Here is a 115,343-nt window from a genome sequence, read left to right on the forward strand (position 1 = left end):
TCGCCGGACGATGTGCCGGTGGCCGGCCCGGTGCGGGTGCTGCTGGGCCGCTACGGCGCGCTGGAAAGCAGGATCCCGGCACCGGCCGACATGACCTACCTGAGCGTACAGCTGCAAGATGGCGAGCGCTGGCGCTATGTGCCGCCTGCCGGACACCGCGTGGCCTGGATCGCGGTGCATGGCGGCGAGCTGGAAGCGGCCGAGACCATCGGCAGCGGCCAGATGGCGGTGTTCAAGGATGCCGAGCAGGCCATCGAGGTGGTGTCGGTGGGTGCGAGCTCTTTCGTGCTGGGCTCGGCGGTCAAGCATCCGCATCAGTTGGTGATGGGCCACTACTCGGTACACACCAGCAAGGCCGCACTGGCGCAAGGCGAGGCGGAAATCCGCCGCATCGGCGAGCAGCTGCGCGCTCAGGGCCGTCTGGCCTGAGTCTGCGGCGGGCGCTGCACACGCCCGCCCAGTGTTTTCGCTTTCGCTTTCGCCTGCGCCTTGTCTGCCTGTCTGCGCGATGCAGTACCGACAAGCGCTACAGCACCGACCAGCGCAACGCACACGCGCAGACCGGTAGCAGGGCAACCGGCAGCGCACACCCATCAGCCTGTATTTCACCCGCCGACACGCACACGTGTGCGTGCTCGGTCGCATCTCCAACATCGTGGCAGTACCACGCAACCCCACACAATCAGAGGCTTCATCATGAAACTGCTCCATATTGACTCCAGCATCCTCGGTAGTTATTCGGCCAGCCGTCTGCTGTCGGCGGCCACGGTCGCCAAGTTGCAGTCCGGCAACAGCGATGTCGCAGTGACTTACCGCGATCTGGCCGCCGAGCCGCTGGCGCATCTGTCCGGCGCGCACCTGGCGGCCCAGCAGAATCCCAGCGGCGACCAGAGCCCGGAACTGGCGGCCGAACTGGCCACCAGTGCAACGGTGCTGCAGGAATTTCTGGACGCCGACACCGTGGTGATCGGTGTGGCGCTGTACAACTTCACCATCCCGACCCAGCTCAAGGCGTGGATCGATCGCGTGCTGGTGGCCGGCAAGACCTTCCGCTACAACGCGCAAGGTGTGCCCGAGGGGCTGGCCGGCAACAAGCGGGTGATTCTGCTGGTGGCGCGTGGCGGCTTCTATGGCGCCGGCTCGCCGATGGCGTCGCTGGAGCATGCCGAAACCTACATGCGCACCGCGCTGGGCTTTGTTGGCGTGCACACGCCGGAAGTGATCGTGGCCGAAGGCCTGGCCACCGGCGCAGACGCCCGCCAGGCGGGTATCGCCAGCGCCCAGCAGCAGATCGATGCGCTTGCTGCCTGAGTGGCGTCGCGGCTGAGGTGTGTCTAGCGGCATGACCTGCGCTGGCGAGCATGCCACCGGTTCGCCCGGTGCCGATCACTCAAACGTGCCGACACTGCATCGAGCGGACAGCGTGCCGCTCGATGCAATGCGTTGCCCGCGTGGCAGGGTGCCAACAGCGCTTCAAGGGATGTCGGCGCCATGCTGCGTGCGCGTGCGCGTGCGCGTGCGCGTGCTCAGCGCTGATGCTGCTTCGATGCGGGCGTTGCAACCGCCTTCCTCCGCATCACGACAATCACCGCACACCGGGTATCGCGGCGCTATTTGCCAAGCCAGCCACCTCTTTGCATTCAGGCCCATTCAATCGCGTCGTCACGGCCCGGATAAACGCCGAGACCGCACGTGGCTGATGGTGTCGGCTTGGGTAGAGCGCGTATAGGCTCTGGCCCTTGCGTTGAAAATCCGGCAGCACCACGGTCAGGCGGCCTTCGTCGATATCCGGCCAGGTGAGTGCCTGCGGCAACAAGGCGATTCCGAGCCCGGCCACCGCCGCAAGCCGCAGTGCGCGGGCGGTGGTGGCAGCCATGCGCGCCTGCACGTGGACGTCTTCGGCAAGCCCGGACGGGCCGACCAGCGTCCAGGTGGCATAGCCGCTTGGATGCGGAAAACTGATGCAGTCGTGCTGCGGCAAGTCGTCCAGCCGCAACGGCCTGCCGCGCGCCTGCAGGTAGCCGGGGCTGGCCACCAGTACATCGTTGGTGTCGGCCAGGATCTGGCGGCCGACATAGCCCAGATCCGTCATCACACCGCCACGGAAGGCCACATCGATGCGCTCGGCGATCAGGTCGGCCTTGCCATCGCTGAGCACGAATTCCAGGCGCACGCGTGGATGCGCGGCGAGAAATTCGCCGACCCATTCGACGCGAAAAAAATCCAGAAAATCCGCTGGCGCCGCCACCCGCACCAAACCGGCTGCTTCATCGCCACCGGCCACCAGGCTCTGCCCGGCCGAGGTCAGCCCGTCTACCGCATCGGCGCACCGTTCAAAGAACGCTTGCCCGGCGTCGGTGAGGGTGAGCTTGCGGGTGGAGCGCTGCATCAGACGCGTGTCCAGTTGCGCTTCCAACTGCTGCACGCGCCGGCTCACGCTGTTGGGTGCAGTGCCCAGCCTGCGCGCGGCTTCGGCAAAGCTGCCGCTACGCACGACCTGCACATACAACGCGATGTCATTGAGATCGATCACCAGCGGCCTTGGCGCGTGTAAACGCGGAGTCTAAGCGTGGCGACTGCGCGTCGTCGATCATGGCGGCGTCGAGTGCTGTCTGCGGTAATCAGGTGCACCGGCAGTAAAGCGCGTCATGCCTGCGGATTTGCTGCAGGGCCCTTGCCCGCCCACCGTCGCGGGACACGCCGCAAGTACGTCCGTGTAGGCTCTTACGCGGCATCCATGCCGCGTAAGGTCCCACGACGGTGGGCGGGCAAGGACCAGTGGAGATGGTCGGTGTGCATGTTTTCAAGCAGCCGACCAACTTTCTGGTGCGGTGTCCTCGACGATTGCGGGACCATGTGGCGGCATGGATGCCGCCACTGAGCCTCCAGGGACGGATTCACGGCGTGTCCCGCGAGCGGTGAGGGCACCGCGCCCTCGACTAGCTCAGCTTTTGACTGTATCCAGACGCCTCTACGACTCAAATCGGTGTCCGCGCGCTTATTGCGTGCGCGTCAGCCCGTGGCGGTGCAGCAGCTGCCGCAGGCGACGCTGCACGCGCTGCAGATCGGCTTCGGCCGCTTCATCGAGAATGTCTTTGGCCAAGGCATCGAATTGCGGCCAGAACTGGCTGGGGTCGCGTACCCGCTGCGGCCACACTGACAACATCTTGCCCAGGTCGGAAAGCTGGTGATTGGTGTGGGTGCGTGTGCGCATGCTCATGTCGCGTCTCCCGGCCAGTCCAGGGCGACAGCGTGGACCGCACCGTCGTCAATCAGAGTGAAAGCAAGCTCGGCTTGCATCACCCCATCGATCTCCAGCCGGGCTTCGACACCGGGGCGCTGGGTGACGTCGATGACGTAGGTACTGCTGCCGAAGCGATAGCGCAGCTGGTACTCCGGCCAGCTGGCCGGGATGCACGGCACGATGTGCATGCGCTCGCCATGGCGTTGCAGGCCGAGCAGCGATTCTGTCAGCAGCCGGTACATCCAGCCGGCCGCGCCGGTGTACCAGCTCCAGCCGCCGCGGCCGGCGTGTGGCGCCACCGCATAGACATCGGCCGCCAGCACATAGGGTTCGGCCTTGTAGCGCTGCACGCCCGCCGCGTCGCGGGCGTGGTGGATCGGGTTGATCATGCCGGCCAGTTGCCAGGCCCGCGCGCTGTCGCCCAGATGCGCGAAGGCCATCGTCGCCCACACTGCGGCATGCGTGTACTGGCCGCCGTTTTCGCGCACGCCGGGGACGTAGCCGCGGATGTAGCCGGGGTCGTGTTCGGTGCGGTCGAACGGCGGCACCAGCAGCTTGACGATGCCGGTCTCGGCATCCACCAGTTGCTGACGCATCGCCTCCATCGCCTGTGCGCTGCGCGCCGGGTCCATCGCGCCGGACAACACTGCCCAACTCTGCGATAGCGAATCGATGCGGCATTCGTCCGAATCGCTCGAGCCCAGCGGTGTGCCGTCGTCGAACCAGGCACGCCGGTACCAGCGCCCATCCCAGGCATGCTGTTCCAGCGCGATGCGCAAGGCGTGTGCATGCGCACGGCAGGTCGCTGCGAATGCGCCATCGTCGCGTTGCACCGCCACGTCTGCGAACCGCAGCAGTGTGTCGTAAAGAAAAAAGCCCAGCCAGACGCTCTCGCCCTTGCCGTCCTTACCGACCCGGTTCATGCCGTCGTTCCAGTCGCCGCTGCCGATCAGTGGCAGGCCGCGTTCGCCCAGGCGTGCCATGCCGCGTTGCAGGGCGAGCACGCCGTGCGCGTATAGCGACTGCACGTTGCCGGTGATGTGCGGCAGGTCGTAATACGATTCTTCCTCGGGCTTGAGTGCGCGCCCGTCGATAAAGCTGACGCGCTCGTCGAGCACGCTGGCGTCGTTGGTGACGTCCAGATAGCGGCACAGCGCCTGCGGCAACCACAGAAAATCGTCCGAGCACTGCGTGCGCACACCGCGGTCTTGCGGCGGGTGCCACCAATGCTGCACATCGCCCTGCACGAACTGATGCGCGGCGCAGCGCAGCAGGTGGGCGCGGGTAAGCGCCGGCTGCGCGTGCACCATCGCCATGCTGTCCTGCAACTGGTCGCGGAAGCCGTACGCGCCACCGGACTGGTAATAGCCGCTGCGTGCCAGGAAGCGGCAGGCGATGGTCTGATAGAGCAGCCAGCCGTTGGCCAACAGGTCCACCGCCGGGTCGGGTGTGGTCACCTGCACGGTGCCCAGAATCTGCTGCCAGTGCGCGCGCACCGCCAGCAATGCGGTGTGCGCTGCGGCTACGCCACGGCTCTGGCGTGCCAGCGTCAGTGCGCTCTCGCGATCGACCGCGGCGCCCAGGCGGAAGACCGTTTCGAAGCTTTGTTCGGCTGCCAGCGTCACCGGGATCTGGATCGCCGCGCACGGGTCCAGGCCGGCACCCACGCGCCCGGACAAACGCTGCCGCGTGAGCGCGGCAGGTGCGGCCAGGCTGCCATTGCGCCCGAGGAATTCATTGCGGTCGGCGGTGATGCTGCGGTTGGGTGCATCGGCATCGAAGAACGCCACGCGCCCGTCGAATTCGGTGTTGTATGGATTGCGCGCGGTGAGCACGCTGCTGCCCAGGTCGACCTCGCTGACCACATGCAGTTGCGAGCGCGTGCGGATGTCGCCCAGCACCCATTCCACGTAGCCGGTGACGCTGAGCCGGCGTGGACGGCCCGAGAGATTCTTCAACCGCAGATGGCTGAACTTGATCGGCTGCTCCACATCCACGAACACCCACAGCTCGGTGCCGATGCCGTGTTCGATATGGCTGTAGACGCTGTAGCCGAAGCCGTGGCGCACCGTGTAGCGGCCACTGCCGCGGCATGGCAGCGCCATCGGCGACCACACCTGCCCGGTGTCTTCGTCGCGCAGGTAGAACGCCTCGCTGGAGGCATCGCCGACCGGGTCGTTATGCCATGGCGTGAGCCGGAATTCGTGCGCGTTTTCGGCCCAGCTATAGCCGGGGCTGCTGTCGCTGACCACGCTGCCGAACTGCGCATTGGCCATCACGTTGCACCACGGCGCCGGTGTGGCGACGCCTTCGTCCAGGGTGATGCGGTATTCGCGGCCGTCGGCGGCGAAGGCGCCCAGGCCGTTGTCGAACAGCACCGGCTCTTCGGCGGCGGCCTGCAGGGTCTTGTCCAGGTAGGCGGCATGCGTGCTGGCCAATTCATCGGCGCTGTCCGGTTGCCGGATCGGCTCCAGCAACGGCGGGTGCGCACGCGCGCTGGGGTGGCGCTGCAGTTGCGCATCCAGCGTGCCGTTGGCATCGCTCAGAATCGCCCGTGCCACGGTCTGCAGCAGCACGCGGTCTTCCTGCGAGATGTGTTCGATGGCGCGCACGAAGATACCGCCGGGGCGGTCTAGCACATTGGCCTCGGGGTCGGCGGCGATCAGGCCCAGGATGGCGTCCTGCAATTGCTGGCGATAGCCGGCCTGGCTTTCGTTCCAGATCACCAGATCCGCACGCAGGCCTTTCAGGCGCCAGTACGCGTGCGCCTGCACCAGCTGGCGCACCAGGTCCAGATTGTCCGGGTCGGTGATGCGCAACAGCACGATCGGCAGGTCGCCGGAGATGGCATGACTCCACAGTGCCGACTGGCCACGATGGTTGTGCAGCAACACCTCGTTGTCGGCGCGCAGTTGCGGGTCGACGAACAGCACGCGTGCGGCCAGCCGCTCGTAGAGCATGGCGTCTTCCAGCGAGGCGTTGATTTGCCGGCGGGTGACCTGGCTCTGGGTCAGCGCCAGATCGAACACGCGGTCGGCCAGACGGCGGTCGCGGTATTTGTCGATCAACGCGGTGCAGGCCTCGCGTTGGGTACCGACGCCGTAGACCATGTCGACCTGTGCCTGTTGATCCGGCGCCAGCGAGATGCGGCAGCGGATCGCCACGATCGGGTCCAGCACCGAGCCGGCGGCGCCGGACAGGGCGGCGTGATCGCGCAAGGCCAGCGGATTGCGGGTGCTGCGTCCGCGCCCGACAAACGCGGCGCGATCGGTCTCGTAGGAGATGGTCGCCACATCGGCATCGTGCACCGCCACCAGATGCAGCATCCACGGCTGCGCTTCGTCGTGCCCGCGCGGGCGCCGCGTGCATAACAGCGCCTGCTTGTCGGCCAGGATTTCGGTCTGCACGAACAGATTGCTGAAAGCCGGATGCGCCTCGTCGGCCTGCGCCGGTGCCAGCACCACTTCGGCATAAGTGGTGATTTCGATCACCCGCGTCTGCCGCGAACGGTTGCGGATGCGCAGCCGGCGCAGCTCCACATCGTCCTCGGCGGAAATGGCGATTTCCAGATGGCTGTCGTAGCGCTGGTGGCTGCCCTTGAACTCGGCCTTGGCGTCGGAAAAGATCGCTTCGTAACGTTCCACCGGCACGCAGGTCGGCTGATGCGCGGCCGACCACACCGCGCCGCTGTCCACATCACGCAGATAGCAGAACGTGCCCCAGTGGTCGCGGGTGCCGTCTTCGCGCCAACGCGTCACCGCCATGTCGCGCGCGCGGCTGTAGCCGCCACCGGCCGAGGTCAGCATGCCGTGGTAACGCCCGTTGGAGAGCAGTTGCAACGCCGGCTGCGGCAGGTTGGGGTCGCGATGGATGCGCAACGCCATACCCGCCTCGGTGGCCACCGGGCGCTCGGCTGCTTCGACCAGGCCTTTGACGTACACGCCGGCACGCGGTGCGCGCTCCTGCAACAGCAACAACGTGGCCTGGAATTGCGGGTCGGCGACAAAGCGTTTTTGCATCGGCGCATCGCGCAACACGTGATCCAGCGCCAGCAGTGCCATGCCCTGGTGATGCGACATGAACGAGCGCACCAGCGCGTGTTGTTCGCCACGCGGCACGCGCGAGGGCGTGTAGTCGATCGCTTCGTACAAGCCGAAACGCCCGTCGAATCCCAGCGCCTGCAGCTGCTGCAGATTGCGGCAGGCCGCATCGGGTTCGACCATCAGCGCCATCGCGCTGGCATACGGGGCGATCACCAGATCCTGGCCCAGCCCGCGCTTGAGCCCGAGCCCGGGCACACCGAAGGCGCGGTACTGATAATTGCGCCGCGTATCGACCGTGTTGTAGCCCGATTCGGAGACGCCCCACGGCACCGCGCGCGCAGCGCCATAGCGGATCTGCGCCTGCACCGCGCCGCGCATCGAGCGGCTCAGCAGCGTCTGCGGGTAGCTGGGCATCACCAGATCCGGCATCAGGTATTCGAACATCGAGCCGCTCCACGACAGCAGCGTTGGCTCGGCGCCGGTATCGGTGAGCGTGCGCCCGAGCGCGAACCAGCTCTCCTGCGGCAGCTTGCCCTGAGCGATCGCCACGAAGATGCCTAAGCGTGCCTCGGAAGCGAGCAGATCGTAACGGCCGCTATCCAGACGATGGTCGTCGACGTTGTAGCCGATCGAGAGCAACTGCTGGGCGGGGCTATAGAGGAAGTCGTAGTCCATCTGCGCCAGTTGCCCGGCGATATGCGCAAGCCGTTGCAGCTCCAGTACGCGCTTGGCGGCCCAGGTCTGCACGCTCGGTGCGTGGCTGCCGTCGGCGAGCTGCCGCAGCGTGGCGACTGCAGCGCCAGGGGTTTGCGCCGCGTGCGGATCGGTGCTGGCAAGCGCCGGCGCGCAATGGCTCACCTCGGCCAACGCCGCCTCGCAACTGCTCACCAGGCGTTGCGGCCACGGTTCCTCGTCCTCGCCACCGCTCGGCATCGAGGCCAGGATTGTTTGGCTCTGCGCCAGCAGCAGGCGCAGCGCTTCATCGGCCTGGTGCAGGGTTGGCGTGGGTTGGTTGCGGATCGCCTGCACGCTGTGCGTCATCGCGCTCAGCGCGGCGGTGGCGGCGTCGCTGCGCGGCTGCGCCTGCAGGGTGAGCACGCTCAGGGTATCGGCCAGCCCATCGAACACCGCCATCGACACGGCCGGCGCATCCACCAGCGCCAGCAGCCCTTGCCGCAGCGTCAACAGATGCCCGACTAGGTTGCCGCTGTCGACGGTGGAGACGTAACGCGGCACCAGCGGCACCAGCGTCTCGGTGTCGTACCAGTTGTAGAAATGGCCGCGATAACGCGGCAGCGCTTCCAGCGTGGTCAGCGTATTGGCCACGCGGCTCATCACCCCGGTCACCGTCAGGTAGCCCAGATCGTAGGCGGCCAGATTGGCCAGCAGGCCTAGCCCGATATTGGTCGGCGAGGTGCGGTTGGCCACCACCGTGACCGGGTATTCCTGCACGTTGTCCGGCGGCAGCCAGTGGTGTTGCGCAGTGCAATGGCTTTCGAAAAACGCCCAGGTGCGCCGCGACAATCCGCCAAGGAAATCGCGTTGTTCCTGCGACAGCTGCGCCACCGGCGCGGCGGGCTGCTCGCCCAGCCAGGCCATCAGCCACGGCGCGCCCATCCATGCCAGCCCCAGCGGCAGCGCCGTCCACAACGCCAACGGCGACCACCATGCCACTGCGGCGATTACCAGCGCCGCACTGCAGGCGGCGCCGGCCATCAGCTGTTGTTCGGCATTGCCGCTGCGCGCGCTGCGCTCCACTTCGCTGGACGGCGCCCACTGCAGCAGATGGCGCTGGGTGATCGACATCCGCACCAGCGTGCGCGCGATGGCCGCCAGCTGCAGCCCCGCCTCGAACGGCAGGCAGGCCAGCACCACGCCGGTGCGCAGCAGGTGCTGACGCAGCCCCATCCCAACCTGGCGCGCGTGATGACGCAACCCCAAACCCTCGGGTGGGTGCGCCAGCGCATACACCGCCGAACACAGACCCGGGAGTAGCCACAACACCAGCATCCATAGCGTCCAGCGTAAGGGAGTGGGCGAGCACAGCCAGCCGATCAGCAACAATGCAAACGCCGCCGGTGCCACCAGGCTGCGGCGCAGGTTGTCCAGCAGCTTGCCGCGCGACAACCACGACAACGGATTGCGCGCGCGCCGGCCACCGCGGTCGGGCACCCACGGCAGCAGCCATGGCAGCAACTGCCAGTCGCCACGCACCCAGCGCGCGCGGCGCTTGGCATCGGTGGCGTAGCGCTGCGGGTGGCGCTCGTACAGGCGCACGTCGCTGAGCAAACCGGCGCGCACATAGCAGCCTTCCAGCAAGTCATGGCTGAGCACGCGGTTGTCGGGGAAGCGGCCGGCCAGTACCTGCTCGAAGGTGGCCACCGCATAGATGCCCTTGCCGATGAAGGAGCCTTCGCCAAACAGATCCTGATACACGTCCGAGACCACGCGGGTGTACGGGTCGATGCCGGGCTCGATGCCGAACATGCGCGCAAAGCGCGATTCGCCGCCTTCGCTCATGCCGGTGCCCAGGCCGGGCTGCAGGATGCCGTAACCGGCCTCGACGATCTGCCCGGCCGTATCCATGCGCGGCACATTCAACGGATGCGACATCGCCCCGACCAGCGCGCGTGCCGCATCGCGCGGCAGGTGGGTGTCGCTATCGAGCGTGATCACATAGCGCACCTGCACCAGCGCGGCCACATCGCCTTGCACCTGCAGGAACTCGTGGGCCGCCTGCAGCGGCGCATCGCCCGCGCACAACAGCCGGTTGAGCGCTTCCAGCTTGCCGCGCTTGCGCTCTGCGCCCATCCAGCAGCCTTCGCCCGCGTTCCACTGGCATGCGCGATGCAGCAGGAAGAAGCGATCGCCGCGCGCATCGGCATAGGCCGCGTTGAGCCGGTCGATGTGTTGCGCCGCATGCGCCACCAATGCCATGTCGCCAGGCAACAGCGCTTGCGCGGCATCGAGAAAATCGGTGAGCAGTGCGAAGTACAGCTGTTCGTCGCGGTTGGCCAGGTAGTGCACCTCCAATGCGTCGACCAGCTCGTCGATGGCCTCGTGGCTGGCCAGCATGCTCGGCATCACCACCAGCGTGCGGCAATCGGGTGGAATGCCCAGGCTCAGGTCCATGCGTGGCAACGGATGCGGACGCACCCACAGCGTTGCCACCCAGTTGACCAGGGCGATGCCCAACTCGCTGGCGGCCAGCAGCGCGATGCCGGCGGTGATCCACCACAGCGCCGGCGGCAATGCGCTCACGCCCTGCAGCAATACACCGCTCCACAGCACGGCGATCACGGCGATCGGCAGCAGGTACACCGGCAGCGCAACGCGTCGTGCGCGTGGGCGCGGTGGTTTCGGTGGTTTCGGTGTGCCGGGTGCGGCTGGGTCGCGCAGCGCGCTACGCAGCAGCGGCAATCCCGTATCTACCAGGTAATAGCCCACGTGGCTGGCCACCGGTGCATCGGAGCCCGGCTGCGCGGCCAGGCGCAGGACGCACTCGGCCACCGCCGGCTCGTCGCGGTCCAGGCGCTGCGCCAGATGCTCCACCACATGCCGGTAGCTATCGCGGGTGTGGAAATCCATGCGTGCGTAGACATCGGCCGGATCCTTGCGCAGGATCTGCTCGACCACGCTCATGGCCTCGACGAAGTCGCGCCAATCCATCTGGTCCAGAAACCGCAGGCTGCCGATGCTGTTGCTGATCGCCACCTGTTCGGCCGCCTGGCGTTGGCTCTCGGCATGCACCAGGCCTTCCACACTGTGGCCTTCGCTTGCCAGCCACTGCTCCACCCAGGCGCTGGCCATCGACAACACCGGCCCGCGGCCCTGGATGCCGCGCGTCAACTCGGCCACGAACGCGCCGGTGGCCGGCGGCTGCGAGCGCGCCATATCGGCCACCACCACCACCACGTCCTTGGGTTGCGCCGCCGCCGTGGCGTTGAGCAACGCGGCCCAATGCGCGGCCAGGCGGGTGTCGCGGCCATCGTGCATGATGTCTTCGGCAATGCGGCGCAGGTTGTCGATCAGCGCCAGCCGCAACATGATCGGAATCGCCCACAGCTCGCCGAGTTTGAGTGGCGCCACCTGTTGATAGGCTGCAATGAAACGGCTCAGCGTGATCGTATCCACGCGCCCGTCGCCATGCGCCACTACTTCCAGGCCCAGCTCGTAGACGCGCGGCAGGCCAACCGAGGTGGGCGTGCGCAGACGCGGCAATTGCCGGCTGTAACCGGGTGGAAGATGCTGACGCGCCAGGCGCATCTGTTCTTCGACCAGATAATAGTTGTCCAGCAACCACTCGCCGGCCGGATGCAGGCGCAAGCCATCGGCCGACATTTCGGTCAATCGCGCTGCGGCCGTGCCGAGTGCGCGTTCGTTGAACTTGAGTTGCGACAACAGCAGTTCGCGGGTTGGCCCGGTGTAGAGCACATGCGCCTGTGCCAGGCTGTGCCCCAGCGCCTCCATCTGCTCGTCGCCAAACAAGGCGGCGCCTTCAGGCACTGCATCCCGCACCGACGGATGCTGCAGGGTTGCTGCTGGTTGGGTAATCGACTGCCACCAGAGAGAAAACGCAGAAGCCTTCCGCTGTGGCGGCATGGAGACATAACCTGTGCAGCATAAGAGCCGCTAGAGGCGACGATCATGCGCGCTTGCCCTGTGTGGCATGTGAAGGCAGCAATGCGGACGCGTTGCAGTCGTTCGCTGATCGACGCACGCCTCACGCGCGCTGCGCGCCGAGATGGGTGATGGAAGACCGCACGCCTGCGTTCACCCAGGCGGCGCAAAAAGCTGTGTACTGGCGACGATGATCGCCGGTTGAAGATGCGGCCAGTGCTGAGGCTGCGATTCGTTTTTCGCGCCGGTGGTTCTGCGGCAACCGCACGCAACACGCCACAATGCCGCAGCCTGCGCGGCTGCCGATGGGATAACGAACATGTCGCTGAACACCGCCCTTTTCACCCGCAAGGTGTGCCACGCATGATGTCGACACGCAGGATCTCGATAAGCACGATCTCGATAAGCACAACAGTGCTGTGCTGCCTGTTGGTGTGCCAGCTGATGCTCGACAGCGCAGCGGCGGCCCAACCGACGCACGCCACGCTGTCAGTTGCGGGGTTGGAACAGCCCGCGCAGATCCGCGTGGATCGCTGGGGTGTGGCGCACATCTATGCCAAAACGGACAACGATGCGTTTTTCGTGCAGGGCTTCAACGTCGCACGCGACCGCCTGTTTCAGCTGGATCTGCTGCGTCGCAAAGGGCTTGGTCACTTGTCGGCGGCGTTCGGGCCTGCCTATGTGCAGCAGGATCGCGCCGCGCGGCTGTTTCTGTATCGCGGCAGCATGGCCGAGGAGTGGAACAGTTACGGGCCCGACGCGCAGCGCGATGTGACGCGCTTCGTTGCCGGCATCAATGCCTACATCGATTGGTTGGGCGCCCATCCGCACGCGCTGCCGTATGAATTCCGCACGTTCGCGTATCGCCCGGAAAAATGGGCGCCGGACGATGTGCTGCGCATCCGCACCACCGGCTTGAGCCGTAACGTCAAAAGCGAAGTGGCGCGTGCAAAGGTTGCGTGCAAGGCCTCGCTTGCCGTCGATGCAGTGCGCCAGAAGTTGCAACCGGCCTGGACCACCCGCGTGCCCGAGGGGCTGGATCCTTGCCTTCCGGATGACGTCTTGAAGGTCTACGAACTGGCCACGCAAAGCCCCAGGCTCAGCGCCGACACGCACGTGGCCGACGCGCAGACAACGCCGCAGCGTCCAGGCGAGGACGCCTTTGCCGAAGGCAGCAACAACTGGGTCATCGCACCGCAAAAATCGGCCACCGGCCACGCGGTGCTGGCCGACGACCCGCATCGTGCGTACAGCGTTCCCAGCCTGCGCTATTTCGTGCATCTCAACAGCCCGGGGCTGGACGTCATCGGTGCCGGCGAGCCGACTGCACCCGGTATCGCGATCGGCCACAACCAGCGCAGTGCGTTCGGGCTGACCATCTTCAACATCGATCAGGAGGACCTGTACGTCTACCGTCTGAATCCGGCCGACAACGCGTCGTATTGGTACAACGGCAAGTGGGAGCCGCTGCACACCGAACACGCCTCCATCGCGGTGCGCGATACCGCGGCGGTCACCGAGCAGCTGCAATTCACCCGCCACGGGCCGGTGATCTACATCGATGCAGACAAGCACATCGCCTATGCGATCCGTTCGGTGTGGAGCCAACCGGGCACGGCGCCCTACCTGGGGTCCTTGCGTTATCTCAGGGCGGACTCGTTCGAACAATTCAAGGACGCACTCGCACATTGGGGCGCGCCGTCGGTGAATCAGGTCTACGCAGACGTCAAGGGCAACATCGGTTGGGCCACTGCCGGCACGACGCCGCGCCGCGTGCAGTCCGACGGCTTGCTGCCGGTGCCTGGCGACGGCCGCGACGAGTGGAACGGTTTCTGGAACGCCGATGTCCTGCCGTCATCGAAGAATCCCGCAGCAGGTTTCATCACCACCTCCAACGAAATGAACCTGCCTGCCGGCTACCCGTATGCGCAGCGCAAGATCGGTTTCGAATGGGCCAACGACGCGCGGCATGCGCGCATCACCCAGGTGCTGTCGCAGCTGCCAACGGTGAGCGTGCAGGATTCGGAAAAACTGCAGAACGATCAGGTGTCGTTGTTGGCGCAGCGGCTGGTCGCGCTGATCAAGCCGCTGCACGCGCAAGATGCCGCCACCACGGCGGCGCTCGCGTTGCTCAAACCCTGGGATGGCACGGTGAGCGCCACCTCCGCTGCCGCCGCGTTGGAAGAAGTGTGGTTCAGCCGCTATCTCGGTGATGCCTACAAGGCGCTGGTGCTGCGCCCCTCCGAGGCGGCCACCTTCGGCATGCCGGATGCGGCGGTGTTGATGGAGGCACTGGAACACCCCGGCCCCGCGTTCGGCCCCGCACCGGCCGCACGCCGCGATCAACTGCTGCTGGAGTCGCTACGCAGCGCCTATCAATCGCTGGTCGACCTGCATGGGCCAGATCCTGGGCAATGGCAGTGGGGCAAGCTGCATACCAACAAGGTCACGCACGCGATGAGCGCAGCGCTCGGCACCGATCATGCGCTGCTGGACGTGGGCCCATCCGCCAAGGGCGGCAGCCCGTACACGCCCAATCAATCCAGCTACGACCCCACCACTTTCCGCCAGACCATCGGCCCGTCTGCACGGCTGATCATCGACCTGGGCAACTGGAACAACTCGCGCGCCATGAACTACCCCGGCCAATCCGGCGACCCGGCCAGCCCGCACTACCGCGACCTCGCACCGATGTGGTTGCAGGGCCGCTATTTTCCGCTGCTGTACACGCGTGCGGCGGTTGATGCGGCGACGGAGCAGACTTTCGATCTGGTTCCGGCGCTAGTGCAATAGAGCATTGCTGGAAGGCACGTGTGTAGGCATCAAGGGGCGACGCAGATGTGCTGTCGCCTTGCCATCGAATGTGCTGCGTGGATTCGATACAGCGAAGCACACGCTCGCTTCATGGAATCAGCACGCGCAAATAGTGCGAGATAGAGCAGCGTTTTATGCGGCAACCACACATGCATCAATGCATCTGCTTTCGGCCACAAGCGGTCATCGCGATGGTTTCTCCCCAGAGCGTGTTATGAACTTTGCCCTCGTGAAGAATGGACCTTTGCCGCGCCATATCTGACACTGATGAATACGCAAGCACCGCAGCGCAAGTACGCGCTACGCGCGATGTTCAACGCACTGCGCTAGATCGAACGCGCCGGCGTACCATGGCGATTGCTTCCCAGCGATTTCCCGCCTTGGGAGGCGGTGTATCAGCAAACGTAACGTTGGCTGTAGGCTGGCTGCTTTGAGGCCATAGCCAGTGATCTGCGTTCGATCTTGCGTAGCACAAGGTAAGAAAGCGCAACCGAGCGCGGTTACTTTCGATGGCCGGATGCTGCACTCCACCTGTGAAAGCGGGCCGCGTGCTGGATATGATGGCTCTAAACGCAAGAAAGGCAGCAAGGTGCATATGGTTGTCGATACGCTGGGGCATCTGCTCGCCGTCCAGTTGACGCCAGCCAATGAGCAGGAGCGCGCGCAGGCGGCGGCAGCGCCACGCTGACCACCGTGCAGGGTGAGCCGCTCACCGCAAAGCTCAATGGCAAGAAGGTCACCATCACCGACGTCAAGGGCAACACCGTCCTTTCGTTTGCTCAAGAGGTGCAACACATGACCGGTGAAACGGTCAAGATTGCGTTTGTTGATCAGGGCTATACCGGTCAAGAACCGGCGCGGGCGGCAAAGGAAGAAGGCATTAAGGTGCATGTGATCAAGCTGCAAGAAGCGAAAAAGGCTTTGTCTTGCTGCCGCGCCGTTGGGTTGTCGAGCGCAGCTTCGGATGGGCCAATCGTTCAGACGGCTGGCACGCGACTATGAGGGATTGCCGGAAACCTTGGCCGGTTTGCACTTTGTCGTCTTCACGATTCTGATGCTTGGAAATGAAGCCACGCTCTTCCAAAGTTCATAACACGCTCTAGTCGAGGCACTCTAAATCAAGATGCACGGCGATTCCCTTACAGCGCTCTTCAGACTTTCACGTTAGTCAAAAAAATGGTATCAGGTGTCTGCAAGAGATTTCTTGACAAAATCCCCCAAAAAAACGAGAGAAAAAGTGTTATATCTGAAGCTCGGTGGGAAGTTTGCCGTCTTAGCAAAGCAGAAGGGCGTCGGTCTCAAACATTCTCTCCGGTTTCCAGCGAAAACCTTGTTCGACAACATTCAACAAGAAGCGAAATGCGGCTCATGCCTTGGGCAGCGCGAGATTCCGTAAGGATGACGTTACTCAGGCTCTGTGGCTGTACCTTACGGTCGAAGCCATCCTCGCTGGCACTGCTGCATCGGCTAAGGAGCTCAATAAGCTGTATAAGGCGAAGCCGAAGGTGTCGGCTCGACGCAAAGGCCGCAATTGATGGCTAACGTTCCGAAGGAGAGCTCGATGACGGCCACGAAACCTGTAATGAAGATGGCCGAGTTGCTGATCTTCGTGCGGTCGCTTGCCACCGGATTCTTGGTCGCGGAGATCGGACGAATCGCCTTCTACCTCGGCATAAGCTTCGTCCCAGCCTCGTCCGGGGTACCCATCTGGGCAAGGGCCGGCGTGATGATCGCAGGTGCGGCTCTGTGTTCGATCTATGCAGCAAAGCGTGGTGCATTTGCTACCGCAGGACGAATGGCCCGTAGCATGCGTGTCGACCTATTGGCTGCCACTGGTATAGGCATCTGGGCAAATGGACTGGCGTCACCTTGGCTCGCGAATGCTCACATCGCGTTAAAGACCGCAGATCCGCAGTGGATGCCAATGATTTTTTTTCTGCTCTGCGCCATCTTGTTGTCGCCATTGGTCCAGCTATATCTTCCGAGATCAAAGAAGGCTGTTCCACAGCTTTACTTCATAGCGGACGAGGAAATAGAAAACGAGCGAGACGATTTGCTCGCAAGTAAAACGCAAGCCAAGGCGTTTGCGGAAACTGTCCTAGAAAGCAGTGCGTATCCGGGGCTTGTCTTTGGTGTTGATGGCCCCTGGGGTGTAGGCAAAACAAGTTTTATCAACATGGCTGAACGCTACTGGGCCCTTGCCAAAGACAGGGTCATAGTTTGCCGATTCGAACCTCTTCGGTATGCATCGGAGTCCGACCTAGCGGACCGCATGATTCGGGACCTGTCCAACGCGATCCAACGACAGGTCTTCGCCCCAGAATTCAGGCCGGCAGCGTCTCGGTATTCTCGCCTGATCAAAGGAAAGGCCGATGTTTCGTTCCTTGGATTCAAGCTCTCCTTGGAACCAGGTCAGGAGACCGTCGAGGAACTGCTTGACGATATCGACGAAGTACTCAAGCGAATCGACCGTCGCGTAATCGTCGTCATAGATGACTTGGATCGCTTGGACGTAAAGACCACGAACAGCATTCTGTTCGCCACTCGACGAACATTCAAGCTTTCCCAAGCAACCTACGTTCTCTGTTATGACACCGAGATACTTGCCGGGAGCAAAGAGGACGACACTAGAGCACGCGAGTTTCTGGAAAAGTTTGTGACCGTCAAGCTGAGCTTGTTCGTCGATAGCTCAAGAATTCGAGATTTCCTCCGTCGAGATTGGCAGCGCGAAGAAAATCGGCTTGGCTCAATTCCATCCGATACAATGCTGAAGCTTGGTGCCGTGCTAAACGAGCTAGCCGATATTCTTGACGGCGACCTGGCAGCGAGGTACCTGCCCCTCGTTGGCGATCTGCGTAAAGTAAAGCGGTTCGTCAATGCAATGATACTTATGCAACTTGAGAGAAGTGATCTAGGCCGGACGGATTTCAATAAGCGCGACCTAGTCAATCTTATCCTTCTGCATTTAAACTACCCAGGGTGGTTCAGGCGCATCTATGCCGAAGAAACGGAGGGTCGCAGCGGGATTTTCTCGGCTCGCCGCGAATACGACGATCGCAAATACAAAAACACTGCCGAGTTCTCAAAGCTCGTGGGTGAGGACCGCGGAACCGCGGGGTTCTTACTCAGACAGATTTTTGACATGGAAGTTTTGCAACTCGGCGATTTCAGCAGCTTGGATGAGAATGTCCTGGCGTCACGGGCATGCTTCAACCGAGACTCATCTCGAAATCTAGAGAACTACCTCAAGCTCATTGTGCGATTCGCTACGCCTGAACCTCGGGAAACCTTTGTTCTGTATCAGGATGCCGTGAACAAAGTTCAAAAAGGGGCCTCTATTTCTTCAATTCTGACGTCAGCTGAATTCAAGCTTGAGTTGGGAGAGCGCGCGCATGATCAGTTCTGGAGAGTGCTTGTCAATCAATCTCATAACTTCACCCACTCCGCTGCGGATGATGCCATCAACACCCTAGTAGATTATCTCCCTCACTATTCGTCGATCGAGAATGGGGACCGAGGGTTGCGGCCGAGGTCGATCTACTCCCTGCTGCGACTCCTGGACCGCGCTGGTTGGGAAAGGACGTCTGGTCGGCGGCGCCCCAACTCTGCGGAAAACATCGTCGAGATCGCATGGCGGATCTTCGGTGAGGGCATCTACGAGGGGAAGGGCCTACTTCAATGCATCGCCAACGACGACCGTGGGGTTCTCGGCTGGAACGATCTGATGTTGTTTAGGCTCCAGTGCTCTGCAGATCGTCAGGCACAACTGCGCAACTTGCATTCTGCCCTCATCCTTCATCAGGATTCAAACGCACTAACAACGGGTTACGTCAGAAACCTCGCCCTAGTGGGGATGAGAAAGCTGTCTCAGGAGGTCTTCGCGCTCTTCAAACGCAGCTACATCGACTCGCAGCGGAATTTCTACTCTGAAGTCAAGGACATGCAGGATGAAGCTCTCCTAGGTGATGCGTCGCCCCGTATTGTCTCGCAGATTTCAGGTCGAAGAGAGTCCGAACCGAGCGCCCCTTCGCTCGGCCAGCTAACTTCCTCGGCACGTTACATTGTTAATTCCTTCGTGATTTATCAGCTAAGCAATTCATTTCCTCCGAATGGTTCGGGCGTTGGTTGCGGGTACTACGACGAATCAGGAGCGGCCGACTGCGGTGGCATAGCACGGCTGATGAACATGTATGCATTTGATTTCTGTTTTAACCCGGCCTTCGAAGAGGACAACGTTTTTCATTTCCTTGATCACTGCCTCTCGCATTTGACCAATGCCTTTTTTTCGGACAACGATGAGGATAGTTACATTACGACCAAGACAGGAATTCTCGGAGGTTTTGATGCAAAGGAAATGGGGCTGTACTGGGGCAAGCACCGTAATCTTATTCGCCAGAAAGTCCTGCAAGTCCAAGATCGGCGCGTAGTGATGAGCAACTACATAGCCTCATATCGCGATGATCTGCCAGGAGTCTTTACCGCACTCGATGCATTGGCCGACGAAGCGACTGCAGAAGCCACGAAATCCGAGGGGCATTGCTGATCTGCACCCGCGCGCGAACGAACTAACCATCGAACCCGTCAATGGTGATTCAGCTCACCAGCCGCGCGTATTTGGGGAAAAGCCGCTTTCGAGCCTAGCGGACATCCATATGCCTCGATTGAGCAAGGTTTCGACCCGATTGCTTGGTCTTGTTATACGCCGACTTGTTAGTCGGGCCCGGTAGCCCTAAAAGCCTATTCAAAGTCCTCTTATGAGGAAACACAGCACTGCGCAAAACATCTCGCGAGGCCTGGCCCTGTTCAATCCAATAATTGCATTAAGTTGCGGTATGAAACCCACTCGGGCTGAGACTGCGGGATGTGTCCCACGGCGCGACAATGCAAAGCGAGCAGAGTTGTTTCTCGAACCCCGGGGATAGGGGCAGAAGGAGACGTTGGGCGCGGGTCGAACACCACAGTTCGGCGGGTGCCTGCAGACCATAAGTTTGTCCAAAGGCGACCAAGCTATGGTGCGCGCGCCCATCGGAAATGCACGCTTCCCCCCTGCCATCCGACCTATTGACTACACCTGTCGCCAGGCTTACGGTAGCGACAACTGTAGTCATGGAGAGCGGCATGCGCGGCAAGACCATCGGGGACCAGGAACTGGCCCTGCTGCAACACATCGAAGAACAACGGCACGCCAGTGTCGGCGAAGTGGCGGCCGCGTTCGGTGAGCCGCGCGGGCTGGCGCGCTCCACCGTGCTGACCATGATGGAGCGGCTGCGCGCGAAGGGCTTTTTGCGCCGCAAGCAGGTGGACGGCATGTACCGCTACAGCGCCACCACCGGCCAGGACGATGTGGTGCGCTCGGCTGTGGGGCAGTTCGTGGAAAAGACCTTGCAGGGCTCGGTGTCGCCGTTCGTGGCGTGGATGTCGCAGCGCGCCGAAGTCAGCGATACCGAGCTGGCCGAACTCGAAGCCCTGGTCGCCAAGCTGCAATCGCAGCGCAAGGAGGATTGAGCCATGTCGCCCCTGATCGAATCGCTGTTATGGAAACTCGGCGCCACCAGTGTGCAGACCGCGGTGCTGACACTTGCGGTGTGGGCGCTGTGTCGCGGGGTGAAGCGCTTGCCGGCCACCACGCAAACCTGGCTGTGGTGGTTGGTAGGCGTGCAGGCCGTGGTTGGCCTGCTGTGGAGCGCGCCGCTGCAGTTGCCGGTATTGCCGGCGCACACGTTTGCATCTGCGCTTGGCAGCGCCGACACGTTGGTGCCGATGGCCACGGCCACGGCCGCCGCATCGACAGCCACCGCTGCCAGCGCGACGGCGCACGCCATGGATGTCACGGTCTGGTCGTCGTGGGCCACGTGGTTGTTTGCGGTGTGGGCTGCCGGCGTGCTGGTGATCGCGGCCGGCACGCTGCGCGCCTATTGGCGCAGCCGTGCGTTGGTACGTGCGGCCCAGCCGTGCACCGACAAGGCGTTGGTGCAGGCACTGCAGATGGCGGCCGAGGCGCACGGCTTGTCGCACCCACCCGCGTTGCGGCTGTCCTCGCAGATCGATTCGCCGCAGTTGATCGGCCCGTGGCGGCCGGTGTTGCTGCTCCCGGCCAAGCGCCTGGCGCAGATGGCCGACGACGACCTGGACATGGCGCTGACCCACGAGTTGATCCACCTGCGCCGCCGCGACCTGTGGTGGGGGCTGCTGCCGTCGCTGGCCCAGCATCTGTTCTTCTTCCATCCGCTGGTGCACCTGGCCGCCCGTGAATACGCCATCGCCCGCGAAGCGGCCTGCGATGCGGCCGTGGTCGCCGGGCATCGCCATTGCCGTCATGACTATGGACGCCTGCTGCTGCAGTTCGGGGTATCGCCACGTCCGCTCGGTGGCGTGGCAAGTGCCTCGCCGTCGTTCCTCAGCTTGAAGCGCAGGCTGGTGATGTTGCAGGACACCAGCGCCTTTCCGCGGCTGGCCGCGGCGGTGATCCTGGCGACGGTGGCCGTCGCCGGCGTGCTGCCGCTGCGCCTGGTCGCAATGCCGGTGCCGGCAACGTCCACCAGCATGCGGCCCATCGTGGTGACCGCCCCGGCAGCGCAACGCACGCCCGGTACGCCCGGCGGTGTGTCGTTGGTGGATGCCGCAGCGCCGATGAGCGCACTGCCCGCGGCACCGGCTGCCCCGGCGTCGCACGGTGTCATCGCCGATGTGCTGGGCGCCGAGCCACTGCCTGGTGCAGATGGGGATGCAACGCAAAGCCGCTGGGATGTGGAGCTGGACCGCGTCAGCCGCGAGGCCGCCGCCACGGCGCTGCGTGATGCGCAAAGCGCCATGCAGGATGTGCTGGGTGCCGACAACCGCGAGCTTGAACGTCGCCAGGAACAGATGCAGGACGCGCAGGACGCGCTGCAGGAAGCACGCGAACAGCTGGCGTCATTGGGCCCGGAACTGGCGCAGGCCAAACAGGACGCGCAACAGCAGGCGCGCGAAGCCGAGCAACAGATTCGCGAGGTGGCGCAGCAGCATCGCCAGGCGCAATACGCCTATGCCGCGGCGGTGCGGCAAGCGGCCGAGCTGACCCGGCATCAGGCCGAGATGGACAAGCAGGCCGCACGTCAGGCCCGCATCGAGGCCGCGCGCGGGCAACAGGAAGCGGCGCAGGCGCAACGGGAGGCAGCGCAAGCGCAGGCAGACGCCGACCAAGCGCAAGCAGACGCAGAACAGGCGCAGAACAACTAGGAGCCATGAACGACACGACTGCGCGCACCGTCAGGCGGGCGCGGTCGGTGCCCGGAGCCGGCATGGACCACGCGCAGGCCCCGGTTCTGGGCGAACCCTCTTCTTAGCGCGCCATCTACACCAGTTGACGCTCGCTCGCACCGTCTTGCCGGCCGTTGCAGCTACCGAACAGAGAGAGCCAACCGCAGCGGGCTCGCTGCAGACCGCACGTCGCGTCAGCACCGTTTCTAGCGGCCACGCCTCGGCAACGTGTGGCGTGCAGTCACCGATCCGCTCCTGGCCGTGCACGGCCGGCAGACCCGTGGCAGCGTTAATGACACCAAGCACCTGCCGGCATCGTGCGATCGCATCGCGCCAGGCAGCACCTGCATCGACACGGGCCCGCCACAGCCCGGCACTTCCTGCGTAACGACGCTGCGCAGCGTCGGCAACGCCGTGGCCGCGTGATTGCTGTGTCCCACCCCGTCTGCGTGTCCTGCGCAGGCGGTACCTACCGAGCTGTGACTTTCGTGGAGATCTCTCATGATCCAGACCGCTTCCCCACTGCTGTGCCTACGCACCGCGTTGCTGCTGGCTACCGCCGCACTCGCTGGTCCTTCGCTGATCGCAACTGCATCTGCATCGCATCCACTTGCGTTGGCTGTTGTGCCGGCAGCGCCTGCCATGCCGGCGCTGCCGGCACCTGCGGCTTCTCCTATCGCGCCAACAGCCAGTGCGCCAACAGCGCCTTTGGCACCCGTCGCACCGGTCGCACCCAGTGCATCCAATGCAGCACCAACCCCGGTCGCACCGCGAGCCAGAGCAAACGCACCGTGCGGCAAAGCCACCGCAATCACCCAGGACGAAGGCGATGCCTATGTGTTGGTGCACGGCGACCATCAGGTGATGCATGGCTCGCGCAGCGATCTGCAGACCGCACGCGCCTATGCCGGCAATGGCCAGCGCGTGTTGTGGTTCCGCGCCGATGGCGTGCAATACCTGGTGCGTAATCCGACGCTGATGCATCGGCTGAGCGCGGCGCATGTCCGCAGCCAGCAACTGGCCGACGCCCAGGCCATCTTGGCGGCACGTCAGCATGCGCTGAGCGAGCGCCAAGCCGCACTGGCCGCACAACTGTCTGCGCAGACCGAGCCGCGTGCGCTCCAGGCCTCGACACGCACGCAATCTGCCGCTGCATCCGCATCCTCGCAACAGGATGCCATGCCCGAGGCGCTGCAGGCATTGGCCAGGGAGCAACGTGCATTGGCCGACAGGCAGGCCGCGTTGGCGACCAAGCAGGCCGGTGCCTCCAAGCTCGCCACGCGCGAAGCGCTGAAGGTGCTGCGCGAGGCGTTGGACCGTGGCCTGGTGACACGGGTCTCCGGTTAGTCGCATCGTGTCGCCATCGTGCGCGGGTAAGCTGGATACGCTGGTGCCTGTCTGCTCGCCGATACTGAGCAACAGGCATCAACCACGCACACAGGTGTCGCCATCACACACAAAATTCAACGTGCTGCAAACGCCTGCTTAAACGAAATATTCGGTCTTTCGATAGGGCAAATACGCCGGCAATTGTGAGTTGGCGAGATTGCGTACCCTCACCCCAACCCCTGCTCCGCGCCCCGGCCCGCGCTTGCAGCGCGGGCGCTCCAAGGCACGCGCGCCAGTGGCACGCAAGCCGTGCCTTCTCGCCCCGGAGGGAGAGGGGCTTCTGTATTCGCCACATACGCCCAACTTCAAACCTCACGCACCTCACGAAACGCGTCCATGTCCTTGAAGGTACAAAAGTGGAAACGCGGCACCGTGATCGGGCCTGCCGCCGCAAGCCGCTTCAACCAATCGCCCACCGCAAGGCGATAGGCCACCTGCTCGGCCGCATCGAGCGTCTCGCACAGGTAAGCCAACGAGATGTGGAAGCGGAAATTGGTGTAATCCGGGCGCTGCAAGTTGGTCAACGTCATCAATGCCTGACGCGCCGTCTCCAAGCGCTGCGCGGTGGCCGCGTCGGCAGGCAGCAACGGAATCAGCAGATTGTCGTGGCTACCGGTCCTGGCCGCCGTGGGGTCGACCAAAAACCGGCACGCGCCGAGCGGTGCAGCATCGCGCTGCTGCAACTGCGACAGGAAGCTGGCGTTGATGTCGGCTAACGCCACATCGCGCGCCAGATCGCTCGGCCATGGCCCGTGCGCGCGGTCGGTTTCATTGACCCCGCCCAGCAAGGTCACGTGATAGCTGCTCGGCGGCAACACGGCCAGCTTGTTGGCAAAGCGCTGCTCGGGCAATTCGCGGTAGATCTCCAGCACCCGGTCGAAACTGTCGTAGCCATCGCCCTGCTGTTCGAGATGGCCCACAAACGTATTGCCGGCAAACGGCATTGGCCGTTTCGAGCGCAGGAATTTGCGGCCCACATCCGGCGGCGGCGCTTTATCGGCGAGATCGGCGAGCACCGGCAACGCGGTGGACAGCAGCGAGGCGCCGGCAGCAGCGGCCAGCAGCCGGCGCCGGCTGAAGGTGGTATCCAGACATGGCGACATACACAGCTCCTCAAAGTTTGACATTGACGCCGACCATCACGGTGGGGGCCATCTTCCAGGCCGATTGCACATATTCCTGATCGCGGCCGATGCGGTACTGGTAGCCCTGGCCGGCCAGATTGAGCACGTCCAGGCTCAGCGACACCGCCGGCGACACATCCCAGCCCAGTTTCAGATCGATGCGGTCCAGCGGTTGCTGGTAACGGTTGCGATAGAACTCGGGCAGGCTGCTGTAATTGGGAAAGCGGTCATCCCACAGCTCGCCGGTGCGGCTCCAGGCCAGCGTGGTGCGCAGTGGGCCACGGGCGTAATTCAGGGTCAGATTCCACAACTGCCTGGGCTGCTGCGGCAGTACGTCCAGGGTGGTGCGGGTGCCATCGCCGAGCACCACCGGGTACTCCACGTCCAGGAACGTGACATTGGCCGACACCGACAAGCCGTCCAGCGCAGGCAGCAACGGCCCCAGCTCCTTGATGGCTCCCAGCTCGGCGCCACGCAGGCGCACCGGCCGGTCCACATTGCGTGGCTGGGTGACCAGCACCTGCTCGCCGTCGATGCTGTCCATCTGACCGTAGCGGAAGATTTCATCGTCGATGGTCTTGTGGAACAGCGCGATCGACAGCAGGCTGCCGCCGTCGTCGAAGCTCCAGTCGTGGCCAAGGTCCAGGTTCTGCGAGCGGCGCGGCTGCAGGTCCGGGTTGCCCTGGTTGAGCGTGGGCGGTGTACTGCCCAGCTGCAGCACGCCGCCGTTCAATGCCATCTGGTCCAAGCGCGGGCGGCCGATTGAGCGCGAGGCACCAAAGCGCAGCGTGCCGTTGGCGCTGGTCTGCAGTTGCCCGCTGAGCGATGGCAACCAGTTGCGGTAGGTATGCACCGCGCTGACCGGCGTCCAGGTGGTTCCGCTCAGCTGCTGGCCGGCGCTGGCAAAGCGGGTGTGTTCCAGACGGATGCCGCCAGCCAGCAGCCAGCGCTCGCCGCGCCATTGCGCCTGGGCAAAGCCGGCGCGCACCTGCTCGTCGACGCTGTAGCTGCCGCTGTTCTGCGCGGTGGTGTCCACCACACCGCGCGCCTGGCCGGCGAGGGCATCCCAGCGCGCATCCGCCAATGCCGGGTCGATGGTCATCATCTGCCTGTTGCAGCCCAGCGCGCAGGTGGGGCTGCCCAGCACGTCGGCCAAGGTGTCAGGCAAGCCGTTCCAGGTGGTGCGCTGCACGTCGGTGCGCATGTGCGTGCGCACCTGCCGCGCGCCAACGGCCAGCCCCAGCCCACGGCTGTCCTCGTCCATGTTGCGACGTAGCTCCAGCTGCAGATCGCCGACCCGTTCGGCGTAGCCGGTGCGTTCCTGCTGGTGATAGAGGTTTGCGTAGCGCCCCGGGTCGTCGGCCAGGGCCGGGGCCAGGGGCGTGAAGGCGGGCAGCGTGCCGCTCCAGTCGAAGCCGTAGGCCAGGCGATTTTGCTGGAAGCGGTCCCAGGTCTGTGGGTTGTCCACCGTTGCGCGCGAGGTGCTGGCGCGCAGCGCGGCGCGCCACTGCGCCGGCAACTCGGCCAGCAGTTCGCCGTTGATGCCCGACAGCGCGCGCTTCCAGCGCAACTGCCCCAATTCCACGTACTGATTCACGTTGTCGAGCGTGCCGCTCTGCGGGCCGGTGCGGCTCAGGCGCGCGCTGTTCTGCACCTGGGCGTTCTGGGTATAGCGGTCCGAGGCCTCGCGCTGGCGGAAGCTGTAACCGGACACATGGCCGCTGAGCGGGCCCTCCGGCTGCCAGTCCACGCGCGCGGTGAGGCTGCGCCGTTCGCGAGTGTTGTCGTAGTTGTACCAGCGTCGCTCGCTGGGCACCGCATCGCCGGTGCCGCCATAGGCCACCGGATCGCGCGTGCCATTGGCGGCGTACCAGTTCAAGCCGCCGCCGTTTTCCTGCTGCGGCACCGAGATCTCGCGCCGCCATTGGCTGGCGGCGCCCAAAAAGGCGAACTGCCCGTCGCGACCGAAGCGCTTGCCCCACTTCAGGTCGCCCTCGCCAACCGGCGTCCTGCCGCCATAGCGGCTGCCCATCAGGTTGGCGCCGCCCTTGGCCGAGAAGGTGAGCAGGCCGTCCGGGCGGCCGAAGCCGGTGGCGGTGACCAGGTTGGTGACGCCGCCGATCGCGCCGCCGTCGTTTTCCGGCAGGAACGACTTCACCACATCGATGCGGTCGACAAAATTGGCCGGCAGCACATCCATCATTGCCTGGCGGCTGCCGATGTCGTTGCTGGCGAACGCAAAGCCGTCGATCAGCATGCTGTTGTAGTTGCCGTTGAGGCCGCGCACCGTCACGTAGCGCGGCTCGCCCTGGTACTCCACGGTGCTGACGCCGGTGACCCGGCGCAGCGCATCGCCCACGTTGAAGTCCGCCAGTTGCCCGATGCTGTCGGCGGCGACCGAATCCACGATGGTGGGCGCGGCCTGCTTGGTGGCGATGGCACGCGTGTTCTGCGACTGGAACGAGGTGCGCACCTGCACGGCATCCAGGGTCTGCGCCGAGGCATCGGCGGGCGCCTCGGCAGCCTGGGCCGGCGCGTGCATCCAGCCCACCACGGCCATGCCCAGCGCGAGCGACAATATGCGACGCTGCGGGCCGCAGGCCGGACCGGGCAGACACACAGGGCCAGAGGAAGAGGGATGAAACAGACGCATGGCACGATCCGCGATGTCGGGCGGCCCCAACGCGGTGCCGCAGGCGGATTAAATTAATCTGCTTAATTTAAGCTTATGTGACAACCACTGCCCTTTTGCTTTCTATGTCTTCCTTCTTCGCCCACGCGGCCATTCGTTCGCATTACCGCCGCCGTAGCGACGGGCAGGCCGCCGGTTCCAGCGAGCGCGCGTTGCTGGATCTGATCCGCAGTGCCGGCCAGCTGGCACGTGCCGATCTGCCGCGCGCCAGCGGGCTCAGCGTTCCCGGCACCAAGGGCATCATCGACCCGCTGGTCGCACAGGGCCTGCTCCAGCTCGGCCCGTCGCTGCGGCGTGGTCGCGGCCAACCGAGCGTGCAGCTCAGTCTGGTGCCCGGCTACGCGTTCAGCGTGGGGGTCTCGGTGATGGTCGATGGCATCGCGGTGGTGCTGATCGACTTCGCCGGGCAGGTCCGCGGCATGCGCCAGCTCACGGCCTTCCCGCTGACGCTGGATCTGCTCGCGGCGCGCTTGCCGGAATTGCTGGAGCAGTTGTTGCAGGCGGCCGGTGTGGACCGGCAGCGGCTGTTCGGGGTGGGCGTCAGCATGACCGGCCCGCGCATCGGCGACGGCACCCGGGTCAATCCGCCGCTTTCGCTGGCCGCCGAATGGATGCAGGTGGAGCTGGACCGGTTCATCGCCGAGCGCCTGCAGTTGCCGGTCTGGATGGACAACGACGCCCATTGCGCCGCCCTGGCCGAGGCCTTGTACGGGGTTGGCCGCCAATCGCCGGATCTGGTCTATCTGACGATCGCCGACGGCTTCGCCGCGGGCGTGATCGCCGCCGGTAAGGTGCACCGCGGCGCGCACGGCAACGTGGGCGAACTGGGGCGCATCTCGGCCATCACCGGCATGGCGCGGCCAACGCTGGAAAGCCTGCGCCAGGCGCTGGTCGCCGATGGCCATGTGCTGCCGGACCTGCACACCATGCTGCAGCACTACGACGCAGCGTGGCCGCAGATCGAGGCCTGGCTGGATGCGGTGCAACCCACCGTGACGCTGGCGGTGGCGGCGATCATCGCGTTGATCGACCCGCGCGTCATCGTCTTCGGCGCGCGCCTGCCGGCAGATCTTGCGCAGCGGCTGATCGCCCGTATCGCTTTCGAATCCGCGCCACGGCGCGGCGTCGCATCGCCGTATCCGGCGTTGCTGGTCGGGCAGGTGCAGGCACACGCCACGGTGCTGGGCGCGGCGATGCTGCCGTTCAAGGAAACGCTGTTCTAGCGCAGGCGCCGGGCCACGTGATGCGGTGCGCCGGGGGCATCGTTTCGCATTGCGGCGGCAGACTTCGCCTCGGTTGCAAATTGTCATATGCCACGCGCTTTACTGGCCGCCCGCAGTGCTCTTGAGGTCGTCATGCGTATTGGTCCTTTGCAACCAGCCGCCACGCACACCACCGCGCTGGCAACACCCACGCACACCAGTGCCATCACCCCGATGGAGGTGCCGCACGTGCCAGGCGGCAATCTGCCCTTGCGTGCACGGCCTCGTCGCCAGGCCCTCATGCAACCACCGCTGGTGCCATTGAACGACAGCGCCATGACCGGCAAGCAGGCGTTGGTGGCACTGGACAGCGAGTTTTCGGAGCAGCGGCTGGCCGAAGTGCAGGCAAGGCAGATCACGGTGCAAGCGCTGCAAAGCAAGCTGGCCACCCACCTCGCGCAGGCCGGTATCGCGCCCGAGAAGGACAGCATTGCAGCAAAGCTTGCAGCTGGAGCGCTGCAGCCGGTGTATCTGGATAGAGCCGCGTTCAAAGCCATGGCCAAGGCGCTACCCGATTGCGCCAGTGCAGCGGGAGGCCCGGTGCTGGTCGATGCGCAGCAAGGCCGCATCATCTTCGATCTGCAGCGCGCGTTTGCGCCTGGCGACACCTTCAGCGACGCAGCCCACACTGCCTTGCGCAAGGCGCTGGATCTGCCCGGCCACGGGCTGACAACGCCGCACTGGCTGCAGCCCGCCGCCTCCACGCAGCCGCGCCGCAAGTTGCAGCAAGCCGCGCGCTACCACGGCCACGAGGTGCCGGCGCGCGACGGCGGTGCAGCGTTCTTCAATGCCAACGACCATCATCTGGTGGCCGGCAAGGACGCGCTGCTGCGCAAGCACCGCAAGGAGCTGGTTCACGACGCGTATTTCCAGGCGCCGAGCACGCGCGCGCTGGGCAAGGACGTGATGGTGCACCGGGGCTTGTTCGACAACCACGCCGGCATTCCGGAGAACTCGCTTGCCGCCATCGATCGCGCCTACGCACAGGGGTATCGCAACCTGGAGCTGGATGTCGAAGTCAGTGCCGACGGCGTGCCGGTCTTGATGCACGACTTCAGCATTGGACGCATGACCGACGACCCGCAGAACAGATTGGTCTCGCAGGTGCCGTTCGCCCAGTTGCGTGACATGCCGCTGGTGATCCGCAACCCGGTCGATGGCAACTTCATCAAGACCGATCAGACCATTGCCGCCGTGGAGCAGGCACTGGAGCACGCGTTGCAAAAGCCGGAGGCGATGTCGGTGGCGCTGGATTGCAAGGAAGACACCGCCGAGGCGGTGGCGATGCTGCTGATGCGCCGGCCGGATCTGCGCCAGGGGGCGGCGATCAAGCTGTATGCCAAGTACTACACGGGCGGCTTCGATCAATTCGTGTCCAATCTGTACAAGCACTACCAGATCAATCCGATGCACTCGCAGGATGCGCCCCGCCGTGCCGCGCTCGATCGCCTGCTGTCCAAGATCAATGTGGTGCCGGTCTTCAGCCAGGGCATGCTGGCCGACCCGCAGCTGCGCGATTTCTTCCCGGGCAAGGACGATGGCCCCGAGGGGCTGGCCGAGACCGCAGTGCAGTGGCTGGAAAGCTGGAACAAGATGCGCCCGGTCATCGTGGAGGCGGTGGCCACCGATCAGCAAAGCGCTGCGGGCAAGGCCATGGAACTGACACGCACACGCTTGCGTCAGCCGGACTCGGCTTACGCGCAGGCGGCATTTTCGTCCGGCTACCGGTATGAGGATTTCTCGCTGCCGCGCGCCAACCACGACAAGGACTATTACGTCTGGCGCAACTTCGGCGAGATGCAAAAGCTCAGCGGCGAAGCCTTTGGGATTCAGCGCACCACCGCCGGTGCCTTTCGCGACGCCGGCGAAAGCCTGTTGACCGACCAGCCCGAGGAAGAACTGCTCGCGCTGCTGGAAAACCGCACGCTGGCGCGTGGACATACCGGCATGGAACTGGACCTGCCGCCGGAAACCCCCATCGACACCGCACGCGATGCGGCGATCGTGGAGCAGCGCACCAACGAGTTCCGCGCCGCGTCCAAGCCAGCCGACCCGGCGCATGTTGCGGCAGTGCGCGAAGGCCGCCGTCTGGATCGTGCGCCCCAAGGTCCGCACGACGCCGCAGCAAGGCAGGCGGCGGATGTACGCGCCGAATCGCTGGGGCGATTGACCGATCAGTACCGCGGCGCACCGGTGAGCCATTACCTCAACGAGCAAGCCAAACAGATCGAGCCGGAGCAGTGACATTGGCGCAGTGATCCCGCGCTGGCATAGCGTGGCCCGGCGGCATGCGGGCCACGCTGTGCCAGCGCAGCGCCTGGTCCAGCGCTACGGCATCTCCAGCATCGGAATCACCTCGCGGTCCTGCGCGTCCACCGCCACCAGGCGTTGCAGCAACAGCGACAAGGTCACCACGTCCTGATGATTGTGCTCGGCCACGCGGCGCAGGTTGCGCGCGCTGCCGCCGCGCAGGTAACTCAACCAGGCGGCCGGGGCTTCGGAGCCGGGCAGGTCGTCCTCGCGCACCACGCGCAGCAGCTGTCGTTCGATGGTGGCCAGCTTGCAGTTTTCCCAGGTGCCGCGATAGCGGCGGCGGGTGGGGAACAGCAGATCCACATGATCCAACGCGGAGATCGGGTCGCCGCGGCGTGCCAGCCGATAGCGCGTCTTCAACAACGGTGCGTCGTAGCAGCGGCCGTTGTAGCTGGACAGCACCGTCTGCGGCGACAGCCAGCTGCGGAACAGATCCAGCATCGCGCTCTCGGCCGCCATCGTGGACATCATCAACTGACGCACGCGCAGCCCGCTGCCGTGTGCGTCGTCCATGTACCAATCGGCCACCCCGATCATGAAGGCGCGCGTGCCGGTGCCGCCGGCCAGGCCGGTGGTTTCGGTATCGAAGAACAGCAGATCCATCGGGTCTACCGCGTCCTCGCGTTTGGCGAACGCCAGCGACAAGGCTTCGTGCGGAATCGGCTGCGGTAGAAAGTCTTCGATCAGATGCAGGCCAGGCGCGATCTCGTTGCCGGGCAGATGGCGATCGGTGGACGCTGCGCGCGCCGGCGTGTGCGTTGACACCGCACGTTCGCGCAGGCCGATCATCTTGCGCAAGCCGGCGATATCGGTGCGTCGCTGCGAAGCGGGCATCGGTGCGATAGACGCTTCATGCGATGCAGGCAGACGCTTCGCAGCAGCGGCAGCGACATTTGTATCGGCATCGGCATGTGCAGTCGATTGCGACGGCGACGGCGACTGCAACGCAGATACCGGCCGGTGGCGCACGTCGTGCTCCACCCAGGCAAACACGGAGGCATCGCGCGCTGGCGTTGCAGCACCCGGTGCCTGCAAGGCGCGGCGCGTCATTGCCGGTGTCTGTGTCTGTGCCGGGGCACGCCGGTCACTGCCAGCGTCTACGTTGCCTGCCTGCGCGCTTGGCGCAGCAGCATCGCGCGGCGCAACGCGCCACCCCTGCGAGGTGGCACCTGACGCAGGCTGACGCTGCGCGCGCGTCGGCATCACCGCATCGTCCTTGCGCGCTGCAGGCGTCAGCCCGCCGACCTGACGACGCAGCAAGCGCAGACGTTCTGCGCTGACACCAGGGCCGCTGCCAGCCACCGGCGTTGCCGGGTCACGCGCCGGCTGTGCCGTTGCAGGCATTTCACTTGCGGCACGCGTGCGCGCATCGCCCACAACAACTGCTTCACCAGATGTTCGTCCGACCACTGCGGAGTGCATCTGTTGTGCAGGCGAAAGCATCATGCATTCGGTCGCGAACGCTGAGGTTTCATCGTCCACGCCGGTCTGCGCGATCGCCGGCGCATCGCAGGGCGAAGATGCACCACGACGCACCTCACGTGCGGCAACGTCGCCAGTAGGAGCAGCATCCACGACCGCGCGTGCCATCGCTGCATGCGGCGCAACACGCGCGCCTGCATTGGAATGCAGTTGGGGCACTCCAGCAACAGTTCCGGCATTCGCATCCACCGCAGGCGCTGCCTGCGCGCCGTGCGGTGCATCGCCGTCTGCAATCGTCACCGGCGCACGCACATCGGCATGCCCGGCCTGACGCCGCAGCAAGCGCAGCCGGTCCGCACTCACACTCATGCAAGCACGTCCAGCGCCAGGTCCTCGTCCACCTGGGTGGCGTGGCGCAACGGCGCATCCGCATCGAACAACAGCGCCAGCACCGTCAACGCCAGCGATTTGGGCGACTCGCCTTTACCTTCTTCGTGCGCGGCCAACACCGGCCCCACGCACGCCGGGCAGCCGGCGCTGCAATCGCAACGCCGTACCAACTCATCGGCGCGCTGCAGCAACTCGGCCTGGCGCAACCACAGCGGCTCGCTCAGGCCCACGCCACCGGGGAAGTTGTCGTACAGATACACCGTGGGCACGAACGCCTGCTGCAATTCCACCGCGCCTTCTTCGCCTTCTTCCACACCGCGCAGTTGCCCGCGCCCGGTCTGGTCGGCCACCGCAAACCACGCGCCATCGCCGTTGCCCACGGCTTTTTGCAGGTCGCGCGCATCGGCCATCACCGCCACCGTGGCCACCACGTGCAACGCGTAGGCCGCACCCAGAAAACCATCCAGCGCGTCCTGCTTGGAGGCGAACGCCTTGCCCAGCGTCGCCTGCGGCAACTGCCACCACACCGCCGTGGTGTGCAACTCCTGGTCGGGCAAATTGACCGGCCCGTAGCCGATGTTTTCATGCGTGTAATAGCGGATCTTCTTGTAGCCGGAGACGCGCCGCACCACATGCACCTCGCCGTGATGCGAGTCGCCACGCCCGGCCACGCCGCCGTCGAAGCGGTCCAGCACCTTCAGCTTGGTGTAGTCGATGCTGTCGGTGTAGTAGTCCACGTGGGTGCGCGTGACATAGGCCTTGCGGCCTTCCCAATCCAGCCGCTCCACCTGGTACGGCGTGCTCTGCACCATGTGGATGGCACCTTCGTAAAGCGTGAGCGCGGCGGCCGAATAATCCACCTCTGCGATGATCTGCTGCTTGCCGTCGGTCTTGTCCACCACCACGAAGTTGCCATCGGCCACCGAGCGCAGGCTCACTGCATTGGCCGGGTAGCTGTCGGCGATCCATTCCCAGCGGTCGCCTTCCTGGTGGATCACTTCGCTCTCGGCCAGCGCTTCCAGAAACACCAGCGGGTCGATCGGCCCGAACGGTTCGCTGGCAATGAACGGCAATTCGAATGCGGCGCAACGAATGTGATCGAACAGGATCAGCGGCTGGTCCGGCGCAATACGCGCATGCTCGGGCGAGGCATCGGCGAAGAAATCCGGGTGCCGCACCACGTATTGGTCCAACGGTTGCGAGCTGGCCACCAGCACGCCCAACGACGGCTGCTGGCGGCGCCCGGCGCGGCCGAAGCGCTGCCAGGTCGCTGCCACGCTGCCGGGGTAGCCGTTGAGGATCACCACATCCAGCGCGCCGATATCCACGCCCAGCTCCAGCGCCGAGGTGGAGACGATGCCGTCGATGTTGCCCGCGCGCATCGCGCGCTCCACTTCGCGCCGCTCGGTGGGCAGATACCCACCGCGGTACGCACGGATGCGCGGCGGCTTGCGCGGGTCGTTGTCGAAGATGTCCTTCAAGTATTTGGTCAGCACTTCCACCATCAGGCGTGTCTGCGCAAATACCAGCGTCTTCAGCCCGCTCTTGATCGCGATGCGCGCAATGCGGTTGCTCTGCGAGCGTGCGGAGGCGCGCAGGCCCAGGTCTGCATTGACCACCGGCGGGTTCCACAGCAGCACGTGCTTGTCGCCGGTGGGCGCGCCCGATTCGGTGATGGCATGCACCTGTTCTTCGATCAAGGCCTGCGCGTGCGCATGCGGGTTGCCGATGGTGGCCGAGCACAGGATGAACTGCGGATTGGCGCCATAGAAAGCACAGATGCGCTTGAGCCGGCGCAGTACGTTGGTGACGTGGCTGCCGAACACGCCGCGATAGGTGTGGATCTCGTCGATCACCACATAGCGCAAGTTCTCGAAGAACTGCGCCCACTTGGTGTGATGCGGCAGGATCGCCTGATGCAGCATGTCCGGGTTGCTCACCACGATGTCGCCATGCAGGCGGATCGCCTGGCGCGCATCGCCGGGCGTATCGCCGTCGAAGGTGAAGGCCTTCACCCCCAGCTCGCCGGCGCGGTTCAATTCCAGCAGCTCGGCCACCTGATCCTGCGCCAGCGCCTTGGTCGGGAACAGGTACAGCGCCTTGGCACCGGAGGTCATCGCCGCGCTCACCACCGGCAGCGTGTAGCACAGCGATTTGCCCGAGGCCGTGGGCGTCACGATTGCCACATGTTCGCCGCGCTGGCTCGCCGCCCAGGCGTCGGCCTGATGACTGTAGAGCTGCGTGATACCGCGCGCATGCAAGGCATCACGCAGCGCGCTGGGAACATCGTCCGGGATCGGCGCATAGCGGCCCTCGCGCCCGGGCAGGGTGAAGCTGCCGGTGATGCGGTCGTGGTAACGCCGTTCCAGGCGTTCGGTCAGCAGCGCGCCATCGCGGCTGGGCCGGCCATCGGTGGTGGCCAGCGCGCGTTCGGCGGTTTCGGTGCGGGGAGCGAGAGCAAACGGAGGCATATCACAAGGCTCCCAAAGAGGGAGATCAAACAAAAAGGATGTCTCAGGGTATGAGACCCGGCCCCAAGCGGCGAGCCTGCCTCACTGAGCGGATTCAGTAACGCGTGCCTTCATTGCCAGTGCGCTGTCGCTCTAAGCCCGCAACACGTTCACATAGGCTTGGTAGCTGAAGCTCTGCCCGCGTGCGCGGCCGGTGGTTTCCACCAGCACACCGATGTCCTGCAAGGTCGTCACGGCTGCGCGCGCGGTGGGGTAGGACACCTCCAGCGCTTGCTGGGCACGGTCGACGGTGAGCTTGGGCATGGTGGGCAGCAACTCGAACAGTCGTAGTGCTTGCAAGGTACTGCTGCCGGTACTCAGCACGCGTTTGCGATCGGCCGCGATCAATGCAGCGATTGCCACAATGCTGCGCTGTGCCTGTTCGGCAGAAGCCTCCACAGCATCCAGAAAGAATCCAACCCATGCTTCCCAATCGCCATGCGTGCGGATGGCTGACAGGTGCCGGTAGTAGTCGTTTTGGTTCGCTTTGAGGTAGCCGGACACATACAACAACGGCTCTGACAGCAGCTGCCAGTCTTCCAGCAGGGCCGCGATCAACAACCGCCCGATTCGGCCGTTGCCGTCCAGAAACGGATGGATGGTTTCGAACTGCGCGTGCACCAACGCAATCCGTACCAGCGGTGGCAGCGTGGGCTGCGGGTCATGGATGAAGCGCTCCAGATCACCGAACACCTCGGCCAGGCGATCGGCCGGCGGTGGCACGAATGCGGCATTCCCCGGCCGGGTCCCGCCGATCCAGTTCTGACTGGTGCGCATGCTGCCCGGCAGTGCGTGAGCTCCACGCACGCCAGCCAAGAGAATTCTGTGAGCCTCGGCAAGCAAGCGCAGCGAGATGGGCAGTCCTGTTGGCGCGTGCAGCTGCTCGCGGACAAACTTGAACGCCTGCAGGTAGTTGGTGACCTCTTCCACATCGTCAGCATTGGTCACCGCCAGCCCCGCCTCATCATCGAAGACATCGGTCAGGGTTGCCTGGGTGCCTTCGAGTTGCGACGTCAGCAGCGCTTCTTGCCGAACAGCGCTGTAGATCAGCCACTCGCTCGACGCCACCAGGCCCGCCATCCCCGTCAGCCGCGCCAGTGCAACTTCTGCAAGGCGATTACGCGCCAGGTAGGCGGCCGGATCCAGCACGGGAGCGGCCGGAGGCAGTGGAGCCGGAACGAACGCCCGCACGGTCTCGTCATGCGTCTTGATGACGGCATATGCGCCGGTGACACGTGTCATTCAAGGATCCTTTACGACCAATGCGGGCTATTAAAGGATGCCTTAATAAGCGGGCGTGTTGTTAAAACATCCTTTGATACCGATGAGCCAACGCAACGTGGCCGCGGGGCAGTCCCATCTGACCCAGTCCATCGTCGTGGTGGTCAGGGCACACCGAGCGTTCGTGACACCAGCGCCAAACCGGCGACCCTGCCTCACTGAGCGGATTCAGCAAGCCGGGTATCCTGTTGCCCCCGCTGCGTCACCGTTGGTCTGCACGCTGTGGGCTCCCCCACCTCGAAGAACCGCCGTGCCCGTGCCCCCCAGCGCCATTGCTCCGCACTACAAGACCGCTTCCGCCCGCCGCGCCGATGTCGCGGTGCATGCCGCAGGCCTGTTCCTGGCCATCGTCGGCGGCGCCTGGATGGTCTGGCGCGCGCATGCCAGCCAGACCATGCTGCTGGCCACCTGCGTGTACGCGCTGGGCCTGCTGGTGATGTTCGGCTGTTCGGCGGCCTACAACTTTGCCCCACCGCAGCGCCAACCGATGCTGCGCAAGTTCGATCACGCCGGCATCTTCGTCATGATCGCCGGCTCCTACACCCCCTTCCTGCTGGTCGCCCTCGACGGCACCTGGCGCTGGGCAATGATCGTGGCGGTGTGGAGCGTGGCCTTGTTCGGCGTGTTCGCCAAACTGTTCCTGCCCGGCATCGCCAAGGGCTTCTGGGTGGCGATCTACCTGCTGCTGGGGTGGGCCGGCATCGTGGTGATCAAGCCGTTCGTCGCCGGCCTGGACAGCACCGTGCTGTGGCTGATCGCTGCCGGCGGCGCGTTCTACACCGTGGGCGTCACCTTCTACGTGCGCAAATCGCTGGTCTACAACCGCGCCATCTGGCACGCCCACGTGCTGGGCGGCGCGCTCTCGCACTGGTGCGCGATCTGGTTGTGCCTGCAGCCGTTGGCAGTCAGCTGAATGCTGGTGTGAGCTAATGCTATTACTTGCGTTTTATGAACTTTGTTTACAAATAAACCGAGTAGATTTTAAGATGCAGGGGAGGAAGCCGGTTCATCACAATGTTTTGAGCAAAAAATGAACTGGCCGATATGCCGTAGTGAGTAGCACGACAAATATATCGTCGATAATGAGTGAAGGGTTATATGGTCGAGCGCGGCTTGAAGTAAATAAAAATTAAATTTTATTTTTTCTACCGAGTGGACTTCTATTCTTAAACGCGGTGGTCAGCAATCCGCCAGGTTGCTAAATATGATCGATGTGACTGGCATGGGTGAAAAATAAGGGAACTATCGCCGAAAGGCTAATGGAGGATGTCATGAACAGGTTAGTAAATATCTTAGCGGTGGTTGTAACTATTTTCGCTTTAACATATTCAAAAGAAGCTTTCGCCCAGCTTCAAATATGCTCCAACAGTGCCGTGCCGGAAGGATACGTAAAAACTGCTTTACAGCGCGCTACCAACTGTGGTTCAGGTCTGGCATGGACGGTGGAATCCCCGAGTGAAGGGAAGTTGATTTGCCGTAGTTCAAAGATACCTGATCCTTATGTAATTACTCCGTATGGAGACAACAATACGACTGTTTGTGGCGAGCCGCGAGTACGTATCAATGCTGCCCGTAACAACATCACGATATGCTCTGACTCACCCATAGCTAAAAACTATGTGATAACAAACGTGAGTTCAGTTCCGCAAGGCTGCTTAGCAGGGCAATTTACGATCCAGCAGGCTCGTAACGGCATACTGGGGTGTGGGAATAGCCCCACACCAGAGGGGTACGTATTTACCTCAAATAGTGACTCCTTAAATTGTGGTTCTCTACTTGGCAAGACGCGCCGATATGAGCTGCCACGAAACCAGATGCTGATTTGCGCTGACTCGCCAGTGCCTAGCGGTTATGTAATAACTCAGGCGTACAACAATAATGGCCAAACTTGCGATCTAGGACAATATTTTATCCAGGTTCCATACACAGGGATTGTAGTTTGCCCCGTATCTCCAATTCCAGGTGGGTGGTACCAATCTGGAACGACCTCTACAAATTCATGCACTAGCAACTTTCCGTCCGGAATCGTCCTTGCGAAAAATCCAGCTCCTCCAAGTCCGCCCCTTACACCGACCCCTACACCGACCCCTGGCCCGACCCCTTCAGTATTTGGAGCGCTTATCGGCATGGGCAGTAAATGCCTCGATGTGGAAGCGGGGGCTAAGTCAAACGGTGCATCAATTCAGCAGTATTCTTGCAACGGCAACGAACAACAAGTTTGGTCACTTGAAGCTGGTACAGGTTACTTGCGAAGCGTTCCAAGTCAGCGCGTACTTGATGTAGCGGGATACGGAACATCGAATGGATCCGTACTTCAACTATTTGACCAGTTGGGCGGTAAAAATCAACAATGGAGTTTCACATTTGCATCAGTTGTCGGTATCAATGGGAAAGTTCTGGATGCCGTTAACGGCTCTAGTGCTAATGGCACCAAGCTGCAGCTATGGGATTGGTTGGGTAATACTCAGCAGCGATGGAACTATGATCCAATCAGCGGTGAAATTCGGGGGGTTGGTGGGAAATGCTTAGATGTTGAAGGTGGTTCTACGGCCGACGGTGCAAATGTACAACTATGGGACTGCAATGGCTTCCCGCAGCAAAAGTGGAAACTTGGGCGTAACGGCTCAGTGCAGTTTGGTGGTAAATGTTTGGAAGTCGCTAATGGTCAAGCAAATAATGGATCTCCAATTAGAATGTGGAGTTGCAACGACGGTGCACATCAGCAGTGGCAGCTAATCGGAGAGCTTCGAAGCAATGCAAGCAATAAGTGCCTTGCCGATCCTGGCCGTGGCTCGGTGAATGGGTCTAGGACATATATCTGGGAATGCACCGGAGACGCCAATCAAGTCTGGTCATATTCGGGATTCTAATCGGCAGTAGACTTTTTTAAAAAGCCTTAGATGGTGCCAGGGATACCCTGGCGCCATTCAAATTCAGAAAACCAGGTATGTCCGTTTTACTTTAAGTGGCATTTAGCATGTAGCGTGTCCCAATATTTGACCGAGTGCTGGGCGGATGTTATGGGAGGCCAAGAAGTTGTCAGTTATTTCACTCGAATTTATCTCTGACGCATCTTCACGCTAGAGCTTGGTCTTCAACACCGCCTCGAACGCCGCATCCGGCGCAATGCTGTCGGAGAGCACGATCACCGTATGCAGCTGGCCCTTGGCCTGCACGCTGTACTCGAAGCCCACCGGCGTGCCGCTGCGGCTGAAGACCTCGATCTCGCTGTACTCGCCGAGCTGGCCTTCATAACTCTCGCGCTCGAACCCATGCTTCTTGGCGAAGTTGCCGGCCGCCGTGTGTGCGCCTTCCCACACCGCGTCCTCGTATTTGATCGGCTGCAGCAGACTGACCAGCTGAGTCGCGCATGCGGTGGTGCTGGTCACGCCGTAGCCATCGTCTCGCCCATCAACGGGATCTTGCTCACGTTGCGCTTGGGCGTGGCGGTGACCGTGCAGCCAAGCTGCTGCAGATCGGCAAGCGTGAAGTGTTCGGCCTCCGGTCGCGGCGCGCTGGCGGTGCCAGCGCCGTTGCAGGCAGACAACACGCTTACAAGGGCAAGCGGCAAACAGGTGCGTAAGGAAAGGTTCGACATCGCCGGCTCCTACACCCCCTTCCTGCTGGTCGCCCTCGACGGCACCTGGCGCTGGGCAATGATCGTGGCGGTGTGGAGCGTGGCCTTGTTCGGCGTGTTCGCCAAACTGTTCCTGCCCGGCATCGCCAAGGGCTTCTGGGTGGCGATCTACCTGTTGCTGGGGTGGGCCGGCATCGTGGTGATCAAGCCGTTCGTCGCCGGCGGCGCGTTCTACACCGTGGGCGTCACCTTCTACGTGCGCAAATCGCTGGTCTACAACCGCGCCATCTGGCACGCCCACGTGCTGGGCGGCGCGCTCTCGCACTGGTGCGCGATCTGGTTGTGCCTGCAGCCGCTGGGTGGGGTGTAGCGCGCTGTCGATGGCGTCGACCGGTCGCGCCTCCCCGCGCGGTAGCATCGACACGTCATGGAGCTGTAGATCGCTTTTACTACGTCGGCTTCCAATCGGAGCGCGCAGGGACGAGTGCAAGGATCAGCACATCGTCGCCGTCGCGTGTGTAGATCAACAGATACTTGCCGTCCTGGCACGTGTATAACCGCGTTCCCGGCGTGGGCCCGGGGAGATAGATGGCAGCACCATCCAGCGCGTCGCCTTCGGCTTCGATCCGGTCGTCCTGTTCACACGCTGCGAAATACATCTGCGGGTCGGGGATCTCGATCGCGCGTGCCAATGCTGCAGCGAGCAACGCGGTGCGCGCATCCAGCGCGGTCTGCTTCCAGGCCACGCTCACGCACGCGTGCCCTTTGCACGCAGTGCTGCATCAAGCACTGCACGCTGCTGCGCCTTGAGTGTCTCCATCTGCTGCTTCGCCTGCACGCTAGAGAGCGCAGGGCGGGGGTCGGCCAGGGCGTGCTCGGTCTGAGTGCGTAGCGAGACCGCATAGCGCGCGTCCATCTCCTTGACTTTCATCGCTTCGGAGCGATCCGGCCGGCGTTTCGCAGTGCCGCCCTCGGCGTCCCACTGGGCAGCATCCACGTGAAGCACGTCCAATGGCATGCCCATCTCGCGCAATACCTTCAACGCACTTTCGAAGCTGCCAAACCGGCGCGGCGCATTGGCCTTGGTGGCCAGCACACGGGTCTGGTTATGGGTCTGCAGCTGCACGGTCCAGGCACCGGCCTCCCCGACGACCGAAGCCTGTCTGACCGCACTGGCATCGACCAGGGCGCGAGCGGTCGCCAGCTTGACCAGATTCGCCATCGTGCTCTCCGGCTAACAAGTGAGTGGATTCACTTTACCATTAATCGGGTTGCCGGCTAACGGTTATCCGTTCCATTCTGCCGCAGCTGCGCAGTGGCCGGGCAGGGTAATCATCTGCCCCTACGTGGGATGCCTGGCTGGCAACAACGGCACGTAGATGCACACAGGATCTGCGCCGGACCAGCCTCGATGCAGTGCCACCGCATTCAACCCAAAACAGCAGCGCCCGCCCTCACAGCTTCTTCTTCAACACCGCCTCGAACGCCGCATCCGGCGCGATGCTGTCGGAGACCACGATCACCGAATGCAGCTGGCCCTTGGCCTGCACGCTGTACTCGAAGCCCACCGGCTTGCCGCTGCGGCTGAAGACCTCGATCTCGCTGTACTCGCCGAGCTGGCCTTCAAAACTCTCGCGTTCGAAGCCTTGCTTCTTGGCGAAGTTGCCGGCTGCCGTGCGTGCGCCTTCCCACACCGCGTCTTCGTATTTGATCGGCTGCAGCAGGCTGACCAACTGGGTTGCGCATGCGGTGGTACTGGTCACGCCATAGCCATCCACCTCGCCCATCAACGGGATCTTGCTCACGTTGCGCTTGGGCGTGGCGGTGACGGTGCAGCCAAGCTGCTGCAGATCGGCAAGGGTGAAGTGTTCGGCCTCCGGGCGCGGCGCGCTGGTGCTGGCGGTGCCAGCGCCGTTGCAGGCAGACAGCACGCTTATAAGGGCAAGCGGCAAACAGGTGCGTAGGGAAAGGTTCGACAACGGAGACGTCCTTGTACTGGATAAAAAGAGAGGCGCGGCTGCCGCAACGGCGACGCGCGAACGTGGCAACGACGCGCACGCCCATGCGGATGCACACGTTAGGGGCAGCGAGCGCGCGCAAGGGTAGCGCGCACGAAGTCAACGCACCACAAGGTCGACCCACGCCGAGAGCGATCAGTGGCGCCGCACCCTCACTCCGGAACCACCATGCGGATTTCGCGTGTTCCAATTTCCGCCCCGGTCACCGCATCGATGGCGATCGGCTGCAGGTCGGTACCGGTTTGCGCATCCACAAAACGCAGCAGCTTGCCTTCGCCACGGTGTTTGCGGCCCCACGCACCAATCATGAAAAGCACCGGCAGGTAATCGCGCCCCGCCTGGGTCAGCACATATTCCTCGCGCGGCGGGCGCGTCGAATACTGGCGCTTCTCCAATAGCTGTTCCTCGGTCAGCGTCGCCAGCCGCTTGGTCAGCATGGTCGGGGCAATTCCCAGACTTTGTCGGAACTGGTCAAAGCGGGTCAGCCCGGAGTTCGCGTCGCGCAGGATCAGCATCGTCCACGCATCGCCCAGGAAGGTCAGGCTCCGGGCGATCGGGCAGAGGTTGTCCGAAGAAGTTTTCGAGTTCATATCATTTCCGTATTGACTAACTACCGAATCGATACTAACATGCGGTCCGTGGGCAGTCCAGTCGCCCTGTGCAGGCAACTCGTGGGCTCGCCCAGGCCTCGCCCGCAATCGGCACTGCACATGCACCAACGCACACCGCAACGCGCGTCAACCGCCAGACACCATGCAACTGCAACCCAGGGCGTCTGGCGGTGTTGTTCTCCAACCTTCCGCTAACCTGCTTGCTTGAGAGACATCACCATGAAAAAGACAGTCCTGATCACTGGCGCTTCATCAGGCTTTGGCCTGCTGCTGGCCAACAACCTGCACAAAAAAGGCTTCAACGTCATCGGCACCAGCCGCGAACCGGAGAAGCATCAGAGCAAGGTGCCCTTCAAGTTATTGCGTCTGGATATCGACGATGAAAGCTCGATCCAATCATTTACCAAGGCGTTGTTCCAATCCATCGATCGCCTGGATGTCCTGGTCAACAATGCCGGCTACATGGTGACCGGCATCGCCGAAGAAACACCGGTCGATGTTGGCCGGCAGCAGTTCGAAACCAATTTCTGGGGCACGGTGAAAACCACCAATGCGCTGCTGCCGTATTTCCGCAAACAAAAGAGCGGGCAGATCATCACCATCAGTTCGATCGTCGGTTTGATCGGCCCGCCGAACCTGTCGTATTACTCCGCGTCCAAGCATGCGGTGCAGGGATATTTCAAATCACTACGGTTTGAACTCAATCAGTTCAATATCAAGGTCAACATGGTCGAGCCGGTGTGGTTCAAGACCAATCTTGGCCACAACGCGACCTCCGCAAACGGCAACGACATTGCCGACTACAGCGCCTACCGCAAGCAGGTTGCAGCCTTGACCCAAAAAGGCCTGGACACGGCCGAAGCACCGGACGCGGTTGTCAGCACCATCGAGCGGCTGATCCAGGCCAAGGACCCGAAGTTCAGCAATCCCGTCGGCAAGATGACCGGCATGATTCTGTTCCTGCAAAGCTACCTGCCCAAGATGTTCGAAGGCTCGATCTTGAAGAGCGTCAAAACCGCATAAACCTTGCGGCGGTACGACCGTGTTGCACGGCCTGTAAAAACTCCCACTGCTGTAAACCCAGACACGGCTTTTGAATAAGCCGCGACGCTACCCTCATGCCACGAGTAACCCACCATGAAGTCTTATTTCTGCAAATACATTCCGCCGCGCAGCGATTTTCTGAGCACCATGTCGGAGGAAGAAACATCCCTGATGCAGCAGCACGGCGCGTTTCTGGACCAGCGCCTGGCCGAGGGCCTGATCCTGGCGCACGGCCCGGTGATCGACGACACCGGCGGCTTCGGGCTATCTCTGTATCAGATTGCCGATGATCAGGAGATTGCGGACTTCACCGCGCAAGACCCCATCATCAAAAATGGCATCGGTCATTACGCGCATTACCCCATGCTGCATCTGAAGGCGCGTGGGTAATCCGCCACGCAGGCCAGCATCGGTATCGTCAGCGCAGCGGTCTGCTGCGGCTGACGATGTTGAATATGCCCATTCGCCAAGATCGCATCCGCGCGCTACGCCCCGGTGGCGCTGCCGCTGATCCATCTGCCGCCCGTCATCGCCACAGACACCGGCGCCACGCCTCATCGCACCGGCACGCGCGCACGGATGCCCTCCCCGGAAAACCACGGCTCCACCGGCATGCGCCGCTGCACCCACATATCGCCCATCATCCGGTCCAGCCCGCGGTCCAGCCCGGTGACCAGCCCCGCGCCCGGGGTGAAGGTCAGTTCGCCGAAATAGATTTTTCCGCGCTGGATATACCAGTCCACCCGCACGTAATCGCAGTCGCTTGCCAGCACCTTGCTCAGTTCCAGTGCCTGCTCCAGCAGTGCCGGCGCGCAGGGCGGCGTGCGCCCGTCGTCGCGGATGCGGTGGAAAGCCGTGTGCAGGTTGTCGACGAAGAAGGTCATCGCCAGCTTCGGTGTGTCGAAGCGGCCGTAGATCACCTGCAGCACGTAATGAAAATTGCCATCCGCCTGCCGGAACATGTGGAACTTGTAATCCACCGGCACCTGCTGCGCCTCGCCGATGTACCGCTCCACCAGAATGCGCGGCGGGATATCGCGGTAATGGATCTCGCGCACCATCTCGGAGAAGTCGATCCGCAGCCATTGGCCGCAGCGCTCGATGATGCGGCGCTTCTGCACCGCATCCGGCTCGTCGCGCACCACTTCCACCATGGCTGCACCGTGGTTGGCCTTGATCACGGTCTGCCGCCAGCGTGGCAGCTGCAACAACTCCTGCGGGTCGGTGCTGTCCATCAGCAGCGGCACCAGGTGCGCCTCACCGATCCTGGCCGCCACATAGGAGCGCACCGCAAACTTGTCTGCCAGACGCGTGTACAGCGGGTAATCGCCGTGCACGCATTTGCGGTAGAGAATTTTTTCGTTGAAGCACTTCGGCGCATACAGATCCGGCAGCCGCCCGAACGTATGCAGAAAGTGGAGCCGGTCCTGGTGCCGCCAGGGCAGTGTTCTCAGCAGGCTGCGCGCGCCTTTGCGCAGCAGCCGTTTGAGACTGGGTGTCCCTGGCGCTGGCGCTATCGCTGAAGCTGGAGTTGGCGCTGACGACGGTGTCGATGTCGGTGTTGGCACGCGTGGCAACGCGGCCATGCGGCGATGACCAAACGACGACGTCAACGACGGCGGCATGACCGCCCATCCCTGTCCTGTCACACCACGCCCGCCCAATGGCTGCGGGTGCAGCCCTATCGTGTTGTCGGTCATGCCCAGATCCTTCTCGCCGGTTAATTGCGACGTTGGTCACATTTAAATGTGACGTAACGCACGATATACGGAAAATTCAGACCAGGGATGCATTTCGTCTCAGGCGCTCCAATTTCATGCAAATCAGATCGCGTCACTCGCTCGAAAGCCTTACGCAGCAAGCGATCTGGCCTTCGGCGGCATATGGCGGCCCAACGCGCGGGGCGCACCGTGTGGCCTGTTTTGCCCACTCTTGCGCCAGCAGCCAGGACAGCTGGGCGGGTGCGACCTGCGGCCCCAACCGCACGGCAAAACGTGCAACCGGGGAGGGAGCGACACGCCGCATCCGGCCACGCGCCACCTGCGTTGTGCGGCCTCAACCGCCGTCTCTGCAGCCCGCCAAGTGCGGGCTGCGAGCAGTGCAGGCCAAAGGCGGCGGAGTCGGTCTGCTTTGCCCCACAGACGTGGCAAACACTCCCCTCTCCCATCGGGAGAGGGGTCGGGGGTGAGGGTACGGAGGAGGCAGTGTGTGTGTTGACTGCCAGCGCAGGCCTGCAATCAGAGGCCTGCAATCAAAGGACGCATTCGCATCGCAGGCCAACATCAAGCACCATCACGCTTGACCACTGCAGCCTGCAACGGATGGCACCATGCGCGTAAAAACATTCCTGTCCCTGGCGGCACTGTGCATTGCACTTGCCGCTTGCGGAAAAACAGACCAACCAACGCAAACCGGCAAGGCGTCAACGTCTGCGCTTGCTACACCCCCAACTGCCACTGGCCAGCGCAACGCCGCAGCAATGCCGCCCGATCACGCGGCCAACATCAAGCCGCCTTCCGTGAGCCAGGAGGCAAGACGCTATCTATGCCCGCAAGGTCCCAATGCCTGCAGGGTCAGTGGACCATTGGTTGCCAACTCGGATGCAGAAGCGCAGTGGCTGCTGACCCACGGCTACCCGACAGAGGACGAACTCGCCCGATTGGAAACCTTGAACCTGGACCAGCTCAAAGCGGAGTCGCAAGCAGGCAACAAGGCCGCCACCGTGATTTACGGCAAAAAAACCGCACTCACTGGGCCCTTTTATAAGGGGATCGATATATTGCGGCGCGCCGCAGTGGCCGGAAATCTGTATGCCTATTACGGGCTGTCGGATGTGTACGCCAGCGACTCCAACAACAAAAACCTGGTCGACAGTCTGGCGTATCTGCGCCTGGCTTACCTATTGGGCGATGCAAAAGCCTCGGCCGTCATCGCATCGCGTGGGTTGAGCAGTGTGGAAAACGTCGTTGCCGATGAGCGTGCCGCCTCACTCCACAAGACGTTTTCCAAATACCAGCGCGCCTCGCCAAGACCGCTGGAATAAACGTCTATCGCTGCGAGCAGGAGGGGGCGTTGAGTTGCGGAATCTTCGCAAACGCCTCGGCAATAAAATCCATAAACACAATCGCCCGCTTGGCCACCAGGCGGTTGGCGGCATACATGATGTGCATGGGCACCGCAGGGCCAGAGAACGCACTGAGCACGATCTGCAGATGGCCGGCGTTGAGCCCTTGTTCGAACAACCATTCCGGCCCCTGCCCGATGCCCAGGCCCGCGCTCACCGACTCGCGTGCCGCCTCTGGCGAATTGACCCGGATCCTGCCGGAAACCGGCACGTCCACATCCTTGAAACGCCAGCTCGCCCCGGAGGCCAACAAGGTGTACAGCACGCAATCGTGCTGGCGCAGGTCGTCAGGCACGGTGGGGATGCCGCGCTCGGCAAGATAGTCCTTGCTTGCCACGCACACGCGCTTGAACGACCCAATCCGCCTGGCGCGCAGCGCACTGTTTTCCAGGTGGCCGATGCGGATGGCGAGTTCCGCGCCTTCGTCGAGCAGATTGACGAAGCGGTCGTTGATCTGCAGATCCAGCTCCAGGCCCGGAAAGCGCCGCAAAAACTCCGGCACCAGCGGCATCACATACTGATGCGACAACGCCGTGGGGCAGGCCACCCGCAATAACCCGGAAGGTTGCACATTATCGCGCAGCGACATTTCCGATTCGCCCACCGCATCCAGAATGCGGCGCACCTCCGCGTAGTAGCGCTCTCCCTCCGGCGTCAGCACCAGCTTGCGGGTGGAGCGGTTGAGCAGCCGCGTGTGCAGATGCTCTTCCAGCGCCGCCACGTGGCGGCTGACATTGGGCTGGCCCAAGCCCAGATCCCGCCCTGCGGCAGAAAAGCTCCCGGTTTCCACCGCACGGGCAAAGCAGGTCATCAGCAGAAACCGGTCCATTGCCAGCCCTTCAATTCATGCGCAAATCACATGAATGGTATGTGGCTGGAACGTCTTCTAGCAAATTTAGCATGGGCGCACGCTGCACACCTCGAAGGCCGGCCACGCGCGGCGGGCCTCGCTCAGGAGCACCCCATGTCCCGTTTAGCAGGCAAACGCACCCTCATCACCGGCGGCACCAGCGGTATCGGCCTGGAAACCGCCAGGCAGTTTCTTGCCGAAGGCGCCCGCGTCATCGTCACCGGCAACAATCCCGAGTCCATCGCCAACGCCAAGGCCGCGTTGGGGAGCGAGGTGCTGGTGCTACGCGCCGATTCGGCCAGCGTCACCGCGCAACAGCAACTGGCGCAGGCGGTGCAGGCGCATTACGGCCAGCTCGATATCGCCTTCCTCAATGCCGGCGTTTCGGTATGGGCGCCGATCGACGACTGGAGCGAGCAGGCCTTCGACGCCTCCTTCGCCATCAACGTCAAGGGCCCGTACTTCCTCCTCCAGTCGCTGCTGCCGGTGTTCGCCAACCCCGCCTCGGTGGTGCTCAACACCTCCATCAATGCGCATGTGGGCGCCGCCCGCTCGTCGGTGTATGCCGCGACCAAGGCGGCCTTCCTGAGCATGACCAAGACGCTGTCCAGCGAATTGCTGGCACGCGGCATCCGCCTCAACGCGGTGAGCCCCGGCCCGGTGGAAACCCCGCTGTACGACAAGCTCGGCATCCCCGACGCGTACCGCGACCAGGTCAACAAGGACATTGCCGCCACCATCCCGCTGGGCCGGTTCGGCACCCCGGACGAAGTGGCCAAGGCCGTGCTGTACCTGGCCTCGGACGAATCCAAGTGGACGGTGGGCTCGGAAATCGTGGTCGACGGCGGGCGCACGCTCAACGGGTGAGCGTCTCGAATGCATTGCCCTGGACGGCGACCATCGTCGCCGGTAAGGCTGGATCTGAGTACATGCCAGTCAGACACTTTCCTAAGCAATTTCGTTAGAGCAAACGTTTCCCAAATCAACGCATTGGTGGATAAAGCATGATGCCGTCATGTCAGGTTGACGTGCCTGCGGGTCATGGCTAACGTGGGCCTCAACAACTAACCCTCATTGCTACGGGCTTGCACCTTAGGAGTCAGGGAGAAAAAGCCGGCCTTGGGCCGGTTTTTTCATTTATGAGAAACAGAAACGGCAAGGTGCAGCGCTACTCGGATCTGGACCGGCTGATTCCCGCCATCTCGCAAAAGATGCTCGCCCAACAGTTGCGCCAGCTTGAACGCGACGGCCTGGTGCTGCGCACTGTCTACGCCCAGGTACCGCCGCAGGTGGTTTACCGCCTCACGCCATGGGGCCAGGCCCTGTGCCCCGCACTGGATGCCATGCTCACCTGGGGTGAAGCGCGCGAGCAGTGATTTACGGCGTTATCGCAGTGAATTTCGCGCACGACCGCTGAGCGTTGAAACTAAGCGCGCTCCGGCAACACGATGGTGCGCCTTGCATGGGGAAAAGGGCCAGTAAAATAATCCGACCCTGTCTCCTTCAAAGTTTTTAATCATGTACAAGTACAAGTATCTGCTAAGCAGATGGGTTGCACTCAAAAACTTCGATCATTATTTTGAGTTTTGAGCGACAGTGCAAAGAGAAACTATTTTTTGCGCTGATAAACTAAAATAATCCAACTGCTGCTGAATTTTCTTTATATCTCTAAAAGAGCCGCTTGATGAAATGGACACCGAATAATCCAAAATTGCTTTTCGCAACTTAATTAATCCCTTGCCGTTAATTATTCTTATGTCAGGGTGCGGAGTCGCGGCATATTCGAAAATTGTCTTTGGATGAACAATTATCGGTGTCATAGTGCAAGTATTGTCATACTTATCTTCAAACCACACTATTGAACCGTTTAGCTGATTTGTATCAGCTTTGCATATCTTTTCCGCAATCACGGCCCCGCTCTTGCACTCGATGACTAGGTACTCTAAATCACCAAGCGCCCACATGTTATCTGGACCACGGCCGACCTTTTCTTCAGGTCTCTCGGAACCGAACCCTAAGAAACTACCCAAGTCGCACATTGCAGCCTCAAATCGCTTCGATCCTTCTTCACCCCAATTCAAGTCGTCTAACAGGCCGTTTGTCCAAATTGATAGATCATTGCCCTCGAGAAACCTCTCCATAAAAAGCGCTGCTGCCACTGCTTGACCGTCAGCTGGTGCGCTAATTTTATTGTATGTAGCTCCACGAATAGGTTTGAGGAGCCGATTGTTTTTAGCAAGCGAAGCAAGTTGTAGTTCCTGCGCCTTGGCTGGATCGGTGTAGTTAGTCTGCTCTGCAAGCAGTTGCATAAAATAACCTTTCTCTTTTTCTTCTTTTGCCCCATTAACTGCGTCCTGAGTATGCTTGACTGCGAGGTCTTGCCGACCTATTTGTAATTTGTCGAACGCAGTTCGCAGTGAAACTTGATTTGAATCCAGGTTCGCACCGGGGTTTCCAGCGGAATTTACAATCGCGTTACGTCCAGCTCCAACCCATTGATAATCCTGTTGAAAACATAAATCTAATATCGGAAGGAGATCCCCAAGTGGCTTTCCTTGGACTTGACTTGAAACCTGTCGACCAAGCTCGATCTGTGCACGCGTTGCAGTAGAAAACATCTCATCAGATTCCGGTTGGTGAATCCTCTGAGTTAATCGTCCGCCTAGCAGTAGTACTACACAATGGTCGTCACTAGAACGGACTCCTCTTCCCATGCCCTGCTCTATACGCTGAATTTGGCTAACAAGTTGCCTTTTCGTGCCATCTAAAACCAGCATCTCGAGCCTTTCGATAAGGCCGTAAACTTCAGGCAAGCCATCAATTACGAGCATTTCACACGAATTTCCCGGAAGGTCTATTCCGTCATACTTATTGATCAGTACTGTAAGGCCGACATGTCCTTTTTTTAGTTTTTCAACAGCTTGTCCTAGATTGTCTTTGTCGACGATTTGCGCGGCTACTGTTTTCCAGAATTCCGATCGTGCTTTTGAAGGGACTATGACAACGACATTTCGGCTCTTTGAAACGACTGATATCAGAGATCTTATATCTTCAATAGTATATTCTGGATTGATCTCCTGCGGTGCTAGTATCATTCGATCACCGATGTCCCCGCCGCCCTTGGGCCGGATCGGCTTGGATACTTCTGCAGCTACTGCTTTAAAGTTGCTTACCAATATGGTGTCATCTGCCAGCGTCGCGGTCATATAAATTCGACGCGCTGCTGAGTCGAAAGACGGGATTCTGTCTATTGGCACAAAACGAGGGGCTATTTCAACATGAGCACTGCCAAAAACACACATACATTGGGGTATGCAGTCTTTCAACAACGGCCAGTTCCATCCTATAGATTGAGAGTTCCTCTCCTTGTGAAGTACTCCAATTACCTCTTCGTTCTTTTTCTGCCAAGCCCAGTATGGAACTTGCATCACTACAGCCGAATCACCGGCCTTTAGATCTAAGTAATCGGAAGGGGTCTGCGATTTTAAATCTTCCTCGAACAGTTCAAGCAATTTTTTGTAGATGATATCTTTTGAGCCTGCGTTTATTTTAAATTGCGCGGTTACTACAGAGAGGCAGGCGTGAGCATCGTCTATAACAACGGATCCAATCGGGATTTTTTTTTCAGCGACCCCAAAAACGGAGCGGCCGTTAAATAACTTATGCACATTGACGACAAGAATGGACCGTCCTCTGATGAATTCTGGATCTTTCTCGTCGCTAGTGACTGGAATGCCAAGTGATCCAGCTTCCGTAATCACTTGTTCTGCTAGGAATGGTTCGGAAGCAATGTAGACAGCTGGTTTAACTCCCTCATTGAGGGAGCTTTGAAGGCAAAGCAGTCCTACAACAGTTTTACCGCCCCCGGTATTCATTTTAATCGTTAGATCTTTGGAGGTTCGTCGCAAGAACCAAGTGTCGAGAACATCCGCTTGTTCATCTAATGGCCGCTTGAACCGAGAATCGCGCTTTAACGTACTAAAAATTTTCCGTGGCTCGATTTGCTTAACTGCCGCTCCATCATTGAGCTTTCCAAAATCAAGTGCCATATTAAGTTCCGTTATTGATGTATTTTAGAAAAAAATGGGGTCTGGTAGCGTTGATGAATTAGGCATAACGGTGAAGGCATGGCATAGCATCAGCCGCAAGAGCTCTAGGATCTACTGGTCACTTGTAAGCACGTCATGCCCGGCGCGCGCGATGTACTTGCATGTTGATTTCCCACCGGCAGAGAGCACACTGTGTGTTTGCCGGTTGCACGTCTGCGGCAAAGCGCAACACCGTCGTTGCTAGCACGATGCACCGCGATGGTGGTTATCCTGTCGATGGTATTCCCCCTGTATGCACTGATCCTAGCCCACGCGTCGCGCACGCGGGTGGATCAGGCCGCTTGGTGATCGATACACGCTCGGTGGAGCACACGGCAGGCTGCTTGCATAGAAGGAGACGTACTACCCAGTACCCAAATCACCCAGCACATCATCCACCTGCTAGGCCAAGTGCTGCAGGCAATGCGCCCACTGCTGCAGTGGAATCGTAGGCGACCCCAGCGTAGCTTCCTCGCGGGTACGTTGTGGGGTCAGGGTCACGAGCAGGCGCAGTTGGTCGCGTACGCGCAGCAGATGGTATTGCGTGCCTTCGGACATCCAGTAGCCGGGTTCGTCGTGCATGCCGCTCTCCTTGCCATGAGGCAGCTCCCGCTGCACAAAGCAGCGGGATGCCGGGAGGCTAGAAACCGCAGACAGCCGGCGGGCTTATTCCCCTTGCGGGTGTTGTATTCGCCGCCCTCCCGGCGTAGGAACGCCGAGCAGTGTCAGGCCAAATGGCCGAGCACAAAAAACCCACCAAATTCTCGGAGGTGGGCACCGCTGTCTGTGTGGAGTTTCTAGGCTCCGAGCGGAAGTGTGCGTGTGGCGGTGAGTTGGGTCAAGTTGAAGCGGTGCCCGGCGTGTAGATGTGGGGCTTTTGCACGTAATTTTTTCGAATAGACGCGCGGCGGCAATGACGCACTAGTTACCAGTTGACACATCGCCAAACAGGTAGCAATCTCGGCTGCAAGGAGCCTAGAAACTCCTCAGACAGCGGTACCCACCTCCGTCAAACCGGTGGGTTTTTTGTGCCTAAATTTTTTTGTACGAGTGCAGCCGACGCGATGCCTATGTCGGGGTGCGGCTAATGCAAGTTGTTTGGGAAAACAATTCAGAAGTCTGTCTGTGGTTTCTAGCCTCCCGACATCCCGTTGCGTCGTGCAACGGGTCTTATTCGTCAAGGAGGGCTTTGCCATGCGTCGACCCACGTCCCGTCCCATATCAGCACGCAAGCGCGCCACGGAGCCGCCGCCCACCGAGATCGGCTGGCACTCGCTCGATCCAACGATCAAGCCGCGGCCCTACGTCGAGCGCACCCCCATCCCCCAACCTCGCACGGAAGCCCGTCCCCCACGCCCCGGCCACCCGCGTGCGCCAACACACTGCACCGTCGGCTACGGCTATTACCCCGCCAGCGACCAACGCGTGCCCACGCTGCGCCTACGCGGCCGCTGGCTGGAACAACTGGGCTTTGCCATCGGCAGCAAGTTGCACATCCGCATGCGCGATGGCGAGTTGGTGGTGAGTGTGACGCCCACAGACTGACCCGCCCCACCGTGCGCGTGCCGCCACGCAGGTGCACGGTCACCCTTCAGGCGCGCTGCGCGCATGCTGCGCGAAGTGCGCACGTGCCTCGCCACGCCTCGCAGAGGATCACGCAATGCACCCGCATGCCGCCGTCTTTTGTCTCACGCTGGACCAGATCGACCAACTCGACCGCCTGATGCGCACCATCGCCGCCCATGGCGACGTGATCGCCATGAGCGCGCCGCAGTGCCTGCACGCACAGACGCTGCCAACCCTGGGCCAGGCCATCTTCGACACCGCCAACGCGGTGCGCGAACTTCTTGAGCAACGGGTGGAGCACACGGCTTGTGCGCCTTAGCGGCACATCACGAACAGCCGGGCAGATGCACCAAGCCCTCACGCCTGCCAACCTCAGCCACCTACCCACCCTGACACCGCTGCCATCCACCCGCAGCGGCAGATACCTGCTCCCATCCGTTACGCTGCCGCTGCATCGCCTGCCAGCCTACGGCAGCTGGGCGCGGGCTTTGCGAGGAGAAGGGGTTCTTCTGCATTGCTGACCAGCAGGGCGTAGCTTCGGATCCACAACCGCCCATTCGCGTTTGCTTGCGCAGTGCCGGGATGGGCTCTGATGTACTCGCCGCCCATGATTGAAGTAGTGGGAAAAATCGATGGGAAACTGTCTTTCAAACAATGTCAGTGGCGCCCACGCGCACGTGACCTACACGCAGCACGAACCCACGCCCCAGAGCACGCCGCAGCGGCCGGCCCCATCGACACCCTTGCCGAATCAGTCGCCATTGCAGGGACTGCAACGTCGCCCGCCGCGCCCGTCAACCCCATCACGGCCAACGTCACGGCCAACCCCATCGCGCCCAACCACGTCACAGCCAACGCGGCCACAGCGATCGGGCTTGGAAACTCGCATGCTGTTGGAGATGCAGGGGATGGCGCACACATTGCTCAATGCCATTGGCCCTATTCTCAATAATGAAGCCCTCCATGCCGAGCATAAATCAGCACTCAAGTTGCTCACGCGCATGAGTGAGTGTGCACTCGGGAAAAGGGCGGTTGGCGGTAGCGACGATATTGCTGAAAGAATTAAGCAGATCCAGAACCGGATCGCTAACCATTATGCGAACCCAGACGCAGCCGCGCCGCCTGTCGAGGGCATCGAGCACTACGCAGGCCACCCCATGTTCAAACAGATGCGGCGACTCGCGGCGGATGTCGACCTCGAGATCCAGGTGGCAAAGGCAGGCGGCGACGCAAAGTTCTTGCAGTTCAAGGAGGGCCTGATCCTCGAACCAGACTTGGCAGTGCAGGTTGCGAACCTGGTGTCCGGGGTCGAGGAGACATACGAAGCGCCGAGCGAAGATCACGCAAGACGCATACAGAATCTTCTTAGAAAGCTTACGGAGGGAGTGGCCCTCTCAGGCGGGCTCTTCGACATTGTCTGGCCGTTGCGCAAGGACCCGGTTGCATTGGCCGACGCACTGCATACGCTAGTCAGGCGATACCCGACATTGGGGAATAATCCGAATTGGAGGAAACCGGATTAAGCCAGCTGCACACCTCGCGGTAACCAGAAAGTGACCGCGAGGTAGATGGTTCTGTTTCGGAACATATGACCGCAGACGCGCAGCAGACCGCATGGGGTTCAGCTATCGGGCAAGGGGCCACCCTATGCTCCGCGCCAGTTGGACGCCTCGGCACCCCGGCCGACGCCACACCGGAGGTTTCATGCAACGCCTGCTCCTTGTCGCCAGCATGCTGGTGGCCCTGTCTGCCTGCAGCGACAAATCCACACCACACGCTCCGCCTGCCAGCGGCGCCAGTGCATCGCCCGCCGCCGCTGCCACGCCGCCTGAGCTCATCACCCGTGACGCGCTGTTTGGTGCGGCCGAGAAGGCGCATGTGCTGGTGAGCCCGGACGGTGCCACGCTCAGCTGGGTGGCGCCGCTGAAGGGTGTGCCCAACCTGTGGGTGGCGCCCATCGATGCGCCGGACAAAGCGCGCGCGGTCACCCAAGACACCGGGCGCGGCATCAGGGAGTATTTCTGGAGCCACCGCGCCGGCACGTTGTTGTACAAGCGCGACCAGGGCGGCGACGAAAACTTCCACCTGTATGCGCTGAACCTGGCCGACGGCAGCAGCAAGGACCTCACCCCGTTCGATAAGGCCAGCGTGGAGATGTATGGCCTAAGTGCGCAACACCCTGACCAGATCCTGGTGGGCATCAACAACCGCGACCCCAAATGGCGCGATCTGTATCGGGTAGACATTGCCACCGGCAAAGCCACCCTGGTGGACAAGAACACGCAACAGCTTGATAGCTACCTGGCCGACGGCAACCTCCAGCCGCGCTATGCCATGCGCACCAGCCAGGATGGTGGTACCGAGGTGCTTGCCTACCAGGGCGGCACCTGGAAAACAGTGGAAATCATTCCCTTCGATGACGCGATCACCACCGAAGTGGTGGGCCTGACCGATGATGGCAAAACGCTGTATCTGCGCGACTCGCGCAACCGCAATACCTCGGCACTGTATGCGGTGGACACCGCCACCAAGGCACGCACGCTGCTCAGCGAAGACGCGCGCGCCGATGTGGATGCCGTGTTGAAAGATCCCAAGACCGGCGCCGTGCAGGCCGCCTCGTCCGAGTATCTGCGCCGGGAATGGAAGGCGCTCGATCCAGGCATTGCCAAGGACCTGCAAGCACTAAAGTCGTTGGGCCCAGGCGATGCCAAGGTGGAAGCACGCACCCAGGACGACACCACCTGGATCGTGAGCTATTCGGCTGCCGAGACGCCCTTGCGGTACTACCGCTACGACCGCGCTACCGCCAAGCTGACCAAGCTGTTTTCGGCATTCCCGGCGCTGGAGGGCAAGCCGCTGGTGCCGAGCTGGCCGCTGACGCTCACCTCCCGCGACGGGCTGGCTATGGTGAGTTACCTCACCTTGCCGGCCGACGCCGACACCAACCATGACGGCAAGCCCGACAAGCCGGTGCCCATGGTGCTGTTCGTGCATGGCGGCCCCTGGTTGCGCGACAGCTACAACAGCTATGGCGAGTACACGCAGTGGTTTGCAAATCGCGGTTACGCCGTGCTGGCAGTGAACTACCGCGGCTCCACCGGCCTTGGCAAGGCCTTCACCAACGCCGGCAATGGCGAGTGGGCCGGCAAGATGCACAACGACCTGCTCGATGCGGTGCAGTGGGCGGTCAAGCAAGGCGTGACCACGCCAGACAACGTGGCCATCATGGGTGGCAGCTATGGCGGCTACGCCAGCCTGGTGGGCCTGACTTTCACCCCAGACACATTCAAGTGCGGCGTAGACATCGTCGGCCCGGCCAACCTCAACACCTTGCTCGGGTCCGTGCCGAAATACTGGGCCGGCACCTACAAGCAGTTTGCCAAGCGCATGGGCGACCCGGCCACAGCCGCCGGCAAGCAGTGGCTTACCGAACGCTCGCCTGTGACGCATGTGGACAAGATTAAAAAGCCACTGCTGATTGGCCAGGGCGCCAACGACCCACGCACCAACCGCGCCGAGAGCGAACAGATCGTCAATGCCATGACCGTCAAGCATCTGCCGGTGACCTATGTGCTGTTCCCCGACGAAGGCCACGGCTTCCACCGCCCCCAAAACAGCAAGGCTTTCAACGCAGTGGCGGAAACCTTTTTGGGCCAGTGCCTGGGCGGCCGCGTGCAACCCATCGGAAGCGACCTCACCGGCTCCAGCATCACCGTGCCCACAGGCGCCGAGCATATCGACGGCCTTGCCGAGGCGTTGAAGACGCATACGCAGGCGATTCGGAATTAGCTTTGGGTGTGGGTGGTAGCGTGGGCTGGATAGCGGTTGATGGGAGCTGCAGTAATGCGTTGCATTGCTGCAGCTCGATGGTGGTTCGCAGCTGTTCGTGCTGGCCGTCCATCAATTACTCCCCGAGATCCTATCGCCGTTGCAGCCGGTGCATAGGGCGAGGGCGGCTGGCGCGCGGCGTTTTGCGTGCCAAACGAGGCGAACAGAAAGAGCAGGCCCAAGGCTGCAGGAATCGCACCCTTGGGCTTGCGTATACCCAGATGCGCCATGCCGGACAACAGCAGGTGATAGAACATGCCGGCGTAGGCGAGATCGCTCAGCGCGGTGTTGAAGCGCCACACAATCGCCACCGGGCCCAGGATCTTGATGACGATCATCCAGGGCACCAGCAATGGCGCCGAATAGCCCAGCTCGGCCTGCGCCTTGCGTACGAACTCGCCCTTGGCCAGATACATGCAGGCAGAGGCGAGATACAGCAGGCACAGCAGCGCGGTACTGATCCAGTAGACAGAGATGCTCATGGTGTTTGCCAGTCAATGTGCGAATGCAACCGGCACTCAGAATGTCGCCTAAGATGGGTATTGAAAAGTAGGATGAATCACCAGGGCTTAGTATGAAAAACCAGACCATTGAAAGCAGCGAGCGCAACATGCACGAAGAGATGCGCCGTGCATTTGCGCTGCTGTCAGGCAAATGGAAGCTGGAAATCATGTGGCTGCTGAATCAGCGGGTGTATCGCTTTGGCGAGCTACGCGAGGCAATTCCCGGAATCACGCAACACATGCTGACGGCACAGTTGCGCGAGCTGGAAGCAGATGGCTTGGTCACACGCACGGTGTTTGCGCAGGTACCGCCGCGCGTGGAATACGCCATCACGCCGAAGGCGCATGGACTGGGGCCAACCATGGAAGCGCTGACCGCATGGTGGCAGCAGTACGGCGACAGCGTCGCGAAGCGGCCTGCTTCACGCGGGCGCAAGCCAAGCGTTTAGGAGGCAAGCCAGGGAGTCCGCATGACCTTCAGGCGTTCGTCTAAGGCGTCGATTGCAGACACGTTCAACACCGGTATCGATGGAGATATCGCACCCGTCCATCCGTCGTGGTAGTGAAGACTGGCCATCGCTGCAGCCGTTGATCAACCCGTTGCTTGGTTCACGAGCGCTAGGAGAACGCAATGCGAGAACTGAAACTGATGATGTCGGTGTCGCTGGACGGTTTTGTCAGCGGCCCGGCGGGCGAGATCGATTGGGTGTTCAATGGCGATCAGGAAGCCATCGCCTGGAAAGTGGAAACCGCCTGGAACGCCAGCCTGCACCTCATGGGCAGCCGCACGTTTCAGGGCATGGCCGGCTTCTGGCCGACCGCCACCTCACCGTTCGCAGCACCGATGAATCAGATCCCCAAGGCGGTCTTTTCGGCGCAGGGCCCAGCCGTGTTGGAAGCTGCTGCCAAGGCACTCACCGATGCGCAGGCACTGGTCAACACGACGCCCGGAGGGCAGCTGCAGGCTGGTGCAGACAGCTGGGCGCAGGCGTATGTAGCCAGCGGCGGGTTGGCCGATGAAGTGGCCAAGCTCAAGGAGCGAGACGGCAAGCCGATCATCGCCCATGGTGGCGCCGCATTTGCGCGCAGTCTGATTGCCCACAATCTGGTCGACGAATATGTCTTGGGTGTTTACCCGATCGTGTTGGGCAAGGGGGTACCGATCTTTTCCGATCTTCCAGCGCCAAGGCCGCTCACACTGATCGGCACCAAGACCTTTCCGAGCGGCTTTATGGCGCAGATGTATCGGCCGGTGTGAGCGCACGTCAACGCAATCATCGCGCTCTTCATGGCAGACCACCGTGATGCAATGCCAGCCTGCTTTCAAGGTTGTTGTGCTTGCATCGGAAGTCGCCGGGCAATGTAGTTCACCACGTTCTCCATCGCATCGGGATCGGTGTTGCTCAATCCCACGACCACATAGCCATTGGATGGCAGCACCACGAATGCGGTGTTCGCGCCCGGCGCGCCGCCTTCGTGCCCGTACTGCTTCGCTTCGCCTTGGCCACTGACCATGAAGCCATATCCGTACCAGTGCTTGTGATTTTGCGGCGAGGTAGCCGCTTCCAGCAATGCGGGCGACAGAAGCTTGCCTGTGCGCAGCGCTTCGCCGAACTTGAGCATGTCGCCTACCGTACTGTAGCCGCCACCGGCAGACATCCCGCGCCAAGGAAGCGATGCGGTTTCGGTCTGCCAGGCACCGCCCTGCTTGGCATATGCAATGGCCCGGCTTGCGACTGGCATTGACTCCGGCTCTGACCCTGTCGATGTCATGCCGGCGATGCGGTAGATGTGCTGATCGACATAGTCGTAGTAGGACTGGCCGCTGACCGCTTCGATGATCGCGCCAAGCACGACGTAGCCATAGTTGGAATAGCCATCCTGACTGCCTGGCGCCTGCTCTGGCGGAGTGGCGCCGAACCGTTTGATGTAATCGGCATGCGTTTTCAAGGTCTGCGAATAGCTACTGAACTCGTCACCGAAGATCTCGCCGAGCCCACTGGTATGATTGAGCAGTTGCCGCAGCGTAATGGAACGGGCGATGGCTTGGTCGGGATAATCAGGCAGATAGTCGTTGATGGTGCCATCAAGCGACAGCTTGCCGGCATCCACCAACTGCAACACGGCCACGGCGGTGAACATCTTGTTCAACGATGCAAGTCTGAACTGTGTTTCCGGGGTAACTGCCAGCGCGGCTGATCGATTTGCCAATCCGCCTTGCCATTGCAGGAGTACCTTGCCGTCCTTGGCCACCAATAGTGCGCCGGACAATGTGTCTGCGGCGACCAAAGCATCCAGCCGTTGCTTTGTCATTTTTGCAAGAGTGGGAATCTGCACACGTTTGGGCCGGAATTCGGGCGGCATTTCCACGCCTTCGATCTGGAAAACGTGCACATCCGAGGGGTCGGTCTGGTCCAGCTCAACGGTCACCAACAGCGCACGTTCGCTCGGTTGCACCTGTACGATCATTTCGACTTTCTTGGGGCTGCTTGATCTCACAGTCAGCACGTTGAAGTTGCCCATGGAGGCATGCAGGTCGGTATCGCGCTGCGCGTTGCGGTCGATCTTGTACGCGGCGATGACCTCCTGCAACTCTTGCTGATTGCCCCGGTTGAACGCAGATAGCCAGCGATTGAAGATTTCTTGGGGTGTCTCGATTGGCGAGGGCTGCATGCTCCAGCCCTCGGCAGTCCAGAGAAGAAAAACGGCGGCGAGCAGCTTGAAACGCGTCATCCAATCAGCCTGTCGTTGCAGCCATGTCAGCTCGCCGATCATCACAGGAAGTGGGGCTGAGTACAACGCGACAGTGCTGATGACGCAAGTCCAGCAGTTTGTGTGAATGCTTTCGGGCGTCCAGGTGGCCGTGTCTATCTCACCGACGTCGCTTATTTCTGGCGGGACGTCACTGCTGCGTCATGCAGTGGAAAGCAGCAGTGCTAGCCAACGCAGACGATTGCAAGATTTACTTCCGCGCAGCAATGACGGAGGAGTGCTGCACTTTATCCAACCTCCACAAACGCCAACGCCCCGATCAAGTCGGGGCGTTGGTGCGATCTATCGCTAAAACTCGGTAGCGCCGTTTGCAAAGTAGTGGACTACGCAAAACAGCCAACCCTTGCTCCGGCCAATGGAGTTACTTGGTCGACTTGGACGCGTCACGCACTTTGTCGGCCACTTCGCCGGCCTTGCTCTGCACCTTGCCGATATTCTTTTCGGCGGCGCCTTCCAGCTCGGTGCTCTTGTCGCCGGTGACGCGGCCGATGGCTTCCTTGACCGAGCCCTTGACCTGCTTGGCGGTACCTTCGATACGGTTCTTATCCATGGGACGTTTCTCGTAGTTGGGGAACCGGCTTAGTCTGTGCGGGCCGGTGTGAGCATGGTGTCGGCCCGCGCGGTGCCTGCCCACATGCGGATGCACCAGGGCGGATAGTGCATCCGGCCAAGCTACAGCCTGTCAGGCCTTGCGCGCGGGCTTTTTGGTGCTGCGGCCGGCAAAGCCGCGCTCGCGCGCCCACACGATCGCTTCGCCGCGGCTGTGCACGTCGATCTTGGAATACAGCGCGGCCACGTGGTTGCGCACGGTATTGGGCGCAACGCTGAGTTGCTGTGCGATTTCCTTGTCGGCCAGGCCCTCGGCAAGCAAGCCCAACACGTCACGCTCGCGTCCGGTCAGTTCGGCGATGCCGCAGCTCTGTGCCTGGCTGGGGCGATTGGCGCGGCGCACGTTGGCCAGCTTTTCCAACAGGGTCTGGCTGAACCAGGAGGCGTCCTGCATCACTTCTTCGATGGCGGCGACCAATTCCATCTCGGTGCGTTTGCGGTCGGTGATGTCCATCAGCGACAGCAGGTAACACGGCACGCCGTGGATGCTCACCGTTTCGGCCGAGATCAGGCAATCGAGCTGCTCGCCATCCTTGCGCGCGATGGGGTATTCCACATTGAGCATGCTGCCGCTTTGCTGCAGCGCGTGGCAGAACTGCTGATACGCCTGGCGCGTGGGAAACAGGCCGATTTCTTCGATGGGTTTGCCGATGATGTCTTCGCTGGCGTACTGGGTGGTCTGCGCCACCGCGTCGTTGATTTCCACTATCTGCAAGGTGTCGGCATTGCAGATCAGCGTGGGCACCGGAGTAATGCGGAAGGCCTTGGCGAAGCGTTCTTCGCTTTGCCGCAAGGCCACCTCGGCGCGACGCCGCGGTTCCAGGTCCATGAAGGTGAACAGCATGCAGGCTTCTTCGCCGATTTCGATCGGCTGGCCGGCCACCACCACCATCTTGGTGGTGCCATCGGGCAGACTGAGTTCGGCCTGCATCTGCGGGATGGTGGTGCCCTCGTTGAGGCGCTCCAGCGCCAGTTCGCGGCGGTCGGCCAGTTCCAGCACATCCACCTCGAACACGCTCTTGCCCACCACCGCTTCGCGCGTGTAGCCGGTCATTTCCACAAAGCCCTGATTGACCTTGATATAGCGCTGATCGGCGAGCCGGCAGATCACCGCAGGCGCCGGGTTGGCGTTGAAGGTGCGTTCGAAGCGCTGCTCGGCGCTGGCCCAGTCGCTGGCGTCGGCGACAATCAGCACCAGGCAATCCGGCGCGCCGTGTGCGTCGGTCAGCACCAGGCTGCGCACACGGTGCACCCATTGCTCCTCAGTGCCGGCGCGCACCACTTCCACCACCACATCGTTGAACACTTCGCCGGCAATGACACGGTCGATGGGGTAATTGCCCGCGCTCAAGCGATGGTTGTTGCGATAGCGCAGCTGGAAGCGCTCGCGGTATTCGCTCACCGTGGCGCCCAGGTCTTCCAGCACGCGTGCGCCATGCATGGCCAGCGCGGCCTCGTTGGCCCAGGTAATGGACTGATCCGGCTCGACCAGAATCACGCCCTCGCTCAGCCCGGTGATGATCTGCTGCAGCTGGCGGCGGTTGGTGGACTGGGGCGGGCTGCTGGGCGGCGCGGTTTCACTCGCTGACGACATGGGATGACCTCGGGTAACAACGGCGATGGAAACCAGGCAATGGAAACCAAGGGTGGCGGCACACGGTAGCCGCTGCCTGACGCGAATGCACTAGCCGCACTGGTGCATTCGGCTCAGGCATGGGCGCGGCACGCCTTACACACTGAGCGCCCATTTCTACCGTTGTGAGGCACTCCCATGGCACAGGTCGTTCGCCAGTCCACTCTCGCCCCCAGGATGTCGTGGGGCGCCGTGCTCGCCGGCTGCACCTTCGCGCTGGTGACTTATCTGACGCTGAGCGTGTTGGGTACCGCGATCGGTGCCTCCACCATCGATCCGCTGCGTGAAGCCAACCCGGTCAGCGGGCTGGGCACCGGTGCGGGTATCTGGCTAGCGTTGAGCACGTTACTCTCGATTGGCGTAGGCGCGTTCGTCGCCGGCCGCCTGGCCACGGTACGCGGCGGGCTGCACGGTCTGTTGAGCTGGGCGGTCACTTCGCTGATCACCACCTGGTTGGTGGCGGCGCTGGCCAGCAACGCGGTAGGTGCGGTGTCGGGCGTGGTCGGCAAGGGCTTGTCGCTGACCGGGCAGGGTATCGCTGCTGCGGCGCCAGCGCTGGGCAATGGGGTGCAGGATGAATTGAAGAAGCAGGGCATCGAGCTGGATTGGGGCGACCTGCGCGGCCAGCTGGACACGGTACTGCGCCAGACCGGCAAGGCCGAACTCGATCCTGAGCGTCTGAAGGCCCAGGCAGAGACCGCAGGCAACGACGGCAAGGCCACCGCCACCGATGCGGCGCAGACCCCGCAGGCCGCCTCGGACGAACTGGCCGCGTGGTTCGACCGTGTGCGTGCGCAGGCCAAGCCGGCCATCGATGCGGCCGACCGCGATGCGTTGATCAACCTGATCGTGGCGCGCACCGGTAAATCGCGCGCAGAAGCCGAGCAGATTGCCGACAACTACGCGCAGAGCTACCAGAAGGCTGTGGCCCAATACGAAGCGCTCAAGCGCACCGCCGAGCAGAAGGCGCGCGAGGCCGGCGACGTCGCCGCACGCGGCATCTCGCGCGCGGCCTGGAGCACCTTGGTGTTGCTGATCCTGGGCGCGGGCATTGCGTTTGCCGCCGGGCGTGCCGGTCGCCGTACCGATCCCGTTGTGATCGACCCGGTTGTGGGGGTGTGAGATCTGTTGTCGAGGTGTCAGGTTGACGGTTGGGGAACCGTCACCTGCTGCAAGGCGTCCTTGGTCTCAAGGTGCGCCGAGTTAGGAGTGACACTGAGCAAGCAACCGGGGTAGCCCCTTCTCGGCGAAGGATGCCAAGACTCGCTCTCCACCGGGCCATCTAGGGATGGTCCGGTGTTTTTTTGCGTGGAGATATTGCGTGTTTGCCGCTCTGTGTTCGGGGTTTGGAAGTGGGTTGATTACTCGACTTTCTGTATACGTTTTTTGCGACTTGCGTTGACACTAGGTCTGCCGGTTTTGTGCGAGTGCTTCGGTCTGCTGCGGGCGCTTGCACGCGTACCGGCGTGGGACACGCCGCAAGTACGTCCGTGTAGGCTCTTACGCGGCATCCATGCCGCGTAAGGTCCCACGCCGGTACGCGTGCAAGCACCTTCGGACGTTGTCGGTAGCTGCAGAAAGAGCGACGGCATTGCTTGCCGATCAGCAGCCGCGAAAGGTGGGAGCGTGGTGTCGTATCCGGTGTCGGGACCATGTGGCGGCATGGATGCCGCCACTGAGCCTCCACGGACGGATTCACGGCGTGTCCCGACACCGGATGCGGCGCCGCGCATCGATGATCGCCGCAAACGATGCCTGCCAGTTTTGCACGACTGCTTGTTTCACCGAGGGCGCTTGCATGGATGAGATGAATCCGCATGCACGCTGACAATCCCTTCGCGATACCTGCGCAGGAGCGTGCATCGATCGCTGCGCTGTACGCGTGTTTCAGACGCGTTGCGTCACCCGGCCGGCCATCACTCCACGCTGGACGCTACCAGCCGCTGCCAGAGCGCAGCGTTGGCGTCGTTGTCCGGTTCCAACGTGGCCAGCACGCTCAGCGCGTGGTCTTGATGCTCGGCGCCGTGGCGGGCGAGCATGGCCAGTGCGGCGGCCAGCCGGCCGTAACGCAGCGCCATGCCGAGCGAGGTGGCCAGCAGGGTGGTGTCGTGTTCGGGGCGCTGCTCGTCCAGCGCGGTGTTCAGCGAGGCCGGCAGCTCCCAGGCGGTGGCGATGGTCTTGGCCACCGTGGCGGTGTGGCGTTCGACCAGGGCGGCGGCCACTTCCAGGCTGTAGGGCAGCGCCGGGCGCTCGGCGTAGGTGTCGCGCAATACGCGCAGGATTACCACCGCGCCCAGGCCCTGCAGCAGGCCGGCCAGCTGCGCCGACAAGGTGTCGCCGCCGCGCTCGCGCATGTAGGCGGCCGCTGCGGTGGCGGTGCGCAGGGCGTAATCCCACACCGCCGCCGGCAGGCGCGAGTACAGGCCGCCATCCAGGCTCAGCACTGGCTGCATGACCGCTGCGGCGACGATCTGGCGCACACCCTCGGTACCGATATGCACCACCGCCCGTTCCAGGCTTTCCAGCGGGCCGCCTTGCGGGCGGTACAGGGCGCTGTTGGCGATGCGCAACAGGTTGGCGGCCAGCGCCGGGTCCTGGGCGATGATCGCGGCGATGCCGCGGCCGGAGGCATCCGGGTCGTTGACCGCACGCATCAGCTGCGGCAACAGCTGCGGGCGGCGCGGCAATAGTTGCGGCCGCAGGTCCACGTGTTCGAGCGCGCTGGCCACCGCCGCCAGCACATCGGCCTGCGCAGGATCGACCGGCAGGCTGCCATCGGCCAGCGACGGGGTGGACATCACCGCGGCGTACATGCGCCGCAGCAACGGGCGCATCGGTGGCGGCCCGGACGGCAATGGCTGCGGTGCAGGAGCGGTGTGCGCCTGCGTGTGCGCTGGGGCCTGCTCGTGCACAGGCGCCAGTTCCGGCGTGACCGTTGGCGCGGCGTGCGAACTGGACGCGATAGCCGTGTTGGGCGCGGCAGCTGCGCTGATCGTTTGGGCACGATGGCGCAGCAGCAGCCAGGCGATGACACCGGCGAGTACCAAGCCGGCAAGGAGTCCGGCAGCAAGCAGCAACACAATCACGGGCGTCATGGGAATTTGTCTGAGCAGTGTTGCGACTATCCGCGAAGCCGGTCGCGGCGGCAATGTGGGCGCCAGGAGCTGCCGCAGTGCAGCAGTGCGTGGCGTGTCTTCAGATTGACCGCTGCGCTGCACGTCACGCTAACGCGGTGGGCACCACTATGCATCACCAGCTGTGCAGCCCTAGAGCATCTAGGCAGCTTAAAGGGTGCAGGCATCCGCAGTTGGACCATCTTTCACGACAGACACCGCGCACTGCGCGGTGTCTTCGTTTGTGTGTGGTGATGGGCGCGCGGCTGGTTAGCGGGCACTGTCACCGCGGCATAGCCGCGCTACAGCGTGCCCTGTTTCCACAGCCGTACGATTTCGGCCGGGGCATGTTCTTCGGGAATGCGCAGCGGTTCGCTGGCACGGTCCCAGGCGATGCTGAAATAGCGTCGGTCGCCGCCACCGGCCTGCGGGCGCGGCAGTGCATGCACCAGGCACTGGTCCAGCAACGCGCGCAGGTGCAGGCGCTGCGCATCGTCCAGTTCATCCATCACCAGTTGCCGCTCGCGGCGCATGGCCGGGAACGCGGCCACGCCGCCCTCGCGTGCAAGCCGCAGGGTCACGCCCAACTCCACCGGCGGCAACTGTGGACTCATGCCAGCACGCCCACGTCGCGCCAGGCCTGTTGCACGGCGAGTGTCTCCACACTGGTGGCGCCGTAATCGGCGCTGGCGACGCTGACAGTGAGCGCGGCAAAGGTGGCGAAGTCCGCACCCGCAGCCAGTTCACCACCTGTGAGCGTGCGGTACCAGATGCGGCCGGTTGTCTCCCACGCCGCGCCGCCGATCGCCACCGCAGCGCGATAGAACGCGTGATTGGGAATGCCGGAGTTGTAATGCACGCCGCCATCGTCCTCTTGCGTGTTGACGTAGCCGGCCATGGTGGCCGGTTGCGGATCTTTGCCCAGTGCAGGGTCATCGTACGCGGTGCCGGGCGCCTGCATCGAGCGCAGGCCCACACCGTTGATGCCGGGCATCAATAAACCTGCGCCGATGATCCAGTCGGCCTTGCTTGCGCTCTGGCGCAATGCGTACTGCTTGATCAGCACCCCGAACACATCCGAGACCGATTCGTTCAATGCACCCGATTGCCCTTGGTAAATCAGATTGGCGCTGCGCTCGGTGACGCCGTGCGTGAGCTCATGGCCGACGACATCGATGGCGATGGTGAAGCGGTTGAAGACCTCGCCGTCGCCATCGCCGAACACCATCTGCTCGCCATCCCAGAAGGCGTTGTCGTAGCCGCGCTCGTAATGCACGCTGCCGATCAACGGCATGCCGGCGTCATCGATCGAGTTGCGCCCGTACACCGTCTGGAAGAAATCATGTGTGGCACCGAGATAGTCGTACGCCTCGGTCACTGCCACATCGTCGGTGGCCGCAGCGCCTTCGTCGCGCACCAGGGTGCCGGGTAATGCGGTGCCGTGTTGCGCATCGTAAATACGCCGCCGCACCGCGTGCGTGGCCGGTGCGGCATCCGCGACGAGCGCCTCTGCGCGTGCGAGCAGGCCCCGCGCACGCTGCTGCCGCAAGAACGCGGTGATGTGGCGGGACAGCTGCGCGCAGTGGCGTGCATGCTCTGGCGCCGCCTGCGCCACATGGTCCAGCAAATACGGCGGCAGAATGCCGGCACGGCGCGGGGCGACGGACGCAGACATAAGCGGTCTCCACAGTGGGATGCGCTCGCGACTATGCCCAGCCCTGGTTTAGGAAAACGTTAGGCCGGCCCGGATCACGCGCCTGTGGCGTGTTGCGATAGGTCTGGCGTTCATTCCAGCTGCGCCAATGCCTGCTGGATCGGCGTCTGCCCATCGATGAAGCCCACGGTCTTGCCGATGGTGGCCGGCGTTGCCAGTGCCGCCGCGATCACCTGCGCCACGTTGCCGCGCGAGACGCCACCATCGGCATCGCCGCCCGGGTCGCGGGTGATGCGGCCGGTTGATGCCTCCTGGGTCAGCCGGCCCGGTCCCAGTACGGTCCAGTCCAGCGTGGTATCGCGCAGATGCGCATCTGCCGCGGCCTTGGCCTGCGCATAGGCGAAGAAGCCATCGTCTGGCCCGATGCCGTGTTCCAGCCCGGCACCGAGATAGGACACCATCACGTAACGGCGCACGCGCGCCTGTTCGGCGGCATGCATCGAACGGATTGCCGCATCGCGATCCACCGCATAGGTACGCGCCGCATCGCCACCGCCGGCGCCGGCCGACCACACCACCGCATCGTGGGCGGAGAACGCAGCGGCAATCGCATCGGTATTGGCGTGTTCGATGTCGAACAGCAACGGCGTGGCGCCATCGGCAATCACATCGTCGGTGTGCTCGGGATTGCGGAACAATGCAGTCACCTGATGCCCGCCACGCACCAATAGCGGAGTAAGCAAACGCGCGACCTTGCCGTGGCCGCCAATCAACACGATACGAGACATCCACCACTCCACCACTGCGCGCCGCAAGGGCGCGGAATGCCACCATCCTCGCCAATGCGGTGCTAAGGCGGTGTTATCGCAGCGGCGATCAGCTTTTTATTCTCAGTGTTTGTGTTCATTTCACCGAACCCACGTCGCCCGCTATGTGGAAGGTATCGGCAGCAGCCAATACACCGGCTCAGAACGCGCATGGCGCAATGACCGCATCGATTGCATCTGGGACACTATGCGGCCCCTGTGTGTGCGAAATGCCGATGACCACCTCCCCTGATTTGCGTCCACGCGTTGGATGTGGCGCCTTCATCCGCCGTGCCGATGGCCACTTGCTGCTGGTGCAACGCGGGCGTGCGCCCGAGCAAGGCCATTGGGGCTTGCCAGGTGGCAAGGTGGACTGGATGGAAACCGTCGAAAACGCCGTGGTGCGCGAAGTGCTCGAAGAAACCGGCCTGCATGTGCACCTGCAACGCGTGCTGTGCATCGTCAGCTACTTCGAGCCGGATCTGACGCCACCGGAGCATTGGGTCGCGCCGGTGTATCTGGCCGCCATCCAAGGCAGCGAACACGCCGTGCGGCGCGAGCCTGAGGCAATCCTCGCTGTCGGTTGGTTCGCGCTGGACGCACTGCCATCGCCACTGACCACCTCCACGGTGCAGGCATTGCAGCATCTGCACGCGCAAGGCCTGCCGGCCTCTACAGGCTGAGCGCGGCAGGTCATCGCAGCTGTCTGGCGTTATCCTCGCCGGCTGACTGCCTGGGAGGGCAACGCATGGCACACCATTGGTGGACACGAACGGTCGTTTTGCTGCTGATCGGCAGCGTAGGCACTGCATACGCTGCAGCGGCAGAGACGGCACAACCCGCCGCCGCAACCGCACAGGACGGCATCCGGCATGTGAGTGCATTCGCGCTGCCGGTCTCTGAGTATCTGAGCCCGGCGGCACGCGCGCATGTAGCTGCAGAAGTCGCGCGCGTCGATCCGTTGGCCAAGGCCGACAACGCCACGCTACTGACGCAATTGCCCAGCATCCGCGCCGACACCGAACGTTGGGCCGAAGGCGTGATCGCGCAGCTGCGCACACGCTACGCGGTGGAGATCACGCCCGAGACCTGGAACGGCGTGCCGGTGTTGCGGGTGGAGCCACGCACGCGCACACCCGAACAGGCAAAGCGTTTGCTGATCGAGCTGCATGGCGGCGGATTCGTGATGGGTAGCGCTGCCTCGTTCGGCCTGATGGAAGCCATCCCGATCGCGGCGATGACCGGCATGAGCGTGGTTGCGGTGGACTACCGAATGGGTCCGGAGCATCGCTTCCCGGCCGCCAGCGAAGATGTGGCGGCGGTGTATCGCGCCGCGCTCAAGACCTACGCACCGGAGCGTATCGGCATCTTCGGCTGCTCGGCCGGCGGTGTGCTCACCGGCGAGTCGCTGGCCTGGTTTGCCAAGGAGCGCCTGCCGATGCCGGCGGCGGCAGGCATGTTCTGCGCCGCTGGCGATGCGCGCTATCGCGGCGATTCGCGTGTGGTGGTCGCTGCGGTGAACGATGCCTTGCTGCCGGACAAGGCCGGGGCGCTGCCGATCATGGAAGACCTGTATTACGGCGAGAACGTGGACTTCCATGACCCGCTGGTGTCGCCGGTGTTCTCCGATGCGGTGCTGCGCCAGTTTCCGCCGACCTTGTTTCTCACCGCAACGCGTGCGGCCGAGTTGAGCGCCACGGCCTATACACATGCGCGCCTGGTGGATCTGGGTCGCGAATCGGACTTGCATGTCTGGGACGGGCTGGGCCACGGTTTCCATCTCACCGAGACACTGCCGGAAAGCCAGCAGGCGTTGCGGGTCACTGCACGCTTCTTCAGCAAGCATCTGGGCCTGCCACCACCGGCATTGGCCGCGCCACACTAACGCCACGCTGACATCGACTAGGCACCGCGCTTACATCTTCTCGCCTAGGTTGAGACGGACCGGTGCTGCACTTGCAGTGCCGACATTGATCAGGAGAGTCGGATGAGTCTGCAAATTCCTCAGGGTGCACTGGTGGTCGTGGCCGATGGCGGCGAAGCACGTTGGTTCACCAACACCGGCAACGAAGCCAAGGTGGTGCTGCGTCAGCACGCGCGCACCGATGTGCAGAACGTCGATGACGACGGCCCCGCCGGCAAGGCACCGCAGGATCTGAGCAACGCGGATCTGGACGAAATGACCTTTGCCAAGCAGTTGTCGCATGCCTTGAACGATGGCGCGCTGAAGCACGAATACACCCATCTGGTCCTGGTGGCCGACCCGACCACGCTGGGCCGCGTCCGCCCGTTGCTGCACAAGGAAACACAGCAGCGCCTGGTGGGTGATCTGGCCAAGGACCTCACCAATCTGCCGCTGGAAGACATCCAGCGCGCGCTGTCCTGATAGCGGAGCACGCACGCGATGGGGTTTGTTCGCGAGTACGCCACGCAGGCACCCGAGCGCAGCGAGGTGGATGCACAGGCCGGGCTGCAGGTGCTGGAGTTCGGCACCGATTGGTGCGGTCACTGCATGGCCGCCCAGCCGCTATTGCAAAAACTGCTGGGTGGTTTTGAGGCGGTGGATTACCGCAAGGTCGAAGATGGAAAAGGGCGGCCGCTTGGCCGCTCTTTTCGCGTGAAGTTATGGCCAACCATCATCCTGCTGCGCGATGGCGAAGAAGTCGCGCGCGCCGTGCGCCCGCAGACGCGCGAGGATCTGCAGCCGTTGTTGGCAGTGCTGGGTGAGCCTGCGATTTAGAGCAGCTGACAAAACTATTGCGCTCACCGCAAGGTGGGCGCGGCCGTTGCTGTATGCGCTGAAACGCCTTGAAAACAGGGCGTTTTGGCAAAGCTCCGCCCTCGCGCCTGCAGCGATCTGCACGCTGTAGTAACATGTGCGGCTGATCAAGCCCCTGGGCACTTGCCCACCCCTTGGTCGTCTGTCCCGCAGCGTCGCTGAGTGTTCGCGGCCGTCCGGGAATGCCTCCGGTGTCATCCCCTGCATGTGCGTTTGCCATGCGCGCGCGATGTGCTGTGTCCTGTGCGTTGCCAGGGCGAGTGGGCAGCGATGGCCGCACATGGAGACCAAACATATGCACGACACGCGCGCGATTGCCTCGCACTTCGGTTGGTTCAAGCGCCGCCGCCAACTGCAACTGGACGAAGTCACCGTGGTCGACCGCCCGATGCTGCGCAAGGCCGTGGGTGCGGCCGCACTGGGCAATGCGATGGAGTGGTTCGACTTCGGCGTGTACGGCTATCTGGCGGTGACCTTGGGGCAGGTGTTCTTCCCCGCGAGCAATCCCACCGCGCAGTTGATTGCGACCTTTGCCACGTTCACCGTCGCATTTTTGGTGCGACCGATCGGCGGGATGGTATTCGGCCCGCTCGGCGACCGCTACGGGCGGCAGAAAGTGCTGGCGGCCACCATGATCCTGATGGCGCTGGGCACCTTCAGCATCGGCTTGATTCCGTCCCATGCAACCATCGGCGTGTGGGCGCCGGTGTTGTTGCTGTTGGCGCGGCTACTGCAAGGCTTTTCCACCGGCGGCGAATACGGCGGGGCAGCGACCTTCATCGCCGAATACGCCACCGACCGCAATCGCGGCCTGATGGGCAGCTGGCTGGAATTCGGCACGCTGGGCGGTTACATCGCCGGTGCGGCCACGGTGACCGCATTGCACATGGCCTTGAGCCAGACACAGATGCTCGATTGGGGCTGGCGCATCCCGTTTCTGGTCGCCGGCCCGTTGGGGTTGCTGGGCCTGTACATGCGCATGAAACTGGAAGAAACCCCGGCGTTTCGCGCCTATACCGCGCAATCGGAACAACGCGAACGGCAAACCGCAGGCCAGGGCCTGCTCACGCTGCTGCGCCTGCATTGGCCGCAGTTGCTCAAGTGCGTTGGGCTGGTGCTGGTGTTCAACGTTACCGACTACATGCTGCTGACCTACATGCCCAGCTACCTCAGCGTCACCATGGGCTATGCCGAGAGCAAGGGCCTGTTGCTGATCATTCTGGTGATGCTGGTGATGATGCCGCTCAACATCGTCGGCGGCCTGTTCAGCGACAAGCTGGGCCGCCGCCCGATGATCATCGGTGCCTGCATTGCCCTGTTCGTGTTGGCGATCCCGTGCCTGATGCTGATCGGCAGCGGCCACGACGGGCTGATCTTCGCCGGGCTGATGCTGCTCGGCCTGGCGCTGGTGTGCTTCACCAGTTCGATGCCCTCCACGTTGCCGGCGCTGTTCTACACACCGGTGCGCTACAGCGCGCTGTCGATCGGCTTCAACGTCTCGGTGTCGTTGTTTGGCGGTACCACGCCGTTGGTCACTGCCTGGCTGGTGGAGCGCACCGGTGACCCGCTGGTGCCGGCGTACTACCTGATGGGCGCAGCCGCGATCGGGTTGGTGACCATGCTGTTCGTGCGCGAAACCGCCGGCTTGCCGTTGCGTGGCTCACCGCCGGCCGTGGCCACCGATGCCGAAGCACGCGCGCTGTTGCAGGCCGATAGCCCGGTGACGGTGGATGCGCAGCTGCCACTGCGCTCCGCGCCCTCCATGGGCCAGCCGCGCACGGCGTAAGCGGGCTCGGCGCAGCGTGCATGCGCGTGATGCGCACCGGGCTCAATGCAGGTTGGGCGCAAGCATGTCGGCCGAGGGCATGCCTTCGCCGGTTTCCACATAGCGTTTGAGGCTGCTGCCCAGAAAGAAGCGCCAGCCGCGCGCGCAGGCCTCCTTGCACGGCGATTCGCGATAACCGGACTGGACGAACTCCACCTGCGTGCCCTGGCTGGTGGAGTGCAGCTCGAAGCGCATCACGGTGCCTTTCCAGGCATCCGAATCGAGCATGTTGGAGTCGTGGCAGCGCCAGCACACCAGGCGATGGTCGGCGCCCTCGTCGATGCTCAACTCCACCCGCCAGCCCTGACGGCTCCAGTCCAGCCGCACCCTGCCGTTGCCCAGGCTCACCTCGCGCGTCCACCAGCGGGCCAGCTGCCTTGGCTCGGACAGCGCAGCGGAAACCACTTCCGGCGCGGCGGCAATGACGATGCTGTGGCGGATCTCACGATTCATCGGGTGGGCATTCGCAGCGTAGATCCCGATGATCGCGCATTTTGCAGGCCAATTGCAGGATTGTCTTGGCACTGCACAGTTCGCTCGTCTAACGCTCACATGGCGCTGGGTACCATCGGGGCGGACCCCTAACGACGAAGAACAGGCATGACGACGCTTCCGATACCAGTGATGGACGTTGCCGCGCAACGCGATCTGGCCACGGCGCACGCGCTGTTGGAAAACCCCGGTGTGGCAGCGCAACTTGCCAACGCGCTGGGCGCGCCGATCGAGAGTCTGATCACCAAGCGGCTACCGAAAATGCTGACCCGCAGCATCGATGGGGTCACCCGCCGCGCATTGCAGGTGGCAATGAAATCGGCATTGCTCACTTTGCGCGGCCAGGCCGACACGCAGCAGCCCGCCTCCACTGCGCGGCACACCATGGTGGTGGCTGTCGCGGGCGGTGCAGGCGGGTTCTTCGGATTGCCCGGTCTCTTGGTGGAGCTGCCGGTGACCACCACGGTGATGCTGCGCTCCATCGCCGATATCGCACGCTCGGAAGGCGAATCGCTGCACGATCCGGAAACGGCGCTGGCCTGCCTGGAAGTGCTGGCGCATGGCGGACGCAGCGTCAGCGACGATGGCGCCGAATCCGGCTATTTCGCCGTACGCGCGGCCATGGCGCAGCAACTCAGCGCCGCCGCGCATTACGTGGCCGCACATGGTTTCGCCAGCAAGGGCGCACCCGCGCTGGTGTCGTTGGTGTCGCGCGTTGCGGCCAAGTTCTCGGTCAACGTGGGTGAAAAACTCGCCGTGCAGGCGGTGCCGCTGGTGGGTGCCGTGAGTGGCGCAACGCTCAATACCGTGTTCATGCGCCACTTCCAGGCAATGGCACGCGGGCATTTCATCGTGCGCCGGTTGGAGCGGCGCTTTGGAGAAGAGGCCGTGCGGCGCGCGTATGACGCATTGCCTGCACCGCGTTGAGATCCAGACCGCACCTCGTCGGCCGGCCGCACACCACGCATTGCTCGCAACCACGCACACCGACCATCTCCACTGGTCCTTGCCCGCCCACCGTCGCGGGACCTTACGCGGCATGGATGCCGCGTAAGAGCTTACAAGGACGTACTTGCAGCGTGTCCCGCGATGGTGGGCGGGCAAGGGCCCTGCAACCAGGCCGCAGATCAGCCGCTCTGCAACCGACGCATCCACACCGTTCGATTTACCTCTCAAGGCGACCGAGAGCTTGAGCTTCAGCGTCGTTTGGATGTTTCAAAGCCGCGTTGGTCGGCGTTGGTCGAGGGCGCGATGCGCTCACCGCTTGCGGGACACGCCGCAAGTACATCCATGTAGGCTCGGTGGCGGCATCCATGCCGCCACACGGTCCCGCAATCGGTGAGCGCATCGCACCTGCTCACTTGGCTGTGTGCTGATGGGAACCACAACGCCGGCTGCGTCCAACTGACGGTGGGCGTAGGAGTTTTGTTGGCCGCTCCAGGTCTTGCGTTGATCCGTCGGTCATTCCCGCTGATCTGCGAGGTGATCGCTTGCAAGCAGAGCTTTAGATGCACGATGTCACTGCGACACGTCACAATCACTTTCGCCTATGTCGGACCTCGTCCATGAGCAAACCTTTTTCGCCGGCTTCCGCGCGCAACCGTGACCCGATCCTTGCGGTATTGCAGCGTCACTTTGCTGACCGCCGCCATGTATTGGAGATCGGTGCAGGCACAGGGCAGCACGCGGTGCATTTTGCGGCGGCGATGCCGTGGCTGCGTTGGCAGGCGAGCGATCATCCCGATCATCTGCCGGGCATGACGCAGTGGCTGGACGAGGCTGCATTGCCAAATACGCCGCCACCGATTCCGTTGCAGGCGGTGCTGACGCCGACGCCGGGTCTGGCACCGGCACCGCCGTTGCCGATCGTGCAAGCGGGAGAGGTTGCCGGTTTTGATGCGGTGTATAGCGCCAATACCTTGCACATTATGGGCTGGCCGCAAGTGCAGGCGTTGTTCGCGGGATTGCCTGCAGTGATGGCGCCGCAGGCGGTACTAGTGATCTACGGGCCGTTTAATCGTGATGGACAATTCACCAGCGACAGCAATCGCGCATTCGATGCGATGTTGCGTGAGCGCGATGCGGCGTCGGGGATTCGGGATGCGGAGGCAGTGGATGCGCTGGCGGCTTCGGTGGGATTGCAGTTGATCGACGATGTGGCGTTGCCGGCAAATAATGTATGTCGGGTGTGGCGGCGAGCGTAAGTCGATTGCTTTTTGAAAAGCACGCACACCGACCATCTTGATTGGTCCTTGCCCGCCCACCGTCGCGGGACCTTACGCGGCATGGATGCCGCGTAAGAGCTTACAAGGACGTACTTGCAGCGTGTCCCGCGATGGTGGGCGGGCAAGGACCCTGCAGCAAAGCCTCAGATCAGCCGCTCTCCACCTGATCCTACAGCCACGACAGGGCACTCAAAATTTCGAGTCGTTAAAGAGCGGCATCGCACCCATGCGCTGATGCGGGTTGGCGCGGCAGCAACTCAGCGCCTGCGTCGTTCCAGCCACCACAGGGCTGTGGCCAGCGTGAGCCAGGCCAGTAGCCACGGCCAGCGGGTGCCGGGTTGGGTTATTGGCGTGCCGAGGGTCGCGTTTGTGTGGGTGGCGGCGGCCATCGCAAGGGTGGCGTCGCGGGTTTGTTGGGTATGCACGGTGGGGGCGTCGGCGGGCGCGCGGACGTAAAGCCAGCGTTGGTCTTTGCCGGTTTGCAGGAGATGCCAGCCTGCGCTTGTGGGCCAGTAGGCGGCGCAGGTTTGGGCGCTGCTGGTGGGGTCGATCAGCAACGGTTGGGCTGGACCGGTGGGGCCGGTGACATGTGCGTCTGCAGCGAGACCGCACAGTGACATGCGCTGTTGCGACCAGCCTTCTTGCAGCGGGGCGGGTGCCGTGCCGCCCGCGCGGGCGATGGCGCCGAACAGCTGCGCCCACAGCGCGGCATGCAGGTCGCTGCGGCCGGCCAATACCAACGCGAAGCTGTCTTCGATCAGGCCGATGCCGATGCGGCCGCGGCCTTGTGCGTGCCACCAGCCCAGCGCGCTGCCGTCGTCGGCGCGTGCTGCAATCACTGCCTCGGCATCTTGCGGTTGCAGATCGCGGCGTTGCAGCGGTGGAAGTGTGGGAGTGTCGGCAGGGGCTGCAGCTGGATCGATGGACGGTGCGGCCGAAGACAGCGATCGCGGGGCGGCGATTGCAGTGCTGGTCGTTCCGCCGGTTGTCGCGAAGCCGAGCGCGTTGAGTGCTGCGCGGGTGCCGGTATCCAGTGGTCCGTCGGTGCGTACCAGCACGCCCAAGCCGCGGTCGATCGCGGCGCGCACGGTTTGGCGTTGCGCGTTGCCCAGCGTGACCAGGCGGCGTTGGTCGATGACCAGCAGGTCGAGTGTGTCCAGGCTGGTGGCGTCCAGTGCGGCGCTCTCGCCCAGTTGCACGCCGGGGCCGACCGCGATCTGGCTGCGCACGTCCAGCCCGGCATCGCTGGCCCAGCGGCGCAGGTATTTCAGTTCCGGCTGCGGCGCGCCGGCCAGCAACAGCACACGCGCGGGCGGCACGGCGGTGATCAGCACCGGCACCTGTACGCGGCTGCGTTCGGCGCCTGCGGCATCGCGCAGGCGCAGCGCGAACACCACCTGCCCCGCTGCGCGCGCCAGGCCACGCAGATGCACTTGGCCGGTTGCGTTGGCTACGGCGGTGTCGACCACCTGGCCGGCGGGGTCGAGTAGCTCCACCCGTGCTGCCGGCAGGCCCTGGACGCGGGCGCTGATGGCGAAGGTTTCGCCGGGGGCGACCGGGGGCGGTGTCGAGACGGCGACCAGACCCTGCGGTGCCGGGCCAAGCGCCAGTCGCAGCGGTACGCCAAGTGCGTTGCGGTCGCGTGCCGACAGGCCGGTGCCATGCACGACCACTGCGGTGGTGCCGGGCGCGCGGCGTAGGGCGGTGGCCAGATCCGGTACGCGTGCCACGCCTGCCAGCGCAGGCGCTTCGGGCAAGGCGACCCACTGCGCCGCATTCGGGCCGACCTGAGCTGCCGTAGTGCCCGCGGTGGCGACGTGCAGCTCGCTCGTGCTGCCAGCGCGCGGGGGCGGCAGCAGCACCGGGTACAGCAGACCCGCGAGTAACGGTTGGGCGGCGAGCAATAGCCATATTCGGACGCGCGAATGTGGTTGCCGAGCGTGCGCGCGTAACAGCCGGAACCAGCCGACGACGACCACCAGAAAGAGTGCCGAACCGACCAGCCAGGGCAGTGATAGCGTCATGGCTGCGGCTCCCGGTGCAGTGCATCCAGATAGCGTTGGCCGCGTGCGTCCGGTGTGGCGCGTCGGTGGACGGGCGCGGGCGGGGCGACGAGGGTGCGCCAGACCTGGGCACGCAGCTGGGCGCGACAGGCGGCGCAGTCGGGTTCGGCGCGCAGGGTTTCTACAGCCGCGGCCAGGCTCAGTGGATCGTGCAGGCGGTCTTGCTGGCGTTGCAGCCACTGCGCGTAGCGAGCCAGTGTGGCGTCCGACACAGGTGCGGGTTCGCCCAGCGCGTCCCACAGTTGCAGCGCGGACGGGTCGGGATCCGGGCGGGTGTCCAGCCCGGCGGCACGGTCGCCCAGGCCGGCGCGGTCGCCGCTCAGGCGCCGGCTTGGGTCGATCGGCGGCAGCTGGGTGCCGACCCGCGCCAGGTAGATGCGTTCGGCCTGCTGCACCTGCTTGATGAAGCCCAGCGCCTTGTTGGCATAAGGCAGCGCACGCTCGGGGTGGCCCTGGCGCAGCTCGCCCTCGGACTGCCACATCTGGTCCAGCGCGGCGCGCAGCAGGGCGCGCGTTTGCGGGTCGAGCAGGGTGGCGGCTTCGGCGTGGTCGTGGGTATGCCCGAATTCGGAGAGCACATCCTGCGCCTGGCCGAAGCTGCTGCGCTCGGGCCGGCCGTTGTTGTTGCCGTGGTCATGGTCGTGGTCATCCAGCGCGGCGGCGCCGGGTTCGGATGCGGCGTCGTGTTCGTGCTCGTCGTGCCCGTGTTCGTCCTGGGCAGGCGCCTGCGCAGCTGTCGCAGGCGTTGCCGGTGCATCTGCAGTGGGCATGTCGGCGGTGGGCAGATCGTTGGCCGGGGCGTCGCTGGTGGGCGGGTCGTCGGCAGTGGGCGGGCCCTTGGGCGCGCCTTCGCTTTCTTCGCCCAGGAACTGGCCGTAGCGCAGCCGCAACAGGCGCTGGTCCACGCCGATGGCATCGGACCGCTTGAGATAGGCATCCGGATCCAGGCGCGGCTTTTCCTTCAGCAGCGCTTCGGCGTCGATGATGATCTGGCGCTGGCTGCGGAAATAGGCCGGCAGGGTCTGTTTGACGCTGGCTTCCAGGCCGGCGGCCATGGTCTGTTCGGGCGGCGGCCAGCGCAGGATTACGCTGGCGCTGCGGCCTTCCTGCGGCCCGGGTTGGCGGGTGTCGTGGACGATCAATTGGGCGATCAGGTCGTCGCCGGCCGCCATGCCCAGGGCCTGCGGCTGCAGCGTGGTGGAAAAGCCGCGCTGCCTGGCCGGGCCGCTGCCGGTGAGGGTGCGGCGCTGGGTCTTGAAGGTAATGTTCTCGCCGCTGCCCTGGGCCAGGGTCAGGCGCAGTTCGGCAGTGGCGGCCACCGCGTAGTCGTCGCTGGCTTCGAAGCGCAGCGTCCAGCCACCGTTGGACGGCGTCCACAGCACCAGGCTTTGTTCGGGCGCGAGCACGCGCACCTGCGGCGGGCGATCCGGCAGCACGTCGAGCCGATGCAGCTGGCGGTCTGCCGGCGCACCGTCGATGAGGATGCGATACAGGCTGGCGCGCTCGGCGATCCACTGGCCTTGCCACTGATCGCTGCTGCCTTGCCGGGCCAGCGCGATGAGGCGGCCGTCGGTGAGCCGCAGCGCCACGCTGCGCGGGGCCGGGCTGACCTGCAGCTGCCAGTCCAGCCGGGTGCCGGTTGGCACGCGCGCATCCAGGCCGGGCAGGCGTGCGGACGGCAGGCCGGTGTAGGCGGGCGGGGTGCTGTGTAGCCGGGCCTGACGCAGCGTGGGAGCGCCGTTGCCGGCACGGGCGGCGGCGACGCGGTCGTTGCTCGGCGCGGGCTGGGTGGCGCGGTGCGGCCACAGCAGCAGTGCGGCGCAGGCCAGCAGGCCGAGCAGGCTCCATGGCCAGGCGCGCCGCCACGGCCAGGCCGGGCGGAGATCGCGCGGGGTGCTGCGCAGGCGCTGTTCCAGGCGCTGCCGTTGCAGGGCCTGCAAGGGGCCGAGCTGCGCGGTCGAGGCGAACAGCAGGTCGCTGCTGTCTTCCAGATCCGCTTCGCGATCCAGCCGGCGGATCAGCCAGGTCTGGTCGAGTCGCCGTGTCGCCAGCATCGCCACGCCGGCCAGTGCCAACACACCTGCAATGAGCGACGGCACGATCGCCATCTGCGCGCCGCTGCGCCAGGCCAGCAGCGCCGGCAGCACGGCCAGCGGTAGCCCGAACAGCAGCACGCCTGCGGCCTGCCGCCGCCGCGCGGCCTGCCAGGCGTGGTGCAGCGCCGGCGTGCTCATGCTGCGTTGCTCCGGCGTGGCGATGTGGCCAGCCAGCGTTCGGCGGCGAACAGCAGCAGCACCAGACCAATCAGCCAGGGCGCCAGCGGCCACGGTGCGGTGGTCAGGCGGGTGGCCGCAGGGCCACGCTGTGGTTGTTGGGTCTGTGCCAGCGCACGCTGTGGTGCGGGCGTCGATTGCAAGGCGTCGTGCAGGCGCGTGGGGAAATCGGCATCCAGCAAGGCGGGCAGGTGCTGCGGCTGCAGCGGCACGGACCAGCGCAGCAGGCGCCCGCGCCCGAATGCGATGGCATCGATCAGTGGCGCGCCGTGCGCGTCTTGCAGCACTGCCTGCCGCGGGCCGGCGAGTGCGGGAGGGGCCGGCGTCTGCGCGTCGAGCAGCAGGTGCCCGCCGGCTGCGACCCAGGCGATGACCGGCGCAGGCGGTGCGCTGTGCGACAGCCATACCACCACCGTGCCGGGTGCCCAGCGCGCCTGCACTGCGGCGTCGGGGGCGCTGACTGGCAACGCGCCGGGCACTGCCCAGGCAGCGTGTACGGCGCGCAGATAGCGCAGCGCCGGGTCGGCGGGGGCGTCGGCGATCGCCTGCAGCCGCAGCGGTGCGACAGCTGCGGCAGGGGCGAGCGGCGATTGGCCGGGCAGCACCTGCCATTGCACGTTGCGCGACAGCTGCAGGCGCTGCGCATCCAGCGGCCCCCATTGGCTCGGCACGATGACGCTGAGTGCGGTGTCCGGCGGCAGGCTGGCATCGAGTTCGCGCAGCAGGCTGCTGAGCGGTTGCGTGGTGCCGGCGGGCGTGGTGTGTGGGTTGGTCGCATCGGCATCGATCGGCGGGAAGCCCGGCGTCAGCCACACCCACTGTGCCTCTGCGGCATGGCTGAGCGTGCGCGCCGCGGCCACATCCACGCCAGGGCTCACCGCAATCCGCGGGCGCGCATCCTGATGGTCGCGCAATGCAGGCTCGGCCAGCAGCAGCGCCAATGCCGCGAGCAACAGCAAGCGCACCAGCAGCAGCGGCCATTCGTCGAAGCGCACACGATGCCGTGGGCGCGGCAGCGCACGCAGCCAGCGCAGCGCGGCGAAGTCGGTGGGCCGGTGTTCGCTGCGGCGTGCCAGGTGGATCAATAGCGGCAGCAGCAGTGCGGCCAACGCGGCCAAGCCGGCGGGGAAGAGCAGGAGCAGGTTCACGGCCGCGCCACCTCAGCGGCGTGCGCGACGAGGTGCAATGACGGTACCTCGCTGAGACGGGAGTATCGGCTCATCGCCGCGCACCCTGCCCAAACAAGTCGCGCAACGCCGCGTCGGGTGGTGCATCCAGATAATGCAGCGCATGCGCAATGCCGGCGGCCTGCCAGCGGGCCTGCCGCGCGCGCTGTGCATCGCCGAAGCGCTGCACGTATGCGGCACGCATCGCGGCGCCATCGCCGAGCAATTCTTCGCCGGTTTCCGGGTCGCGGAAGCGGTGCCCGCCGCTGAAAGTGAAATCGCGTTCGTCGCAGGTCAGCACTTGCAGCTGGATCACTTCGCGGCGTGCGGCGGCAAGTTTTTCCAGCGCGCCGACCAATGCTTCATCGAAGCCATCGCCGATCGACAGCACCAATGCATGTGCGGCGATGCGTTCCCACAGCGGACGTAGCGCATCCATGCCGGGCCAGCGCCCGCCGGCGCGCAGACGCTGCAATGCCAGCCAGAGCCGGTCGCGTTGACGCGGCCCGCCGCCTGCCGGCACTGCCACCAGGCCATCGCCGTGCACGGCGAACAAACCGACCTGATCGCCCTGGCGCAGCGCCACTTCGGCAGCGCATGCGGCCAAGGTCGCCATCGCCTGCAAGCGCGTGTAGGCAGGGCGCGCCTGGTCTGCCTGGCCAGCGGAGGCGGTGGCATCGAGCAACAACCACAGCGTGAGCGGGCTTTCGCGCTCGGCTTCGCGCACGAAGAAGCGGTCCGAGCGCGCGTAGAGTTTCCAGTCGATCTGGCGCAAGGCATCGCCAGGTTCGTAAGCGCGGTATTGCGAAAATTCCAGCCCCGCACCACGGCTGCGACTGGCGTGCTGGCCGATGCCGTGCGCGCCCTGCGCGTGGCGTGCATGCAGCTGCAAACCGCGCAGGCGGCTGCGCAGCTCGGCAGGAATCAACGCCGGCAGGTCCACGCTCACGCCGCTACGTGCCTCACGCCGGGAACGGCACGGCGCGCAGCAGCGCTGCGACCACATCGTCGGCGCTGCGTTGTTCGGCCTCGGCCGCAAACGACAGCAGCAGGCGGTGGCGCATCACCGGCGCTGCGAGCGCAATGACATCGTCGCGGGTGGCGGCAAAGCGGCCGTGCAGTAATGCGCGTGCCTTGGACGCGAGCACCAGCGATTGCCCGGCGCGCGGGCCGGCGCCCCATCGGATCCACTGGCGCACCTCGTCGCTGGCCTGCGGGCCGGGCCGGCTGGCGCGCACCAGGCGATTGATCCAGGTCAGCAGATCCGCGCCGACATGCACCTGCCGCACCTGTTGCTGCAGTGTCAACACGCTGTCCGCGTCCATCACCACCGGCACCTGCGCACTTGCGGTGCCGGTGGTCTGGGTGAGGATGTCGCGCTCTTCCTGCTCGCTGGGGTAGTCCACCCGCACATGCAGCAGGAAGCGGTCCAGCTGCGCTTCCGGCAGCGGATAGGTGCCGGCCTGTTCGATCGGGTTCTGCGTGGCCAGCACGAAGAACGGCGCCGGCAGCGCATAGGTGGTGCCGGCGTAACTCACCGTGCGCTCGCTCATCGCTTCCAGTAATGCGGCCTGGGTCTTGGGCGGGGTGCGATTGAGCTCGTCGGCCAGCAGCAGATTGGTGAAGATCGGTCCCTGCTGAAAACGAAAATGCCGATGCCCGGTGCCGTGATCTTCTTCCAGCAGCTCGGTGCCCAGAATGTCGCTGGGCATCAGATCGGGAGTGAACTGCACGCGGCGGAACTGCAGCTCCAGCGCTTGCCCGAGCGAGCGCACCAGCAGCGTCTTGCCCAGGCCGGGCGCGCCCTCCAGCAGGCAGTGGCCGCCGGCCAGCAGGCCGATCAGCAGTTGCTCCACCACCGCGTCCTGGCCCACCACCGCCTGGGCCAGTGCCGCACGCAGCGCACCGAGTTGGGAGAGCTGTGCGGTGAGGATGTCGTCGTTGGGGGAAGTCATGGGGAAAGTCTCGTTATCGGGTTGCTGGCGTAGGAGCGCGCTTGCGCGCGAGGCTTCACCGGGAAATCTTCATCGCGCGCCAGCGCGCCCCTACACGGCGGTCAATTGGTCAACGCATACATCACGATGTTGACGCCGAACCTGGTGTTGTCTTCGGCCAGAAACCGCTTGTTGCGCCAGTCGTAATCCCATTCGCAGCCGTAGTCCTTGTTGCTGTACAACACGCCGAGCCGGCCATCGATGCTGATGCCCTTGAGGTAATCGTGCACCAGATCGTCGCCCCAGCCATTGAGTTCGAAACTGGTGGCCGGTGGGCCATCAGGAAACTTGAAAAATGCGTTGTAGAGGCGATGACTCTTGGGCAACTTCTGCAGCGCGGTCTTGCCGAAGATGGATGTCATCTGCGCTTCGAACGAGGTGGCGAACAGGCCATCGATATCGTGATTGCAATCGTCCACGAACACGAAGCCGCCATTGCGCACATAGCGCTCGAAGTTGCGCCGCTCGGCCGGGTTGAATTCCACCAGCTTGTGCCCGGCCAGATAGCAGAACGGTGCCTGCAACATGCGCGGATCGGCCAGATCCAGCACGTGCTCCTGCGGGTCCACGCGCAGCTGGGTGTAGTCGATCAGCGAGGTGATCAGGTTGGACGGCATGCGCGCATCCACATCCCAATCGCCGGAGTCGTAACGCAGCCGGGTGAACCAGAAATCGTAGTTGCCGGCCGCGCGTGCACGCAGCGGGAGCGCCAGGGTGACGGCGCTACCGAGCAACAAGCCTAGGAAGTGGCGCCGCGAAGTGGGAGCCGGGAGACCGGGAACGGGAGCCGCAAGCGCCTGCAAGGTATCAGTCTGCAAAGAGCGGCTTCTGCGCTCCGATTCCCGAATCGCCACTCCCGAATCCCGGCTCCGACTCACACCGCATCCGACAACGAGGTAAACGTAAAGTCGCGCAGACGCATCGGCGGGATCATCATCACGAAGTTGGATTCGTCACCGGCCACCCGCACCGGCTTGCCCAGTTCGTCGATGTTGTTGAGCATGATCACCGGCGATTCGTTGAAGCGGAAATTCTTCACCGGGTACTTGATCTGCCCGTTCTCGATGTAGAAGGTGCCGTCGCGGGTCAGGCCGGTGAGCAGCACGGTCTGCGGGTCGACCATGCGGATGTACCAGGTGCGCGTGACCAGGATGCCCTTCTCGGTGCCGCGCACCAGCTCGGCGATGTTCTTGTCGCCGCCGGCCATCAGTAGGTTGCCCGGCTCGCCGATCGCGCGCTTGCCGTTCTTCTGCGCCCAATAGCGCGAATACTGCAGGTTGGCGATCTTGCCGTTTTCCACGATCGACATCTTCTCGCGCGGCAGGCCCTCTTCGTCCCACGGCAACACTGCGGCACGCGCATCCCACGGGTCGGCGGTGATGTTCACGCGCGGGTCGTAGACCTGTTCGCCGAGCTTGTTGCCGCCGCCTTTCTTGGACAGGAAGCTGCGGCCTTCATCGGCGCGGCGCGCGTCGAAGAAATTCATCATGAACGAGATCAGCCCCGCAGCGGCGGCCGGCTCCAGAATCACCGTGTACTTGCCCGGTTCCAGCGCCTTGGCTTCGGCCGAGTCGCTGGCCTTGCGCATCGCAATGCGGATGTCCTGCTCGGCCTTGAAGTCGGCCGCATCCTTCAGATTGCGCCCCACCCAGCCCGAGCCGCGGCCGTCTTCGGTGCGCACGGTGCAGGTGTAGTCGAAACGTGCGCCACGCTGGTAGCCGAAATTGCCCTTGCTGTTGGCGAATGCGGTGAAGCTCTGGCCATCCTCGAGAAAGCCGGCAGCGATCAGCCCCTTGCCCTTGCATGGGGCGATCGAATCGGCGGCGACCTGCGCGCGAAACGCCGGGTCGATGGCGGCAGTGGAGTCGCTGAAGGTCGGGCTGGCGGTATAGGTTTGCTTCTCGACCGCCGGCATGAATTCCGGATTTTCCGGGGCCAGGCGGGCCAGATCTTCGGCACGCCGCACCACGCGTTCCAGCGCGGCGTCGTCGAACTCGTTGATGGTGGCGATGCCTACGCGCTTGCCGAACGCCACCTGCACCTGCAGGTCGGTGTTGTCGACGATGCCGCTGGTGGACACGTTGTTGAGTGCGAAACGGATATTGCCGTCGATCGCGCCGGTGAGCGTGGCGGTGCACTCATCGGCCTTGGACAGTTTGATGACCTTGTCCAGAATGGCCTTGGCCTGCGCTTCGGTAAGGATGCTCATATGGGTTTCTCCTGATCAGCCGAGCGAGCGGGCGGTGTTGATGACGTTGATGCCGTCGAAACGGGCGGTGGACGAGCCGTGCGAGACCGCCGAGGACTGGCTCGGCTGGCCTTTGCCGTCGAAGAACGAGCCACCCATGCGGTAATCGCGTTGATCGGCCACGGCGCTGCAGGCGTTCCAGAATTCCGGGGTGCGGATCTGGTAGGCCACATCCTCAAGCATGCGGGTGATCGCGCCGTTCTTGATTTCGTAGAACAGCTGGCCACCGAACTGCGCGTTGTAGCGCTGCTGGTCGATGGAAAACGAGCCATCGCCGATGATGTAGATGCCGTTTTCCACGTTCTTGATCAGGTCGCTCACGCTCAGCGGCGTCTTGCCGGCCGCCAGCGAGACATTGGCCATGCGCTGGAACTGCACGCTCGACCACGAGTCGGCGTAGCAGCAGCCATCGGAGGCGGTCTTGCCAAGGATATGCGCCTGATCGCGAATGGCCTGGTAGTCCACCAGCTTGCCGTCGCGGATCAGATCCCACTGCTTGGTCTTGACGCCTTCATCGTCGTAGCCCACCGCACCCAGGCTACCGGGCTGGGTCTTGTCGGCCAGGATATGCACCTTGTCGCTGCCGTACTGGAAGCCGGCCTTGAGCTTGTCGAGCGTGGCGAAGCTGGTACCGGCGAAATTGGCCTCGTAGCCGAGCACGCGGTCCAGTTCCAGCGGGTGGCCGACCGATTCGTGGATGGTGAGCCAGGTATGCGAGGGGTCTAGCACCAGGTCGTACTTGCCCGGTTTCACCGACGGTGCCTTGAGCTTTTCCTGCGCCTGCTTGGCCGCCGCAATGGCGTCTTCCTTCATGTCGTAGGACAGGCCGTAATTGACCACGCCGTTGGGCGAGACGAACTTGCCCGAGGCCGCGCCATCCAGATATTCGTAGCCCAGGCCCATCGGTGCGGAGAGTCCGTCGCGGGTGCGGAACTTGCCGCTGGCCTTGTCGATGGCAGTCACGCTCATCGGTGCCCAGATGCGGTGCACGTCCTGATCGATGTAGGAACCATCGGTGCTGGCGAAGTACTTCTGCTCGTTGACCACGAACAGCATCGAGTTGACGAAGTTGGCGCCGGCCGCGGTGGCGGCGGCATTGACGCCGAGCAGCAGGTCCACCTTGTCCTTGATCGGCACTTCCATCGCGTTCTTCTTGATCGGCGTCTTCCAGCTCACCTCGCCCACGCCGGGCGTTGGCGCCAGTTGCACGGGTGTGCCCTGCACCTTGGCATTGGCCTTGGCGATCGCGGCGGCCTGCGATGCGGCCTTGGCCACGCCCTGTTCGGTGAGATCGTTGGTGGCAGCAAAGCCCCAGGCGCCAGCTACGAGCACGCGGATGCCCGCACCGATGGATTCGGTGTTGACCACGTTCTGCACCTTGTCTTCGCGGGTGATGACGAACTGGCGCAGATAGCGGCCGATGCGCACATCGCAGTAGCTCGCACCGGCCTGACGGGCTGCGTTGAGGCCGGCATCGGCCAGGCGCTTCTTGCGGCCCACATCCAGTTGCGTCAACAACTGCTCGGCGGCAATGGCCTTGCCGAAGTAGGCGGGCACGATCAGTCCACCCATGGTCAGCCCGGTCAGGGCCAGGAAATCACGTCGTTGCACGGGCAACTCCCCAATAGTCCCGCGCGGCGCGCAGGTAGTCTGGTGACGCACAGATGGGTATCTGCACGGTATCGCCGATTCTTGCCGGGCAATGAACGCTGCGTCAAATGACTTTCGGCATGGGTGCAGCGGCAATCGCTGTGCTCGCATGAGTCGAGCGGCACACGCTGCCTGCATGCAAATGTGGCGAACGGGGCTGGTAGCGTGTGCTTGCTGCGCCATCGCGTCGACACGCGATGTGATCGATGACAGGCGTGCATTATCTTATTGGCGGTCGTGCAATGCGCGACGCGCACGCCATCGTGCCCAGTGCCTGCTTCATATGGCTCAGAGAGACTAAAAATGAAGCGATCGTCTGCGTGTTGGCTGCAGGGCCCTTGCCCGCCCACCTACAGCGTTTGAATGCATCTAAACGACACCATAACTCGATATCTTTGTTGCTATGAGCTGATTGAACGATGTAGACGCTTCAGTGGCAGAGCGATAGGGCTGCAATTTCGCTGCAGGGCCCTTGCCCGCCCACCATCGCGGGACACGCCGCAAGTACGTCCTTGTAGGCTCTTACGCGGCATCCATGCCGCGTAAGGTCCCGCGACGGTGGGCGGGCAAGGACCAGTCGCGATGGTCGGTGTTTATGGCTTTCAACAAAGCAACCAGCAGACTTCCTGGTGCGGTGTCCTCGCCGATTGCGGGACCATGTGGCGGCATGGATGCCGCCACTGAGCCTCCATGGACGGATTCACGGCGTGTCCCGCGAGCGGTGAGGGCACCGCGCGCTCAACTGACCACGCTTTTGACTTACAGCGTTTGAATGCATCTAAACAACATAAGTCGATATCTTTGTTGCTGTGAGCTGATTGAACGGTGTAGACGCTTCAACGGCAGAGCGATAGGGCTGCAACTTCGCTGCAGGGCCCTTTCCCGCCCACCATCGCAGGACACGCCGCAAGTACGTCCCTGTAGGCTCTTACGCGGCATCCATGCCGCGTAAGGTCCCGCGACGGTGGGCGGGCAAGGACCAGTCGAGAGTGTCGGTGTGCATGGTGCAAGAAATGCACGACGTCCGTTGTTCGGACAACAGCGCGCACGATCAGCTTCCGACGAGAGCCGAGCAACAAGCATGCTTTCAACAAAGCAGCCAGGAAACTGTCTGGTGCGGTGTCCTCGCCGATTGCGGGACCGTGTGGCGGCATGGATGCCGCCACCGAGCCTCCAGGGATGGATTCACGGCGTGTCCCGCGAGCGGTGAGGGCACCGCGCCCTCGACTAACCAAGCTTTTGATCGCACCTAAACGACGCAACGACTCGTTGAGATTGTAGCTGTGTCTACTTGCAACCAGGACAGCTCTAGCAAAGCGACCTACAAACCGTTTGTTGGCAGCTCTCAGCCCAACGAACGCGCGGTATTGATCACGTTGATGCCATCGAAGCGTGCGGTGGATGATCCATGCGACACGGCCGAGACCTGGCTGGGTTGGCCCTTGCCATCGAAGAACGAGCCGCCCAGGCGGAAGTCGCGTTGATCGCAGACTGCGCTGCAGGCGTTCCAGAATTCCGGCGTGCGGATTTGATAGGCACCGTCTTCCACCAACCGCGTGACCTGGCCATTCTCGATCTCGTAGAACAACTGCCCGCCGAACTGCGCGTTGTAGCGCTGCTGGTCGATCGAATACGAACCGCGCCCGTGGATGTACAACCCGCGCTCGACGTTCTTGATCATCTCGGCAACGCCAAGTGGTTGTTTGCCTGCGGCCAGCGACACATTGGGCATACGCTGGAACTGCACGCTGGACCAGGAGTCTGCATAGCTGCAGCCGTCGGAGGCGGTCTTGCCGAGCAGATGCGCCTGATCGCGCGTGCATTGGTAATCGACCAGGATGCCGTCTTTCACCAGCTCCCATTGCTTGCTCTTGACGCCCTCATCGTCATAACCCACCGCGCCCAGGCTGCCGGGCTGGGTGCGGTCGGCGACGAAGGTCACCGCATCGCTGCCCCAGCGGAAACCCGCATCGCGCTTGTCCAACGTGGCGAAGCTGGTGCCGGCGTAATTGGCCTCGTAGCCGAGCACGCGATCGAGCTCGAGCGGGTGGCCCACCGACTCGTGGATGGTGAGGAACAGATTGCTCGGGTCGATCACCAGATCGTATTTCCCGGCCTTCACCGAGGGTGCGGTGAGTTTGGCGCGCGCCTGTTTGGCGGCAGCAATCGCATCTTCGCGCGCGTCATAGCGATGGCCGTAGCCGATGAGTCCGCCAGGTAACTGATGCTTCTGGCTGGCATCGCCATCCAGATATTCGTAGCCCATGCCCATCGGCGAAGACAGCCCGTCGCGGGTGCGGAACTTGCCGCTGGCCTTGTCCACTGCGGTGACGGTAAACGGCAACCACAGCCGGTGCACGTCCTGATCGATGTAGGAGCCGTCGCTGCTGGCGAAATACTTCTGCTCGTTGATCGCAAACATGCGCGAGGCCACGAAGGTGGCACCGGCAGTGAGTGCGGCCGCGTTGACGTCCATCAGCAGCGCAACCTTGTCCTGCAGCGGCACTGCCATCGCGTTCTTCTTGATCGGGGTCTTCCAGCTCACTTGCCCGGCCGGGGTTAACGGTGCCAACTGCACCGGCGCACCGCCCAGCCGCGCGTTGGCCTTGGCGATCGCTACCGCCTGGCGCGTAGCAGTGGCCACACCATCGCTGGTGAGCGTATTGGTGGCCGCAAAACCCCACGCACCATCGGCCAGCACGCGCACGCCTACACCGCTGGATTCGGCGTTGACCACGTTCTCCACCTGCGCCTCGCGGGTGATCACAAACTGGCGCAAATAGCGGCCCACGCGCACATCGCAGTAGCTGGCACCGGCCGCCTTGGCGGTGGTCAATGCGGTATCGGACAGGCGCCGGTTGCGCGCCGCATCCACCGGGGTAAGCAATTGCTCGGCCGCGATCAGGCGCGTATGCGGCAGCAGCAACCCGGCTGCACCGATGCCGGACAAGGTGAGGAAGGTACGACGGTCCACGTGGCGTTCTCCACTGAAGCGCACGCTGCGCACGTGCCAAACCCCGAGGGTGGCGTAGAGGCCTGAAAGTGGTCAAGTGACGATGTGCATGGCGGTTGGCGCGGCTCGCGTGCAATCGTGCGGGCCGGGTCGATCTACACCGCGCATGTGAGTGATCGATGTGCCCGGACAGACCAGCGCGCTGTCGCTGTGTCGGTCGCGCTACGGCTTGACCTGCTTGGGCGCATGGCCGAAATAGGCCTTGAACGCGCGGCTGAAGCCGGCTTCGGAGTGATAGCCCACCCGGCGCGCGGCATCGCCCACGCTGACGTTGCCTGAGCGGATCAGATCGTCTGCCACGCTCAGGCGCCACAGCGCGATGTAGCGCATCGGCGACTCGCCGGTGATCTGCGCAAACTGCTGCGCAAACAGCGAGCGCGACAACCCGGCATGGCGTGCGAGTTGTTCCACCCTCCAGCTGCGGTACGGATCGGCATGGATCGCATGCAGGGCCAGTCCGATCCGCTCGCCGACCGGGCTGGCAAGCCAGCGCGATTGCTGCGGATGCAGCTCTGCCCAGCTGCGCAAGGCGCGGATCACCAGCAGGTCGATGATGCGCGAGACCATCAAGCGCGCACCGGGGCGCACCTCGTGCGCTTCGGCCATCAAAAAATGCGAGAGCAGGCGCAGCCACTCCGGCACGCGCCCGCCATCGCCGGGGATATGGATCAGGGTTGGCAGCGCGCGCATGATCGGCGGCAGCGGCAACCGTTCGTAGCGAAAAATGCCGCCGATGACAGTGGCCAGCGGTGCGCCGTCGCCATGCCGGATCTTCAGCGTTGCAGCGTCGAACTGCCCGGCTGCGAAGAAATCATCGGCAATGCTTTTGACCTGTGCCGAGTGCGACAAGGTATGCCCACGCCCGTGCGGCAGCACTACCAGATCGCCGGTGTGCAGCTGCAACGGTGCACCGCCATCGGGTGTGATCCACAACGCGCCTGCTTCGATAAAGTGCAGATGCGATGGCCCCGCCGGCAGATGCGCATGGAAATGGGCAGCGACCTCTGCGGTGTAGACGCCCTCGCCGTGCAGGCGGATCAACGTGAGCAATTGCGACAGGATGTCGGCGCGTGCGGGCTGCGCAACGTGCGTTGCATGCAGCGGTAGAGGATCGGTCATGGAAGACAGTGTCCGGGTCATGGAGTCGTGTGGCGCGCAGGGGGAACCTTAGTGCATCCACACAGACCCGAGATGCACCGATGAAAAACAAGACCTGCATGACCATGACCACGCTGCTGTTGTGCGCGCTGTGTTCCGGCGCCGTCACCGCAAAGCCCGTCACGCATCCCACCATCGTGCTGGTGCACGGCGCCTGGGAAACCTCCGCCATCTGGCGGCCGGTCGCCGGCCAATTGCGTGCGCATGGTTATCGCGTCATCGCAGTGAATCTGCCGGGCCGCCCCGGTGCAACGCAGGAGCCGGAGGCGATCAGCCTCGATGCATATCGCGACACGGTGCTGGCCGCGATCGCTGGCGAGCGCGCACCGGTGGTGCTGGTCGGGCATAGCTTTGGCGGTGTCACCGTCACCAACGTGGCCGAGGCCGCACCGGAGAAGATCAAGACCCTGGTGTATCTGGCTGCGTTCGTTCCACAAGACGGACGCACGCTGCTGGCGCTCGCGCAAGCGGACACGGCAAGCAAGATGCCGCCCTACCTGACAGTGAACACGCACAAGAAGGCAATGTCGGTGGAGGCATCTGCACGCGGCGAGCTGTTCGCCAACGATGCAACTGCCGCACAGCAGGCCCGCATGCAACACATGATCGTGGACGAGCCACTGCAACCGATGATGACGCCGGTGCATCTGACCGCGCGCTCGAGTGGTGTGGATCGGGTGTATATCCGCACGCTGCAGGACAACGCGCTGAGCCCGGCGTTCCAGTCCAGGACAATCGCTGCCACTCCCATGCGGATGACCATCGATCTGGACACCGGCCATTCGCCATTTCTCACCGCGCCTGGCGCGCTGGTCGCCGCCATCGAGCAGGCTGCGCAGTGAGCATGCCCATCGAATTGATCGCGTTGGTGGCAACCGCGCTGCTGTGCCTGTGCATTCCTTTGGTGTCTTCTGCGCTGTACGCGCGCCAGGTCGGAGCCAAGGCGTTGATCGGCAATCGCGAGGGGTTGCCCGAACCGAGCGGTGCCGCAGGGCGTGCACAACGTGCGCACCGCAACCTGCTGGAAAACCTGTTGCCTTTTGCCGCAGTCGTGCTCGCTGCCATGACGCTGCAGGTGTCCAATAGCATCACGGTGATCGCGTCGTTGGTATTTTTAAGTGCGCGCGTGGTGCATGCGGTTTGCTATCTTTTCGGCATTCCCGGACTGCGCACGCTCGCCTATCACGTCGGCCTGTGGGCGACGCTGGCCTATGCAGTGCAGTTGTTTGTGTGAGGATCACAATGCGCGCCAGAAATGTGTCCAGCGGATGTTTGCACGATGCTGCGCGCAGGCGACGCGCAGCGCTTTCTCACCACGCTGCCGCTGGCATCGACGCAATACCGAAGGCGCTCGGTTGGTGCAGTGGTGCAGTGCTGGCGCTGATGGTCACGCTGTTGCCGTCACACGCCGCGCGTGCTGCAGACGTGCCAGAGCGCGTCAATTTCAGCGTCACCATCAAACCCCTGGCCGCGCAGGACGGCACGGTCAATGGCCTGGCTGTCACCGAGCAACTCGTTCTGCCGGACGCGCGCGCGCCGTTGACCTTGGTGTTGCCTTTGGCATTGCCCGCAGTGCCGCGCAATGCCGATGCAGTGAGCGAGTTACACGTCACCGATGCACGCGGCGAGGTTGCACTGGCGATCGATGACGGCGGGCCGTCGCAAGGTTTTGCCTTGCGACGCTGGACCACCGGCCGGCCAGTCGGTCCGCAGGTGACAGTGCGCTATCGCGCCGCGCTGCAGCCCGCGCAGACCGGCGGCCCACCGTATGGCATGAAGGCGGCCGGGCAGGGCGTTGCAGGCAGTACCAAAAGTTTCGTGTTGCTGCCCGAAGCGCTGAGCAGCGATACCAGCGTGCTGATGTGGGATCTGTCCGAGCTCGTGCCCGGTTCGATCGGCGTAGCCACTGGCGGGGCCGGAACGCTGCATGTCCCCGGCTCGCCGATGGTCATGGACGATCTGTGGTTGCTGGCCGGCCCTGCACTCGCCGGCCAGACGCAACCCGATGCCGTGTTCAATGCCTACACCATCGGTCAACCACCGTTCGATGCGGCAGCCACCATGGCCTGGGCGCGACGCGCCTACGAGGTGCTGACAAGCGCGTTCGGCTACATGCAGGCACCGCATTACGAATTGTTGATCCGCGCCCTGCCGGTTGCCTCGTACGAAACCGGCACCGCACGCCTGGCCGGCGGCGGCAGCCTGATGACGGTGGGCAGCGTGTTCTCGCCATCGCAGGACCTGCAAAGCGTGCAGAGCACGATCTTTCACGAGATGGGGCATCAATGGGTTGGCCAACTCAGCAACGGAGTCGAGCCGTGGTATGCGGAAGGCATGAACGTCTTCGTGCAGGCGACCCTGCCGTGCGCCTCCGGGCTGCACCCGATCGCGGCCTGCGCAAAGACCATCAACGACTGGGCGCGTTACTACTACACCAGCCCGGCGCGACACTGGTCGCTGCAGCAGATCGATGCAGCCGGTTTCGAACAGGAAGCCGTCCGCCGCATTCCCTATGCACGCGGCATGCTGTACTTCGCCAGCGTCGACGCCGCCTTGCGCAAGCGCTCTGCCGGCAAGCACGGCCTGCTGGATGCCATGCGCCCGCTCTACATCGCACGACATGCAGGCGAACGCTTCGAACGCAGCGACATCGAAGCCCTGCTACGCCGCGAACTCGGCGAGGCCGAGGTCACCACTTTTCGCCAGGTCGTCATCGAGGGCACGCAACTGATCGTGCCGCCTTCCGATGCCTTCGGCCCCTGCCTGCAGCGCGAGGAGCGGCGCTGGAGTAGTGAGGGTAAGGACATTGAGGGCTATGTGTGGAAGCCGGTGCGCTGCAGGGCCCTTGCCCGCCCACCCTCGCGGGACACGCCGCAAGTACGTCCATGTAGGCTCTTACGCGGCATCCATGCCGCGTAAGGTCCCGCGACGGTGGGCGGGCAAGGACCAGTCGAGATGGTCGGTACGCATGGTTGCAAGCAAGGCATGTGTGTTGTTTGGATAACGCCGCGGCCGATTAACTTCGCAACGCAAAACGCAACGCGATCAACAGGTAGGCCTTTATCAAACTACCGACCAACTCTCTGGTGCGGTGTCCTCACCGATTGCGGGACCGTGTGGCGGCATGGATGCCGCCACCGAGCCTACATGGATGTACTTGCGGCGTGTCCCGCGAGCGGTGAGGGCACCGCGCATTCGACCCACTCAGTGTTTGATCTAAACCTCTGCCTGCATCCACCAAGAGACGGCCGACAAAACCACTGCACTCGCTGACAGGCGCTCGCTCGCCAGTGTTCACTTGGACTGACGTGCCGCGCGTTTGAAATACGCGGTGCGCATTACCGGGTTGCCGTCCTTGAAGTACGCTTCAATCTCGGTCATGACCTTGCCGTCGGCGCTGACCGTATAGGTGCGTGTTGATGCCGGGACGCCTTGATACATCAACTGCATGACCAGCACGCCTGGCTCGGGCATTTTGACGGCGGCACGATCGACCAGGTAGGTGCCGGATGCCTTACCCGGCGTGCCGTCCAGCAGCAGCGTGGATTGTGCCTGCAGCGTCTTGTTGTCGTGTTCGATGATCTCGGCGCTGGTTGCCCACTTGTTGCCTGGAACCTGTTTGAAATTCAGGACGACACGTTTGGGTCGTACCGCTGCTGGCATCGGGAGGCTGCTGGTATCCAGTAGCCAGGTTCCGACCAGTGGCGATGGCGCGGTTGATGCGGAGAAGGCGGGTGTGGCTTGCAACATGACGGCAGCCAGTGCAACGCATGCGGTCTTCATGAGAATTCCCTTATCGATATGTGATCCCTGCGGGCAGTCAGGCGACTGCTTGCAAGGCATTGCGCGTAGAGATCGACTTCCCGTAGACCGTCCCACTCCGGCCCGAGGGCGATACTCCCCGCTGCCCGGTGGTGAGTCAACTGACGGCACATGGAGTCGGCAGCCCTCGCCTGCCTGGCGCATCGTTGGCGGCGCAATCACGACCGATCACCCGGGACTCAATCGAAGTGGATGATCCGTAACGCGCGCAATGATGTCGCTGCCTGCGCAGGCGGCAGCGCGAGCGCCTCGCGATACAGTTGCGCCGACACCTTGCATCGCTGCGGTTCCGACCATGCGGCCCAATCGATCGGCTGCTGTGCTGAATCGACCGCCTTCCAGAACGTGCTGTTGTAGCGCAGGCGCGCTGTCCGTTCTTCTGCGTCGGACACCGCGTGTTGCGGTGCCTGCGTTGCGGTGCTGGCGATCAGGTCGGCAAGCAGGCCGCGGACGCGTGCGCGCGTTTCCTCGTTCTGCGGGCGTGCGCCGTTCTCCAGCAACGTGTTGCACTGTGCCTTGTCCTGGGTACGCACCGCGTCGTCCCAGAGCGCGGAAATATCCTTGCCCCAGCGGAGCATGTCGGCATCGGTCGAGCGACCAAAGGCGAATGCCATCATTTCAGCGTACAGCCTGCGTAACCACGCAACGGCAATGTCCTTGTCCTTGGCAAGCAGCGCCTGACGAATCGACGGTGCGCGCTGCAGCACCTGGTCCGGCTGCTTGGCCGCATAAGCTAGATATGCGCGCCAGGACGCATCGCTTGCGCCCATCTGGTGCAAGGCGCCCGCCATGGCAATGGCGGAAGGCGTCGCTGGCTTGCCGTGCGCATCAAGGATACGCACGCTGACACCGCTTTCGACCAACTCGGTAGCATCGACCCAAGCCATCGAGCTGGGCGGCGTATGGCTGCGTTTGGACAACAAGCCAGGCCCGAATCCGGCGCGCAGCAGGATGGCGCGCGATTGCGCATCCGCCTGCACCAGTGCAGATTCGCGCCATTCCTTGGGTGCGTTACCGGGCATCCTGTTCTGGTGCAACCCGATAGAGCCACGCAAGCTCAGCTGGCGCTCGGGCGATGCCGCCCACAGCAAGCTGCAGGCGCTGGCGCAATAGTCATCGACGCGCACCACCAAGTCGCGGGCACGGATGATCTTGGCTACTTCAAGTGCGTCGTCAACCAACCCGCCGCCACTGCGGATATCGATCCGCTGCAGAGGCGGCGCACGCGCCACGGCAGCCTTGAAGTCATCAATGAAATTCGCCGCGATATTGCCGTCGATGCGCAGCACCCGCTTGTCGGCACTCAGCACCATCCGCGCGTCTGCCTCCGCGTGGCGTGCGCGATCGTTACTCACCAGCTGATAGAGCAATGCAGCAATCAATGGCAGTGCCGAGATCAGCAACCACACCGACGTCCACGCGCGCGAGGTACCGTAGCCGGGGTCGTGTTTGACCGCGATACCTAGCACCATTGCAGTCAATAGCAGCGACACAGCAAACAGGCTCAGATGCCAGGCCAGCGGCAAAGGCAGGCGCCCGGGAATGTGAAAACCCCACAACGGTAGCGCGATGCCAAGGACCAGACAGCCGAACAGTGCGAGTGCCCCCAAGACGGGCAACCAGGGCGTCGCGCGCGGGCTCCAGCGGCGTCCAAGTGAGGTCCACGCTGTTTCGCCTGGGCGCCACGACATGGTGTCGGCACGATAGCGGCCACGTCCGAACTCCGCTTGCACCTGTGCCATCTCCCACACGCCGAGATAGCCCCGCCTGTCGCATAAATGCAGGTGTTGCATGCTCATTGCATCCAGCGCATCAGCGCCACCAAGGCCATCGCGGCGATAACGGCGACCACATACAGAGTGATCTGCCAGTGGCCTGTCGGCCGGTGCGTGACCACCCAGCCCGCCTTCAAGTCCCAGGAGGTCTTGCCTGCGTTAATCAGTTTCACTAGGGAAAACAACTGCGTCATCATGCTGATCAACGGCACGCCCAGGCCCATGCCGAACACGAACACCCGACCCTCGCGGCGGAGTGCATCTGCAAAGCCCAGCGCATATCCATCTGCACGTAGAACGCGGATGCCGAACAACCACTTGCCGGGCGTCGTGCCGCATAGACCGATCCAGATGGCAATCATCGGCATCAGGAGCAGGCTCGTCAGAATGCCGGAGAGCAGTGCCTTGCTGGAGACCGGCGCCACCAGCGCCGAATACAGCGGTGGGCTGACCGTGCCCACGACAATGCCAATGGAGAACCACATCAGTAGGCCGAGCGCGAAGGTGTCGAAACTGCGCGCAAAACAGCGGCGCCATGGATGCGCCCGGATGTCTTGCCAGCCATCGGCGTACACGTGCAGCACTGGCGCATCGGCCGGGACCGCAAGCTGTGGCCGGCTGATCGTCGCCAGAAAATCGGTGGCGCCAAAGTTGCGTGTTGCCGGCGTATGACTATCGTCATGCGTATGGTGCAGCGGCGCTAAGGTCACCGTGGCATCAGGTAGCGAAGGTGGAGTGGATTGCGAAAGCGAACAGCGCTCATACGGCTCCCAGCCCTGCATGCCTGCGGTCCACATCAGCGTGTCCGCGTGGATGCGCCCTTCGGCAAACCATGCCTGCGCCTGCATCCGGGTCGCCCCGGTGGATGCGCCATTTTCCTGGGCATACCAGTACTGCTCCATGTGCAAGGCACCCATTGCATCGACGCGATTGATAGACGCGGTAACGGCATGGCAGTGCGCAACTTGAGGCGCTCGCCATCCATCACTGCGATTGGGATCCAGATGTAGCGGGCCGCAGGTATGCTCTGCCAGCGATGCTCCGCGCTTAACGGCATCCTCGATCAGGGATTGGCCTTGCGCAACGGCCCCATCGGGGAAAACAGGTAGCCAGCCGCACGAATCTGGGTCAGTGCCTGTACCGCCAGGACCGCAAAGCACAGGTATTTGAAATATGGAACAACCGCACACACCACCATGGCGCCAGTGACGAACGAGGACCATCCCAGCGCGGTCGCAGTGAGGTAGCCGCCATACGCGCCGCAGCCGACCGCAAGCACGCTCAGTGCGAGACAGACGATGGTGGTGACGGTCCCCATGCCAACCGTGGCGACCATTGCAACCGCAATGCCAAAGCTCAATCCGCTGGCCAGACATGCCAACAGGATCCAGCGTAGTCCACTGACCGCATCCTTGGCATTGGCCTGCTGCTTGTGGGATTTGTTGAAAGACAGGTTGCTGACGTCCATGCATCTTCTCCATCAAGGACACGGCTGCTGCAGCAGGCGGTCGCCAGCATGCAGCGCGATTTACAAATGACCGGCATGCTGCGTGAAACGCAATGCGTTAGTGCAGCCGCCAACGCGCATCAAGATGGCGCTGGCGACTGCGCGCCTTACCGCATCTGCGTCAGGCGTTCGACGATTTCTTCGGCGTGCGTTTCGATCAAGCCTTCCGAGGTGCCCCAGGCCGAGGTGTTGGTCGATTCCACATCGAATGCGGCCACCGTCTTGCCGGCGTCCTTGACCTCTATCGATGTCTTGACCTTGTCGCGCCCAGCCATGATGCCGGCCCAGAACCGTGCGCCGTTGCTGCGCATGTAGTAGTGGGTCACGCTGATGTCCAGTTCACGCGCTCCCGGTGCACCTTGCGACCCTCGAAGCTTGGCCGCATCGAGCTTGGCGTCGAGCTGACGTCGAAACACCGCCAGACTCGCCGCATCGGTATCCTCATTGCCCTTGATCTCGTACCAATATGTCGTGGCGGCACCGGCCTTGTAGCTCTGACGCACCACACTATTGGTGGAGCAGGCGCATAGCAACGCAGCGCTCGTCATCGCGAGCACCCAACCAATCTTCTTCATGCATGTCCCCGGTGGAATCCATTCGAACCAGCCGCTTGCCGGCTGGTGAGCAAGCGTAACAAAGCAATCGGCCGTCGCATGTCAGGGAAATTCTGACGCTCGATGCCGAGCGCTGCGCTTATCCCGCGACGCATGACGATGCGCACGGGTCAACGGGAGGTCACGTCGATACGGGTGTCGCTACCCGGTGCCGCAGCCGGGTACTACAGTCTGGTGCGTTTTCCACCATCTCTCTGCGGCTAGAACCATGACCCTCGTGCATCGCGGTTACGTTGTCGATGTCAGTTCTTTGGCGCGCTGATAGAGGCAGCTTGCGATTCCTGCCCAAAGCGATGGACAAGCGACAAATAACGCAAGAGAGCTCAAGGAAGAAAGTGGCACTGAAGAATCATGCATCAAGCGCAGGATTAAAATGATGCAGCCTGCGATTGCCGCTCCCGCAATTCCCACGATGTACGGATGTGCATGCTTTAGTCCAGGGGCAAAGTGCAGCGTTGGCACACCCAAGAAGAAAAATATAGGTGAGCCAATGCAAAATGAGAAAAAGCAGTAATAAGAAAAAAACGCGCCGGCCGTTCCGCCATCGCGTGACATTGCCAGAATAAGTGCCAAGAAAAATCCGCTGAGAATCGTTGCCGCGACGCATGAAAAAAGCACCGAGCTCAGAAAGATGAGGCCCGTTTTTGTGGCACGTGCGGTTGCGAACAAGACTTTCATCATGCCGGTTGCTGCATAGGGAAACAATATTTTCGCTCAGCGAGCGAGTTCTTCGATGAGGATGCAGTCATCATGCTGTAATTGGAAGGTCAGCTCCTGCTTGGGGCGCAGTTGTTCGCCGGCACTTCCTTCCATGGATATCGTCAAGTAGTAACCCAGCTGCTGAGCGTGTGTACCAACTATGTAGCATTCTGAATTGCTTCAAAGGGCATCTTCTTCCATGAGTCGTGGCGCACCGGGGACATAAAAAGACACCCGCAGTACGCGGGTGTCCTAGGTCAAACAACGCTGCCAGTCGCTGGATCAGACCGCCAGCCTTACGCCTTATCCGCATCCAGGTGATACCGCGTCGCCTCAGCCACTTCATTTTTCGAGCCCAAGAATACCGGCACGCGCTGATGCAATTGCGTCGGCTGGATATCCAGAATGCGCTCGCGTCCCGTGGTGGCTGCGCCGCCGGCCTGTTCCACCAGCATGCTCATCGGGTTGGCTTCGTACATCAGGCGCAGCTTGCCGGGCTTGGATGCGTCCTTCTTGTCCCACGGGTAGATGAAGATGCCGCCGCGGGTCAGGATGCGGTGCACGTCGGCGACCATGCTGGCGATCCAGCGCATATTGAAGTCCTTGCCGCGGGTGCCGTCCTTGCCGGCGAGCAGGTCGCCCACGTAGGCCTGCATGGCCGGTTCCCAGTGGCGCTGGTTGGACATGTTGATGGCGTACTCGGCGGTGTCGTCGGGCACGCGCATGTTGGCCTGGGTCAGCAGGAAGCTGCCTTCCTCGCGCTCCAGGGTGAAGGCGTGGGTGCCGTGGCCGAGCGTGAGCACCAGCATGGTGCTGGGGCCGTAGATGCAGTAGCCGGCGGCGACCTGCTTGGTGCCCGGCTGCAGGAAGTGTTCGTCGCCGGGCTTGTCGGTGCCTTCGGGGGCGCGCAGTACCGAGAAGATGGTGCCCACCGAGACGTTGACGTCGATGTTGGAGCTGCCATCGAGCGGGTCGAACAACAGCAGGAAGTCGCCGCTGGGGTACTGGTCGGGCACCGGCTGGCTGTGATCCATCTCTTCGGACGCGCACGCGGCCAAATGGCCACCCCAGGCGTTGGCTTCGAGCAGGATGTCGTTGCTCAGCACGTCGAGCTTCTTCTGCGCCTCGCCCTGCACGTTGCCGGTGCCGGCATCGCCGAGCACGCCGCCCAGGGCGCCCTTGCTCACAGCGATGGAAATGCGCTTGCAGGCGCGCGAGACGATGGTGATCAGCTGGCGCAATTCCGCATCGATACGGCCGGCGTGTTGCTCTTCGATCAGGAAGCGGGTCAGCGAGGGACGCGACATGGGGGCGGGCAGCCTGTGTAGGAAGTGGTCGCCCATTGTCGCCATTGCGCCGTTAGATTTCGATCACTTGATGCGCGTTTTGCAGCAAACCTGATCGAACGTGCGCGAATGTGTTGCCGACGCCTTGGGCTACCGGCATGTACCACTCGCAGTTTGAGCGCCTATGCGCGGCTGCTAGGGCGGCGAACAAGCACAAAAAAACCGGGAGGCTCGCGCGCTCCCGGTCTGTGCGTTTCACCCAACCGCTGCGGTCACATGCGGCTGACGGTGGCCACCGCTTGTGCCACGTATTCCAGGTTGCGCTGGCTCAGTGCGGCCACGCAGATGCGGCCCGTGCCGACGGCGTAGATGGCGAACTCGTCGCGCAGGCGGTCGACCTGGGTCCTGGTCAGGCCCGAGTACGAGAACATGCCGGCCTGGCGCTGGATGAAGTCGAACTCCGGCGCGCCCAGCGTGGCGAGCTTGGCGACCAGGCCGGCACGCAGCGCGTGGATGCGCTCGCGCATTTCGGTGAGCTCCTGTTCCCACAGATCGCGCAGCTCCGGGCTGGTCAGCACGCCGGCCACCAGGGCGGCGCCGTGCGTGGACGGGCTGGAGTAGATCGTGCGGATGATGCGCTTGACCTGCGACTGCACGGCCTTGGCTTCGGCCGCCGTGGCCGAGACCACCGACAACGCACCCACGCGCTCGCCATACAGCGAGAACGACTTGGAGTACGAGCTGGCAACCACGTAGCTGTCGATGCCTTCGGCGGCCAGCAGGCGCACCGCGTACGCATCGGCCTCGATGCCCTTGTCGAAACCCTGGTAGGCGATATCGACGAACGGGAACAGGTTGCGCTCCTTCAACACGCCGGCGACCTGCTTCCACTGCTCCTTGGTCAGGTCGGCACCGGTCGGGTTGTGGCAGCAGGCGTGCAACAGCACCACCGTGCCCGGTTCGAGCTTGGCCAGATCGGCCAGCATGCCGTCGAAATTCAGGCCATGGCTGGCGGCATCGAAATAGGTGTAGTCGACAACCTCGAAGCCGGCCGCGCCGAACACCGCGCGATGGTTTTCCCAGCTCGGGTTGCTGATGGCGATGGTGGAGGTGGGCAGCAGCTTCTTGAGCAGGTCCGCGCCCACACGCAATGCGCCGCTGCCGCCAACGGTCTGCGAGGTCGCCACGCGGCCGGAGGCCACCAGCGCCGACTCGGCGCCGAACAGCAGCTCCTGGGTGGCCTTGTCATAGGCGGCCAGGCCGTCGATGGGCAGATAGCCGCGCGGTTTGGCCTCCTGCGCGAGCTGCTGCTCGATCTTGTGCACGGCGCGCAACAGCGGGATGCGCCCGTTTTCGTCGTAATAGATGCCAACGCCCAGGTTGACCTTGTTGGGGCGGCTATCGGCGTTATAGGCCTCGGTCAGGCCCAGGATGGGGTCGCCTGGAACCTGTTCCACGTTTGCAAAGAAGGACACGGCATGACTCGCTGAAGGACGAAAGAGTGAGGGACTTCCGGGTGCTTGACCGCGGCTGGGCCAAACCACTTCATCGTAGCAGCCCATGGCGGGCGTAGCATGCTTCGTTCCGTACGCAACAATGCGCTCGCCGTACGGATGAGGGACACTACGCCCATGCCCAGACTCACCTTGTTGGCCGCCGCGTGCGGCCTGTTCGCCACGAGCGCCGCGCCGCTCGCCCTGGCCGCCGACACGGCGCCGTCGTCTACACCGATCCAGCGCTTGCCCACCGTGCAGGTGGACGCCGCGCGCGTGCACGGGGTGGACGACTTCGACCTGCCGGCCTCGTTCACCGTGGTGTCGGCCGACGACGACAATCGCCGCGGCGCGCAGGTGTCCGAGCTGCTCGATGGCATCCCCGGCCTGGTGGCGCGCGACCGCCAGAACTACGCGCAGGACACCCAGCTCTCGATCCGCGGCTTCGGCGCGCGCTCCACCTTCGGCGTGCGCGGCGTGCGGCTGCTGGTCGACGGCATCCCGGCCACCATGCCCGATGGCCAGGGCCAGCTCTCGCACTTCAACGTGCTGGGCGCCGAGCGGGTGGAAGTGCTGCGCGGGCCGTTCTCGGCGCTGTACGGCAATTCCTCCGGCGGCGTGCTGCAGCTGTGGAGCGCCGACGGCAAGCCGGGCGACCCGTGGCGGCTGCGGGCCACCTACGGCAGCAACGCAACCGTCAATGTCGGCGCGCAATTGCTCGGCCAGCAGGGCGCGGTGCACTACAACCTGGCCGCCAATCATTTCGAAACCGACGGCTTTCGCGACCATAGCCGCGCCAGGCGCGAATCGGTCAACGCCAAGCTCGGTTTCGATCTGGCCGAGGGCCGCCGGCTGGACCTGGTGCTCAATTACCTGGACGCACCGGATGCGCAGGACCCGCTCGGCCTGACGCGTGCGCAGTTCAACGCCGACCCGGCCCAGGCCACGGCGGTGGCGACCCAGTTCAACACCCGCAAATCGGTGCGCCAGTCGCAGGCCGGCGCCATCTTCACCCAGCAGTTCGACAGCCAGACGCTGCGGCTGATGGCCTACGGCGGGCAGCGCAGCGTGGAGCAGTATCTGGCGATCCCGGTGGCGGTGCAGCGCAATCCGCTGCATTCGGGTGGGCTGATCGATCTGGACAGCAATTACGAAGGCGCCGATGCACGTTGGGCCTGGCAGGGCGACGCGTTGGGCCGGCCATTGCAGCTGACCGTGGGCGCCAATGTCGATCGCCAGCGTCAGCACCGCACCGGTTACGAAAACTTCGTTGGTGACACGCTGGGCGTCAAAGGCGCACTGCGCCGCAATCAGCGCGACCAGGTCGAGAACGTGGACCAGTTCGCGCAGCTGTGGTGGCAATGGAGCGATCGCTGGTCGGCGTTGCTGGGCGTGCGCCATAGCGAGGTGCGCTTCGACTCCGACGACCATTACATCGTCGGGCGCAATCCCGACGACAGCGGCCAGCGCGATTATTCGGCAACCACGCCGGTGGCCGGCATCGTGTTCCGTGCCGCCGAGGATCTGCGGTTCTACGCGTCGATCGGACGCGGTTTCGAAACGCCCACCTTCAACGAGTTGGGTTATCGCAACGACGGCGCCGCCGGCCTGGCGCTGGATCTGGGCGCGGCGACGAGCCGCAACTATGAAGTGGGCAGCAAGTGGCGCGCGCAAAGCGGCGCAGCGGTGGAGTTCGCGTTGTTCCGCGCCGACACCGACGACGAGCTGGCGGTGGCCAGTAACACCAACGGCCGCAGCACCTATCGCAATATCGGCGCGACCCGCCGCCAGGGCGCAGAGCTCAGCTGGAACCAACCGGTGGGCGACACCCAGCAGTTGCAGCTTGCATATACCTTCGTCGACGCCAACGTGCGCGATGGCTATCTCACCTGCACCAGCAGCGGCTGCGCCACGCCCACCGCGCCGGTAGCGAGCGGATCGCGCCTACCGGGCGTGCCGCGTCAGCAACTGTTCGCACGCTGGCAGTGGCAGCCGTTGCAATGGCAGTTCGCCGCCGAAACGGTGGCCTCCGATGCCACCGTGGTCAACGACCTGGCTACCGAACGCGCACCGGGCTATGCGCTGGTCAATCTGGAAGCCTCCAGGCGCTGGACCACGAGTGTCGGCGCGCTGCGCACCTTCGCCCGCATCGACAACGCGTTGGATCGGCAATACGTGGGCTCGGTGATCGTCAACGACGGCAACGGGCGCTATTACGAGCCGGGTCCGGACCGTACGTATACGGTGGGGCTGCAGTGGGATTTCGGCGGCTGAGCTACCCGCAGGCGGTGCGCGTTCAACAACACGCACGCCGCCCATAGGAGCGCACCCGGGCGCGGCGAAGCCGTCCCGACAACACGCGCGTCGCCACGCAACGGCCACAGCAGCGCAATTGCATCTCCAACACCACCCCATGCCCCACCATGATCGTCATCGATCACGCCCCCGCAGACTGGTTTCTCCTGCACGAGGACAACCGCTACTGGCTGGACATCAACTGCACGATCTCGGCCACCGGCTTCTCGCTCCTGCTGGCATTGAACGCAACCGAGCAGGCCGATGTGCTGGTAGACGGGCATGCCGCCTGCGCACGGCTGGCCGCGCAGGTGCAATGGCGGCCGCACGACTTTGCCGCGCGTGATGTCAGCGCCAGTCACGGTGCGCAGGTCACCGCGGCCGTGCAGGCGTGGCGCGCGGCAGACACCGGCACCACGCGCGCATGAGCGCGCATCGCGCCGGGCAAACCGCTCGCGCTGTTCGCCGCGCGTCGCTGCAAGGCGCCGCGTTGATGCAGCGGTGACTGCCGGCAATGCGATGCACTAAGCTTGCAAGCGCACTCCCCGCACAAGGATGTTTTCGTTGAACATGCGCTACGCCCCGATCGATTTCAGCGACAAGCTCGCGTTGCTGTCGCAGCACTGGTCCCCGCGTGTCGTTGCGGAAATGAACGACTACCAGTTCAAGCTGGTCAAGCTGCAAGGCGCCTTCGTGTGGCATCAGCATGCGGACACGGACGAGGTGTTTATCGTGCTGGACGGCAACATGTCGATCGAGTTTCGCGATGGTGTGGTCGCGCTGTCGGCCGGGCAGATGCATGTGGTGCCCAAGGGTGTCGAACACCGGCCGGTGGCGGAGCAGGAATGCAGCGTGTTGCTGGTGGAGCCGCGCGGCGTGGTCAATACCGGCGATGCGGGTGGCGCATACACCGCAGACAACGACGTCTGGATTTGATTTGTTGCGCGGTGGGTGCGTGTGGGTGCGGAGCGACTGATCTGGGGGTTGGTTGCAGGGCCCTTGCCCGCCCACCATCGCGGGACACGCCGCAAGTACGTCCGTGTAGGCTCTTACGCGGCATCCATGCCGCGTAAGGTCCCGCGACGGTGGGCGGGCAAGGACCAGTGGAGATGGTCGGTGTGTATTGTTGCGAGTAGTGCATGTCTGTGAGTTGCATGGCACGCAACAAGCTCTGCATGACACCTATCATTGCAACCACTGAGTGGCACGACATCGCTGCAGCGCCTGCGGCTAGCCGGTTGTGAGGTGCGTGCTACGCTCGGTCCTCTCACACAATGCATGGAGCACGTGATGAAGTTCTTGGCAGCAATGTCGATTGCGGTGTTTGGCACGAACAGCCTGTTGGCCAGTGCTGCTACGCCTGCGGAACAGGGCGATTTGCGTGTGACGCGCAGCTATCCGGCAAATAGTCCGGCGGTGGCGCAAGTGCATCGCTGGCTGCTGGAGCAGCCGTCCAGGCTAAAGCCTCCGGCAAGCGCTGCCGCATTAGGCCAGGTGCGGACCAGCTACTTCACGCATGCGCCAGGAGCGGATAGGCGCACGGATCTGACCAGTACAGAGGTTGCCTTCCCTGTGCGTGGGCATGGCGGCGATGAGGTCGGCATCGATGCGTGTGGCGCCGGTATTCGCTATCAATGGAAGTACCGATGGATGTCGTCGTCGGCAAATGCCGGTTGGCGGTTGCTGGATTACCAATTCAAACAGGTGCAAGACTGCACTGCTGCCATGGCGGATCCCGGGTTCGTCAAGCCGGCCGCACCGCGCAGCTGAGATGGGCGTGCACAGCTGCTTGCGGCCCATGGTGTCGCACGTTGCGGGTGCTACACGCAGCAAGCCTGGCGCTAGTTATCTCCGTGCACGCAATGACGCGCTGCAGCGCACTTTCCACAGCTGCTTACGAAAAAACGGCTGCGCCGCAATGACGCAGCGCAACAGCGCATGACATGACATTGCGCTAGCACTTGCGCGGGTATACACGTTCGCATCGGACCATCGCAGCAGGAGACCATGATGAATGCGCTTCCCTCCACCAAGCCGTTGAATACCGACCCGACCTCGATTTTCAAACCGCGCTATGACAACTTCATCGGCGGTGCGTGGGTGGCGCCGGCGAGCGGCCAGTACTTCGACAACACCACGCCGATCAGCGGCAAGGTGTTCACCTCGATCGCGCGCTCCAACGCGCAGGACATCGAAGCGGCGCTGGATGCGGCGCATGCGGCCAAGGAGGCATGGGGCAAGACCTCCACCACCGACCGCGCCAACGTGCTGCTCAAGATCGCCGACCGCATCGAGCAGAATCTGGAACTGCTCGCCTATGCCGAGACCTGGGACAACGGCAAGCCGGTGCGCGAAACGCTCAACGCCGATGTGCCGTTGTGCGTGGATCACTTCCGCTATTTCGCCGGCGCCATTCGCGCGCAGGAAGGCGGCATTTCCGAGATCGACAGCGACACCATCGCCTATCACTTCCACGAACCGTTGGGCGTGGTCGGGCAAATCATTCCGTGGAATTTTCCGTTACTGATGGCCTGCTGGAAACTCGCACCGGCGCTGGCCGCCGGCAACTGCGTGGTGATGAAGCCGGCCGAGCAGACGCCGGCATCGATCCTGGTGTTGATGGGAGTGATCGGCGATCTGCTGCCGCCTGGTGTGCTCAACGTGGTCAACGGCTTCGGGCTGGAGGCGGGCAAGCCGCTGGCCAGCAACCCGCGCATCGCCAAGATCGCCTTCACCGGCGAAACCACCACCGGCCGGCTGATCATGCAGTACGCCAGCCAGAACCTGATCCCGGTGACGCTGGAGCTGGGCGGCAAATCGCCCAACATCTTCTTCGCCGATGTGATGGCCGAAGACGACGATTTTCTCGACAAGGCGGTGGAAGGCTTCGTGCTGTTCGCCTTCAATCAGGGCGAGGTGTGCACCTGCCCATCGCGCGCGCTGATCCAGGAATCGATCTACGATAAGTTCATGGAAAAAGCGCTTGCACGCGTGGCGGCGATCAAGCAAGGCAATCCACTCGATCCCAACACCATGGTCGGCGCGCAGGCTTCCAGCGAGCAGCTGGAAAAGATTCTGGCCTACATCGATATCGGCAGACAGGAAGGCGCCGAAGTGTTGATCGGCGGCGAGCGCAACACGCTCGATGGCGAGCTGGCCGGGGGCTTCTACGTCAAGCCGACCGTGTTCAAGGGCCACAACAAGATGCGCGTGTTCCAGGAAGAGATCTTCGGCCCGGTGGTGTCGGTGACCACCTTCAAGGACGAGGCCGAGGCGCTGGCGATCGCCAACGACACGCTTTACGGCCTGGGCGCCGGCGTGTGGAGTCGCGATGCCTCACGCCTGTACCGCATGGGTCGCGCGATCCAGGCCGGGCGTGTGTGGACCAACTGCTACCACGCCTATCCGGCGCATGCCGCGTTCGGCGGTTACAAGCAGTCGGGCATCGGCCGCGAGAATCACAAGATGATGCTCGACCATTATCAGCAGACCAAGAATCTGCTGGTGAGCTATTCGCCGAAGGCGCTCGGCTTTTTCTGAGTGTTGTCATGGTAAGCGTGACCCAGGTTGCGCTTGCCGCACCATCAACTCACCAGACCGCCATGCCGCCGTCCACCTTGCTATCGATGCCGGTCACGTACGCGCTCTCGTTGGAGGCGAGAAACAACGCAACGTTCGCAACTTCCTCGGGCTTGCCGAGCCGGCCGAGCAGGGTCTTGCCCAGCATATCGTCTGCCCATTCCGTGTCCTGCAACTGCTCATCCGCCAATCGCTCAGCGATGCGGTATTGACGATCGTGCTGCCACTCTCCTTGTGCAGTTGGTCCTCACCGATCGCTCGCAACTGTCGGCACAACGGCCGTCCGCCAGCTCGCCATTGACCTGGCACCTGGCAGACCTGTCCACCAAGCACGCGCTGCTGGTCAGCGGACTGGGTTGGGGAGAGATGCCGCTGCATACGGTGGACAAGGACCTCGCCGAGGGGCACCTGGTCGAATTTGCAGGGCAGGGCCTGCCGCTTGGTGGAGCGCAGTTGCAAATGTGGGCGATCTACCGCAGTGCCGGGCCTGCGGACCGCTGGATGATCGATCGGCTCAAGCAGTGCGCCAGGACGCGCCGCATAGACGTGTTGACAGTCCGATAAGTGTGCTTTAATGTTTGTTACACACATTCACAAGCAGGCCGACATGCCCACCAGCACCCGCTTCGTCGTTGCGGTCCACATCCTGACGGCACTGGCCGTCAGCGATGGCAAACCGCTGCGCTCCGAAGATCTGGCGTACTCGGCCAATACCGGGCCGGTCGTGGTGCGCGCGTTGTTGTCGCGTCTGGCCGAGGCCGGCCTGACCCGCTCGCAGCTCGGGGCGGGCGGCGGCGCCCTGCTTGCCCGGCAGGCAAAGACGATACGGCTGCTGGACGTCTATCAGGCCGTCGAGGATACCGAGTTGTTCCCTACGCATCGAACGCCACCTTGCGAGAATTGCGCAGTCGGCGGAAACATCCTCGAAGCGCTTGGCCCGCCGCTGGCGCGGGCACGCAAGGCGCTTGAAGCGGAGCTGGCAAAAACCAGTATTGCGTCGGTCGCAGCAGAGGTGGCACGGCTTGGAAAGTTTTCGATCCCGCTGGTGTGGTGAAGCTTTCCCAATAAATGTAATAGAGTAAGTGACACAAATATATTAATGAGCTGTTTTGTACGTTCGATGCCTCAACACCCGATCGGCCCATGTGGCGCCGGTGGCCCTTTGCTTTCAACCCCAACGTCTTATCAGGAGAACATCATGAGTATCGGTATCATCGGTTCCGGCGCCCTCGGCTCCAACATTGCACGTGCGCTCGCCAAGCACGGAATCTCGGCCACCATTTCCAATAGCCGCGGCCCCGACTCGCTGGCAGCGCTGGTGCAGGAGCTGGGCCCGTCGATCACGGCGGGTACCACGGCGGAAGCGGCGAGTGCCGATATCGTCTTCGCGGCGATCCGCTGGAGCGATATCGAGAGCGTCCTGGGTAGCCTGCCGGCATGGAACGGCCGCATCGTGGTCGACGGCACCAATCCGGTCGAATTCCTGGACCCGAATTCGGAAGATGCGAAGGATCCCAGTAATCCGCTTGCCGCCTACGGCATCAAGGCGGTCGATCTGGGTGACAAACATTCCAGCGAAGTGTTGAGCCAGTTCGTTCCGGGTGCACGCGTGGTCAAGGCATTCAACCACCTCGACGTCAATGTGCTGCCAGAGCCAGAGGTTGCCGGCGGCAAGCGTGTGCTGTTCTATTCGGGCGATGACGCAGACGCCAAGGCGGAGGTTCGCAAGATCATCGAGGCTGCCGGCTTCTTCGCGGCGGATCTGGGCTCGCTGGAGGTTGGCGGCCGGCTTGCCTCGTTGCCGTTCGGTGCTTTGTCCACGCACAATTTCATCAAGATCTAAGCCCGCAACCTCTGATGGGGCGGCGCTTCATGCAGCGCCGCAGCGTGCCGCATCGGATAGCAGGCAGCTCCCCGCCACGACGGTTGCCCAATCGGCGCAGCCGCGTAGGTCGGGCTGCACCTTGCAGCACGGCCGCGTGACACTCTGCAGAGAACGCATGCGCGCAGCAACGTGAGAGGCGTATCGTGCCTGACAGGGCGGCCTGATGTGGCTGCAGGAGGCCGACGATGCACCACACTACGCAATCCACCACGCAATCGGAGATGCCGCTGCAGGTCATGGCCACCTTGGCGGCGTTGCAGTTGATCGATACCTTGCGCGCGCGGCATGGCGAATTGCTGTTCCATCAATCCGGCGGCTGCTGCGATGGGTCTTCGCCGATGTGCTTTCCGGTGGGCGATTTCATCGTCGGCGATCGCGATGTGCTGCTGGGCGAGATCGGCGGTGCGCCGTTCTATATCAGCGCCTCGCAGTTCGAGTACTGGAAGCACACCCAATTGATCATCGATGTGGTGCCGGGGCGCGGCGGCATGTTCTCGCTGGAAAACGGCGAGGGCGTACGCTTTCTGGTGCGCTCGCGTCTGTTTGCCGATGACGAGTTCGCCCGCCTGCAGGAGGCAGGTCGGGCGTAGGGCTGATCAGCGCGGCTGGCACGCCTGCGCGTTGTTGCAGTTAGGTGTTTTCAGTGGTCTGTCGCGGCCGACGGAGCGGTGCCCGGCTTCTTGGCCGGGGTGTCGCCATCGGCCGGAATCAGCTTGTCTGGCGCATCGCCTGCACCGCGGTCCTCGTAATGTTCGGCATCGCGCTTGCCGTGCTGTTCGCCGGGTTGGGCTGGTTGCTCGCGCAGTGGGTCGCGGGACATGGCGTTCTCCTGAGATTCCAGATGGACGCGCAGTTCACCGCGCGCAGGGTGAAGAGCATGCAGTCGCGCCATGCGGATGGCTCACGCATGGATCACGGCGCCAGCGTTACAGCTATGTGCTACCCCAACAGTACCCGGAGTCACACGCCGATGGCACGACCGATCTGGACCGGAACCCTCTCGTTCGGCTTGCTCAATGTGCCGGTGTCGCTGATGTCGGGCGAGCGCAAGGTGGATCTGCATTTCCGCATGCTCGATTCGCGTGACAAGAAGCCGATCCGCTTCGAGCGCGTCAATGCCGACACCGGCGACGAGGTGCCGTGGAAGGAGATCGTCAAGGCGTTCGAGTACGACAAGGGCAGCTATGTCATCGTCGAGGAGCAGGACATCCGCTCGGCCTCGCCGGAAAGCCATGAAACGGTAGAGGTGGAGACCTTTGTCGACGCCGCCGACATCGACCCGCGCTATTTCGAAAAGCCCTACATCCTGGTGCCCGGCAAGAAAGCCGAAAAAGGCTATGTGTTGCTGCGCGAAACGCTACGCGACACCGGCAAGGTGGGCATCGCAAAAGTGGTCATCCGTACCCGCGAATACCTGGCGGCGGTGATGCCGCAGGGCGATGCGTTGATTCTGCTGCTGCTGCGCTATCAGCAGGAAGTGGTGGACCCGCAGGACTTCAAGCTGCCGGCCGGCGCGGTGGGCGAATACCGCATCACGCCCAAGGAACAGGAGATGGCCAAACAGCTGATCGAGTCGATGTCCGGCACCTGGCAGCCGGAGGATTACCACGACGAATTCCGCGGCAAGCTGGAGCAGCTGCTGCGCAAGCGCATCCAGGAAAAGGGCGGCACTACCAAGGTGGACATCGAGCCGCCGCAGCACGAAGACGCCACCACCAACGTGGTCGATTTCATGTCGCTGCTGCAGAAGAGCCTGCAAGCCAATACGCGCACGCCTGCCAAGAAAAGCAGTGCGCCGGCAGCAGCGCCTGCCAAGAAAACCGCAACTAAGAAGGTGGCCAAGAAGGCCACCAAAAAGACCGCGAGCAAGCCGACCAAAACAGCGGCCGCGAAAGCGCCCCCGCGCCGCAAGGCCGGATAGGCCCAGTCCATGTCACTGCACGACTACAACGCCAAGCGCCGCTTCGACCAGACACCGGAACCGGCCGGCGAGACGTCTGCGCGCGCCAACACACAACCGATCTTCGTCGTGCAGCTGCACCACGCCAGCTCGCGCCATTACGACTTCCGTCTGGAAGCCGATGGCGTGCTCAAGAGTTGGGCAGTGCCGAAGGGTCCGTCGTTGCGCGTTGGCGAAAAACGCCTTGCGGTTCAGGTGGAAGATCATCCGTTGTCGTACGCCAGCTTCGAAGGTGATATCCCGCAAGGGCATTACGGTGCCGGGCATGTGGATGTCTTCGACCACGGCCATTGGCACTGCGAAGGCGATGCGTTGGCGGCGCTGGAGGCGGGCAAGCTGGAATTCGAGTTGCAGGGCACGCTGCTGCGCGGTGGCTTTGCGTTGGTGCGCACGCAAATGCGCGGCGGCAAACCGCAGTGGCTGTTGTTCAAGCGCATCGATGCCTATGCGGCCGATCTGGATGCCGATGCACTGGTGGCGCAGCAGGCCGCCGGTGCATCGGGTGTGGCAACTTCGGCAACGCGTGCCAAGACAGCGTCGGTGACAACGCGCGGCAAGGCTAGCCGTGCGCAACGTGTGCAGTCAGAAGCAATCGCCGAGACATCGAAAGTGACAAGCAAACGTGTGCGCTCAGGGCGTGCAGAATCCAAACAGTGGCGTACCCGCGCCCTGGCGCTGGACGGCGCGCGAGATGCGCCATGCCCAACCGAGCTGCGCGCGCAGCTGACCCTGCTGCGCGAGCAGGCGCCGGAGGGCGATCGCTGGTTGCACGAGATCAAGTGGGATGGCTATCGCCTGCTGGCCGATCTGGTCGATGGCAACGTGCAGTTGCGCTCACGCAACGACCAGGCCTGGACGCAGCGCTTTCCGGACGTGGTGCGCGCGTTGCAGGCATTGCCAGTGCGCGATGCGCGCCTGGATGGCGAGCTGGTGGTGCTGGACGCGCAAGGGCGCAGCGATTTCTCGGCGCTGCAACGCGCGCTCGATGGCAGCGTCACGCAGCCGCTGCGCTATATCGTGTTCGACCTGCTCGGGGTCGCCGGGGTGGATCTGCGCGGCACCCCGTTGCTGCAACGCAAGCAATTGCTGTGCGAGTTGCTGGGCGATCAACCGGGCACGCTGGCATTTAGCGACCATGTGATCGGCCACGGACCGGAAGTGTTCGCGGCCAGTGCCGGCACCGGCTGGGAAGGCATCGTCAGTAAGCTCGCCGACGCCCCTTATCGCGAAGGACGCAGCGCCGATTGGGTCAAGACCAAGCACGCAGACAGCGACGAGTTCGTGGTGGTGGGCTACACCGACCCCAAGGGCGCGCGCAGCGGCTTTGGCGCATTGCTGATGGCGCAACGCGACGGCAAGACGCTGCGCTATGTCGGGCGTGTGGGCACCGGTTTCGATGATGCCTTGCTCGGCAAGATCACCACACTGTTGCAGGCGCTGCATAGCGACACCGCCACGCTGGAATTGCCCACGCATATCCCGGGGCGGCCACGCGATGTGCATTGGGTGCGTCCGGTGTTGATCGCCGAGGTGGCCTTTCGCGGTTGGGCCAAGGAAGGGCTGCTGCGGCAAGCCGCGTTCAAGCGTTTGCGTGAGGACAAACCCATGAGCGAGTTGGGCGGCGATCGCGCCGCGCCGGGCAAGCCGCGTGCTGCGAGCAAAAGTGGCAGTGCGGCGACGGCCATTGCGCCTGCGCGCAAGACGGCGACGAAAAGAGCAACCAAAACGACAGTGGAAGCATCCACCAGGACTGCCAGCAAACGCGTGCGTTCGACGGCATCGAAGACGACCGCCATATCGAAAACTGCAGTGCCCGGATCCAGGGCGTCGAAATCCGCAGCGTCCAGGTCCACTGAGTCCACATCCACGCCCACAGACGGCATCACCATCACTCATCCCGAGCGCGTGGTGTTTCCCGCAACGGGCATCATCAAGGGCGATGTGGCTGACTACTACCGCGCAGTGGCGCCGCTGGTGCTGGCGGAGATCGCCCGCCGCCCGTTGTCGCTGTTGCGTTGCCCCGACGGCGCCGGCGGCGAGTGCTTCTTCCAGAAGCACGAAGGTCGCCATCTGGGCGCGCATATCAAGGCGATCCCGCTAAAGCAAAAAAGCGGCACCGAGGATTACATCTACGTCGAAGATGCCGCCGGCCTGCTCGAGCTGGTGCAGATGAACACGCTCGAGTTGCATCCCTGGGGTGCGCAGGTGGACGACCCGGAGCATCCGGATCGCCTGGTGTTCGACCTGGACCCCGGCGACGGGGTGTCCTGGGCCGACGTGGTGGCTGCCGCGCGCGATATCCGCGCCAAGCTGCGCAGCGCAGGGCTGGAAAGCGCGGTGCGCCTGTCCGGCGGCAAGGGCCTGCACGTGGTGGTGCCGATCGTGCCGGAGGTGGGCTGGGAGCAGGCGCGCAATTTCTGCGAAGCGTTTGCACAAGCACTGGCAACGCACACGCCGGACCGCTACGTGGCGACCATGAGCAAGGCCAAACGCCACGGCGTGATCTTCGTCGACTGGCTGCGCAATGGGCGCGGCAATACCAGCGTGTGTTCGTGGTCGCTGCGTGCTCGCGAAAAAGCCACCGTCGCCGTACCGCTGCGCTGGGAAGAACTCGGCAAGATTAGCGGCCCGGATGCGTTTCCGATGGACAAGGCATTGCAACGTGCCAAGCGTCAACGCGCAGATCCATGGGCATCGGTGCTGGCGTTGCGGCAATACTTGCCCACCGGCGACGATAAGAACTAAGAGCCGCCAACAAACATACTGCGCGGCGGGTGCTCGGAATCGGCATGCACCACTCGTACCCTCCGGTTCTGAGCGCGCCGTCCGCACCCACCTGACGACCGCTCGCTACGTTTTGTTGGGCGCTCTTAGTCGGAAGCTCAGGTCAAAAGCCTGGTTGGTCGAGCGCGCGGTACCCTCACCGCTCGCGGGACACGCCGCAAGTACGTCCATGTAGGCTCGGTGGCGGCATCCATGCCGCCACACGGTCCCGCAATCGATGAGGACACCGCACCAGGAAGTTGGTCGGTGGTCGCGTGAAAAGCTGCTTTCGCGCCAGGTGCATCGGCATTGGGTTGATACGCCATTATCCAAAATGCACATCCCGCACTGCTCTTGACCGTGCGCACCGACCATCTCGACGGGTCCTTGCCCGCCCACCGTCGCGGGACCTTACGCGGCATGGATGCCGCGTAAGAGCCTACAGGGACGTACTTGCGGCGTGTCCTGCGATGGTGGGCGGGCAAGGGCCCTGCAGCCAAACCGCAGATCATCCGCTCTGCAACCGACGCATCCCGAATCCCGAATCCCGTCAAAGCGAAACCGCACTCTCCCGCGTCACCCGGCTCAACGCATCGCCACTGATCTCGGCAATCGACCGCGTGCCGGTCAAGGTCATTGC

Annotated in this window: 92 protein-coding genes, 1 other RNA gene and 2 pseudogenes (2 of these 95 cut by a window edge); 47 read left to right on the top strand and 48 right to left on the bottom strand. The window is 63.4% G+C overall.

Annotation, left to right across the window (positions count from 1 at the left end; translation table 11 throughout):
• Together AC1PLU_RS00225 and AC1PLU_RS00230 are read left to right on the top strand one after the other, a co-directional pair.
• Positions 1 to 429, top strand: partial view of a pirin family protein gene (locus AC1PLU_RS00225; protein WP_481107338.1) — the end only. 462 nt of this gene lie to the left of the window's left edge; only the last 429 of its 891 coding nucleotides appear in the window; its start codon lies beyond the left edge, outside the window; it ends in the stop codon at positions 427 to 429.
• A gap of 267 nt (positions 430 to 696) precedes the next feature.
• Positions 697 to 1,311: an FMN-dependent NADH-azoreductase gene (locus AC1PLU_RS00230; protein WP_481107339.1), complete on the top strand. Its 615-nt coding sequence runs from the start codon at positions 697 to 699 to the stop codon at positions 1,309 to 1,311.
• Between the two features lie 274 nt (positions 1,312 to 1,585).
• Here AC1PLU_RS00230 and AC1PLU_RS00235 read toward each other — a convergent pair whose 3' ends face one another.
• From AC1PLU_RS00235 to AC1PLU_RS00245, 3 genes are all read right to left on the bottom strand, one after another.
• Positions 1,586 to 2,533 carry a LysR family transcriptional regulator gene (locus AC1PLU_RS00235; protein ID WP_168959253.1) on the bottom strand — a complete coding sequence of 316 codons (948 nt, stop codon included), beginning with the start codon at positions 2,531 to 2,533 and terminating at the stop codon, positions 1,586 to 1,588.
• A gap of 465 nt (positions 2,534 to 2,998) precedes the next feature.
• Entirely contained in the window at positions 2,999 to 3,220 is a 222-nt protein-coding gene (locus tag AC1PLU_RS00240) for a hypothetical protein (RefSeq protein ID WP_205393124.1), read from the bottom strand.
• Positions 3,217 to 11,889 (bottom strand): glycoside hydrolase family 94 protein, encoded by an 8,673-nt coding sequence (locus AC1PLU_RS00245; protein ID WP_481107340.1) that lies wholly within the window; start codon positions 11,887 to 11,889, stop codon positions 3,217 to 3,219. The genes AC1PLU_RS00240 and AC1PLU_RS00245 overlap by 4 nt, the downstream gene beginning before the upstream one ends.
• A 462-nt stretch (positions 11,890 to 12,351) precedes the next feature.
• Here AC1PLU_RS00245 and AC1PLU_RS00250 point away from each other — a divergent pair, with 462 nt between their 5' ends.
• The 6 genes and pseudogenes from AC1PLU_RS00250 to AC1PLU_RS00275 all read left to right on the top strand — a co-directional run bounded on the left by AC1PLU_RS00250 (position 12,352) and on the right by AC1PLU_RS00275 (position 23,307).
• Complete coding sequence (locus AC1PLU_RS00250; RefSeq protein ID WP_481107341.1) at positions 12,352 to 14,700, top strand: penicillin acylase family protein; 2,349 nt, start codon at positions 12,352 to 12,354, stop codon at positions 14,698 to 14,700.
• A gap of 252 nt (positions 14,701 to 14,952) precedes the next feature.
• Positions 14,953 to 15,814: pseudogene (locus AC1PLU_RS00255) on the top strand (IS5 family transposase); the annotation flags it as partial.
• Positions 15,815 to 16,282: 468 nt separating this feature from the next.
• Positions 16,283 to 19,264 (top strand): KAP family NTPase, encoded by a 2,982-nt coding sequence (locus tag AC1PLU_RS00260; RefSeq protein WP_481107342.1) that lies wholly within the window; start codon positions 16,283 to 16,285, stop codon positions 19,262 to 19,264.
• A 563-nt stretch (positions 19,265 to 19,827) separates the two neighbouring features.
• The gene (locus tag AC1PLU_RS00265) at positions 19,828 to 20,226 is read left to right on the top strand and encodes a BlaI/MecI/CopY family transcriptional regulator (protein WP_181110700.1); all 399 of its coding nucleotides are present in this window, start codon (positions 19,828 to 19,830) and stop codon (positions 20,224 to 20,226) included.
• Between the two features lie 3 nt (positions 20,227 to 20,229).
• Positions 20,230 to 21,939, top strand: coding sequence for a M56 family metallopeptidase (locus AC1PLU_RS00270; RefSeq protein ID WP_481107343.1), 1,710 nt, complete (start codon positions 20,230 to 20,232; stop codon positions 21,937 to 21,939).
• A gap of 729 nt (positions 21,940 to 22,668) precedes the next feature.
• The gene (locus AC1PLU_RS00275) at positions 22,669 to 23,307 is read left to right on the top strand and encodes a hypothetical protein (RefSeq protein WP_481108578.1); all 639 of its coding nucleotides are present in this window, start codon (positions 22,669 to 22,671) and stop codon (positions 23,305 to 23,307) included.
• A 347-nt stretch (positions 23,308 to 23,654) separates the two neighbouring features.
• Here AC1PLU_RS00275 and AC1PLU_RS00280 read toward each other — a convergent pair whose 3' ends face one another.
• Entirely contained in the window at positions 23,655 to 24,452 is a 798-nt protein-coding gene (locus tag AC1PLU_RS00280) for a DUF1868 domain-containing protein (protein WP_481107344.1), read from the bottom strand.
• Positions 24,453 to 24,462: 10 nt separating this feature from the next.
• On the bottom strand, positions 24,463 to 27,126 hold the full coding sequence (locus AC1PLU_RS00285) for a TonB-dependent receptor (RefSeq protein ID WP_481107345.1): 2,664 nt from the start codon (positions 27,124 to 27,126) through the stop codon (positions 24,463 to 24,465).
• Between the two features lie 104 nt (positions 27,127 to 27,230).
• Here AC1PLU_RS00285 and AC1PLU_RS00290 point away from each other — a divergent pair, with 104 nt between their 5' ends.
• On the top strand, positions 27,231 to 28,388 hold the full coding sequence (locus AC1PLU_RS00290; RefSeq protein WP_481107346.1) for an ROK family protein: 1,158 nt from the start codon (positions 27,231 to 27,233) through the stop codon (positions 28,386 to 28,388).
• 132 nt (positions 28,389 to 28,520) lie between these two features.
• Positions 28,521 to 30,671: a type III secretion system effector avirulence protein AvrBs2 gene (gene avrBs2, locus AC1PLU_RS00295; RefSeq protein ID WP_481107347.1), complete on the top strand. Its 2,151-nt coding sequence runs from the start codon at positions 28,521 to 28,523 to the stop codon at positions 30,669 to 30,671.
• 84 nt (positions 30,672 to 30,755) lie between these two features.
• On the opposite strand, the gene AC1PLU_RS00300 is transcribed toward avrBs2, so the two are convergent.
• From AC1PLU_RS00300 to AC1PLU_RS00310, 3 genes are all read right to left on the bottom strand, one after another.
• Positions 30,756 to 32,531, bottom strand: a complete 1,776-nt coding sequence (locus AC1PLU_RS00300) for a ribonuclease H-like domain-containing protein (protein ID WP_481107348.1) — start codon at positions 32,529 to 32,531, stop codon at positions 30,756 to 30,758.
• Positions 32,528 to 35,023 (bottom strand): DEAD/DEAH box helicase, encoded by a 2,496-nt coding sequence (locus AC1PLU_RS00305; protein ID WP_481107349.1) that lies wholly within the window; start codon positions 35,021 to 35,023, stop codon positions 32,528 to 32,530. The genes AC1PLU_RS00300 and AC1PLU_RS00305 overlap by 4 nt, the downstream gene beginning before the upstream one ends.
• Before the next feature lie 132 nt (positions 35,024 to 35,155).
• Positions 35,156 to 36,304, bottom strand: coding sequence for a Fic family protein (locus tag AC1PLU_RS00310; protein ID WP_481107350.1), 1,149 nt, complete (start codon positions 36,302 to 36,304; stop codon positions 35,156 to 35,158).
• Between the two features lie 289 nt (positions 36,305 to 36,593).
• Between AC1PLU_RS00310 and trhA (AC1PLU_RS00315) the strand changes: the two genes are divergently transcribed.
• Both trhA (AC1PLU_RS00315) and AC1PLU_RS00320 read left to right on the top strand, forming a co-directional pair.
• Positions 36,594 to 37,256, top strand: coding sequence for a PAQR family membrane homeostasis protein TrhA (gene trhA, locus AC1PLU_RS00315; protein ID WP_481107351.1), 663 nt, complete (start codon positions 36,594 to 36,596; stop codon positions 37,254 to 37,256).
• A 313-nt stretch (positions 37,257 to 37,569) separates the two neighbouring features.
• Positions 37,570 to 39,213, top strand: a complete 1,644-nt coding sequence (locus AC1PLU_RS00320; protein ID WP_481107352.1) for an RICIN domain-containing protein — start codon at positions 37,570 to 37,572, stop codon at positions 39,211 to 39,213.
• Positions 39,214 to 39,423: 210 nt separating this feature from the next.
• On the opposite strand, the gene AC1PLU_RS00325 is transcribed toward AC1PLU_RS00320, so the two are convergent.
• Together AC1PLU_RS00325 and AC1PLU_RS00330 are read right to left on the bottom strand one after the other, a co-directional pair.
• On the bottom strand, positions 39,424 to 39,732 hold the full coding sequence (locus tag AC1PLU_RS00325) for a hypothetical protein (protein WP_481095797.1): 309 nt from the start codon (positions 39,730 to 39,732) through the stop codon (positions 39,424 to 39,426).
• Positions 39,729 to 39,941 (bottom strand): hypothetical protein, encoded by a 213-nt coding sequence (locus tag AC1PLU_RS00330; RefSeq protein WP_481107353.1) that lies wholly within the window; start codon positions 39,939 to 39,941, stop codon positions 39,729 to 39,731. The genes AC1PLU_RS00325 and AC1PLU_RS00330 overlap by 4 nt, the downstream gene beginning before the upstream one ends.
• Here AC1PLU_RS00330 and trhA (AC1PLU_RS00335) point away from each other — a divergent pair.
• Positions 39,940 to 40,290 (top strand): annotated as a pseudogene (gene trhA, locus AC1PLU_RS00335) (PAQR family membrane homeostasis protein TrhA); the annotation flags it as partial. The gene AC1PLU_RS00330 and the pseudogene trhA (AC1PLU_RS00335) overlap by 2 nt on opposite strands.
• Before the next feature lie 79 nt (positions 40,291 to 40,369).
• On the opposite strand, the gene AC1PLU_RS00340 reads toward trhA (AC1PLU_RS00335), so the two are convergent.
• From AC1PLU_RS00340 to AC1PLU_RS00355, 4 genes are all read right to left on the bottom strand, one after another.
• Complete coding sequence (locus tag AC1PLU_RS00340) at positions 40,370 to 40,672, bottom strand: hypothetical protein (RefSeq protein WP_006452061.1); 303 nt, start codon at positions 40,670 to 40,672, stop codon at positions 40,370 to 40,372.
• Positions 40,669 to 41,142, bottom strand: a complete 474-nt coding sequence (locus AC1PLU_RS00345; protein ID WP_232372201.1) for a hypothetical protein — start codon at positions 41,140 to 41,142, stop codon at positions 40,669 to 40,671. Before AC1PLU_RS00345 ends, AC1PLU_RS00340 begins: the two co-directional genes overlap by 4 nt.
• A gap of 232 nt (positions 41,143 to 41,374) precedes the next feature.
• The gene (locus AC1PLU_RS00350) at positions 41,375 to 41,851 is read right to left on the bottom strand and encodes a hypothetical protein (RefSeq protein WP_481107354.1); all 477 of its coding nucleotides are present in this window, start codon (positions 41,849 to 41,851) and stop codon (positions 41,375 to 41,377) included.
• Positions 41,852 to 42,090: 239 nt separating this feature from the next.
• Entirely contained in the window at positions 42,091 to 42,453 is a 363-nt protein-coding gene (locus tag AC1PLU_RS00355; protein WP_481107355.1) for a winged helix-turn-helix transcriptional regulator, read from the bottom strand.
• Positions 42,454 to 42,768: 315 nt separating this feature from the next.
• Between AC1PLU_RS00355 and AC1PLU_RS00360 the strand changes: the two genes are divergently transcribed.
• Both AC1PLU_RS00360 and AC1PLU_RS00365 read left to right on the top strand, forming a co-directional pair.
• Positions 42,769 to 43,572, top strand: coding sequence for an SDR family NAD(P)-dependent oxidoreductase (locus AC1PLU_RS00360; protein WP_481107356.1), 804 nt, complete (start codon positions 42,769 to 42,771; stop codon positions 43,570 to 43,572).
• A gap of 114 nt (positions 43,573 to 43,686) precedes the next feature.
• A complete protein-coding gene (locus AC1PLU_RS00365) occupies positions 43,687 to 43,983 on the top strand; it encodes a YciI family protein (protein ID WP_481107357.1) in 297 nt (98 codons plus the stop codon).
• A gap of 164 nt (positions 43,984 to 44,147) precedes the next feature.
• Here AC1PLU_RS00365 and AC1PLU_RS00370 read toward each other — a convergent pair whose 3' ends face one another.
• Positions 44,148 to 45,278 (bottom strand): ATP-grasp fold amidoligase family protein, encoded by a 1,131-nt coding sequence (locus AC1PLU_RS00370; protein ID WP_481108579.1) that lies wholly within the window; start codon positions 45,276 to 45,278, stop codon positions 44,148 to 44,150.
• A 644-nt stretch (positions 45,279 to 45,922) separates the two neighbouring features.
• Between AC1PLU_RS00370 and AC1PLU_RS00375 the strand changes: the two genes are divergently transcribed.
• Positions 45,923 to 46,636 (top strand): hypothetical protein, encoded by a 714-nt coding sequence (locus tag AC1PLU_RS00375; RefSeq protein WP_481107358.1) that lies wholly within the window; start codon positions 45,923 to 45,925, stop codon positions 46,634 to 46,636.
• A gap of 4 nt (positions 46,637 to 46,640) precedes the next feature.
• Here AC1PLU_RS00375 and AC1PLU_RS00380 read toward each other — a convergent pair whose 3' ends face one another.
• A complete protein-coding gene (locus AC1PLU_RS00380; RefSeq protein WP_481107359.1) occupies positions 46,641 to 47,546 on the bottom strand; it encodes a LysR family transcriptional regulator in 906 nt (301 codons plus the stop codon).
• Between the two features lie 135 nt (positions 47,547 to 47,681).
• On the opposite strand from AC1PLU_RS00380, the gene AC1PLU_RS00385 reads away from it, so the two are divergent.
• Entirely contained in the window at positions 47,682 to 48,434 is a 753-nt protein-coding gene (locus AC1PLU_RS00385) for an SDR family oxidoreductase (protein WP_481107360.1), read from the top strand.
• Positions 48,435 to 48,706: 272 nt separating this feature from the next.
• On the top strand, positions 48,707 to 48,943 hold the full coding sequence (locus AC1PLU_RS00390; RefSeq protein ID WP_481107361.1) for a winged helix-turn-helix transcriptional regulator: 237 nt from the start codon (positions 48,707 to 48,709) through the stop codon (positions 48,941 to 48,943).
• 198 nt (positions 48,944 to 49,141) lie between these two features.
• Here the strand turns inward: AC1PLU_RS00390 and AC1PLU_RS00395 are convergent, their stop codons facing one another.
• Together AC1PLU_RS00395 and AC1PLU_RS00400 are read right to left on the bottom strand one after the other, a co-directional pair.
• Positions 49,142 to 51,616, bottom strand: coding sequence for a helicase C-terminal domain-containing protein (locus AC1PLU_RS00395; protein WP_481107362.1), 2,475 nt, complete (start codon positions 51,614 to 51,616; stop codon positions 49,142 to 49,144).
• A 441-nt stretch (positions 51,617 to 52,057) separates the two neighbouring features.
• Positions 52,058 to 52,237: an XAC0095 family protein gene (locus AC1PLU_RS00400; RefSeq protein ID WP_481107363.1), complete on the bottom strand. Its 180-nt coding sequence runs from the start codon at positions 52,235 to 52,237 to the stop codon at positions 52,058 to 52,060.
• 612 nt (positions 52,238 to 52,849) lie between these two features.
• On the opposite strand from AC1PLU_RS00400, the gene AC1PLU_RS00405 reads away from it, so the two are divergent.
• The 4 genes from AC1PLU_RS00405 (at position 52,850) to AC1PLU_RS00420 (ending at position 57,010) form a co-directional block, all read left to right on the top strand.
• Positions 52,850 to 53,200, top strand: coding sequence for a SymE family type I addiction module toxin (locus AC1PLU_RS00405; RefSeq protein WP_481107364.1), 351 nt, complete (start codon positions 52,850 to 52,852; stop codon positions 53,198 to 53,200).
• 115 nt (positions 53,201 to 53,315) lie between these two features.
• Complete coding sequence (locus AC1PLU_RS00410; RefSeq protein WP_481107365.1) at positions 53,316 to 53,540, top strand: hypothetical protein; 225 nt, start codon at positions 53,316 to 53,318, stop codon at positions 53,538 to 53,540.
• A 568-nt stretch (positions 53,541 to 54,108) separates the two neighbouring features.
• Complete coding sequence (locus AC1PLU_RS00415) at positions 54,109 to 54,744, top strand: hypothetical protein (protein WP_481107366.1); 636 nt, start codon at positions 54,109 to 54,111, stop codon at positions 54,742 to 54,744.
• A gap of 181 nt (positions 54,745 to 54,925) precedes the next feature.
• Complete coding sequence (locus AC1PLU_RS00420) at positions 54,926 to 57,010, top strand: S9 family peptidase (RefSeq protein WP_481107367.1); 2,085 nt, start codon at positions 54,926 to 54,928, stop codon at positions 57,008 to 57,010.
• Here AC1PLU_RS00420 and AC1PLU_RS00425 read toward each other — a convergent pair.
• Positions 57,007 to 57,531, bottom strand: a complete 525-nt coding sequence (locus AC1PLU_RS00425) for a DoxX family protein (protein ID WP_228996106.1) — start codon at positions 57,529 to 57,531, stop codon at positions 57,007 to 57,009. The genes AC1PLU_RS00420 and AC1PLU_RS00425 overlap by 4 nt on opposite strands.
• A 92-nt stretch (positions 57,532 to 57,623) precedes the next feature.
• Here AC1PLU_RS00425 and AC1PLU_RS00430 point away from each other — a divergent pair, with 92 nt between their 5' ends.
• A complete protein-coding gene (locus AC1PLU_RS00430) occupies positions 57,624 to 58,001 on the top strand; it encodes a winged helix-turn-helix transcriptional regulator (protein ID WP_043909519.1) in 378 nt (125 codons plus the stop codon).
• 182 nt (positions 58,002 to 58,183) lie between these two features.
• A complete protein-coding gene (locus tag AC1PLU_RS00435) occupies positions 58,184 to 58,810 on the top strand; it encodes a dihydrofolate reductase family protein (protein WP_481107368.1) in 627 nt (208 codons plus the stop codon).
• A 65-nt stretch (positions 58,811 to 58,875) separates the two neighbouring features.
• Here the strand turns inward: AC1PLU_RS00435 and AC1PLU_RS00440 are convergent, their stop codons facing one another.
• From AC1PLU_RS00440 to AC1PLU_RS00450, 3 genes are all read right to left on the bottom strand, one after another.
• Entirely contained in the window at positions 58,876 to 60,285 is a 1,410-nt protein-coding gene (locus AC1PLU_RS00440; RefSeq protein ID WP_481107369.1) for a serine hydrolase domain-containing protein, read from the bottom strand.
• A 400-nt stretch (positions 60,286 to 60,685) separates the two neighbouring features.
• Positions 60,686 to 60,874: a CsbD family protein gene (locus AC1PLU_RS00445; protein WP_006451426.1), complete on the bottom strand. Its 189-nt coding sequence runs from the start codon at positions 60,872 to 60,874 to the stop codon at positions 60,686 to 60,688.
• 132 nt (positions 60,875 to 61,006) lie between these two features.
• Positions 61,007 to 62,527: a PAS domain S-box protein gene (locus tag AC1PLU_RS00450; protein WP_481107370.1), complete on the bottom strand. Its 1,521-nt coding sequence runs from the start codon at positions 62,525 to 62,527 to the stop codon at positions 61,007 to 61,009.
• 177 nt (positions 62,528 to 62,704) lie between these two features.
• Here AC1PLU_RS00450 and AC1PLU_RS00455 point away from each other — a divergent pair, with 177 nt between their 5' ends.
• The gene (locus AC1PLU_RS00455) at positions 62,705 to 63,688 is read left to right on the top strand and encodes a hypothetical protein (RefSeq protein ID WP_481107371.1); all 984 of its coding nucleotides are present in this window, start codon (positions 62,705 to 62,707) and stop codon (positions 63,686 to 63,688) included.
• Between the two features lie 794 nt (positions 63,689 to 64,482).
• On the opposite strand, the gene AC1PLU_RS00460 is transcribed toward AC1PLU_RS00455, so the two are convergent.
• The 4 genes from AC1PLU_RS00460 to AC1PLU_RS00475 all read right to left on the bottom strand — a co-directional run bounded on the left by AC1PLU_RS00460 (position 64,483) and on the right by AC1PLU_RS00475 (position 68,121).
• On the bottom strand, positions 64,483 to 65,661 hold the full coding sequence (locus AC1PLU_RS00460; protein ID WP_481107372.1) for an HDOD domain-containing protein: 1,179 nt from the start codon (positions 65,659 to 65,661) through the stop codon (positions 64,483 to 64,485).
• A gap of 320 nt (positions 65,662 to 65,981) precedes the next feature.
• On the bottom strand, positions 65,982 to 66,293 hold the full coding sequence (locus AC1PLU_RS00465) for a protealysin inhibitor emfourin (RefSeq protein WP_481107373.1): 312 nt from the start codon (positions 66,291 to 66,293) through the stop codon (positions 65,982 to 65,984).
• Positions 66,290 to 67,354: a M4 family metallopeptidase gene (locus AC1PLU_RS00470; protein ID WP_481107374.1), complete on the bottom strand. Its 1,065-nt coding sequence runs from the start codon at positions 67,352 to 67,354 to the stop codon at positions 66,290 to 66,292. The genes AC1PLU_RS00465 and AC1PLU_RS00470 overlap by 4 nt, the downstream gene beginning before the upstream one ends.
• Positions 67,355 to 67,464: 110 nt before the next feature.
• Positions 67,465 to 68,121 carry an SDR family oxidoreductase gene (locus AC1PLU_RS00475; RefSeq protein WP_481107375.1) on the bottom strand — a complete coding sequence of 219 codons (657 nt, stop codon included), beginning with the start codon at positions 68,119 to 68,121 and terminating at the stop codon, positions 67,465 to 67,467.
• 254 nt (positions 68,122 to 68,375) lie between these two features.
• Between AC1PLU_RS00475 and AC1PLU_RS00480 the strand changes: the two genes are divergently transcribed.
• The 5 genes from AC1PLU_RS00480 to proP all read left to right on the top strand — a co-directional run bounded on the left by AC1PLU_RS00480 (position 68,376) and on the right by proP (position 72,704).
• On the top strand, positions 68,376 to 68,822 hold the full coding sequence (locus tag AC1PLU_RS00480; protein WP_481107376.1) for an NUDIX hydrolase: 447 nt from the start codon (positions 68,376 to 68,378) through the stop codon (positions 68,820 to 68,822).
• A 65-nt stretch (positions 68,823 to 68,887) separates the two neighbouring features.
• Positions 68,888 to 70,024 (top strand): alpha/beta hydrolase, encoded by a 1,137-nt coding sequence (locus tag AC1PLU_RS00485; protein ID WP_104551787.1) that lies wholly within the window; start codon positions 68,888 to 68,890, stop codon positions 70,022 to 70,024.
• A 102-nt stretch (positions 70,025 to 70,126) separates the two neighbouring features.
• Positions 70,127 to 70,525 carry a host attachment family protein gene (locus tag AC1PLU_RS00490; RefSeq protein ID WP_006453262.1) on the top strand — a complete coding sequence of 133 codons (399 nt, stop codon included), beginning with the start codon at positions 70,127 to 70,129 and terminating at the stop codon, positions 70,523 to 70,525.
• Between the two features lie 18 nt (positions 70,526 to 70,543).
• Positions 70,544 to 70,879 carry a thioredoxin family protein gene (locus tag AC1PLU_RS00495; RefSeq protein ID WP_481107377.1) on the top strand — a complete coding sequence of 112 codons (336 nt, stop codon included), beginning with the start codon at positions 70,544 to 70,546 and terminating at the stop codon, positions 70,877 to 70,879.
• A gap of 334 nt (positions 70,880 to 71,213) precedes the next feature.
• Positions 71,214 to 72,704 (top strand): glycine betaine/L-proline transporter ProP, encoded by a 1,491-nt coding sequence (proP, locus tag AC1PLU_RS00500; protein ID WP_481107378.1) that lies wholly within the window; start codon positions 71,214 to 71,216, stop codon positions 72,702 to 72,704.
• A gap of 42 nt (positions 72,705 to 72,746) precedes the next feature.
• Here proP and AC1PLU_RS00505 read toward each other — a convergent pair whose 3' ends face one another.
• Positions 72,747 to 73,196: an SRPBCC family protein gene (locus AC1PLU_RS00505; protein WP_006453265.1), complete on the bottom strand. Its 450-nt coding sequence runs from the start codon at positions 73,194 to 73,196 to the stop codon at positions 72,747 to 72,749.
• A gap of 171 nt (positions 73,197 to 73,367) precedes the next feature.
• On the opposite strand from AC1PLU_RS00505, the gene AC1PLU_RS00510 reads away from it, so the two are divergent.
• Positions 73,368 to 74,162 (top strand): EcsC family protein, encoded by a 795-nt coding sequence (locus AC1PLU_RS00510; RefSeq protein ID WP_180315454.1) that lies wholly within the window; start codon positions 73,368 to 73,370, stop codon positions 74,160 to 74,162.
• A gap of 638 nt (positions 74,163 to 74,800) precedes the next feature.
• A complete protein-coding gene (locus tag AC1PLU_RS00515; protein WP_481107379.1) occupies positions 74,801 to 75,439 on the top strand; it encodes a DUF938 domain-containing protein in 639 nt (212 codons plus the stop codon).
• Between the two features lie 278 nt (positions 75,440 to 75,717).
• Here the strand turns inward: AC1PLU_RS00515 and AC1PLU_RS00520 are convergent, their stop codons facing one another.
• From AC1PLU_RS00520 to AC1PLU_RS00565, 10 genes are all read right to left on the bottom strand, one after another.
• Positions 75,718 to 77,484, bottom strand: a complete 1,767-nt coding sequence (locus tag AC1PLU_RS00520; protein ID WP_481107380.1) for a carboxypeptidase regulatory-like domain-containing protein — start codon at positions 77,482 to 77,484, stop codon at positions 75,718 to 75,720.
• Positions 77,481 to 79,757 (bottom strand): hypothetical protein, encoded by a 2,277-nt coding sequence (locus AC1PLU_RS00525; RefSeq protein ID WP_481107381.1) that lies wholly within the window; start codon positions 79,755 to 79,757, stop codon positions 77,481 to 77,483. The genes AC1PLU_RS00520 and AC1PLU_RS00525 overlap by 4 nt, the downstream gene beginning before the upstream one ends.
• The gene (locus AC1PLU_RS00530) at positions 79,754 to 80,944 is read right to left on the bottom strand and encodes a BatA domain-containing protein (RefSeq protein ID WP_481107382.1); all 1,191 of its coding nucleotides are present in this window, start codon (positions 80,942 to 80,944) and stop codon (positions 79,754 to 79,756) included. The genes AC1PLU_RS00525 and AC1PLU_RS00530 overlap by 4 nt, the downstream gene beginning before the upstream one ends.
• Positions 80,945 to 81,014: 70 nt before the next feature.
• Positions 81,015 to 81,911: a DUF58 domain-containing protein gene (locus AC1PLU_RS00535; protein ID WP_481107383.1), complete on the bottom strand. Its 897-nt coding sequence runs from the start codon at positions 81,909 to 81,911 to the stop codon at positions 81,015 to 81,017.
• Positions 81,912 to 81,924: 13 nt separating this feature from the next.
• Positions 81,925 to 82,917 (bottom strand): AAA family ATPase, encoded by a 993-nt coding sequence (locus tag AC1PLU_RS00540; protein WP_481107384.1) that lies wholly within the window; start codon positions 82,915 to 82,917, stop codon positions 81,925 to 81,927.
• 101 nt (positions 82,918 to 83,018) lie between these two features.
• Positions 83,019 to 83,834, bottom strand: a complete 816-nt coding sequence (locus AC1PLU_RS00545; protein WP_481095766.1) for a DUF4159 domain-containing protein — start codon at positions 83,832 to 83,834, stop codon at positions 83,019 to 83,021.
• Positions 83,831 to 85,165, bottom strand: a complete 1,335-nt coding sequence (locus AC1PLU_RS00550; protein WP_023902027.1) for a TldD/PmbA family protein — start codon at positions 85,163 to 85,165, stop codon at positions 83,831 to 83,833. Before AC1PLU_RS00550 ends, AC1PLU_RS00545 begins: the two co-directional genes overlap by 4 nt.
• Before the next feature lie 15 nt (positions 85,166 to 85,180).
• Positions 85,181 to 86,815: a TldD/PmbA family protein gene (locus AC1PLU_RS00555; RefSeq protein WP_043888811.1), complete on the bottom strand. Its 1,635-nt coding sequence runs from the start codon at positions 86,813 to 86,815 to the stop codon at positions 85,181 to 85,183.
• 1,384 nt (positions 86,816 to 88,199) lie between these two features.
• A complete protein-coding gene (locus AC1PLU_RS00560; RefSeq protein WP_481107385.1) occupies positions 88,200 to 89,828 on the bottom strand; it encodes a TldD/PmbA family protein in 1,629 nt (542 codons plus the stop codon).
• Positions 89,829 to 90,029: 201 nt separating this feature from the next.
• Complete coding sequence (locus AC1PLU_RS00565; RefSeq protein ID WP_481107386.1) at positions 90,030 to 90,986, bottom strand: AraC family transcriptional regulator; 957 nt, start codon at positions 90,984 to 90,986, stop codon at positions 90,030 to 90,032.
• An 80-nt stretch (positions 90,987 to 91,066) separates the two neighbouring features.
• Here AC1PLU_RS00565 and AC1PLU_RS00570 point away from each other — a divergent pair, with 80 nt between their 5' ends.
• From AC1PLU_RS00570 to AC1PLU_RS00580, 3 genes are all read left to right on the top strand, one after another.
• Complete coding sequence (locus AC1PLU_RS00570) at positions 91,067 to 91,867, top strand: alpha/beta fold hydrolase (protein ID WP_481107387.1); 801 nt, start codon at positions 91,067 to 91,069, stop codon at positions 91,865 to 91,867.
• A gap of 2 nt (positions 91,868 to 91,869) precedes the next feature.
• Complete coding sequence (locus AC1PLU_RS00575) at positions 91,870 to 92,259, top strand: MAPEG family protein (RefSeq protein ID WP_481108580.1); 390 nt, start codon at positions 91,870 to 91,872, stop codon at positions 92,257 to 92,259.
• Positions 92,260 to 92,396: 137 nt separating this feature from the next.
• Complete coding sequence (locus AC1PLU_RS00580) at positions 92,397 to 93,944, top strand: hypothetical protein (RefSeq protein WP_481107388.1); 1,548 nt, start codon at positions 92,397 to 92,399, stop codon at positions 93,942 to 93,944.
• 375 nt (positions 93,945 to 94,319) lie between these two features.
• Here AC1PLU_RS00580 and AC1PLU_RS00585 read toward each other — a convergent pair whose 3' ends face one another.
• The 8 genes from AC1PLU_RS00585 to AC1PLU_RS00620 form a co-directional block, all read right to left on the bottom strand.
• Positions 94,320 to 94,787 (bottom strand): LuxR family transcriptional regulator, encoded by a 468-nt coding sequence (locus tag AC1PLU_RS00585; RefSeq protein ID WP_119960794.1) that lies wholly within the window; start codon positions 94,785 to 94,787, stop codon positions 94,320 to 94,322.
• A 239-nt stretch (positions 94,788 to 95,026) separates the two neighbouring features.
• Positions 95,027 to 96,640: a hypothetical protein gene (locus AC1PLU_RS00590; RefSeq protein ID WP_481107389.1), complete on the bottom strand. Its 1,614-nt coding sequence runs from the start codon at positions 96,638 to 96,640 to the stop codon at positions 95,027 to 95,029.
• Between the two features lie 2 nt (positions 96,641 to 96,642).
• Positions 96,643 to 97,782, bottom strand: a complete 1,140-nt coding sequence (locus tag AC1PLU_RS00595) for an RDD family protein (RefSeq protein ID WP_481093964.1) — start codon at positions 97,780 to 97,782, stop codon at positions 96,643 to 96,645.
• Complete coding sequence (locus AC1PLU_RS00600; RefSeq protein WP_481093963.1) at positions 97,686 to 98,090, bottom strand: hypothetical protein; 405 nt, start codon at positions 98,088 to 98,090, stop codon at positions 97,686 to 97,688. The genes AC1PLU_RS00595 and AC1PLU_RS00600 overlap by 97 nt, the downstream gene beginning before the upstream one ends.
• A gap of 146 nt (positions 98,091 to 98,236) precedes the next feature.
• Positions 98,237 to 98,704, bottom strand: coding sequence for a DUF4410 domain-containing protein (locus AC1PLU_RS00605; RefSeq protein WP_481093962.1), 468 nt, complete (start codon positions 98,702 to 98,704; stop codon positions 98,237 to 98,239).
• A gap of 267 nt (positions 98,705 to 98,971) precedes the next feature.
• Complete coding sequence (locus tag AC1PLU_RS00610; RefSeq protein ID WP_481107390.1) at positions 98,972 to 99,424, bottom strand: hypothetical protein; 453 nt, start codon at positions 99,422 to 99,424, stop codon at positions 98,972 to 98,974.
• 314 nt (positions 99,425 to 99,738) lie between these two features.
• The gene (locus AC1PLU_RS00615; protein WP_481107391.1) at positions 99,739 to 100,749 is read right to left on the bottom strand and encodes a class 1 fructose-bisphosphatase; all 1,011 of its coding nucleotides are present in this window, start codon (positions 100,747 to 100,749) and stop codon (positions 99,739 to 99,741) included.
• Positions 100,750 to 101,000: 251 nt separating this feature from the next.
• Entirely contained in the window at positions 101,001 to 102,203 is a 1,203-nt protein-coding gene (locus AC1PLU_RS00620) for an amino acid aminotransferase (protein WP_481107392.1), read from the bottom strand.
• Positions 102,204 to 102,359: 156 nt separating this feature from the next.
• On the opposite strand from AC1PLU_RS00620, the gene AC1PLU_RS00625 reads away from it, so the two are divergent.
• The 5 genes from AC1PLU_RS00625 (at position 102,360) to adh (ending at position 108,056) form a co-directional block, all read left to right on the top strand.
• Complete coding sequence (locus AC1PLU_RS00625; RefSeq protein ID WP_481107393.1) at positions 102,360 to 104,495, top strand: TonB-dependent receptor family protein; 2,136 nt, start codon at positions 102,360 to 102,362, stop codon at positions 104,493 to 104,495.
• Positions 104,496 to 104,644: 149 nt separating this feature from the next.
• The gene (locus tag AC1PLU_RS00630; protein WP_481107394.1) at positions 104,645 to 104,944 is read left to right on the top strand and encodes a hypothetical protein; all 300 of its coding nucleotides are present in this window, start codon (positions 104,645 to 104,647) and stop codon (positions 104,942 to 104,944) included.
• Positions 104,945 to 105,071: 127 nt separating this feature from the next.
• A complete protein-coding gene (locus AC1PLU_RS00635) occupies positions 105,072 to 105,452 on the top strand; it encodes a cupin domain-containing protein (protein WP_104551959.1) in 381 nt (126 codons plus the stop codon).
• Positions 105,453 to 105,806: 354 nt separating this feature from the next.
• Positions 105,807 to 106,286, top strand: a complete 480-nt coding sequence (locus AC1PLU_RS00640) for a hypothetical protein (protein WP_481107395.1) — start codon at positions 105,807 to 105,809, stop codon at positions 106,284 to 106,286.
• 240 nt (positions 106,287 to 106,526) lie between these two features.
• Positions 106,527 to 108,056, top strand: a complete 1,530-nt coding sequence (adh, locus tag AC1PLU_RS00645; RefSeq protein ID WP_481107396.1) for an aldehyde dehydrogenase — start codon at positions 106,527 to 106,529, stop codon at positions 108,054 to 108,056.
• A gap of 49 nt (positions 108,057 to 108,105) precedes the next feature.
• On the opposite strand, the gene AC1PLU_RS00650 is transcribed toward adh, so the two are convergent.
• On the bottom strand, positions 108,106 to 108,243 hold the full coding sequence (locus tag AC1PLU_RS00650) for an SDR family oxidoreductase (protein ID WP_168959195.1): 138 nt from the start codon (positions 108,241 to 108,243) through the stop codon (positions 108,106 to 108,108).
• A gap of 92 nt (positions 108,244 to 108,335) precedes the next feature.
• Between AC1PLU_RS00650 and AC1PLU_RS00655 the strand changes: the two genes are divergently transcribed.
• The 4 genes from AC1PLU_RS00655 (at position 108,336) to AC1PLU_RS00670 (ending at position 110,570) form a co-directional block, all read left to right on the top strand.
• Positions 108,336 to 108,659, top strand: a complete 324-nt coding sequence (locus AC1PLU_RS00655) for a hypothetical protein (protein WP_481107397.1) — start codon at positions 108,336 to 108,338, stop codon at positions 108,657 to 108,659.
• 43 nt (positions 108,660 to 108,702) lie between these two features.
• Positions 108,703 to 109,149: an Rrf2 family transcriptional regulator gene (locus AC1PLU_RS00660; protein WP_055823089.1), complete on the top strand. Its 447-nt coding sequence runs from the start codon at positions 108,703 to 108,705 to the stop codon at positions 109,147 to 109,149.
• Between the two features lie 144 nt (positions 109,150 to 109,293).
• A complete protein-coding gene (locus tag AC1PLU_RS00665) occupies positions 109,294 to 109,938 on the top strand; it encodes an NADPH-dependent F420 reductase (protein WP_115036842.1) in 645 nt (214 codons plus the stop codon).
• A gap of 227 nt (positions 109,939 to 110,165) precedes the next feature.
• Positions 110,166 to 110,570: a DUF779 domain-containing protein gene (locus tag AC1PLU_RS00670; protein WP_481093953.1), complete on the top strand. Its 405-nt coding sequence runs from the start codon at positions 110,166 to 110,168 to the stop codon at positions 110,568 to 110,570.
• A 50-nt stretch (positions 110,571 to 110,620) separates the two neighbouring features.
• Here AC1PLU_RS00670 and AC1PLU_RS00675 read toward each other — a convergent pair whose 3' ends face one another.
• Positions 110,621 to 110,800 carry a hypothetical protein gene (locus AC1PLU_RS00675; protein WP_481093952.1) on the bottom strand — a complete coding sequence of 60 codons (180 nt, stop codon included), beginning with the start codon at positions 110,798 to 110,800 and terminating at the stop codon, positions 110,621 to 110,623.
• 150 nt (positions 110,801 to 110,950) lie between these two features.
• Here AC1PLU_RS00675 and ku point away from each other — a divergent pair, with 150 nt between their 5' ends.
• The 3 genes from ku to AC1PLU_RS00690 all read left to right on the top strand — a co-directional run bounded on the left by ku (position 110,951) and on the right by AC1PLU_RS00690 (position 114,806).
• Positions 110,951 to 111,901, top strand: a complete 951-nt coding sequence (gene ku, locus AC1PLU_RS00680) for a non-homologous end joining protein Ku (RefSeq protein WP_481093951.1) — start codon at positions 110,951 to 110,953, stop codon at positions 111,899 to 111,901.
• Between the two features lie 9 nt (positions 111,902 to 111,910).
• Positions 111,911 to 114,685, top strand: coding sequence for a DNA ligase D (ligD, locus tag AC1PLU_RS00685; protein WP_481107398.1), 2,775 nt, complete (start codon positions 111,911 to 111,913; stop codon positions 114,683 to 114,685).
• Between the two features lie 44 nt (positions 114,686 to 114,729).
• A non-coding RNA gene (locus AC1PLU_RS00690) (sX9 sRNA) lies at positions 114,730 to 114,806 on the top strand.
• A gap of 447 nt (positions 114,807 to 115,253) precedes the next feature.
• Here the strand turns inward: AC1PLU_RS00690 and lldD are convergent.
• A protein-coding gene (gene lldD / locus AC1PLU_RS00695) for an FMN-dependent L-lactate dehydrogenase LldD (protein ID WP_481107399.1) crosses the window boundary here: on the bottom strand, positions 115,254 to 115,343 show its final stretch. 1,071 nt of this gene lie beyond the right edge of the window; the window shows 90 of its 1,161 coding nt (coding positions 1,072-1,161); its start codon lies off the right edge, out of view — the gene reads right to left on this strand; the stop codon is at positions 115,254 to 115,256.

It is taken from the genome of Xanthomonas sp. NCPPB 2933, from assembly GCF_056725225.1.

Bases quoted from the DNA above. Each gene is read 5' to 3' on its own strand.
- AC1PLU_RS00230 (WP_481107339.1), top strand. From the start codon at position 697: ATGAAACTGCTCCATATTGACTCCAGCATCCTCGGTAGTTATTCGGCC.
- AC1PLU_RS00240 (WP_205393124.1), bottom strand. From the start codon at position 3,220: ATGAGCATGCGCACACGCACCCACACCAATCACCAGCTTTCCGACCTG.
- AC1PLU_RS00245 (WP_481107340.1), bottom strand. From the start codon at position 11,889: ATGCCGCCACAGCGGAAGGCTTCTGCGTTTTCTCTCTGGTGGCAGTCG.
- AC1PLU_RS00250 (WP_481107341.1), top strand. From the start codon at position 12,352: ATGCTCGACAGCGCAGCGGCGGCCCAACCGACGCACGCCACGCTGTCA.
- AC1PLU_RS00260 (WP_481107342.1), top strand. From the start codon at position 16,283: ATGACGGCCACGAAACCTGTAATGAAGATGGCCGAGTTGCTGATCTTC.
- AC1PLU_RS00265 (WP_181110700.1), top strand. From the start codon at position 19,828: ATGGAGAGCGGCATGCGCGGCAAGACCATCGGGGACCAGGAACTGGCC.
- AC1PLU_RS00270 (WP_481107343.1), top strand. From the start codon at position 20,230: ATGTCGCCCCTGATCGAATCGCTGTTATGGAAACTCGGCGCCACCAGT.
- AC1PLU_RS00280 (WP_481107344.1), bottom strand. From the start codon at position 24,452: ATGTCGCCATGTCTGGATACCACCTTCAGCCGGCGCCGGCTGCTGGCC.
- AC1PLU_RS00285 (WP_481107345.1), bottom strand. From the start codon at position 27,126: ATGCGTCTGTTTCATCCCTCTTCCTCTGGCCCTGTGTGTCTGCCCGGT.
- AC1PLU_RS00290 (WP_481107346.1), top strand. From the start codon at position 27,231: ATGTCTTCCTTCTTCGCCCACGCGGCCATTCGTTCGCATTACCGCCGC.
- avrBs2 (WP_481107347.1), top strand. From the start codon at position 28,521: ATGCGTATTGGTCCTTTGCAACCAGCCGCCACGCACACCACCGCGCTG.
- AC1PLU_RS00300 (WP_481107348.1), bottom strand. From the start codon at position 32,531: ATGAGTGTGAGTGCGGACCGGCTGCGCTTGCTGCGGCGTCAGGCCGGG.
- AC1PLU_RS00305 (WP_481107349.1), bottom strand. From the start codon at position 35,023: ATGCCTCCGTTTGCTCTCGCTCCCCGCACCGAAACCGCCGAACGCGCG.
- AC1PLU_RS00310 (WP_481107350.1), bottom strand. From the start codon at position 36,304: ATGACACGTGTCACCGGCGCATATGCCGTCATCAAGACGCATGACGAG.
- AC1PLU_RS00330 (WP_481107353.1), bottom strand. From the start codon at position 39,941: ATGTCGAACCTTTCCTTACGCACCTGTTTGCCGCTTGCCCTTGTAAGC.
- AC1PLU_RS00345 (WP_232372201.1), bottom strand. From the start codon at position 41,142: ATGGCGAATCTGGTCAAGCTGGCGACCGCTCGCGCCCTGGTCGATGCC.
- AC1PLU_RS00355 (WP_481107355.1), bottom strand. From the start codon at position 42,453: ATGCTGATCCTGCGCGACGCGAACTCCGGGCTGACCCGCTTTGACCAG.
- AC1PLU_RS00360 (WP_481107356.1), top strand. From the start codon at position 42,769: ATGAAAAAGACAGTCCTGATCACTGGCGCTTCATCAGGCTTTGGCCTG.
- AC1PLU_RS00365 (WP_481107357.1), top strand. From the start codon at position 43,687: ATGAAGTCTTATTTCTGCAAATACATTCCGCCGCGCAGCGATTTTCTG.
- AC1PLU_RS00375 (WP_481107358.1), top strand. From the start codon at position 45,923: ATGCGCGTAAAAACATTCCTGTCCCTGGCGGCACTGTGCATTGCACTT.
- AC1PLU_RS00380 (WP_481107359.1), bottom strand. From the start codon at position 47,546: ATGGACCGGTTTCTGCTGATGACCTGCTTTGCCCGTGCGGTGGAAACC.
- AC1PLU_RS00385 (WP_481107360.1), top strand. From the start codon at position 47,682: ATGTCCCGTTTAGCAGGCAAACGCACCCTCATCACCGGCGGCACCAGC.
- AC1PLU_RS00390 (WP_481107361.1), top strand. From the start codon at position 48,707: ATGAGAAACAGAAACGGCAAGGTGCAGCGCTACTCGGATCTGGACCGG.
- AC1PLU_RS00395 (WP_481107362.1), bottom strand. From the start codon at position 51,616: ATGGCACTTGATTTTGGAAAGCTCAATGATGGAGCGGCAGTTAAGCAA.
- AC1PLU_RS00400 (WP_481107363.1), bottom strand. From the start codon at position 52,237: ATGCACGACGAACCCGGCTACTGGATGTCCGAAGGCACGCAATACCAT.
- AC1PLU_RS00405 (WP_481107364.1), top strand. From the start codon at position 52,850: ATGCGTCGACCCACGTCCCGTCCCATATCAGCACGCAAGCGCGCCACG.
- AC1PLU_RS00410 (WP_481107365.1), top strand. From the start codon at position 53,316: ATGCACCCGCATGCCGCCGTCTTTTGTCTCACGCTGGACCAGATCGAC.
- AC1PLU_RS00415 (WP_481107366.1), top strand. From the start codon at position 54,109: ATGCTGTTGGAGATGCAGGGGATGGCGCACACATTGCTCAATGCCATT.
- AC1PLU_RS00420 (WP_481107367.1), top strand. From the start codon at position 54,926: ATGCAACGCCTGCTCCTTGTCGCCAGCATGCTGGTGGCCCTGTCTGCC.
- AC1PLU_RS00425 (WP_228996106.1), bottom strand. From the start codon at position 57,531: ATGAGCATCTCTGTCTACTGGATCAGTACCGCGCTGCTGTGCCTGCTG.
- AC1PLU_RS00430 (WP_043909519.1), top strand. From the start codon at position 57,624: ATGAAAAACCAGACCATTGAAAGCAGCGAGCGCAACATGCACGAAGAG.
- AC1PLU_RS00435 (WP_481107368.1), top strand. From the start codon at position 58,184: ATGCGAGAACTGAAACTGATGATGTCGGTGTCGCTGGACGGTTTTGTC.
- AC1PLU_RS00440 (WP_481107369.1), bottom strand. From the start codon at position 60,285: ATGACGCGTTTCAAGCTGCTCGCCGCCGTTTTTCTTCTCTGGACTGCC.
- AC1PLU_RS00445 (WP_006451426.1), bottom strand. From the start codon at position 60,874: ATGGATAAGAACCGTATCGAAGGTACCGCCAAGCAGGTCAAGGGCTCG.
- AC1PLU_RS00450 (WP_481107370.1), bottom strand. From the start codon at position 62,527: ATGTCGTCAGCGAGTGAAACCGCGCCGCCCAGCAGCCCGCCCCAGTCC.
- AC1PLU_RS00455 (WP_481107371.1), top strand. From the start codon at position 62,705: ATGGCACAGGTCGTTCGCCAGTCCACTCTCGCCCCCAGGATGTCGTGG.
- AC1PLU_RS00460 (WP_481107372.1), bottom strand. From the start codon at position 65,661: ATGACGCCCGTGATTGTGTTGCTGCTTGCTGCCGGACTCCTTGCCGGC.
- AC1PLU_RS00465 (WP_481107373.1), bottom strand. From the start codon at position 66,293: ATGAGTCCACAGTTGCCGCCGGTGGAGTTGGGCGTGACCCTGCGGCTT.
- AC1PLU_RS00470 (WP_481107374.1), bottom strand. From the start codon at position 67,354: ATGTCTGCGTCCGTCGCCCCGCGCCGTGCCGGCATTCTGCCGCCGTAT.
- AC1PLU_RS00475 (WP_481107375.1), bottom strand. From the start codon at position 68,121: ATGTCTCGTATCGTGTTGATTGGCGGCCACGGCAAGGTCGCGCGTTTG.
- AC1PLU_RS00480 (WP_481107376.1), top strand. From the start codon at position 68,376: ATGACCACCTCCCCTGATTTGCGTCCACGCGTTGGATGTGGCGCCTTC.
- AC1PLU_RS00485 (WP_104551787.1), top strand. From the start codon at position 68,888: ATGGCACACCATTGGTGGACACGAACGGTCGTTTTGCTGCTGATCGGC.
- AC1PLU_RS00490 (WP_006453262.1), top strand. From the start codon at position 70,127: ATGAGTCTGCAAATTCCTCAGGGTGCACTGGTGGTCGTGGCCGATGGC.
- AC1PLU_RS00495 (WP_481107377.1), top strand. From the start codon at position 70,544: ATGGGGTTTGTTCGCGAGTACGCCACGCAGGCACCCGAGCGCAGCGAG.
- proP (WP_481107378.1), top strand. From the start codon at position 71,214: ATGCACGACACGCGCGCGATTGCCTCGCACTTCGGTTGGTTCAAGCGC.
- AC1PLU_RS00505 (WP_006453265.1), bottom strand. From the start codon at position 73,196: ATGAATCGTGAGATCCGCCACAGCATCGTCATTGCCGCCGCGCCGGAA.
- AC1PLU_RS00510 (WP_180315454.1), top strand. From the start codon at position 73,368: ATGGACGTTGCCGCGCAACGCGATCTGGCCACGGCGCACGCGCTGTTG.
- AC1PLU_RS00515 (WP_481107379.1), top strand. From the start codon at position 74,801: ATGAGCAAACCTTTTTCGCCGGCTTCCGCGCGCAACCGTGACCCGATC.
- AC1PLU_RS00520 (WP_481107380.1), bottom strand. From the start codon at position 77,484: ATGACGCTATCACTGCCCTGGCTGGTCGGTTCGGCACTCTTTCTGGTG.
- AC1PLU_RS00525 (WP_481107381.1), bottom strand. From the start codon at position 79,757: ATGAGCACGCCGGCGCTGCACCACGCCTGGCAGGCCGCGCGGCGGCGG.
- AC1PLU_RS00540 (WP_481107384.1), bottom strand. From the start codon at position 82,917: ATGACTTCCCCCAACGACGACATCCTCACCGCACAGCTCTCCCAACTC.
- AC1PLU_RS00550 (WP_023902027.1), bottom strand. From the start codon at position 85,165: ATGAGCATCCTTACCGAAGCGCAGGCCAAGGCCATTCTGGACAAGGTC.
- AC1PLU_RS00565 (WP_481107386.1), bottom strand. From the start codon at position 90,986: ATGACCGATCCTCTACCGCTGCATGCAACGCACGTTGCGCAGCCCGCA.
- AC1PLU_RS00570 (WP_481107387.1), top strand. From the start codon at position 91,067: ATGAAAAACAAGACCTGCATGACCATGACCACGCTGCTGTTGTGCGCG.
- AC1PLU_RS00575 (WP_481108580.1), top strand. From the start codon at position 91,870: ATGCCCATCGAATTGATCGCGTTGGTGGCAACCGCGCTGCTGTGCCTG.
- AC1PLU_RS00590 (WP_481107389.1), bottom strand. From the start codon at position 96,640: ATGCAACACCTGCATTTATGCGACAGGCGGGGCTATCTCGGCGTGTGG.
- AC1PLU_RS00600 (WP_481093963.1), bottom strand. From the start codon at position 98,090: ATGGACGTCAGCAACCTGTCTTTCAACAAATCCCACAAGCAGCAGGCC.
- AC1PLU_RS00605 (WP_481093962.1), bottom strand. From the start codon at position 98,704: ATGAAGAAGATTGGTTGGGTGCTCGCGATGACGAGCGCTGCGTTGCTA.
- AC1PLU_RS00610 (WP_481107390.1), bottom strand. From the start codon at position 99,424: ATGATGAAAGTCTTGTTCGCAACCGCACGTGCCACAAAAACGGGCCTC.
- AC1PLU_RS00615 (WP_481107391.1), bottom strand. From the start codon at position 100,749: ATGTCGCGTCCCTCGCTGACCCGCTTCCTGATCGAAGAGCAACACGCC.
- AC1PLU_RS00625 (WP_481107393.1), top strand. From the start codon at position 102,360: ATGCCCAGACTCACCTTGTTGGCCGCCGCGTGCGGCCTGTTCGCCACG.
- AC1PLU_RS00630 (WP_481107394.1), top strand. From the start codon at position 104,645: ATGATCGTCATCGATCACGCCCCCGCAGACTGGTTTCTCCTGCACGAG.
- AC1PLU_RS00635 (WP_104551959.1), top strand. From the start codon at position 105,072: ATGTTTTCGTTGAACATGCGCTACGCCCCGATCGATTTCAGCGACAAG.
- AC1PLU_RS00640 (WP_481107395.1), top strand. From the start codon at position 105,807: ATGAAGTTCTTGGCAGCAATGTCGATTGCGGTGTTTGGCACGAACAGC.
- adh (WP_481107396.1), top strand. From the start codon at position 106,527: ATGAATGCGCTTCCCTCCACCAAGCCGTTGAATACCGACCCGACCTCG.
- AC1PLU_RS00650 (WP_168959195.1), bottom strand. From the start codon at position 108,243: ATGCTGGGCAAGACCCTGCTCGGCCGGCTCGGCAAGCCCGAGGAAGTT.
- AC1PLU_RS00660 (WP_055823089.1), top strand. From the start codon at position 108,703: ATGCCCACCAGCACCCGCTTCGTCGTTGCGGTCCACATCCTGACGGCA.
- AC1PLU_RS00665 (WP_115036842.1), top strand. From the start codon at position 109,294: ATGAGTATCGGTATCATCGGTTCCGGCGCCCTCGGCTCCAACATTGCA.
- AC1PLU_RS00670 (WP_481093953.1), top strand. From the start codon at position 110,166: ATGCACCACACTACGCAATCCACCACGCAATCGGAGATGCCGCTGCAG.
- AC1PLU_RS00675 (WP_481093952.1), bottom strand. From the start codon at position 110,800: ATGTCCCGCGACCCACTGCGCGAGCAACCAGCCCAACCCGGCGAACAG.
- ku (WP_481093951.1), top strand. From the start codon at position 110,951: ATGGCACGACCGATCTGGACCGGAACCCTCTCGTTCGGCTTGCTCAAT.
- ligD (WP_481107398.1), top strand. From the start codon at position 111,911: ATGTCACTGCACGACTACAACGCCAAGCGCCGCTTCGACCAGACACCG.